Consider the following 112,418-nt stretch of genomic DNA (forward strand, 5'->3'; position numbering starts at 1 on the left):
GGTGCCCCCTTTCTTTTTGGGGGGGGGGGGGGGGGGGGGGCGGCCGGGGGGGGGGGGGGGCCCACCCCCCCCCCCCCCGCGGCCGCGGACGACGGATCAGCCGTCGTTGACGCCCGGCTGCAGGTAGTTCGTGACCTGCCACACGTACCCACCGCCGGAGCGCACGCAGCCGAGAACCGCTTTGCGCTGGACTCCGTTGCCCACGTCCACATAGTCCTGCGCCGTGGCTCCTGGAACCGTGCACTTCTGACCAGGCTGGGCGGCGTTCGCCGACGGCGCCACAAAGGCCAGTACGCCGGTGGTCAATGCGCCGATAGCAAGCGCGGATGCGATGTGTTTCATGGCTTTTCGTTCCTTCGGTCAGATGATCCTTACGTGGATCTGGACGGCGGAGGTGCGAATACCGTTCCATCGAGTGATGCGGATCACTCCAGTGGTCGCTGTGCGTCGGGGCGGCTGGTGCATGTCGGGCAAGTGAGTCGGTCGGTCCAGTCGTGTTGCGTTCGACGGCCCGCTCCATGCCTCGGGTATCTCACATAATGAGAATAGAATTTCATATTTTGGTAGTCGATGTGAAACAGTGAGGACAACGCGTACCGTGGCGTCCTTTTCCGGAGGTTTCATGACGGCGATCACTCCACCCCTGGCCCGGCGTCTCGAGGGCCTGACGAGTTCGGCGATTCGTGATCTGCTGAAGGTAGCCGCGCGCGACGACGTCATCAGCCTGGCCGGTGGCCTGCCCGACGAGCAATTGATGCCGCGAGACCGGATCGCGCAGGCGGCGGAGTCGGCGCTGGCGGACCGCGCGCGACTGCAGTACACCGAATCGGCCGGGTGGGGGCCGCTGCGTGACGTGCTCGCCGCACGGGAGACGCGGCGGCTGGGGCGGCCGGTGCCGCTCGAGGAGGTGTTCGTCACGCACGGTTCGCAGCAGGCGTTGTCGCTGCTCGCCGAGGTTTTGCTGGATCCGGGCGCGCTCGTCGTGGTCGAGGATCCGGCATACGTCGGCGCGTTGCAGGTGTTCCGGGCCGCCGGATCGCGCATCGTGACGGTCCCGCTCGACGCCGAAGGGATGCGGGTCGACGCGCTGGCCGAACTGCTCGGCCGTGGCGAGCGGCCCGCGGTGGTGCACACGGTGAGCAATTTCCACAATCCGCGCGGTGTGACCATGAGCCCGCGACGCCGGCAGGAACTCGCCGAGCTCGCCGACCGGTTCGGATTCTGGGTGATCGAGGACGATCCCTACGGCGAGCTGTGGTTCGACCGGCCGTCGCCGGAGCCGATCGCGACGTATTCACCCAACGTGATCCGGCTGTCGAGCGTGTCGAAGATTCTGGCGCCGACCTTGCGGGTGGGCTGGATGACCGCGCCGAACGCGGTGTGCAGGGGTGTGGAACTGCTGAAGCAGGGCGCGGACCTGTGCGGGTCGGCCCTGACCCAACAGATCGCCGCCGATCTGCTCGCCGATGCGGATTGGCTGACCGGGCAGGTCGAGGAGATCCGGCGGGTCTACGGTGCGCGGGCGCGTGTCCTGGTCGACGAGCTGCGCACCCGCTTCGGTGACCGTCTGGTGAGCACCGATGCGGCGGGCGGCATGTTCGTGTGGGTCGACTTCACCGATGGGACCGACGCCGTGGACTTGTTGCCCCGCGCCATTGATCTCGGCGTCGCCTACGTACCCGGCGAGGCATTCGCGGTGTCCGGCGGCCATCGGAATTCGATGCGTCTGTGCTTCACCACCTCCGACGTGGCGACGCTGCGTGAGGCGATCGAGCGCTTGGCGCGCGCGATAGGTGAATAGATCCGGGGACAACCACTTTCGATTGCCGCCGGATGGTTCGCGCGATTATGTCGCGGACGTGCGAGCGTAGTCGTCGTCTCGCTCGCGCGGGGCGTCGCTTGCCTCGCCCCTGCCGGGTAGGTGTTCGTCGGTGGCAGGTCTACTGTGACGACCGTGCCGCGCGACGCGTCGCGAGGTCGAGGAGCGTGCCCGGTCCGCCCGTCAGTCCACCCAGCCGTACGTGCGCTCGACCGCCTTGTTCCACGCGGCGAAGCGCTCGTCCCGTTCCGCCTCCGGCATGGTCGGGTGCCAAGTTTTGTCGGCGGTCCAGTTGTCGCGGATGTCGTCGGTTCCCGACCAGTAGCCGACGGCGAGCCCGGCCGCGTACGCCGCACCCAGCGCGGTGGTCTCGTTGACCACCGGGCGCACAACGGGCACGTCGAGGACGTCGGACTGGAACTGCATGAGCAGATCGTTGGCGACCATGCCGCCGTCGACCTTCAGCGTGGTCAGCTCCAGGCCGAGCCGCTGGGACTCGGCGTCCGCGCGCATCGCGTCGACCACCTCGCGGGTCTGGAACGCGGTGGATTCCAGCACCGCCCGCGCCAAGTGCGCTTTGGTGACGAAACGCGTGAGCCCGGCGATCACGCCGCGCGCGTCCGGACGCCAGCGGGGGGCGAACAGCCCGGAAAAGGCGGGCACGATGTAGGCGCCGCCGTTGTCGTCGACGCTACGGGCCAGCGGCTCGATCTCGTAGGCGGAGGAGATGATGCCGAGATTGTCGCGGAACCACTGCACCAGCGAACCGGTGACCGCGATGGAGCCCTCCAGGGCGTACACCGCGTCCGCGTCACCCAGGCGATAACACACCGTGGTGAGCAGGCCGTGTTTGCTGAACACCGGCGTGGTTCCAGTGTTCAGCAACATGAAATTGCCGGTGCCGTAGGTGTTCTTGGCCTCGCCGGGTGACAGGCACGCCTGGCCGAAAGTGGCGGCCTGCTGGTCGCCGAGGATGCCCGCGACCGGCACCCCGGCCAGTGGCCCGGAACCGATCGGCGCGTAGACCTCCGAGGAACTGCGCACCTGCGGCAGCATCGACTCCGGCACGCCGAACTCCCGGCAGATCGCCGAATCCCATTGCAACGAGCGCAGATCCAGCAGCATGGTGCGGGAGGCATTGGTCACGTCGGTGATGTGTTCGCCGGTGAGTTTCCACAACACCCAGCTGTCGACGGTGCCGAAGCACAGCTCGCCCGCCTCCGCGCGCTCCCGCACGCCAGGCACGTTGTCCAGGATCCAGCGCAGCTTCGGCCCGGCGAAATAGGTGGACAGCGGCAGGCCGGTGCGCTCCTGGTAGCGGCCCGGTCCCGCGTCGCCGCCCAATTCGGCGCACAGCCGGTCGGTACGGGTGTCCTGCCAGACGATCGCGTTGTACACCGGACGACCGGTCGCGCGGTCCCACACCACGGTCGTCTCACGCTGATTGGTGACGCCGACCGCGGCGATGTCGTCCGCGCCGAGGCCGTTGCGCTCCAGAACGTCACCGAGGACGAATTCGGTATTGCGCCAGATGGTTTCGGGATCATGCTCGACCCAACCCGGCTGCGGGAAGATCTGCTCGTGCTCCCGCTGGGCGACGCCGACGACGCGCCCCTGCCGGTCGAAGACGATGCACCGACTCGAGGTCGTGCCCTGGTCGATGGCGGCCACATAGCGACGCATGCTGGCAGTGTATTTAACCGCGACTTCGTCGCGGCGTGTTCGCGGCCCCTAATGGCTCGCGTTTGCGCGACCGCCGCTTGCTCCTTCGTCGCGTACGCGGCGGCCGCGCACACGCGAGCCGGGCCGCGAACGGTGCATGCTCGGTCTCGCTGCGCTCGAAAGACGTGGTTGCGGTGCGCTGGGCGCGTCGGTGTCGAAGTTCGGCTACCGGTGCACGCGGTTGTAGTGCTGGCTGCGGGTCCGGCGGTCTGTTCCTCCTTTCGTCGCGTACGCGGCGGCCACTCGGACCGGAGCCGGGCGGCGAAGGGTGGATGCTCGGTCTCGCTTCGCGCTGAAGGCGTGGGTGCCGTCGGGGTCGAGGCTTGCTACCCGGTGCGAGCGGTTGGTGGTAGCTCTGGTGTCGGCTCGATCGGTTCGGCGAGTTGTCGGGTACGAGTCGGCTGTGTTGGTCGCGGGCGCATGTGCTCGGCCGGGACTGCCCGGAGGGAAAGGCGTGTTGGCCGTTCGGGCTGTGGCGGGGCGCGTGCGACTCGTGGGTCGGATTCGAGACGTTGTGCATGAGGCCGCAGTAGTTGCCGGTCCGCCGGGGTGTTTTGCCCTGCCTGGGCAGCTGCTCGGTCTCGGTTCGGTCGCAATTGTGCTGGGTCTGATGAGGCGATCCGGTCGTTGCGGCGGCGGGGTTGGTGAGTGCGGGAGTGTGCTGTTGTGTGCCTCACTGGGCGGTGGGGACGGGTCGCCGCTCGGCTAGGGTTGGGATTGTTACCGACGAGTAGGACGGGGCGACACGGGCCGGGGCGCGGGCGGTCGATTCGCGGCGGTTCGCCTAGCCTGGATCTGAACGCTCGATCGGACACATCCGCTGGAGGAGTCGAGCATGGCGAAGAAACCGGAATCGCAGCTTCTCGGGCCGGAGCAGCGCAGTGCGGCCTGGGAGCGCTTCGGCAAAGATCATTTCGATGTGGTCGTCGTCGGTGGGGGCGTGGTCGGGGCCGGTATCGCGTTGGACGCGGCGACCAGGGGCTTACAGGTCGCTTTGGTCGAAGCCCGCGATTTCGCGTCCGGGACGTCCAGCCGGTCGTCGAAGATGTTCCACGGCGGACTGCGCTACCTCGAGCAGTTGGAGTTCGGATTGGTGCGCGAGGCGCTGCGCGAGCGCGAGCTCGCGCTGTCCATGCTGGCGCCGCACCTGGTCAAGCCGCTGCGCTTCCTGTACCCGCTGACCAACCGCGTGTGGGAGCGTCCGTACGTGGCGGCGGGCCTGGTCCTGTACGACACCATGGGCGGGGCGAAATCCGTTCCCGGGCAACGGCATCTCACGCGCGCGGGCGCGTTGCGGCTGGCGCCCGGGTTGCGGCGCGATTCGCTGATCGGCGGTGTCAGCTACTACGACACTGTCGTCGACGACGCACGCCACACCATGATGGTGGCGCGCACGGCCGCGCACTACGGTGCGGTGATCCGCACGTCCACCCAGGTCGTCGGATTCCTGCGGGAAGCCGATCGGGTGGTCGGCGTGAAGGTGCGCGACACCGAGGACGGCCGCGCGGGCGAGGTCCGTGGACATGTGGTGATCAACGCGACCGGCGTGTGGACCGACGAAGTCCAAGCTCTGTCGCATCAGCGCGGCCGGTTCCATGTGCGGGCCTCCAAAGGCGTGCACATCGTGGTCCCACGCGACCGGATCGTGAGCGACACCGCGATCATCCTGCGCACCGCGACATCGGTGCTGTTCGTCATCCCCTGGGGCGCGCATTGGATCATCGGCACCACCGACACCGAGTGGAATCTCGACCTCGCGCATCCGGCCGCGACCAAGGCCGATATCGACTATCTGCTGGAACGGGTGAACCAAGTACTGGTTCAGCCACTCACGCCGGACGACATCGACGGCGTGTACGCGGGCCTTCGCCCGTTGCTGGCCGGGGAGAGCGACGAGACCTCCAAGCTCTCACGTGAACACGCCGTCGCCCGGGTCGCACCCGGTCTGGTCGGCATCGCGGGTGGCAAGTACACCACCTATCGTGTGATGGCTCTCGACGCGGTGGACGAAGCGGCGCAGGACATACCGGCCCGGGTCTCACCATCGATCACGGCGAAGGTGCCGCTGCTCGGCGCCGACGGCTATTTCGCGCTGGTCAACCAGACGGTGCAGCTGGCCGAGACCTACGGGGTGCATCCGTACCGGATCAAGCACCTGCTGGATCGGTACGGCTCGCTGATCGCCGATGTCATGGCCTTCGCCGAGGACCAACCCGAACTGCTGCAACCGATCACGGACGCGCCGTCCTATCTCCAGGTGGAGGCGGTCTACGCGGCGGCGGCCGAGGGCGCCCTGCATCTCGACGACATCCTGGCCCGGCGGACCCGGATCTCGATCGAGTACCCGCACCGCGGAGCCAATTGCGCGGAGCAGGTGGCCCGGCTGGTCGCGCCCGTCCTGGGCTGGGACGACGAGGAGATCGACCGGGAGGTACGCACCTATCAGGCGCGGGTCGAGGCGGAGATCCAATCGCAGACCCAACCGGACGACGCCTCCGCCGACGCCCTGCGGATCGCCGCGCCCGAGCCGCGCCCGCAGATCCTGGAGCCGGTGCCGTCGGAGGGCTGAGTGTGGTCAGTCGGGCGCTTCCATCGCCATGGCCCAGCCGACCAGCGAGCGCAGGTAGCGCAGCACCAGTTCGTCCGGATACGCGCTCGGGTCGGTGAGGTGCAGCCGGGCCAGTTCCTCCATGGCGGCCAACAGGATTCGCTCTGTCGGACCATTCGGATCCACCGTGACCCCGAGGTATCTGGACAGATGACGCGCGCCGATCGCCCGCGCGTAAGCGCGACCGAGCGCGAGTCGCTCGCGCAGCTCCGGCGGCCCGCCGTCGAACGGGCTGAGCATGATCCGCCAACTGGTCGGCGCGGCGTGCAGGTAGGCGAGGATGCCGCGACCGACCCGGTCCACGTCACCGTGGTCCCAGTCCACGCTGCGCACACCGGCGAAGGCGATGGCCGACTCGCGGTCCAGCAGCGCCGACGTCAGCCCGGACAGGTCGGTGAACTGCTGGTACACCAGCGCGCGGGCGACCCGCGCTTCGCGGGCCACCCGGTCGATGCTCACCGCGCCGAAGCCTTCGGTGGCGACGATGTCGCGCGCCACGTTCAGCAGCTGGGTACGGCGGTCGGCGGCGGACATCCGGCGCTTCGGCCGCGCCTCGCTGGTACCGCGCTCGGCCGTGGAGCGGTCGGTGGTCACGCCGTCGAAGGTAGCTCGAGCAGCAGCTCGACCGCCCGCGCCGCGCTCTGCGCCGCGCTTTCCATCGTCGCCGACCAGTCGGTGGCGGTCCAGTCACCCGCGAGGGTCAAAGTGGGCACCGAGGTGCGCTGGCTCGGGCGCAACGCGTGGTTGCCGACGACTTGGGAGAAGGTGGCTTTCGGCATGCGGACGACTTGGGCCTGTACCACGTTCGCCGCTCGCGCCGCCGGATAGTAGCGGCGCAGCAGCGCCATCTGCTCGGCGACGATCTCGTCGCCGGACTTGTGGATCTGTTCGTAGGCGCCACTGGTGGTCAGGCAGTACAGCCAGGCCTTCGCGGTACTGCGCCCGGTCATCCGCTGGCGATCGAAGACCTCGTCGATGACGCCGGTGCCGCCGATCAGCGCCTCGAACTCGGCCGTGGTCCCCAGTGGGCGATCGAGATAGAGGTTGGTGCTGACGATCGGCGTGTAGCCGAGTTTGTCGGCCGCCGCGTAGATCTCGGCGTGCTCGGGTAGATCGTCGAGCAGGCCGCCGATGTTCGAATTGGGCACGGCGCACACCACCGCGTCGGCCGGGATCGTGCTGCCGTCCGCCAACGCGACGCCGCTGACCTTCCCGTCCACGATGTGGATCCGGCGCGCCACGGCTCGGTAGCGCACCTGCGCGCCGTGCTTCTCGAAGACACGCAACGCCCCGGTGACATACAACGTGTCCAGGTCGGTGGTCGGATAACCGATGCCGACGGCTTGCCGGTGCCGCAGGCCCAGCCGGATGCCCGTGGCCATCACATCGGCGAACACCTTCGCCGACTCCCGCTGCACCGGTTCCGCCGCGATGCCGAGCGCTAGCCAATCCCACAGTGCTTCCCGGGCTTTGGCGGGCATGCCGACCCGGTCGAACCATTGCTCGGTGGTGAGGCCGGGCAGGTCGGCGGGCTGACGCAGGCACTGCCAGCCGAGCCGGACCGTGGCGATCGTCGCGCGCACGCGCTCCAGCGGGTTCGCATCGGGATGCGCGCCGGACAGCGTGCGCAGCGCGGCGATTCCTTTGGTGCGCATGGTGACGCTGCGGCCGTCGGGCCAGCGCAGTGTGCCGCCATGCGGGAAAGCGACGTACTGCCGTGTGCCGACGCTGGTCAGATAGCGGAACAGGTGGTCGTATCCGCTGGCGATCACGTGCTGGCCGTTGTCCGGTGGATCGTCCACGGCCTCGGCGCGCATGGCGTGGGTGCGTCCGCCGAGCCTGCCTCTGCGTTCGAGCAGGGTGACCTGCTTGCCCGCTTCCGCCAGCCAGACCGCCGAGGCGAGCCCGGCCAGGCCGCCCCCGATCACCACGTATCGCCGTCGGTCGCCCATGCTGCCTCCCGCCATAACTGACAAATTGTAAGTTAGGTGGGCGGGAAGTGCTCGTCAAGAGTTGTCGGCCGATATCGGCTGTAAGACAGCGAATTACCGCGCGGCGTGGCGGATCGCCTGCCGGAAACCGGGACTCGCGGCATCGGATCAATCGGCCGGGATGGGCTGACATCGAGGGCAGAAGAAGATGCCCCGCTCTCGCTGCACCACGCGGTCGTGATCCGGTGCGGTGTCACCGAGTAGGTCGGCGGCGAGTGGGGTGCCGCAGCGCTGGCACGGACGGTGTGTTCGGCCGTAGGCCAGAGCGCGCCGCGGCGGCTTGGCCACCGATTCGGCGAGGATGCGGTGTGCTTCGTTGACCATGGCCAACAGGTCCGGGACGTCGCGGACCCTGGTCGCGGGGTGGACGCGGCGCAGGAAACACACCTCGCTGCGGAAGATGTTCCCGATACCGGCGAGATTGCGCTGATCCAGCAGCGCGACGCCGATGGGTTGATCCGGATACCGCGCCAATCGCCGGACGGCTTCCGCCGCATCCCAATCCGGGCCCAGCAGATCGGGTCCGAGATGGTCGACGATGCGGTGCTCGTCGCTCACCCGCACGACCTCGACGGTGCCCAAGGAGAACCCGACTGCTTCGACGTCCGCGGTGCTCAACACGACTCGTGCGGCGACGCGCGGTTTCGTCCAGCGCTGTCCGCAGTGGAACACGCGCCAGCTGCCCTCCATCTTCAAGTGGGTGTGAACGCTCACGGTGGGCGTGCGGATGAACAGATGTTTCCCGTAACTGCCGACGCTTTCGATCACCTGTCCGCGCAGATCCACCGTCGCGTATCGCGGTACGCGGAAGTCGCTGCGCGTCAGTTCTTTGCCCGCCAGCGCGGTGCGAAGCCGTTTCGCGGCGAGAAAGACGGTGTCCCCTTCAGGCATACGACAGCTCCGCCGAGTCGGCGCGGAATCGCGGGCTCACGGGCGGCTCCGGAGGCGCAGGCCGCGTGGGGTGGCGGAGAAGCCGGCTTCGGTGAGGAACCCGGCGAACGTGTTGCCATGCACGGTGTCTCCGTTGACCCGGTCGATGACCAGCGAGTCCACCCGGCGGCGGTGGACCAGGTCGGCGAGCGCCGCGGCGGCGGCGCGGCGGGCGTCGGGGTCCTCGGTGAAGGTGAGCAGGGTCTTGCCGCCCCGCTCCAGATACAGCACCAGTTCACCGTCGACGAGCACGACGAGCGCTCCGGCTTTACGTCCGGGGCGATGCCCGCCCTCCACGTCGCTCTTCGGCCAGGCCAGAGCGGCGCCGTATGGGTTCGCCGGATCGGACGCGGCCAGTGCCAGTACCGTGCCGGTGGGCTCCCTGGACTCGGGACGGGCCCGCTCCGGGTCGAAGGAGCGCAGCCGGTCCACCACGTCGGTGGTGGAGAACTGCGCGCCGCCCAGCGAATCGACGAAATAACCGCGGCGGCAGCGTCCTCGGTCCTCGAACTCGGTGAGCACCCGGTACATCAGCGCGAACCCGCCCGGCACGCCCTCGTTCTGCACCGAGCCCCTGGTCAGCACGCCGTACCGCTCCAGGAGCAGATCCGCGGTCGCGTGGGCGCGCAGCGTGTTGTCCGAGACTCGCTCCGGGAGCAAAGACCATCTCCCGGCGACCGAGGGCGGGCCGGAACGGGTGGGCATGCTCGGCCGGGGCAGGTAGGCCCGTCCTCGCGGGGCGCGGCGGGGCGTGCGGTGGGCCGTCGTGGTCCGGGCCGTGCCGGACAGCAACGCCCGTACCGGCGCGAACGTGTCACCGGAAACCATTCCGGCCCAGACCAATTCCCACAATGCGGCGGCCGCGGCAGTGTCGTCGAGCAGGCCGGTGGCGTCCGAGAGTTGCCGGAAAAAGTACGCGCCGCCGCCCTGCGGCACGGGTATCAGTCGTTCCGCGGGAGCGCCGGAAATCGAATGCCCCGCGTCGGCCACGTCTTCCGAGCCGACTGGTGATCGTCGGCCACGTCGGCCGTTGTCCGACTCGTTCGGTGTGGCGCCACCGGCCGTCTCGGCGGATCGCCGGCGCGCGCCGCGACCGTCGGACGCACTGCCGGTCGGCGGAACCGGCTCGTCCAACGGCACGGGCGGTCGATCCGGCACGGTTTCCGCGGGGCCGGGTGGCGTCCATGGCACGAAGGTCGCGCCGAGCGCGGCGAGCAGACGCAACTGGACATCGGTGAGATCGACCTCGTCCGGCGGTGCGAGGGTGAACGGCGCCTGCTCGGCCGGATGCAGGGCGATCCAGCCGTCCTTGGCGGTGATGGCGCCGTGCCCTGACCAGATCACCTCACCCGTCGCCATGAGCTCGTCGAGCATGGCCGGGGTGTAATCACGCACCCGCGCGGGCAGGACGAGCGATTCCCAGGCGGACGCCGGGATCGGCACGCCCGCGAGCTGTTCCACGACGGCCGCCACGCCGTCGACGCCGCGCAATTCGCCGCTGCCGACGTGCTGCCAGGACGGGAGAAAGCGCCCGAACGCGGCAGTCGAGACCGGCTCGACCTCGTGCCTGGCGGCGGCGAGCGATCTGCGGCGCAGCCGGCGCAGCACCTGCGCGTCGCACCACTCCGCCCCGGCGGCTCCGGGCGTGAACTCCCCCTCGACCACCCTTTTTTCGATGCCGAGCCGGTGTAGTGCGGTGGCGGCGACCGCGGTGCCGAGCCCGAACCGGGCCGCCACCGCCTCCGTGCCGAACGGGCCGTGCGTGCGGGCGTAGCGGCCGACCAGATCGCCGAGCGGATCGGCCACCGGCTCGATGAACGCCGATGGCGTGCCGATCGGCAGCGGAACCCCGAGCGCGTCGCGCAGCCGGGCCGCGTCCTCCACCGCGATCCACCAGCTGCGCCCCGCGAACGAGACCTCCAGCGCACGGCGTGCGGACACGAGGCTCTCGAACCAGGCGACGGGATCCTCGTCGGAGCGCTCGGCGGCTTCGGCGGCGGTGAGCGGCCCGAGCAGCCGCAGCAGATCCGCCAAGCCCTCGGCGTCGCGCGCGTGCCGCTCCGGAGTGAGCCGCTGCAGTTCTCGCTCGGTTTGCTCGATGACCGCGGCGTCGAGCAGTTCGCGCAGCTCGACCCGGCCGAGCAACTCGGCGAGCAGACCGGAATCGAGCGAGAGCGCGGCGGCGCGCCGCTCGGCCAGCGGGCTGTCGCCGTCGTACATGAACTGCCCGATGTAGTCGAACAGCAGGGCGTTGGCGAACGGTGACGGCGTCGCGGTCTCCACCTCGACCAGCCGTATCCGGCGCCGCCCCACCTGTCCGAGCAGGTCGCGCAGCGACGGCAGGTCGTAGACGTCGCGCAGGCATTCGCGCACCGTCTCCAACAGGATCGGGAATTCGGGGAACTTGCGCGCGACGTCCAGCAACTGGGCCGAGCGCTGCCGCTGCTGCCACAGCGGCGCTCGCTTGCCCGGGTCGCGGCGCGGCAGCAACAATGCGCGGGCGGCGCATTCGCGGAACCTCGAGGCGAACAGCGCCGAGCCGCCCACCTGCTCGGTGACGATGTCATCGATCTCGTCGGACTCGAAGACGAACAGTTCGGCGCCGGGCGGATCGTCGGTGGTATCGGGCAGCCGCACGACGATGCCGTCGTCGGAGGCGTTCGGCGCGGCGTCCACACCGAACCGTTCGCGCAGCCGCGCCCCGATGGCCAGCGCCCAGGGGGCGTGGACCGGAAGACCGTAGGGGGAGTGCAGCACCAGCCGCCAGTCGCCTAGTTCGTCGCGGAACCGCTCCACCACCAGCGTGCGGTCGGTGGGCAGATGTCCGGTCGCGGTGCGCTGTTCGTCCAAGAGTGTGAGCAGGTTGGCGGTCGCGTTGTCGTCGAGACCGGCGGAAAGCATGATATCCGCGACGCGCTCCGGTACCGCGGGCGTGCGACCCGTGCCGTTGGGTATCGAATCCGCCTGCACGCGAGTCTGTTTCGACGCCTTCGGAGGTGTTCCGGCATCGCGCCGTGCGGTCTTCCCGGTACCCGTGGACGCCTCGGCGGCGAGGTCCTGTGCGACCGTGCGCACGAATTCACCGAGCGCAGCGCCGAGTTCGGCGGGCCGACCGAGCCCGTCGCCGTGCCAGAACGGCAACCGCCCCGGCTGTCCGAACGCGGGCGTGACCAGCACCCGATCGAAGGTGATCTCCTCGATCCGCCAGCTCGTCGCCCCGAGCGCGAACACGTCGCCGACCCGGGACTCGTAGACCATCTCCTCGTCGAGTTCCCCCACCCGGGAGGCCTTCTCGCCCACCATGTACACCGCGAACATGCCGCGATCGGGGATCGCTCCGCCCGAGGTCACGGCCAGCCGTTGCGCGCCGGGCCGCCCGGTGAGCGTGCCCGCGTCGCGATCCCAGACCAGCCGGGGACGCAGTTCGGCGAACTCGTCGGACGGATACCGCCCCGAGAGCAGGTCCAGCACCGATTCGTAGGCCGAGCGCGGCAGCGACGCGTAGCTGCCGGTGCCGCGCACGACGTCGAACCACGCGTCGACGTCGATCGGGTCCAGCGCGCACGCGGCGACGGTCTGTTGCGCGAGGATGTCCAACGGATGCGCCGGGATCTGGATCGCCTCGATCTGTCCGGCCGTCATCCGCCGCGACGCCACCGCGCAATGGATGACGTCGGTGCGATGCTTGGGGAAGATCACCCCGCGGGAGATCTCGCCGACCTGGTGCCCGGCCCGCCCGATCCGCTGCAATCCGCTGGCCACCGAGGGCGGTGCCTCCACCTGGACCACCAGGTCGACCGCGCCCATGTCGATGCCGAGTTCCAGGCTGCTGGTCGCGACGACGCAGCGCAGCCGCCCGCTCTTGAGATCGTCTTCGATCAGCGCTCGCTGCTCCTTGCTGACCGAACCGTGGTGCGCGCGCGCCAGCAGGGGCCCCGCGCCGTGGATCACCTCGGTGGACGGGCCGAGCTGGGCGGGCGGCTTGTGCTCGGTCTCCACCGGCTCGCCCAGCCGCGCCGCGTAGGCCTCGTTCAGCCGGGCGGTGAGCCGCTCGGCCAGCCTGCGGGAGTTCGCGAACACGATCGAGGACCGGTGCTCCAGCACGAGTTCGACGATCGCCTCGTCCACGTGGGGCCAGATCGATCCAGGCTGGTCGGAGTCGCCGGGCTCGGTCATGTCCGCCACCGGCACGCGCACCGACAGGTCGAACGTCTTGGGCGCGGGCGGCGCGACCAGGGTGATCGGCGCGTTGCCGACCAGGAACCGGCCGACTTCCTCCGGCGGCCGGACGGTCGCCGACAGCCCGATGCGCTGGGCGGGCCGCTCGGTCAGCAGATCCAGCCGGGCCAGCGACAGCGCCAGGTGCGAACCGCGCTTGGAACCGGCGATCGCGTGCACCTCGTCAACGATCACCGTGCGCACGTCCCGCAGCGTCTCGCTGGCCGCCGAGGTGAGCATGAGGAACAGCGACTCCGGCGTGGTGATCAGGATGTCCGGCGGGGTGCGCAGCATGGACCGCCGATCGGACGCGCTGGTGTCGCCGGAACGGACCCCGACGGTGATCTCCGGCGGCTCCAGTCCCAGGCGTTTCGCCGTCTGCGTGACGCCGACCAGCGGCGCTCGCAGATTGCGTTCCACGTCCACCGCCAGCGCCTTCAGCGGGGACACGTACAGCACGGAAGTGCCCGCCCGCTCCGGCCGACGTTCCCGGCCGGCCAGCTGGTCTATCGCCCACAGGAACGCCGAGAGCGTCTTGCCGGATCCGGTGGGCGCGACGACCAGAGTGTGCTCGCCCGCCGCGATCGCCTTCCACGCCCCCAGCTGAGCGGAGGTCGGCGCGGGGAACGCGCCGTCGAACCACTCCTGGGTCGCGCGGGAGAACTGGGCCATGGATTCAAGTGTGCACCGGCCCACCGACAAGCACGCCCGTACCGTTTCGCGAGCGAAGCGGGAGCAATCGAACAACGGCCGCCGACGCCGGGCCGTACGCTTCGACAGGTGCAAAAAGTGCTCAGACTCGACCTGGTCAGCCATGGGATGACCGAGGCGATGCGGAAGGCACGGTTCCCGGTGGACGAATCGCTCACCGAGGCGGGCAGGCGGGCGGTGGCCGGATGCGGGCCGCTCACCGCCGCGCGAGTGCTCACCGGCCCGGAACGCCGGACGGTGGAGACCGCCGCGTTGCTGGGGCTGCTGCCGGATGAGGAGGACAACCGGCTGCGCGACCTGGACGCGGGCGCCTGGCGCGGCGGCGAACTGATGTCGGTGCCCCAGGACGACTTGTACGCCTGGTTGACCGACCCGGCGTTCCGCGGGCACGGCGGCGAGTCCGTGCTGGACGTGATCGAACGGACCAGGCTCTGGATGGCCGAGGTCGCCGCGCGGTCGGTGTCCACGATCGCGGTCACCCACCCGGCGGTCGTCCGGGCCGCGCTGCTGGTGACGCTGGACGCTCCACCGAAATCTTTCTGGCGCATCGATATCCCGCCCGGCAGCGTCACCCGCCTGCACTATCGCGGCGAATGGACGCTGCACTTCACGGCCTGAGCCGGGATACCGACCGCTCGAGGGGGTGGCTTTCGGGCCGAGCCGGGCTAGTGTCTGAGACTATGGGTAACAACAAAGGGTCGCAGCGGCGCGGCCTGGCCATCGGATGCGGTGGCACCGTGGGGGCGGCCTGGATCGTCGCCGCCCTCGCCGCCGCCCGGGATGTGCTCGACTGGGATCCGCGCGAGGCGGACGTGCTGCTCGGCACGTCCGCGGGTGCGGAGACGGTGACGATGCTCGGCAGTGGCGTTTCGGTGGACGACCTGGTCGCGTTGCAGCGCGGCACCGCGACCGACCCGATCCTGCGCGAGCACCGCGCCGCCGAGCCCGGCCGGTTTCCGCCGCTGCCGCGCCCGCGGCTCGGCTCGCTTCGACTGCCGCTGCGTCGCCAGGAGCCGGGCCAGGCGCTGTTGGCCGCGGGCAGCGGACTGCTGCCGGTCGGCGGTGGCGACCCGGGCTGGCTGCAACGGCTGGCCGAACGACTGAACCCCGGCCGCGACTGGGTGCCGCATCCGGCGACCCGGCTGGTGGCGATGGACTACGCGACGGGCGAGCGCGTCGCGTTCGGCGCGCCCGGTGCGCCCGCCGCGACCATCGGCGCGGCACTGCGGGCATCGTGGGCCGTGCCCGGCTGGTTCCCTCCGGTCACCATCGGGGGCCGCCGCTTCGTCGACGGCGGCGCGGGCTCCACGGCCTCGGTGGACCTGCTCGTCGCCGAGAACTTGGACGAACTCCTCGTGCTGGCTCCGATGGCCTCCGCGGCCCGGATCCCGGCGACCGGCCCTGGGCACCTGCTGGAACGGCAGCTGCGCAACCGGATGAGCGACAAGCTCCGCACCGAGATCGCACGACTGCGCGCCGCGGGCACCAAGGTGCTGTTCGTTGGCGCGACCGCCGACGACCTCGCGGTGACGGGACCGAACTTCATGGACGGCCGCCGCCGTCTCGCCACCTTCGAACACAGCCTGCGCAGTACCCGCCGCACGCTCGAACAAGGAGCATTCGTATGAGAATCCTCGGATCCGGTTACCCCGCGATCGACCTGCGCGAGGCGACAGTCCTGATCACCGGAGGCGGGCGGGGAATCGGCCGGGCCACCGCGGAATTATTCGCCGCGAAAGGATCTCGGGTCGTAATCGCCGACGTGGACAAACCCGCCGCCGAGGAGGCGGCCGCCGCGATCGGGGCGAGCGCGTTCGAACTCGACGTGCGTTCGCGCGGGCAATGGGACGCGGTGGCCGCTGCGGTCGGCGGAATCGACGTGCTGGTCAACAACGCCGGTGTCATGCCTGCGGGCGCGTTCCTGGACGAACCGGACGTGGTCGGTCAGGCCACGCTGGACATCAACGTCTGGGGTCTCATCCACGGCATGCGCGCCGTCGCGCCGGGCATGATCGAGCGTGGTCGCGGCCATGTCGTCAACGTCGCCTCGCTGGCGGGCAAGATCCCGATTCCGGGGCTGGCCGTGTACAACGCGAGCAAGTTCGCCGCGGTCGGTCTCTCGGCGGCGACCCGCCTGGAATTCGCCGGGCATGGCGTCAGTGTCAGCTGCGTCCTGCCGTCGGCCGTGCGAACCCGCCTTTCCTCGGGTTTGACACTCGGCCACGGCATGCCGACCGTCGACCCGGAAGACGTCGCCGGCGCGATCGTGCGCACCTGCGTCACCCGCAAAGCCGAGGTGGCCGTGCCGAATTACCTCGGCCCGCTCGACATCGCATTGGCCGCCGCGCCGGAACGCGCGGTGCGCCTGATCCGGGGCCTGTTCGACGGGGATCGCGCGTTGCACCCGGCCGACGAGACGGTCCGCGCGCAGTACGAGAAAGAGGTGCGTTCCATCAGCTGATGCAACGAGAAGCGGCCCGGGAGAAGCACTCCCGGGCCCGCTTGTCTTCTGGGTTCAGCAGCTGGTCGGTGCGGGTTCGCCGCGGAACCTGGCCTCGACGTAGTTCCACGCGTCCGCGAATCCGGCGGCGGCCGCGGTCAGGTGCTCGGAGATGTCGACGGTATGGAACGTCAACCGCGCACCCGCCTTGCAGTACCGGTCGGCGACCTCGGCGACCGGGTTGTAGAAGGTGAGGGTGTCGAAGCGGCCCTGCCACATGTAGGTCGGCACGGTCGGAACGCCGTCGAAGTACTTCAGGCTGTTCTCCCGCAGGACGGCGTGCGCCTCCGGGCTGTCCATCAGGCTCTTGGACGCCGCCATCTGCTCCGCGCTGCGGAAGGCGCCGTGGAAGAGCAGGAATCGGCGGCAGGCGTCGTGGGTGAATTCCCGGAACCACAAACCGTTCTCGTTGAGCTGATCGGAGATCGGCAGCCGGTCCGGGTACTCCCGCTCCAGCCCCATGGCGGCGGCGAATGCGAGGCCGAATCCGGGGTGCGGCTCGAAGCCGAGCGCCATCGCCATCTCCTCCAGGTCGGCGGGGATGCCACCGGCCACGGCGGTGGTGAGTTTCAGATCCGGCGCGTAGGTGGGTTGCATGGCGGCGGCCCACGCGGTGGCCATGCCGCCGCCGGAGTAGCCCGCGATGGCGACGGGGGAGTCGGACAGCCCCAGTGCGGCGACCTTGCGGACGGCCTTCACGCTGTCGAGGGTCATCATTCCGGCCAGGCGCGCGGCGCCGTAGGCGGAGGTGGGGCCCAGATAGTCCGGCAGCGAGATCGCCCATCCGCGTCCGATGGGCAACATCGCGCCGACCGCGTCCTGTAGTTCGCCGTTGAACAGCGAGCGCGACGGATTGCACTGGGTGCCGAGGGAATTGATCAGCGCCTGGTAGGAGACCAGCGGCGGATTCTTCACCCCGGCGGGCATCAGGACCGTTGTGATGCCCATGACGGGCTGGCCCTGCGAATTTGTGGAGCGGAACGCGACTTGCCAGCCCTCGGTCCCGACATACATACCGGTGTCGATCCTGCGGCTCCGTACGACGTCGCCCGGCGTGAGCGCCCCCAGGTCGGGCGGCGCGGTGTAGAAGGGATCGGGATCGGGAGTGGGATAGAGGGGTTGCGCAGTAGCGGGCAGGCCGAGCAGGCCGAGCGAGACGATGCTCACCAGCAAGATCGCGATCCTGAACGGAACTCTGGACACGGGTTTCCTTCGAAAGTCAGCCGTCACCGACCCACCGCCCCGCGGCGGGCACGCCGCGACGTCGGTGCTTCGGACGCACCGGCACTACACGAGAACCGCAGCGAACCTTCACTGCGGGGCGGAGCAGAAGGAACCGCCGCCGTGGGAACCCTGAGTCGATCATGGCGGACTGCCGCACCTCCTTCGACTCCGGGACCGCCGGTAGCCGCGAAGGCGGCACCATCCGCTGCGAAGATAGCGCCCGACATTCTCCGGACGCCGCTCCGGCACAGGCGAACCGGACATGTCACAAAGCCCGCGGCCCGCCATTCGACAAGATCACTAACGGAGGTGGCCTACCCGGTCGCGCACCGATCCGGATCATGTGAAGCTGAGCACCGCCCGTCCGCCCAGCGGGCGTTGCAGGTCGACGACGACCACGCCGTACTCGCGCTTCTGCTCCGGGTTCGCGCCCTGACACGGCGGCATGCCGCGATGCAGGCCATGGATCAATCGCACGCTCACCAGGTCGGCCGATTCCTCCACCCGCGCGGTGAATCCTATGCTCGGGCAGCCGACCGGGCCGGGGATGTGGATCCCGAGTTTGTCCGCCCCGTCCTCGACGTCGTACTCCGAGAAAGGCAAGGCGGAACTGGATTCCAAGTCCGCGGCATGCGGGATGACGACCATCGTCCCGCCCGCGTATCGCCGGGGACCCGGGTCGGCCCGCATCCCCGCCGCCGCTTCCGCGGTGCGCTCCGGAGTGGCGGGCACGGCCGGGTCCGCCTGCTGCCCGCACGCGGTCAGCGTTCCGAACGTGATGGCGGCGACGATCGCCGTACCCATCCTGCGCAGTGCCACCTCTCCACCTTCACACAGGTAGGCGCGGGCGCGGCGGAGGATGCGCGGTGTGGCACCGGTGCGGCTCGCGGAAATGACCGGACGCCTCGACGTGAGAGTGTGCGCGTCGTCACAGCGACCTCGCACAGTGCTTAGCCGGTGCCCATCTATGACACGTCGAATTGAGCAGATTGCTCAACTTATTATTCAAAGGTTGTGCGTTCAGATCTTCGGAGACACGATATCGGCACCAAGTGCTCAACGATGCGAAGCGCCGGATCGGCGCCGAGCGGACGGGTGGATCCGGATGACCGAGCTCGCCGACCGCGATCTGATCGCAGCTCCCTACGACCTCGCCGACCGTTACCGTGTCGGCTCGGGGACCGTTGTCCTCACCGGCGTGCAGGCCATCGCGCGGCAGCTGGTGGAGCAGCATGTGCGTGATCTGCGCGCCGGGCGGCGAGTGGGCACGTTCGTGTCCGGGTACCAGGGCAGTCCGCTCGGCGGCGTCGACAAGATGCTCTCCGGCATGCCGGAGGTGCTCGCCGAGCACGACATCTCGTTCGTCCCGGGATTGAACGAGGAACTGGCCGCGACCTCCGTGTGGGGCAGCCAGGCGGAGCTGCCCGGGGGCGCGGCGACCCACGACGGCGTCGTCGGTGTCTGGTACGGCAAAGGCCCCGGCCTGGACCGGGCGACCGACGCGCTGCGCCACGCCAACATGTACGGCGTGCATCCGCGCGGCGGCGTCCTGCTGCTGGTCGGCGACGATCCGGCGGCCAAGTCCTCCACCGTGCCCGCGGTGAGCGAGCGCTCCTTGGCCGCGATGAACATTCCGGTGCTGTTCCCGCGCAACGCCCGCGAGATCATCACCATGGGCCTGCACGGCGTCGCCCTGTCGCGCGCCTCGGGTTGCCTCGTGGCGCTGAAGATCGTCGCCGACGTCGCCGACGGCGCGTGGACCGTGGACGGTTCGGTGGGTGACATCGACATCGTTGTGCCCGAGATCGACTGGGAAGGTCAGCGGTTCCACTACCGGCAGCGTCCGATGGCGGCGCCCGCCGACAGCTTGCTCGCCGAAGCGGACCTCTACGGTCCCCGCTGGGAGGTGGTGCGCGCCTACAGCACGCGCAACGGCCTGGACGTGATCGAGGTGAACCCGGCCCGCGCCACGATCGGCATCGCCGCCACCGGGACCACCTTCGACGCGGTCCGCCAAGCGCTGATCGACCTCGGCGCCGACGACGAAGCGCTGTACAGCGCGGGGATCCGCCTGCTGCGCATCGGAATGCCGTTTCCCCTCGCGCCCGACCGGGTCGGCGAGTTCGCCGCCGGGCTCGACCAGCTGATCGTCGTCGAGGACAAGACCGCCTTCATCGAGACCCAGATCCGCGACATCCTGTACGGGGTCGCGGGCGCGCCGGAAATCCTCGGCAAGCGCGACGAGGCGGACCGCCCGCTGTTCGGCGCCGACGGCGAACTGACCTCAGGGCGCGTCGCCGCACCGCTGCGCCGCGTGCTCGACGGGCGCCTCGAACTGAAACGTCCGCTGCCGCAGCCGCTGTCGCTGTCGGTGCTGCCCGCCAAGCGCGCGGCCTACTTCTGCAGCGGTTGCCCGCACAATCGTTCCACCGCCGTTCCGGAGGGCTCACTGGCGGGCGGCGGCATCGGCTGCCACACCCTGGTGACCATGTCCGGCCGCGCCGACAGCAAGGTCACCGGGCTGACCCAGATGGGCGGCGAAGGCGCGCAGTGGATCGGTCAAGCGCCGTTCACCGACGTGCCGCACCTGTTCCAGAACATCGGTGACGGAACGTATTTCCACTCCGGCCAGCTCGCCGTGCAGGCGTGCGTCGCCGCTGGCGTGAACATCACCTTCAAGCTGCTGCACAACGATGTGGTCGCGATGACCGGCGCGCAGCACGCCGAGGGCGCGCTCACGGTGCCGATGCTCACCCACAAACTCGCCGTCGAGGGCGTCCGGCGGATCATCGTCTGCGCCGACGAGCCCGAGCGCTACCGCAAGCGCGATCTCGCTCCCGGCGCCCTCCTATGGCACCGCGACCGCCTGGACGAAGCGCAACGCACACTGCGCGAGATCCCCGGCGTCACCGTGCTGATCTACGACCAGCACTGCGCGGCCGACGCGCGGCGGCAGCGCAAGCGGGGCGCCCTGCCGGTGCGCCGCACCCGGGTGGTCGTCAACGAGGCGGTGTGCGAAGGCTGCGGCGACTGCGGCGTGCAGAGCAACTGCCTGTCGGTGCAGCCGGTGGACACCGAGTTCGGGCGCAAGACGCGGATCGACCAGACCTCGTGCAACACCGACTACAGCTGCCTGAAGGGCGACTGCCCCGCGTTCGTCACGGTCGAACTGCCCGACCCGGCCGCGCGGAAGCCGCGCCGAGCCGTTCGCGCGCCGCAGCCGCCGCGGCTGCCGGACCTGGTGCACGAACCGCCGACGACCACGCAGAACGTCTTTCTCGCCGGTATCGGCGGCACCGGCATCGTCACCGTGAACCAGGTACTGGCGACCGCCGCGATGCGCGCCGGGTACGAGGTGGCGAGCCTGGACCAGATCGGCATGAGCCAGAAGGCCGGGCCGGTGGTCTCGCATCTGCGTTTCGCCGTCGGGGCGCTGGAGCCGGCCAACCGGCTGGCCCCGGCCTCGGCCGACTGCATCGTGGCGTTCGACCTGCTGGCCGCCACCGACAACAAGAACCTGGCCTACGGCTGCGCCGAGACGACCGTCTCGGTCGCCTCCACCAGCGAGACCCCGACCGGGGACATGGTCTACGACCGGTCCGTCACCTACCCCGGCGAGGCGACGTTGCTGCGGCGATTGGAACAGGTCTCGCGCTCGGTGCGGTCCTTCGATGCTCTCGCCGCCGCGGAGGCGCTTTTCGGCAACACTGCCGCCGCGAACTTCCTCCTGGTGGGCGCAGCCTACGAACTCGGTGGCCTGCGGCTGCCGGGCACGGCGATCGAGCAGGCCATCGAGATCAACGGCGTGGCCGTGGACGCCAACCTCGCGGCCTTCCGCTGGGGCCGGGTCGCGATAGCTCGGCCGGAGGAGTTCGCCGCCGCCACCACGCGTCGCACGGCCGAACGCACTCCGGTACCGGTGCCAGCGGACCTGTTCGACGAGCTGACCGCGACGGGCAAGACGCGGCGGCTGGTCGAGCTGCGGGCCGTCGAGCTGATCGGCTTCCAGAGCGTTGCGATGGCGCGCGACTACGTGGCCACGATGCAACGAGTCTGGGCTGCCGAGCGTGAGGTGACCGACCGTACCGAGTTCAGCGAGCAGGTCGCGCGCGGGCTGTACAAGTTCACGGCATACAAGGACGAGTACGAGGTGGCGCGACGGCTCACCGATCCGTCGTTCCTGGCCGAGGTCGCCGCGCAGGTACCCGAGGGGGCGAACCTCACCTATCGGCTGCACCCGCCGGTCCTGCGTGCGCTGGGACGGAAGGACAAGATCGGAATGGGGCCGGGCAGCCACTTCGCCCTGCGCTTGCTGGCCAAGGGAAAGCGGCTGCGCGGCACGAGATTCGACCCGTTCGGATACGCGCACGTGCGACGCGTGGAACGTGAGTTGCGCACTCACTACACCGCGATGGTGACAGACCTCGCCGAGGGGCTGGACCGGTCGGGCTACGACCGCGCCGTGCGGGCGGCCGCGCTCGCCGACGTGGTGCGCGGATACGAGGACATCAAACTCGCCGGCGTGGCGGTCTACATCGAACGTCTGCGGGAGCTCGGCATCGAGCCGCCGTGCTGTTAGCGGTCCCCGACGCCGGTGGCCGGTCGGAGCGCCGCGCGGGCGTTGCCGGGACCAACGCCTCAGCAGGTCTTCGCCGCGAACCGAGTCCGGTGTGCCACCTGGTGACCCGGCGAGCTCGTGGAAAGGCCGCTCGTCGGCGAAGGCCTCAGCCGGTGTAGCCGGTCACCTTGCCGATCCACGCGACGAAATCCGCGGCGTCCTCGTTGCTGCCGTGCCCCGCGTCCCAATACATCGCGGCGTCGACCTGGTCGCCCAGATTCGCCAGGCTCGCGGCGAGGTTGCCCACGATGGTCAGCGACGCATCGGTGTCCTTGGTGCCGACGCGAATCCACCAGTGCTTCGCCCGGGCGGGATTGCGTTGGCGGAGAAAGAACATGGGGTTCATCATGCTGATCTTCTCGGGCAGGTCGCTGTCGAGTTGCGCGCCCGGGTCGCCCGTCGCTCGCCGCAGGCTGAACAGGGTGAAGTGCCTGGCCTTGACGGTGCCGGCACCGAACAGGTTGTTCTCCGGAGAGGACAGGTCGAAGGCGTCGAACGCGGGCACGCCCTTCTTCCGCTCGCCCACGTGCGCGAGGAAATTCGGCCAGGTGAACTCCGCCCGGTCGCCCGACCAGGTGATCCACGTGTTGGCCGCCAGGTAGCTGGAACGCTCGGAGTCCTGCAAAGCGGTCAAATACCTGGTCGCCGCCGGTTCGAGGTAGGTCCGCACGAGGTAGTTGCCGTAGTTGTCGGCCGTGATCGGCCCGAATCCGTCCGTCCCTTGCAGTTCCAACGATGCCTGGTAGTCCACGAACGCGGTGCTCAGTTCGCGCGAGGCCGTCGCGTCGAGTTCGCCGGAGCGCAGCGGGTTGGCGCCCCAATTCCACTCGTAGGCCATGTCCGCGTGGTCGAGATCGGTCACGGGACAGTAAGGGGCGGCGGCGAAAACGGCGTCGCTCGCGTCCGCCGCGCCGAGTTCGGCGAGATACCGGTCGTACATCCGGTTGTCGGCGGAGGCAGCCAGCAGCGCGGACAGCGCGCCGCCCGCGCTGACCCCGGTGGCGACGATCCGGTCGGTGTTTCCCGGAACCCGGCCGGAGTTGTGCCGCAGGTATCGGACCGCGGCCTTGAGATCCACGATGGCGGCGGGCGCCACGCCGTAGTACGTGCCGTCCGGGGCGACCAGGTCGCGCCCGCGCGCACCGGGCTCGACGACGACATAACCGGCCGCGAGGGCGAGCTCGCGGTTCCTGCCCCGATCACCGCCGTCGTCCGGCTTGCCGCCCTCGGCCGCCGACGACAGATAGCCGCCGATGGAGTTGCTCAAGAGAATCGGAGCCTTGCTCGCGTCGACGGTGTTCCCATCGATCTCGACGGGAACGCTGACGTTCAAGCTCTGATACGTCTTGTTCACCGGTTTCGCCACGTAGACAACGCTGTCGTAGAACCGGTAGGTCACGTTCTTGTCCCGCTCGAAGGTGGCGACGGTCTTCTTCCGCACCGTGAATTCGTCCGGGTCGAAAGCCAACTCGTCCGCCGGTTGCGCGTCGCTTTTCAGCAGGCCGCAGGCGGCGAACATCGGTGCGGCAACCGCCGCCACACACCCCTCGAGCATCGCCCTGCGCCGCACAGCGCTCTCCTTCGCCTTCGTGGCAAGCGTTCGGCGTCGCGGCCGTAGCGGCGTCGGTAGAACTCTTGCCCGGAACGAATCAGCTGGTCATCGGGTCGCTGAGATCGAAGGATAGCGGTAGGAGACGCCGCGCTCGCGTACCTGCGCGGCTGCGCCCGACGCGTCCGCCGAAAGGCGGGCGTCGGGCGCAACCTGCCGGTCGGCGGTCAACGACCGCCTGGTGGCGCGTCGGTCGGGTCATCTACTCCCAGCACTCGCTTGGCCCGTCGCAGGACGAGGCAGCGCGAGGAACAGATGACGTGGATTTCGAGAGCGCGCCGGGCTTGTCCCTCGGTGAGTTCGCCCGGATCGGTGAAGCAGTCGCCGATATTGGAAGTGACCGATCGCACGCGAGATCAGCCGACTTTCACCGGGACGACCGCGACGGCGGCGAATCGAGCACGACCGACGGTAAGGGCGACCAAACCGGCATTGCCCGCCGTGGAAATCATCGGGCCGGCGATCGAAACGAATTCGAACCCGCTCACCAGGAGCACGCCGAGCAGGCCGAGGCCGTTCGCGAGTGCGTTCGCCGCGAAGGTTTGCCAGGTTTCCTCGTGCGGTTTGGACCACACATGCCGGAGCGTTGGAATGGTGGCGATGAGATTGGCGCATATCGCGAACAGCGCGCCGAATGCCTTTTCCTGTACGCCGACCGTCACCAGCACGCATGCGATCGAGGAGACCAGGCAGGCCCAATCGATATTGTCTTCCGGTCGCAGGCCGGACCCGCGGGTGATGCCGACGACGATGACCGCCGCGTTCATCGCCGCCGCGGCGGCGTTGATGGCCGCGGCCAGATAGCCGCCCTCGAGGTACGCCACCACCGCGAACACGGTGTTCGCGGTGCACCAGGCCGCCCACGACGCGATGCGCGGCCGGGTGTCCCCTTCCAGTATCCCCGCCAGGTACGCGATGACACCGAACAATGAAATGCCGACGCTGAGACACGCCAAAGACGAGCTCACATTCCAGAAATCACTCACGCGGAACTTTCCTCACAGATTGTTGTCGTTGCACGCAGAGATGGCCGACATTGGCGATCGAATCATTACGAACACGCCGAAGGAGACAAGGCGGGTGCGGTGATGGGAACCGGGGGTTGCCTGCGGGAAAACACTTCGGGATGATTTGTCCAGGTGACTCGAAAGTATCGTGACATGACAACTCGGACGTCACCAATCCAGGACGGTGTCGTAACCATCTTTTAACCGCCGATTCGCAATCGCGATCGGCGGCTGGTCATTCTGTCGAAGATTCGGATGTGAGCTACGGAACAGGCAAGCGTCGAACCGCATCGCAGGATTGAGCGCGTCGGAGTAACCGACATCGGTAGTCAAATAATCTGCACTTCGACTGTCGGGGTTCCCGACGTCAGTGGCAAGGGTCTACGCGATGCGCCCAGCGTGGGATCCTCGCCGACCACCTCGCTGGACCGCCGGCTCTCCGTGCATCGCTGAGACCTCGCCGGATCCGGAAGCCACCGCGTTCTACGGGGTGTAGTGCCCGGACGACCCGCTGTGCGTGACCCATGGTCGTGACTCGACCCGGCAAAAGAGAAACGGCCCGGAGCGTGTGCTCCGGACCGTTCCGCAGTAGCGGGGACAGGATTTGAACCTGCGACCTCTGGGTTATGAGCCCAGCGAGCTACCGAGCTGCTCCACCCCGCGTCGGCTTTTCCAACAGTACACATGGTGGGCGCGAATAACCCAATCGTGCAGGTGAGAGGGCATGTTGCGGGTAACTGGGCGAGGCCTGGGCAATCTGTTGCGCACGGGTGGAACCGAATGCGCCGACGCCGCGTCCAACCATGTGACGAGAAGTATCGGACACAGATTGCGAGACGAGGAGTGGATGGTGACGTCCAGCGTGCGGGCAGTGGCACGAGCCCGGGTGGCCCGCCGCAAGAGCGTGATGCGTTAGCGGCGCGGCCGCAGGATCCGGCCGATGGGCCGCGGTGTGGTGGTGGTCCCGGCGACCGGCGTGGCTGCGCCGAAGCGCCATCGCGCCTATTGTGACGGTACTCGAGGTACAGGGTCGAAGGCTTGCCGCTCGGTCGGGGGCTCGAGTTAGCGTCGTCGGCGCGGTGCCGGCGGGTAAAACGGACACAACAGTTCGCCGCCGCGGCGCTGGCCGCGAACAGCCACGCGCCGAGTGAGTTCCGAGCCAACCAAGTTGTCCGCAACGTATCGGAGTTCTACTCGGCCTTCGACGTCACACCGCGAGATCGACTGTTCCTTCCACCAGAGCAGCGAGTCGTTATGTGACGAAGCGCCACCTGAATTTTGCTTTTCCAGAAGTAACGACGACAAGGAATACGATATGCAACTCGACTATCTCGACTACCTGACCTGGGACGAACAGCACAACATCGCCTATCTTGCGCTTCGGCAGAACAACAAGGGGCCGCGCCACGCTGGCCGCACCCTGCGCGTACGCGACGAGGACAGCGGCGAGATCGTCGCCGCCCTCGACTTCGGTGACGACGGCGAACTCATCGGCATCGAGTTGCTGAACGCGAACGTCCAGCTCGGCGCGGCGTTGAAGAGGAGGGCCCGCGTGGGGGAAGGCGAGTGACCCGATCGCGCCGGACGTGAACCACATCGCGTTCGACAGCTACAACCTCGATGGAACCGAACGACTCGAGGAGAGAGTATGGCCGCCACCGTGGCACGCTACGGGCCCGACCTTCGCCCACGGCGAGACCAGCCGAGTTTGTGGGACGTCACAGCGACAGAACTGGCGAGGATGCGTCGCGGCTTCATCGGCTGGTTCGCCATCCTGGTCCCTGTCATCATCACCGTTCCGCTGTATCCCATGTCGTTGGCATAGCCAGAAGGCCGGTCGGGCCATATGACGGCCGCATTGCTGGCCGCCCTCGGTGCGAGCTGATCAGGCCGCCTGGCGGCTGCTCTTCTCGTACGCGGTGCCGCGCAACAAGTATCTGCTCGGCAAGTATCTGGGGCTGGCCGCGTCGGCCCATGCGGTTTATGGCACCCGCATGGCAGCCGAGCCGGTCGGGATGTGGCAGCCGCCGCAGGTGTGGCAGCCGGGGAGGGGTGTGGCGTTCAGCCGAACTCGATGCCTTGGGCGAGGGGGAGTTCGGTGGAGTAGTTCACGGTATTGGTGGCTCGGCGCATGTACGACTTCCAGGAGTCCGAGCCGGATTCGCGTCCGCCGCCGGTCTGCTTCTCGCCGCCGAAAGCGCCGCCGATCTCGGCGCCCGAGGTACCGATGTTGACATTGGCGATCCCGCAGTCGGATCCGTCGGCGGCGAGGAAGCGTTCGGCCTCGCGCTGGTCGGTGGTGAAGACGGCGGACGAAAGGCCCTGCGGCACTTCGTTGTGCAGGGCGATCGCGCGATCGAAGTCGTCATAGGTGAGCACGTAGAGGATCGGCGCGAAGGTCTCCTCCCGCACCACCGCCGTCTGGGCGGGCATGCGCACGATGGCGGGCCGCACGTAGTAGGCGTCGTCACCGAACCCATCGACTCGCTCGCCGCCGCAGACCAGTTCGCCACCGTCGGTCACGGCCTTGTCGAGTGCCGCGCGCATTCCGGTGTATGCCTTGCCGTCGATCAGCGGCCCGACCAGCACCCCGTCGTCGAACGGATCGCCGACGGACAGTTGCCGGTAGGCCCGTTCGAGTCGGTCCAGCAGCGGGCCAGCCACGCTTCGGTGCACGATCAGCCTGCGCAGTGTCGTGCAGCGCTGCCCGGCCGTGCCCGCCGCCGCGAACACGATGGCTCGCGCCGCGAGGTCGAGGTCCGCGGACGCGGTGACGACCGCGCCGTTGTTGCCGCCCAGTTCCAGCAGGCAGCGCCCGAGCCGCTCGGCCACCCGTGGCGCCACCAGCCGACCCATCCGCACCGAGCCGGTCGCGCTCACCAGCGCTACCCGCTCGTCGTCGACCAGGCGGGAGCCGACGGCGCTCGCACCCTGGATCAACTGATGGATCTCGGGGTCCGCGTCCACTTCGCGGGCCGCTCGCCGCAGCAGCGCGTGACAGGCCAGCGCGGTCAGCGGCGTCGTCTCCGACGGCTTCCACACCACGGTGTCGCCGCAGACCAGCGCGATCGCCGTATTCCATGCCCAGACCGCGACCGGGAAGTTGAACGCCGAGATCACCCCGACCACGCCGAGCGGATGCCAGGTTTCCATCAACCGGTGGCCAGGACGCTCCGAGGGCATGGTGTGGCCGTACAGCTGCCGGGACAGGCCGACGGCGAATTCGCAGACGTCGATCATCTCCTGCACCTCACCCGCGGCCTCGGCGGGGATCTTGCCCGCCTCGAGCGTGACGAGCTCGGCCAGGTCGCTCTTGTGCGCGGTGAGCAGCCGACCGAGGCTGCGCACAACCCCGGCCCGGACGGGCGCCGGAACACCGCGCCAGGCGCGGAAGGCGGTAGCGGCCCGGCCGATCGCGGCGTCGACCTCGTCGAGCGAGCTGGATCGCACGGTAGTCAGCTGCCCTCCGGTGATCGGGGTGCGTGCGGGCAGATCGCCGGGTTCCGGTGGCGGCGCGCCCAATTGGCGCAGCACCGCTTCCGCGCGGGCGGCGAGTCGCTGGGTGGCCTGGTCGTCGAGTACATCGGTCATCTGTTGTTCCGCCATACCTTTCGGCCGCGTCGCGGCGTGTCTGTCCCACATAGCGGGAGGGTGGAGGTCAGGTTCCGGACACGAGGCGGGCTGCCTAAGTTAGCCTTCGCTGATGGCGGATACACCGGCAAGACCCGTACTCGATGACATCGATCGCCTGCTGATTCGTGAACTGATGGCCGATGGACGGGCCACTCTGTCGAACCTGGCCGAAAAGGCGAGTCTGTCGGTGTCCGCGGTGCAGTCACGGGTCCGCCGATTAGAGGCGCGCGGTGTGATCCGCGGGTACACCGCGCACGTCGATCCGGAAGCCCTCGGCCAGCTGCTGTCGGCATTCGTCGCGATCACTCCTCTCGACCCGTCGCAACCCGATGACGCGCCGGCGGTGTTGCAGCACATCCCCGGCATCGAGGCCTGCCACTCGGTGGCCGGTGAGGAGAGCTACATCCTGCTGGTGCGCGTGGCGTCCCCGCGGCACCTCGAGCAGTTGCTCCAAGAGATCAGAGCCACCGCCAATGTGCGCACCAGGAGCACCATCATCCTTCAGACATTCTATGACAAGTGACGATTTGGTGTAATTAATCCGCCATGTTGTAGAGGTTCCGTAAATTTTTACGTACCCTCAGGGCGTGACCATCGAACTGGAACGCACCCGCCCGGCGGTCACCCCCGCCGCCCGGGTGCACGAGATCTTGTCGGCGAGCATCCTGGCCGACGGCTTCGACTTCGTCCTCGACCTCACCCGTTCCCGTGGCTGCCGCCTCGTCGACGAACGCGACGGCAGCCCCTACCTGGACATGTTCGGCTTCTTCGCGTCCAACGCGCTGGGCATGAACCACCCCGCTCTGGCCGAGGACGCCCAGTTCCGGGCCGAGCTGCTCACCGCGGCGGTGAACAAGCCGAGCAACTCCGATGTGTACACCGTCGAGATGGCCCGCTTCGTCGAGACGTTCGTACGGGTGCTCGGCGATCCGCGGCTACCGCATCTGTTCTTCATCGATGGCGGCGGACTCGCGGTGGAGAATGCCCTCAAGATCGCGTTCGACTGGAAGAGCAGGCACAACGAAGCACACGGCCGCCCAGCGGAACTCGGCGCCAAAGTGCTGCACCTGACCGGCGCGTTCCACGGCCGCACCGGTTACACCATGTCGCTCACCAATACCGATCCGGTGAAGACCGCGCGCTTCCCGAAATTCGACTGGCCGCGCGTCAAGTCGCCTTATCTCACCGACGCGTTCGACGTCGAGGAGGCGGAGGCCTCCGCGCTGACCCAGGTGCGGCGGGCATTCGAGGAAAGCCCGCACGACATCGCGTGTTTCATCGCCGAGCCGATCCAGGGCGAGGGCGGCGACCGGCATCTGCGTCCACAGTTCCTGCAGGCCGTGCAACGGTTGTGTCACGAGAACGACGCGCTGTTCGTGCTGGACGAGGTGCAGACCGGCGTAGGCATGACGGGAACGGCCTGGGCCTATCAGCAACTCGGCTTGGCGCCGGACGTCGTCGCGTTCGGTAAGCGGACCCAGGTGTGCGGCGTCATGGCGGGTGGGCGGGTGGACGAGGTGCCCGACAACGTCTTCGCGGTCAGCTCCCGGCTCAACTCGACCTGGGGCGGCAACCTGGCCGACATGGTGCGCAGCAGGCGCACCCTGGAGGTGCTGGAGCAGGACGCGCTGATCGAACGCTCCCGGCCGTTGGGGGCGCACCTGCTCGAACGACTTGGCGCGCTCGCCGCCCGGCACGCCGATGTCAGCGAGCCGCGCGGGCGCGGCCTGATGTGCGCGATCACCCTGTCGTCCTCCCGGCTGCGCGACGAGGTGCTCACCGCGCTGCGTGAGCGCGAGCACGTGCTGATTCTCGGCACCGGCGAGCGGGGCATCCGGTTCCGTCCTCCGCTGACGGTCACCGGCGCCGAACTGGACGAGGCCGTCGACGCGCTGGATCGGGTGCTGACCAGCCTCGAATAACGCACGGAGGTTCGATCCGGACATTCCGGTGCACTCCGGCGCGGGTGCGCCGGAATTCCGGATTCGGCTCCTAGGCTTCGCACCCATGTCATCTCGTCTTCACCGCGCTCCGACAAGGTGCAGCAGGTGAACCGACAGCGGATGTTTCGGCGTTGCGCGCCCCACCTCGTCGTCTCCATGCTGCTGCTGTCGGCGCCGGCCGGCTGCGCGGCCGGTGACGCCGGCACGGTGGGCGACGAGCAGAGCCGGACCGCCCAGATCACCGTCGCGACCCCGGCCGCCGCGGCGGCCCCCACTACAGGCGTGCTCCCACCGCACATGACCGATCCGCTGCCGGGGATGCCGCCGCCGCTCTCAGCCACCGACGTGTACGTGGCCGACCGAGAGCTCAGCCCCACCGTGGCCGACCACCGCCCGCTCGTCTACGTGCCCAACAGCAAGTCGAATACGGTCTCGGTGATCGATCCCGAGACCTTTCGAGTGATCGACACCTATGCGGCGGGCGGCTCGGAACCACAACACGTCGTCCCGTCGTACGACCTGCAGACGCTCTACGTCACCAACGATCTGCCGATCGGCGCGGGCAGCCTGTTGCCGATCGACCCGAGGACGGGCAAGCCGGGCGAACCGTTTCCTGTGCGCGATCCCTACAACATGTACTACACGCCGGACGGCCGGTACGCGCTCGTGGTCGCGGAGGCGGACAAGTCGCTGGATTTCTACGATCCGCGAACCTGGCAGAAGACGCATGCCATGGCGGTGCCCGACTGCGCTGGAGTCGACCACATGGACTTCACGGCCGACGGCCGTTTCGCCCTGGTCTCGTGCGAATTCAGCGGCCGCATGCTGGTTTTCGACGTGGCCGAGCGCAAAGTCGTCAAGCTGGTCGATCTGCCCGGCGGTCGCTCGGGCATGCCGCAGGACGTGAAGCTGTCCCCGGACGGCCACACTTTCTTCGTCGCCGACATGACCGCCGACGGCATCTACCTGTTCGACGCGCACACTTTCGAGAACACCGGATTCGTGCCGACCGGCAAGGGCGCCCACGGCCTCTACATCACCCGCGATTCCGCGCAGATGCTCATCACCAACCGGCACGAAGGCAGCGTCTCGGTGTGGGACTTCGCGGCGAACGGGCTCGTGCGCAAGTGGTTCGTGCCCGGCGGCGGCAGTCCCGATATGGGCAACATCTCCGCGGACGGTCGCGTCTTCTGGGCGTCCGGCCGACACCACGACGAGGTGTACGCCATCGACATCGTCAACTGGAATCTGCTGGCTCGCATCCCGGTAGGGAAAGGGCCACACGGACTCACGATCTGGCCGCAGCCGGGCCGCTACTCCACGGGCCACACCGGCGTCATGCGCTGACCTCGGCCCGGCCTGCGCAGCGGTCAGGACCTGACCGGACGCAACCCCAGACCGCCTTCGACGAAGCGCTGAACGGACGTCAGCCCGGCGTCCAGAGCGGCCTCGTAGCCGGGGCGCGCCCATCCGCTCACCTTCGCGGTGCCGTCGGCCTCGGGCGTCACCCCGATTTCGGCGACCAGCTCGGCTGTGGTCGGTTCGCAGACCGCCCAGGAGAAGTGCGTCTCCTCCGCCCAGCCCGCACCGCGCCGGGCCACGTAGTCCGGTTCGGTGATGCCGCCCGCGGCCAGGGCGGGGCGGTCGTCGATGCGGTCGTCGGCGCGCAGGGCGCGCAGATACCAGGCGCCCGCGTTGATTTCGATCGGCTCCATCAGCGTTCGGCCGTTCCGCCGCGCGAGTCGTCGGCGGGCACTCCGCCGAATTCCGCGACGCCGAACGGCCTCGCTGCGACATGATCGGATGGCCGCCACGTCGCTTTTGCGCGTTTCGCGGTAACGAACCGGATTTCGGGTAGCTCGATCATGAGGAAGAGGCTAGCGGGAGGTTCTATCGATATGGGCGAGCTATGGTTCGGCCATTACCGCCTCGATCGGTTGCTGGGCAGCGGCGGCATGGGCGAGGTCTGGCTTGCGCACGACACCACGACCGACCGTGTGGTCGCGTTGAAGCTGCTGCCCACCGCGTACGCGGCGGACCCGAAATTCCGGCAGCGGTTCACCAGGGAGGCTCGGCTAGCCACCCAGGTGCGCGGGCCGCACCTGGTGCCGATCCATTCGTTCGGCGAGCTCGACGGCCGCCTGTACATCGATATGGAGTTCATCGAGGGCTGCGACGTGGCCGCGCTGCTGCGGCGTTCGGGGCGGCTGGACCCAGAGCGGGCGATCGAGATCGTCGCGCAGACGGCCGCCGCGCTCGACATCGCGCACCGTGCCGGCCTGGTGCACCGCGACGTGAAGCCGTCGAACATCATGGTGACGCCCAGCGGCACGGTCTATCTGATCGACTTCGGCACCGCGCACCGCAGCGACCAGCCCGCGCTCACCGCCACCGGCAACGTGGTGGGCACGCTGGCCTACATGGCGCCGGAGCGGTTCGACCGGGCTGCGGGCCCACGTTCGGATCAGTACTCGCTGGCCTGTGTGCTGTTCGAGTGCCTGACCGGGTACCGGCCGTTCGACGACGGCGAGCCGCCACGCCTGTTGCGCGCCCACCTCATGCAAGCCCCGCCGTCGGCATCGGCGCTGAATCCGGCCCTCCCGCCCGCACTGGACGCGGTGATCGCGCGCGGCATGGCGAAGGACCCGGACCAGCGCTGGTCCAGTGCGGGGGAACTGGCTTCGGCCGCGCACGTGGCGCTGACCGGCCGGGACGCGAACACGGTCGAACTCGCCTCCGCGGTGCCGACCGTCGTACTGCCGCCGTTCCGTGCGGTGGCCACCTCCGGCGTCTCGCCCCGGACCGGTGTCTCGCCCACGACCGGTGTCTCGTCCGGTGCGCGTACGTCCCTCGGACCGCGCCTGGCGCTGGCGTCGTTCGGGGCGCTCGCCGCGGCGGTCGCCGGGGCGTTGTGGCTGGGACGGCCGGACGCGGCCGACGCGGGACCGGCGACAACGCCGCTGCCGTCGTCGAACCAGGACCACGGGGCAGCGTCGAACCCGCCATCGCAAGCCCCGGCCGCGCCTGCGCCGATCTCGGCGCCCATCGTGGTCCTGCCCGGCGCGGGCCAGCCGTGCGATCCGGCGGTCGACGTGCACAGCGTCGTTGTGGACGGCCTGGTGCTCACCTGTACTCCGTCGGCGGGCCGCCCCAGCTGGCTTCCCGCGTCGCCCGCCTCCGGCGGTGTCGCCGTGCGGAACGCCGACGACTCGAACGGACCCGGGCAACAGGATTCCGGCGACAAGCACGACCGGGGCAAGCCGGATCACGCGAACCAGGGACATGGCAGGGACAAGCCCAAACCGGGCAAGTAGGGGGCCGTTGCCGGACTGTCGTCGAGCCCACAGTGGTGTGTGACGCGGGGCGGGGTTACGCTCCGAAGAAGGCCATTCTTACGGCATTCGCGCGGTGACCTGCTGATTTTCGTTCCGCGCCGCGGGGAGGCCGGATCGGCCAGATGTCAACGCTGACTGGAGGTTCGCGATGGGGGAGGTGCGATTCGGGGGCTACCGGCTGGAGCGACTGCTCGGCAAGGGCGGCATGGGGCAAGTGTGGCTCGCCTACGACACGGTGGCCGCGCGGCGGGTGGCGTTGAAGCTCCTGCCTGCCGAACTCGCCGCCGCCGCGGGATATCGCAAGCGATTCGAGCGTGAAGCCGAAGCGGTGGCGCAACTGCGCGATCCGCACGTACCCCGGATCCACCGGTTCGGCGAGATCGACGGCCGGCTCTACATCGACATGCAGTTCGTCGAGGGCACGGATCTGGCGGGCAAACTGCTGGCCGAGGGAGCGCTGCCACCGGCCGTCGCGGTCGGCGTCATCGGCCACGTCGCCGCGGCGCTCGATGTGGCGCACCGGCGCGGACTGGTGCACCGCGACGTCAAACCCTCGAACATTGTCGTGCACCCCAGCGGCTTCACCTACTTGATCGACTTCGGCATCGCGCACGGGCTCGGCCAGACCGCCGTGACCACCACGGGCATGGCGATCGGCACCCTGGCGTACATGGCTCCGGAGCGGTTCACCGGGAAGGTGGACGGACGCGCCGACGTCTACTCGCTGGCCTGCGTGCTCTACGAGTGCCTGACCGGCTCCCGGCCCTACGGCGACACCGACCCCGCACAGCAGATGCACGCCCATCTGATGGCGACGCCCCCGCGAGCCGGTTCGGTGTGCGCCGCTGTCCCCGCCGCTCTGGATGCCGTCATCGCCCGCGGTCTGGCCAAGGATCCGGACGAAAGATTCTCGACCGCCGGGGAATTCGCCGCAGCCGCGCGATCGGCGATCGGCGTTCCCGACTCGCGAGCCGTGCCGCCGCCAGGGCCCGGCGCGGGTGGCGACGGCGGTCTCCCTGGGCAAGAGAATTTTTCGCCGCGTCCGTCAGCTGGAGCCGCAGAGCGTTTTTCGGAAGCGCCGAGCGCACCGCCACGGCGCACGCCTACCCCGACCAAAGTCATGCCCCAGCCAGGCCCGACGCCGACGCTCGTGGCGACCAGGCTCGACTGGTCCACGGTCACCCCTGGGCCGATTCCCACCCCGGGCAAGGCCGTTCCGCAATCGGGTCCGCCGGTGCGGGGATATGCCGGTCGGCCGGCCGGCCCTGGTCACCCCGCTGCGGGGCAGCCATATTCAGCAGGCGGGTATCGAAACGCGCCGTACGCCGCTGGAGGCGGACAGCCAGGTTGGCAGGGCAGATTGCTGGCCCTGCAAGCACGCGTGCTGTCCCCGAAGCCCGGCCCGGTCGCGCCGCCGTACCGGGCGCAGGCGCGCAAGGTCTTCCCGGCGGTCCCGCGTCCGGGTCGGCGGTCGGTTCCCCAGCGGCCGGGCGCCGCGATCCCCCGACGTCGGCGGAGCTTGCTGTCGAAGCTGATCGGCGCGCTGATCGTGGTGTTCCTCGCGCCGTTCGCGTTCGCGGCCGGTTGCGTCGCGTTGATCGCGGCGGGAACCAGAACCGGCGACTCCGGCACGCCCGCACCGACTCTGCCGCCCGCGGCGGTGGCGGTGGAACAACCCGGACCGTCCCGCGACGACCCCATGACCGATCCGGCTGCCGTGGCGCCGGTGGGCACTCCCGTTCGCGACGGCAAATTCGAATTCGTCGTGACGAAGGTCGACGCGGGCGTGTCACGCATCGGATTGCAGACGGCCGCCGGTTCGTTTCTGATCGTCACGCTGGCCGTCCGCAATATCTCCGACGAATCGAAGTGGTTCCTGCCGCTGGGCCAGCGCCTGCTGGACGCGCAGAACACGCCGTTCGACCACAACGCCACCGCCACCATGTGGCAGAGCACCCAACAGCGCCTCGGCTACTCCTTCGAGCTGCGCCCGGGGCAATCCGCCACGACCCAACTCGTCTTCGACCTCCCGCCGACGGTCACTCCCGACCATTTGGAACTCCACGACTTCGTTCTGTCCAACGGCGTCCGAGTCGCCCTCGGCTGAACGTCTTCGCGCGGCGATGCCGGTGCCGATCCGGAAACGGATGCTCTCCGCCAGAACACCTCGCTCCGGGTGACTCCGCTGCACGGCGCGGCGAGCGCGGTGTCGATCTCGGCCACCTGTACGCCGGTCCGCGATGCTCCGGCGTGCCCGCTGTGGATGGGAAGCGGCGAGCCCGCTCAGGCGGCTGGGAGGACGGCGGACAGCGCGGTGAGGACGGCTTGGCGGCCGATTCGCAGGCCCGCGGCCAGCAGCGTGGTGTCGCGAGCGGCGCTGTCGATGTCGGGAGAGCCGAGGGGCGGGTGGATTTGCAGTACCGAGTCGCCGAGTTCGGCGAGCGCGCGATCCTCGATGTCCTGTTGGCGAGGGCGTTCGAGCCACGCCCGGTACGCGCCGGGAGCCACCGCGCGCATATAACCGCCGCCGACGATCTGGTGCAGGCGCGACGCGGCCGGGCGCCGTTCGTCCACGCGCCGGGTACGCAGGACCAAGGCGAGGGTGGCGCCCGCTCGGATCGCGGTGCGGATCGGCACGGTCTCGGAGAGACCTCCGTCGAAGAAGGCCGAACCGCCCAGGGCGACCGGAGGTCCGGCCAGAATGGGCAGGCCCGCCGACGCGCGCAGCGCGCGCATGAGCGTCCGCTTGTCGGTGATGTGCGGATGCAGGTCGACCGCCTGCCCGGTCCGGATATCGGTGGCGATCGGATGGAACGTCGTGGAGTTGGCGAGGATCGCCTCGAAGTCCATCGGTTCGATGCCGTCGTACACCTGATGCACGAGATACCGCAGATCGAACGCGGGGCGCCCGCGCAGCAGCCGAGCCGGGTCGATGGCACGGCGCATGATGGCAGGATCGGTCCACGAGCGCATGCCGGGGATCGCGCGCCCGCACAACAGCCAGGCGCCGTTGATCGCGCCCGCCGACGTGCCGTATACGGCATCGAATATCCCGGCGAGTCCGAGTTCCTCCAGCGCGGACACCATGCCGCTGGAGTACACGCCCCGGCTGCCGCCTCCCTCCACCACCAGCGCCAGGCGGTGACCGTCGGCACGGCCGCCCGTGGCACGACGCGCGCGGATCACTTCCGCGACAGGAGAGAGACTTGTCGAGCTGGTCACCGGATCACGATACGACACCACGGTATGCGTATCGGTCCAGCGGCGTGACGACGGAGGGACCGCCGCGTGAACAAAGGAGCGGGCGCGAACCTCCAGGTCCGCGCCCGCCCGTTTCCCGGTCTGCGCCGGGTACTACTTGATCTCCGCCAGAACGGTGCCCTGCGTGATCGCCGCGCCCGCCTCGACGGAAAGGCCGGTGACCACACCCGCCTTGTGCGCGTTGACCGGGTTCTCCATCTTCATGGCCTCGAGCACCACGATCAGATCGCCCGCCTCGACCGACTGGCCCTCTTCCACGGCGACCTTGACGACGGTGCCCTGCATCGGAGCGGTGACCGCGTCACCGGAGGCCGCGCCGCCGCCCGCGCCGCCACGCTTGCGCGGCTTGGGCTTCTTGCGGATCACGCCCGCGCCGTTGCCCGCTGCCCCGCCCGCTCCGGCGCCAACAGTGAAGTTACCCGGCAGCGAGACCTCGACCCGGCGTCCGCCGACCTCGACGACGACCTTCTGCCGCGGCGCTTCCTCGTCCTCGTCGGCCGGGGCGCCCGCGCCGGTGAAGGGCTCGATGGTGTTGACCCACTCGGTTTCGATCCACTTGGTGTAGACCTCGAACTTCTCACCGTCGCCGATGAACGCCGGATCCTCGACGATGGCCCGGTGGAACGGGATGACCGTGGCCAGACCGTCGACCTCGAACTCGGCCAGCGCGCGCCGCGCCCGCTCCAGGGCCTGCGTGCGGTTCTCGCCGGTGACGATCAGCTTGGCCAGCATCGAGTCGAACTGCCCGCCGATCACGCTGCCCTGGACCACGCCGGAGTCGACGCGGACACCGGGGCCGGTGGGCTCCTTGTAGACGGTGACCGGGCCGGGGGCGGGCAGGAAGTTGCGGCCCGCGTCCTCGCCGTTGATGCGGAACTCGAAGGAGTGGCCGCGCGGCGTCGGGTCCTCGGTGATCTCCAGCTTCTCGCCGTTGGCGATGCGGAACTGCTGGCGCACCAGGTCGAGGCCCGCGGTTTCCTCGGTGACCGGGTGCTCGACCTGCAGACGGGTGTTCACCTCGAGGAAGGAGACCGTCTCGCCCTGCACCAGGTACTCGACGGTGCCCGCGCCGTAGTAGCCGGCTTCCTTGCAGATGGCCTTGGCCGAGGCGTGGATCTTCGCGCGCACTTCGTCGGACAGGAACGGCGCGGGGGCCTCCTCGACGAGCTTCTGGAAGCGCCGCTGCAGCGAGCAGTCGCGGGTGCCCGCGACGATGACGTTGCCGTGCTTGTCGGCGATGACCTGAGCCTCGACGTGGCGGGCCTTGTCCAGGTACTGCTCGACGAAGCACTCGCCGCGACCGAAGGCGGCGGTCGCCTCACGGACGGCCGAGTCGTACAGCTCCGGGATCTCCTCGATGGTGTGCGCGACCTTCATGCCGCGGCCACCGCCGCCGAACGCCGCCTTGATGGCGACCGGCACGCCGTACTTCTTCGCGAATTCGACGACCTCGCTCGCGTCTTTGACCGGGTCCTTGGTGCCCGCGGCCATCGGCGCCTTCGCGCGCTCGGCAATGTGCCGCGCGGTGACCTTGTCGCCCAGGTCGCGGATGGACTGGGGGGAGGGGCCGATCCAGATCAGCCCGGCGTCGATGACGGCCTGGGCGAAGTCGGCGTTCTCGGAAAGGAAGCCGTAGCCAGGGTGGATGGCGTCGGCGCCGGACTTGGCGGCGGCGTCGAGGATCTTGTCGAAGACGAGATACGACTCGGCCGAGGTCTGCCCGCCCAGGGCGAACGCCTCGTCGGCGAGCTTGACGAACGGGGCATCGGCATCCGGCTCCGCGTAGACGGCGACGCTGCCGATACCGGCATCCTTGGCCGCCCGGATCACGCGCACGGCGATCTCGCCTCGGTTAGCTACGAGTACCTTTGTGATCCGCGCGCTGGCATGGCTGGGCACTGAGCCTCCTGTGTGCATTCTTCTGGTCGCTTCGCCGGGGGTGGGGTCGCTGTGCGGGCTCCGCTCCCATAATCGACAAACTTACGTCTCGGGCGAGTGTAGGCAGTCTGCCAACAGTCGCCGAACTCGGCTAGGCCTACTGAACAGTAGGTCGCGGATCACAACGTACGCGTCCTGTGTTTGGGACCGCGCCCCGCCTACCTGCTCCGCGTGCGTCGCGACCCGCCGCGCGCGGGCGCCTCGCCGGGTTCTTCCCCCGTGGCGATCGGCATGCGCACCGAGTTGCCCCACTCGGTCCACGACCCGTCGTAGTTGCGTACGCCGTGGCGCCCGAGCAGGTAGGTCAGGACGAACCAGCTGTGAGCGGATCGCGCGCCGACTCGACTGTAGACGATCACCTCGTCCGCGCCTGCCAACGCGCGGTAGACGTCGTCGAGTTCGGTGCGGGAGCGGAAACGCCCGTCGGCGGTGAGCGCCTCCGACCACGGGATGTTCGACGCGCTGGGAATATGGCCGCCGCGCAATGCCGCGTCCTCGGGGTTGGCCGGTTGGAGCACATCCGCGCCGGAGTACTCCTCGGCCGAGCGCACGTCGAGCACCGGTTTGCCGAGGTGGGCGAGCACGTCCTCGCGGAAGGCGCGGAAGGTGCTGTCGTCTCTGCGCACAGCCGGATAGCCGCTGCGCACCGGGTAGTCGGGTTCGAAGGTCGTGTCGCGCCCTTCGGAGATCCACGCCGCGCGGCCGCCGTCGAGCAGGCGCACGTCCTCGTGCCCGAACAGGGTGAACACCCATGCCGCGTGCGCCGCCTGCGCGTTCCCGCGATCCCCGTAGATCACAACCGTGTCGTCACGATCTATACCTTTCGCGCGCATCAGTTCGGTGAATCGCGTTCCGTCGATATAGTCGCGCGTGACCGGATCGTTCAGATCGCTTCGCCAATCCAGTTTGGTGGCGCCCGGAACGTGCCCGATGTCGTAGAGCAGCGTGTCCTCGTTGGCCTCGATGATCTTGAGTCCCCGCGCGCCTATGTTTGCCGACAGCCACTCCGTGGTTACTAGTCGGTGTGGGTGTGCGTAGGAACCGAGTGAGGGATGAGGGTCCGGAGCGACGGGCACGGTGTTTGGGTCCTTCACGCATGGGTGGACGGTGGTGGCAGCGGTTCGAGGCCTCACAGCGATGGTAGGTGTGAGGCGACAGTGGCTCTCGTTTCAGATCACAAATCGGATGAGGGCTGAATAAAGGGCACCTACATCCGATAAAGTCTCCCGGGAGGAGGGGTGAGCTATGTCCGATTCTTGGCCGCGGCGGCGACTGCTCGCGATCCTACGTGGCGCCAGCGAGCCTCTCGACGCCCAGGAACTGGCCAGAATCACCGGACAGCACGTCACCACGGTCCGGTTCCATCTGGATGTGCTCACCAGGGAATCCCTCGTCCGGCAGTTCCAGCAGCCGCCGCGTGGCCGCGGGCGACCGCGCATCGGATACAGCGCGGTGCAGCGATCGGTGGGCTACCAGGATCTCGCCCAGGTGCTCGCCGACCAGCTCGGCCCGGATCCCCGGCGCAGGGCGGAGGCGGCGAATGCGGCGGGCCGCGCCTGGGGCAGCAGACTCGACGTCGGTGACCATCGGGTCGAGTCGCTGGAGGACGCCAAGGATCTCACGATGACGTTGATGTCGGAACTGGGTTTCGCGCCCGAGCGCGACTCTTCCCCGGAGAACGAGGGGAAGGTGCTGATCCGGATGACCGCGTGTCCGCTGCGCGAACTCGCGCGAACGCATTCCGAAGTGGTCTGCGGCGTGCACCTCGGGCTGCTCGAAGACGTCCTCCGCCGGGGCGGCGCGCAGGGGACCATCGACGTGCGGATGCATCCGTTCGTGGAGCCGGAGCTGTGCGTGGTCCGTCTGGAACTCATCGCGGCGCAGCGCGCCGAGGCCCAGGAGACCGCGAAGGTGCCCGGCGGTGACGCCGAGGCGTTCACCACGCCGTCAGGCCGTGTGGCCCCACAGCTGCGTAACGCCGATCCCAACATCGCCAAGCAGTCGGCGCAGCAGTGGTAGCCCGATGCCGATGACGCTGGACGGGTCGCCATCGATGCGGTCGACGAACCAGCCGCCGAGCCCGTCGAGGGTGAACGCGCCTGCCACCTGGAGCGGCTCGCCGGTCGCGATGTAGGCGTCCAGCTCGTCCGGCTCGGGCTTGGCGAAATGCACGGTGGTGCTGCTGCAGTCGACCGCTTCGGCGATGATCCCACCGTCCCGCATCCGCAGCACGCAGTGCCCGGTGACGAGATCGGCGCTGCGTCCGGCCATGTCGCCCCAGCGCGCGCGGGCGACCTCGGGGGTGTGCGGCTTGCCCTGCAACTCGCCGTCCACGAGCAGCATGGAATCACAGGCCACCACAACGCAGTCGGCGGCGAACTCCGGAACCGCGGTGGCGACGGCCGCCGCTTTGGCGCGCGCCAACTCCACCACGACCCCCTGCGGAGGGGTGCCCTCGGGGAGGGCGGCGGCCACCGCGTCCTCGTCCACGGCGGAGACCCGGACGATCGGGTCGATGCCCGCCGAGCGGAGCACCTCCCGGCGGGCCGGGGACGCGGAGGCCAGGATCAGCCGCGTCACCCGCGCAGGTGGGACAGCTGTGGGAAGGAGTACGGGGAGAACGGGGAAGCGCCGCGATGCATCAGCGTCGGGTGGCCCCACAGGTCGGGCGGGCCTGCGGGCCCGCCCGGCGCGGCGCTGTTCGCGGCGGCGGACAGGACGCACACCAGCGCGGCGAGTTCCTCGTCGGTCGGCGAGCCCTTCACGACACGGAAGAACGGCTCCGGGGTGGCCTCTGCGGATTGCGCTGTCGCGGTCGAACCGGTGGACGCACCGGCCTCGTCTGCGATCGGGTCGACTGTGAGATCCAGTTCGACGGCGCTCAACACATCTTCTTCTGCCACGGTCGTCACAGTGCCAGGTCCTCTCTTCGCCCTTATCAGCGGAACTGATCAGGCTGTTCCCGTTTTCCGACAAGTTATGGATGAAGCAATCGTCCTCGGACGCACTCTTTGCTTCTCTGCAACAAGCCGGTACACGCCAGCGTAAGTGTTACCGAGGCCGATGCCCCACCCTTTGTGCGCGGCCTATCGAGGGTATCGCTCGATCACAGCGGGATGTTGCCGTGTTTCTTCGGCGGCAGGGTGACCATCTTGCGTTCGAGCAGTCGCAGCGCGGAGACGATCTGGCCGCGGGTGTGCGACGGCGGAATGACCGCGTCCACGTAGCCTCGTTCGGCGGCGACGTACGGGTTCACGAGTGTGTCCTCGTACTCGTTCTGGAGCTCGAGCCGCAGCGCATCGACATCTCCGCCGTCTTTGGCGGCCTGCTGGAGCTGCTTGCGGTAGACGAAGCCGACGGCGCCCGAAGCGCCCATGACGGCGATCTGGGCGGTCGGCCAGGCGAGGTTCACATCGGCGCCCATGTGCTTGGAACCCATGACGTCGTAGGCGCCGCCGTAGGCCTTGCGCGTGATGATCGTGATTTTGCCCACAGTGGCCTCACCGTAGGCGTAGAGCAGCTTCGCGCCGCGCCGGATGATGCCGTTGTACTCCTGCCCGGTGCCGGGCAGGAAGCCGGGCACGTCGACCAGGGTGATGATCGGGATGTTGAACGCGTCGCAGGTGCGCACGAAGCGCGCGGCCTTCTCCGAGGCGTCGATGTCCAGGCAGCCCGCGAACTGGGTGGGCTGGTTGGCCACGATGCCGACGCTGCGGCCGTCGATCCGGCCGAAGCCGACGATGATGTTCATCGCGCGCTCGGCCTGCACCTCGAGGAACTCGTCGTCGTCGAGCAGGCGACGGATCACGTCGTGCATGTCGTAGGGCTGATTCGGCGAGTCCGGGATGATCGTGTCCAGCTCGAGATCCTCGTCGGTGAGCGAGTCCTCGATCGCGCCGTCGATCGGGTCGGTGGCCGGGAAGCGCGGCGCCTCGGCACGGTTGTTGCTCGGCAGGTAGGACAGCAGGTCCTTGACGTAGTCCAGGGCGTCCTGCTCGCCGGAGGCGACGTAGTGCGCCACACCGGACTTGGTCATGTGCGTGTGCGCGCCGCCCAGGTCCTCCATGGTGACGTCCTCGCCGGTGACGGTCTTGATGACGTCCGGGCCGGTGACGAACATCTGGCTGGTGCCGTCGACCATCACGACGAAGTCGGTCAGCGCGGGGGAGTACACGTGGCCACCGGCGGCCGGGCCCATGATCAGCGAGATCTGCGGGATCACGCCGGAGGCCTGGATGTTGCGGTGGAAGATCTCGCCGTAGAGACCGAGTGAGACCACGCCCTCCTGGATGCGCGCGCCCGCGCCCTCGTTGATGCCGATCAGGGGGCGGCCGGTCTTCAGGGCCAGGTCCATCACCTTGACGATCTTCTCGCCGTAGACCTCGCCGAGGCTGCCGCCGAACACCGTGACGTCCTGGCTGAAGATGCAGACATCGCGGCCGTCGATGGTGCCGTAACCGGTCACCACGCCGTCGCCGAGCGGGCGGTTGTGCTCCAGGCCGAAGTTCACGCTGCGGTGGCGGGCCAGGGCGTCGAGTTCGACGAAGGAGCCTTCGTCCAGCAGGGCGAGGATGCGCTCGCGGGCGGTCATCTTGCCCTTCGCGTGCACCTTGTCGACCGCGGCCTCGCCCATCGGGTGCTTCGCCTCTTCCAGCCGATTCCGCAGGTCAGCCAGCTTCCCGGCGGTGGTGTGGATATCGGGGGAACCCGCGGGACCTGATGCGGGCTGCTGCTGGACACTCGTCATGGCATCGGAGTGTAACCAGTACCAGTGCGTCTCTCTAACCCAGACGGGGGCTACCGGCGAGTAGAAAACCGCAGCTAGATCAATTTTCGGAGGCAAACTTCCTGGTCGGTAGCGACGTTGGGGAGGCGGAAAATGAGTATCGCCCACCGGTCGGGTCCGGATAGCCTGAGGGCGAAACATTTTCGGCTCAGGGGAGGAGCGCGTCATGTGGGAATGGGGTAGGACTTTCGCCGAATACGCTGCCGCCGCGGCGTGGACACGGACCACGGAGACGGCTCCGAAGTACGGCGAGCCCGAGTGCTGGACCGAGACCGCCGAGGGCGAGCCGGAGAACGACCGCGCGGGCATGGCGGCGCGCGACCCGCTCGTCTCCTGGTACGACCTGGCCGGGTAGCGCCCGCGCGGCGAGTAGCCTGCCGGTGTGCAGAGGCCACCGTTGGATGCAGAGCAGTTGCGGCGCAGTGCCGTCGACTCGCCGGAACTGTCGTTCTTCTCGCGGATCGACGTGGTCGAGTCGACCGGGTCCACGAACGCGGATCTGATCGCGCTGGCGGCCGATCCGGACGCCGACCACGTCGTTCTGCTGGCGGAAACCCAAGTGCAGGGGCGTGGCAGGCACGCGAGGACCTGGGTCAGCCCGCCCCGGGCGCAACTGGCGATGTCGGTGCTGGTGCGTCTGCCCGGGATCGGCCCCGCTTCGCTCGCCTGGCTGGCGCTGCTCACCGGCGTCGCCGTGGTCGACGCGCTGCGGACCACGGCGGGCGTCGCCGCGGAACTCAAGTGGCCCAACGACGTGCTGATCGACGGACGCAAGGTCGCGGGCATCCTGGCCGAGGTCGCGGCGAGCGGGGGCGGCGCGCCCGCCGTCGTGATCGGGCTCGGGCTCAACGTGAGCCTGACCGAAGAGGAACTGCCGGTGCCGCACGCCACGTCGCTGACCATCGCGGGTGCGCGGCAGACCGACCGCACGGTGCTCGTGCGGTCGCTGCTGACCGAGTTCGCCCGTCGCTTCACCGCGTGGCGCGACGCGGATTGGGCGACCGACGAACTGGCCGCCGCCTATCGCGAGCGGTGCGCCACCATCGGCACGGAGGTCCGCGCCGAACTACCCGGCGGCCGACAGCTCACCGGCATCGCCGAGGGCGTCGACGACTACGGCCGTCTGCTCATCGGTGGCGAAGCGGTGTCCGCGGGCGACGTCACGCATCTGCGCGCCCAGTACTGACCGCCTCTCGCGGCGGCCTCAGACGTGCTGGGCGACGTCGCGCGCGGCGTCCCGGGCGAGTGCGCGATCGCGCTGCTCCTCGAACTTGATCACGTCTTTGGCCAGCTGCTCCACGAACGTGCCCAGTTCGTCGCGCGCCTGCTCGCCGCGCGGCCCGAAGTCCGAGCGGTCGAAGACGTTCCACTGTTTGAGCACCGGCTCGACGACCTCTTCCAGGTGCTGGCGCAGGTCGTAGATGCCGTGCTTGGCCATCAGCACGCCGTAGCGGCGGAAGTTGGGCATCCCGGCGCCTGGCATCAGGAAGTTCGTGATGATCCTGGTGATCGCGGGCAGCGCCTGGTCGGGCACCAGGTCCAGCGCCGCGCCGCACAGGGAGCGATAGAAGATCATGTGCAGGTTCTCGTCGGCGGCGATGCGCTGGAGCAGGCGATCGGCGACGGCGTCGTTGCATGCCTTGCCGGTGTTGCGATGCGACACACGGGTGGCCAGTTCCTGGAAGGTGACGTAGGCGACGCTCGCCAGGAACCCGCCCCACCCGTCCGGCGATCGGACCCCGTTGCTCATGTGGATCATCCGGGCCTCCTCCAGGGCGACCGGATCGACGGCGCGGGTGACGACCAGGTAGTCCCGCATGGCGATGCCGTGGCGGTTCTCCTCGGCGGTCCAGCGGTCGACCCAGGTGCCCCACGGTCCGTCCTCGGAGAAGTTCTGCGCGATCTCCCGGTGGTAGGAGGGCAGGTTGTCCTCGGTGAGCAGGTTGGTGATCATCGCGACCCGGGCGACTTCACTGAGGTGCGATTGCTCCGGTTGCCAATCCACGCCGCCAAGGGCGGCGAAGTTGCGGCCCTGGCTCCACGGCACATAATCGTGCGGGTTCCAGTCTTTCGCCATGGACAGGTGCCGATTCACGTTCTCTTCGGCGACGGGTTCGAGTTCGGCCAGGATCTGCAGCGGGGTCAGGTCTTTGGTCACGCGTTCCTCCACGGTCGGAATCGGCGATGATGGTGAGCCGGGCGTTGCGCGATACAGAGAGCCACTGCGCGGAAATAGTCACACGCAGGGTGCCGATTGTGCAGCATGACGCGCTGCGGTGTCAGCCGTTCGGGCATCTTGACGCGGTACTGTTCCTACATGGGTTATCCCGAGGATGTGCTGGCGCCCGACGAACGGTTGCTGCTGCATCGCCACCCGCATTGGAAGATGCTCTTCTGGCCGATCGTGACGCTGATCGTCGCCACCGCTCTCGCGGGTTTCACAGGGGGACTCATTTCGCAGAAGGCCACGGGCACCACCGCCTCGGCGCTGCTCATCACGGTGCTCGTGGTGTATGTGGCGATTCTGCTATGGCGTTGCGCCGTACCGGTTATCAGCTGGAAGTCGACGCATTTCATCGTCACCGACCGGCGGGTGCTGGTGCGCCAGGGCGTCATCACCCACAGCGGCATCGACATCCCGATGAGCCGGATCTCCAGCGTGCAGTTCCGGCATGGGCTGTTCGATCGGTTGCTCGGCACCGGGACGTTGATCATCGAGTCGTCCTCCTCGGAGCCGCTGGAATACGACGACATCCCCGCAGTCCAGCAGGTGCATTCGCTGCTCTACCACCAAGTGTTCGAGGTCGAACGCCATCGGGACGGGCGTGACGAGCGCTGGGACGACCGCCGCAGCTACCGGTGAGCCCGTAACCTGGGCGTATGACCGCTGTACTGCTGGCCGAGGACGACGATGCCATCGCGGCCCCGTTGTCGCGCGCGCTCGGCCGCGAGGGCTACTCGGTGACTGTCGAGAGTTTCGGCCCCGCCGTGCTGCAGCGGGCTCTGGAAGGCGGGCACGACCTGCTCATTCTCGATCTCGGCCTACCCGGCATGGACGGGCTGGAGGTTTGCCGTCAGGTGCGCGCCCGCGGCGCGGATCTGGCCGTGCTGATGCTCACCGCGCGCACCGACGAGGTGGATTTCGTGGTGGGGCTGGACGCGGGCGCCGACGACTACGTCGGCAAGCCGTTCCGGCTCGCCGAGTTGCTCGCCCGGGTGCGAGCGCTGTTGCGGCGCAGCGGAATCGGCGACGACACGGTCGAGGTGGGCGGCATCCGCCTGGAGCCGGCCGCCCGGCGCGTACTGGTCAACGGCGTCGAAATCGGTTTGGCCAACAAGGAATACGAGCTGCTCAAGGTGCTGATCGACCGGGCCGGTCAGGTGGTGGCGCGCGAGACCATCCTGCGCGAGGTGTGGGGCGACGCGGAGTTGCGCGGTTCCAAGACGTTGGACATGCACATGTCCTGGCTGCGCCGCAAGATCGGGGACGAGGGCCCCATGGCCGAGCGGCGCATCGTCACCGTCCGCGGTGTCGGATTCCGGCTGAACACCGACTGACGTGCGCCGCCGGATCTTGCGTTCCATGCTCACCGTGCTGACCCTCACCACGGTGGTGCTCGGCGTGCCGCTGATCTACACGGCGTGGTTGTGGGTGGAGGACATCACGCGCAACGACCTGCAGAACCGGCTGGACCGGATCGCGACGGAGATCATCGCGCAGGAACGCGACGGCACGGTGTCCGGCGAGCTGGACATCCGGTCGGTGGCGCCGTTGGTGCCGGAGAACGGCAGGCTCACCATCGTCTACCCGTCGCAGCGGGACAACGCCGTCCGCCGCGACGTGGGGGTGGCCGACGTGTCCGACCCGCTGGTCGAGTCGCTGTCGATGGGCAAGTCCGCTTCGCTGCGCCTGGAGGTGCCGTCCGCGCCGATGCACGCCATGCAGCGCCAGGCGGTCGCGGTGGTCGCGCTGGCGGTGCTCGCCTCGCTCGGCGCGGCGGTCTCGGTCGCGGTGGTCACCGCCCGGCGGGTGGCCGATCCGCTGCGGGACGTCGCGGCGCGCGCGGCCCGGCTGGCGATGGGCGATTTCCGGCCCGATCCGCGCAGGCACGGCATCGCGGAACTGGATCGCGTATCCGACGTGCTCGACTCGGCGACGGTGGAGATCGCCGGACGACTCCAGCGCGAACACGCCCTGGTGGCGGACGTCTCGCATCAGCTGCGCAGCAGGCTGACCGCCGTGCGGTTGCGCCTGGACGAGTTGTCCGCGCACGCCGACCCGGAGGTGGTGCACGAGGCCGAGGAGGCGATGGCTCAGGTCGATCGGCTCACCGATGCGATCGACGACCTGGTCCGCGCCTCCCGCGACGAGGACGCGGCCGACCGCGATCCGGTGCCCGTGATGGACGAACTGCGCGGTGTCGTCGCCGAATGGAAACACCCGTTCACCGAGGCGGGACGGTCGCTGACGCTCACCGGCGACGAGTCGTTGCGCGCCCCGATCACGGGTTCGCGGTTGCGTGAGGCGGTGACGGTGCTGGTGGACAACGCGCTCATGCACGGCGGCGGGACCTGCACGGTGTCGGTGCGCTCGGTGCGGCCGGGAGCCGATCGCGAGCCGCTGGTGTGTGTCGAGGTGGCCGACGAGGGCCACGGAGTGCGCGACGAGCTGGCGCCGCACATCTTCGACCGCGGTTTCTCCGCGGGCGGTTCCACCGGTGTCGGGCTGGCGCTCGCGCGGGCGCTGGTCGAGGCCGACGGCGGACGGCTGGAATTACAGCGGCGCAGGCCCGCGCTGTTCGCGGTGTTCCTCGGGTCGAAGGCCCGTCCGGCCAACTCGGTGGTGCCCGAGCCGAGGTGACTCAGCCGCGGCCGAGTTCCTCTTCCACGAGGTCGACGAATTCCGCTTCGAGTTCGCTCATTTCGTCGGGGAAGACCCAGCGGCGCATCGACCAGAAACGGAACGCCATCTGCAGCAGATTGCCGATGATGAACGCGCTGATGAAGTCGGCGACGTTCTCGACCGTGAAGCTCACGTTGGGCTGGCGCAGGTCGAAGACGTAGCTGGAAATCCACAGCGGGGTGAAGGCGAGGACGACGCCGACGCCGCTGACGGCGAAGAACAGCAGCGCTTCGTGATGACGTTCCCGCCCGCCGCGATTCTTGAACGACCATTCCCGGTTCAGGATGTAGGACGCGATCACGGCGATGACGCCGGAAATGATCTTGGCCGTGACCGGTTTCTCCGCGAGCACCGTCCACTTGAGTATGTAGAAGATGCCGCTGTCGATCACGAACGTGGTCGCGCCGACGATCGCGAACTTGATCAATTCCCGCTGCCGGTACGCGATATCTTGCAGCGGCTTGGGGAGGACGCTGACCACGTCGTCGACGAATGACACAAGACCGGAGTGTACCGGTAGCTGTCATTTGCGCCGGACATGACAATATTGTCCGACGTGAGCGCACGTTCCTTCGATCCTTCGGCCATGCCCACCGTCACCATGATCGGCGGCGGCCAGTTGGCGCGCATGACCCACCAGGCGGCGATCGCGCTTGGCCAGCGGCTGCGCGTGCTCGCCGAGAACCCCGAGGACCCGGCCGCCCAGGTCAGCCCCGAGGTGGTGCTCGGCAGCCATACCGACCTGACCGCACTGCGCAAAGCGGCGGTCGGCTCGCACGCGCTGACCTTCGACCACGAGCACGTGCCGACCGAGCACCTGGAGGCGCTGGTCGCCGAGGGCGTCAACGTGCAGCCGCCGCCGCGGGCGCTGGTCTACGCGCAGGACAAGTTGGCGATGCGCACCAAGCTGAGCGCGCTGGGGCTGCCCGTGCCCGCGTTCACGCCGGTGACCTCGGTCGAGGACGCGGTGCGCTTCGGCGACGAGCACGGCTGGCGGATCGTGCTGAAAGCGGTGCGCGGCGGCTACGACGGGCGCGGCGTCTGGATGCCGGAGTCCGCCGACGCGGCAGCGGCGATCGTCGCCGACCAGCTCGCCCGCGGCGTCCAGTTGCTGGCGGAGGCGAAGATCGACCTGAAGCGGGAGCTGTCGGCGATGGTGGCCCGTTCGCCGTTCGGGCAGGCGGCGACGTGGCCGGTGGTGGAGACCGTGCAGCGCAAAGGGCAGTGCGCGGTCGTCATCGCGCCCGCGCCCGAGCTGCCGGAGGACACGGCCGCCGCAGCGGAGACCATGGCGCTGCATCTCGCCAGGGACCTCGGCGTCGTCGGCGTCATGGCGGTGGAGCTGTTCGAGACCACCGACGGCGAGCTGCTGGTGAACGAGCTGGCCATGCGCCCGCACAACTCCGGGCACTGGGGCATGGACGGCGCCCGCACCGGGCAGTTCGAGCAGCATTTGCGCGCCGTGCTCGACTACCCGCTCGGCGACACCGCGCCGCTGGCTCCGGTGACCGTGATGGCGAACATTCTCGGCGCGCCGCAGGCCCCGGCGATGTCGATGGACGAGCGGCTGCACCACCTGTTCGCCAGGATCCCTGAGGCGAAGGTGCACCTGTACGGAAAGGGCGAGCGTCCCGACCGCAAGATCGGGCACGTCAACATCCTCGGCGACGACGTGGCCGAGGTCAGGGAGAAGGCCGAGCGGGCGGCGCACTGGATGTCGCACGCGATCTGGACCGACGGATGGGATCCGCATGAGTGAGGAACTGGCCATCGCCCCCGCGGTCGGCCTGATCATGGGCAGCGACTCGGACTGGCCGACGATGGAGGCCGCCGCGGAGGCGCTGGCCGAATTCGGGATCCGTTTCGAGGTGGGCGTCGTCTCGGCGCACCGCACGCCGCAGCGCATGCTCGACTACGCGCGTTCCGCGGCGGGGCGCGGGTTGAAGGTCATCGTCGCCGGCGCGGGCGGCGCTGCCCACCTGCCCGGCATGGTCGCCTCGGCCACTCCGCTGCCGGTGATCGGCGTGCCGGTGCCGCTCAAATACCTCGACGGCATGGACTCGCTGCTGTCCATCGTCCAGATGCCCGCCGGCGTGCCGGTCGCCACCGTCTCCATCGGCGGCGCCCGCAACGCGGGCCTGCTCGCCGCCCGCATCCTCGCCGCCCACGACCCGTCCCTGCGCACCCGCATGGAACAGTTCCAAGCCGGGCTCGAGCAGATGGTGCTGGAAAAGGACGACGCGCTGCGCACCAAACTTCTGGGCTGAGCGACGCACGGTCAGCGGTCGCGCGCGCCCACTCGCGACCGCTTCCACAAATCCGGCTTTCTCCAGAGCGTTCAGCACGTCTCCAGCGGTTTCCGCTGGGTTGGTACGTGAGTCGGCGATTTGCTGAATGCACAGACCACGCGGTCGATCTGGACAAGTACTCCGGAGATGGCTGCGATCCACCCCGACGTGACTCGAATAGTGATCTACGTCACATGGTGTCAGGAATGTTCGGGGCTGCGGTGTCTTGTTTTCGAGCCTCTCGGAGCGAAGGAGACACCATGAGCAAGAAGATCGACGTGGTCGTGATCGGTGGCGGGTATGCCGGTGTGATGGCGGCGAACCGGCTGACGCAGCGCGATGACGTCGCGGTGACCGTGATCAATCCGCGCTCGGCGTTCGTTCCCCGGCTGCGTCTGCATCAGCTGGTGGGCGGGACGCACGATGCGGTCGTCGACTATACCGAAGTGCTGGCCGAGGGGGTCCGGCTGGTGGTCGACAGCGTGACACGGATCGACGCGCCCGGGCGCAGCGTGACGTTGGCCGAGGGGGGCACGGTCGGCTATGACTACCTGGTCTACGCGGTGGGTAGCGGCAGCGCGGGCTCGCGAGTGCCGGGCGTGGACGAGTTCGCTTATCCGATCGCCACTTTGGAGGCGGCGCAGCGGTTGCGGTCGGTGCTTTACGACACGCCGATGTCGGCGGCGGTGACGGTCGTCGGGGGTGGTCCGACGGGCATCGAGACCGCTACGGAGCTGGCGGAGCGGGGTCGCGCGGTCACGTTGGTGTGCGGCGGCGTGGTCGGCCCGTACCTGCACCCGAGGGCCCGGCGGACTGCCCGCAAGTACCTCGCCAAGTTGGGGATCAGCGTGCTCGAAGGCCCTGATGCGGCGGTCACGGCGGTGACGCGGGATGCCGTGGAACTCGGTGACGGCCGCACATTGGCGAGTCGGGTGACCATCTGGACCACCGGGTTCGGTGTGCCGGATCTGGCCGCCACCAGCGGACTGAGCACCGACGCTACGGGACGACTGCGCACCGACGAGACGTTGACCAGCGTCGACGACGAGCGCATCGTCGCGGCCGGGGATTCGGCGGCGCCGTCCGATCTGCCGTTCCGGATGAGCGCCTATGCCGCGGGGTGCCTTGGCGCCCATGCCGCCGACACGGTGCTGAACCGGATCGCGGGTGAAAGGCCTGCGCCGATCGACCTGTCTTTCCCCGCGATGTGCATCAGTTTCGGCCGGGGCGCGGGAATCTTCCAGCTCGGCCACAAGGACGACACCGCGATGCCGCTCTACTTCAGCGGACTCGCGGGCAAGAAGTTGAAGGAGTTCTCCTGCGCCGCCAGTGTCGAGCACCTGGTGAACGAAGCGCGCAAGCCCGGCTCGCATCACTGGCCCAAGGACGGCAAGCACCGGCCCCAGCTGCTGCGGGAGCAGCGCGGCGGCGCGCCGGTCGCCGCCGAACGGGCTGTGTAGCAGCGCCGGTGGTCTCCGGTCGACTACTTCGCCCCGCACCGGGTGTGGCAGCGCTGTTCTCGCCGTCGCCGCCGCACCCGCCCGGCCGTCGGCGCATCGCCGGATGCGAGCGCGCATCGTCCGGTGTGCGCCGGACCGGGCATCGACGATCCAGCGAGTCGGATCGAACGTCTGAGCAACAGAAGAGGACCTCATGGAAGCAGCCAGTGGAGCCGATGAGAAACGGGGGACCGACCAGAAGGCAGAAGGCCGGGACGGCGGCGACCACACCGCCGCGGCGGCGACCGAGACGTTCCTCGCCCACCGCAACCTGCTGTTCACCGTCGCCTACGAAATGCTGGGATCGGTGGCCGACGCCGACGACGTCTTGCAGGAGACCTGGTTGCGCTGGGTCGGCGTCGACGCGGCGCACGTCACCGAGCCGCGCGCCTACCTGGTCCGGATCACCACCCGGCAAGCGCTCAACCGGCTGCGCTCGGTGAAGCGCCGCAGGGAGGCATACGTGGGCTCCTGGCTGCCGGAGCCGCTGCTCACCACACCGGATGTGGCCGCAGACGTCGAGCTCGCCGAAAGCGTGTCGATGGCGCTGATGCTCGTGCTCGAGACATTGACCCCGATCGAACGGGCGGTGTTCGTGCTGCGCGAAGCTTTCGGGTTCGGCTACGACGAGATCGCGGCCGCGGTCGACAAAACGCCCGCCGCCGTCCACCAGATCGCCCACCGCGCCCGTCGCCACGTGGAAGCTCGCCGTCCACGCCGCTCGGTCACGGCGCGCCAGGCCGAGGCGGCTGCCGAGGCGTTCCGGCGCGCGCTCGAGACTCGCGACGTGCAAGGACTGCTCGACGTGCTCGCCCCCGACGTCGTCGCCATCAGCGACGGCGGAGGTATCAAACAGGCCACGCCACGGCCGGTCTTCGGCGCCGAAAAGGTGGCGCGCTTCATCGTCGGCGGCCTCACCAAGAACGATGTCGCGCTCACCGTCGAATCGACCACGGTCAACGGCAGCCCCGCACTGGCTCTGCGCATGGACGGGGAACTGGACGGCGTCCTCGCGATGCGCGTCGAGGACACCCGTATCACCGGCCTCTACTACGTGCGCAACCCGCAGAAACTGACCCACGTCGATTCGCAGACCCCGCTCAGCCTGCGATGAACGTCGACCCAACCGTTCGAGGAGTAGACATGACCACGCGGGCACCGCTCGCCGACACTTTCCCGTCGCGATGGCCGACGGTGGCCGGAGCGGTCGCCCTGCTCACGGCGATCGTCAGCGTGCTGCTCATCGCCTTCGCCTGGCCGTCGGCGCGGTCCTCGGTACACGATGTGCCGATCGCCGTCGCCGGTCCGGCCACCGCGGTCGCTCAGGTCCGCACGGCACTCGAGCAACGGCTGCCGGGCGGCTTCGAGATCACCGAGGTCCCCGACACCGCGGCCGCGGAAACGCTGATTCGCGACCGGCGGGTGTACGGGGCGATCGACCTCGGCTCCGGTGCTCCCGAGGTCATCGTCGCCTCCGCCGCGAGCACCGCGGTCGCCCAGACCTTGCAGGGCATCGCGAGCGGCCTCGCACAGGAGGGCAAGCCCGGCACGGCGGCCCGCGACCTCGCCACCCTGCCCGCCGACGACCCGCGCGGCGCCGGCTTGTCGGCAGGCGCCCTGCCCCTGGTCATGGGCGGTCTGCTGGCCGCGGTGCTGCTGACCCGGCTCGTGCGCGGCACCGCCCGTCGGGTCACCGGAGCGCTCGCCTTCGCGATCACCGGCGGCCTGGCCGTCGCCGCGATCCTGCAGTTCTGGCTCGGCTCGCTCAGCGGCTCCTACCTCGCCAACTCCGGCGCCGTCGCGCTGTCCATCGCGGCCACCGCTGCGGCCGTCCTCGGGCTGGAGGCGCTGCTCGGATACGCCGGGATCGGAATCGGCGCCGTGCTCATGATGCTGATCGGTAACCCGCTCTCGGGTACCGCGACCGCACCCGAAATGCTGCCCGGCTGGTCCGGCGCGCTCGGCCAGCTGCTGCCGCCCGGTGCCGGTGGCCGGTTGCTGCGATCCACTGCCTTCTTCGACGGTCGAGGGGCCACCCACGCCGTCCTCGTCCTGCTGGCCTGGCTCGCGCTCGGCGTCACGCTGTGCCTGGTCAGCGGGCTGCGCGCACGCCGTTCCGCCACCGGCGCGGCGGGACTTCGGGGTACCGCAACACCGGCCGGCATGTCGGCGACCCTCGGCAGCTGACGGGACGAAGGGGCATGCTTCCGCACGCTGGTCGGGCTGTGCGCGGACGAACAGAGTGTCGGCGCGCGCCCCGGTCACCGCGACGATCGCGGCGACGCCGGTTGGGAGCACGGTCGGTCTCGCCGAGCCGCGGCCACTGCGGTCGAGCCCCGTCGACCTGGTGATACGGCGGCGGACCGCGAAAGCTTCCGGTGTCGGGGACTCGCGCTCTCGGCCGCTGACTACGGTGTGAGGTCGTGACTACAGGGGATATCGCTCGAACGCGGGGAGGCGACGACACCGCGCATTTTCGGCTCACGGTGGTGGATCAGGCGCTGCGGTTGTTCGCCGAGAAGGGGTATGAGGCGACGACCGTCGACGAGATCGCGGAGGCGGCGGGCATCTCCCGGCGCACGTTCTTCCGGCAGTTCCGGTCGAAAGAGGATGTGATCTTCGCCGACCACGAGTCCCAGCTGGCGCAAGCGGAGGAGTTTCTGGCCGCGTCGCGAGAGGACCCGTGGGAGGCGGTGTGCTCGGCGGTGGTGCAGGTGTTCGAGCGGTTCACGCAGTGGCGGGAGATCGCGGCGCGGCGTTACCAGGTGGTCCGGCGGGTGCCCGCGCTGCGGGAGCGCGAGATCGTCACGGTGTTCCGCTATGAACGGTTGTTCACCGACTACCTGCGTGAGCGGCTGCCCGACGTTCCCGATCTGGCCCGGGTGCAGTTCACCGCCGCGGTGACGGCGACGCACAACTACCTGCTGCGCCGCATGGTGCGCGGCGAGTCGGACGCGGGCGCTGCGGACCTGCGGATGGAACTGGCCGCCATCCCGCGCGGCGCCGGGCGTCCCGCGAGCGCGGACGAGCTGGTCGTGGCGGTGTTTCCCCGTGACGTCGCGCCGAAGCAGATCGCGGACCTGCTGGTCCGCAAGCTCGGCAACCTGTGAACCCGGATCGAAGTGCGACTTATCTGACACTGAGTGCCACGTCATCTCCCCACGTAAGCCGCATCAATATGGGTATACTGACTCATAGATGGCACTGAGTGCCGAGATGCTGCTTTTGTTCGACGGAAAGCGGCGCCGACCACCGACGATCAGGAGTGAAGGCCCCATGACGGGAAACCCCGATTTCGACCTGTTCAAGCTCGAGGACTTCCACGACGAACTACGCGAAGCGATCCGCGCCCTCGCGGAGAAGGAGATCGCCCCGCACGCGAAGGACGTCGACGGCAACTCCCGCTTCCCGGAGGAGGCGCTGACCGCGCTCAACGCCTCCGGCTTCAACGCCGTGCACGTGCCCGAGGCCTACGGCGGCCAGGGCGCCGACTCGGTGGCCACCTGCATCGTGATCGAAGAGGTCGCGCGCGTCTGCGGTTCGTCCTCGCTGATCCCCGCCGTCAACAAGCTCGGCACCATGGGCCTCATCCTGAACGGCTCCGAGGAGCTGAAGCAGAAGGTGCTGCCGGACATCGTCAACGGCGAGATGGCCTCCTACGCGCTGTCCGAGCGCGAGGCGGGCTCCGACGCGGCCGGTATGCGCACCCGGGCCAAGCAGGAGGGTGACGACTGGATCATCAACGGCTCCAAGTGCTGGATCACCAACGGCGGCAAGTCCTCCTGGTACACCGTGATGGCGGTGACCGACGCGGACAAGGGCGCCAACGGCATCTCGGCCTTCCTGGTGCACAAGGACGACGAGGGCTTCGTGGTCGGCCCGCTGGAGCACAAGCTCGGCATCAAGGGCTCGCCCACCGCCGAACTGTACTTCGAGAACTGCCGGGTGCCGGGTGACCGCATCGTCGGCGAGCCGGGCACCGGTTTCAAGACCGCGCTGCAGACCCTCGACCACACTCGCCCCACCATCGGCGCGCAGGCCGTCGGCCTGGCCCAGGGCGCGCTGGACGCGGCCATCGCCTACACCAAGGACCGTAAGCAGTTCGGCAAGTCGATCGCCGACTTCCAGAACACCCAGTTCATGCTCGCCGACATGGCGATGAAGATCGAGGCCGCCCGCCTCATGGTGTACACCTCGGCCGCCCGCGCCGAGCGCGGCGAGAAGAACCTCGGCTTCATCTCCGCCGCCGCCAAGTGCTTCGCCTCCGACGTCGCCATGGAAGTCACCACCAACGCCGTCCAGCTGTTCGGCGGCGCCGGCTACACCACCGACTTCCCGGTGGAGCGGATGATGCGCGACGCCAAGATCACCCAGATCTACGAGGGCACCAACCAGATCCAGCGCCTGGTGATGAGCCGCGCCCTGCTCAAGTGATTTTGTTGTAGATCGCCGGATGTCGGGCGCGCCTGGCAACGCATCTCGGGCCGTCTCCAGGCTGTCGAGGAGCACAGGCCGCCCGCACATTCCGTCGATCGCATTCCGCTCCCGCTCGTAGCGCGGCGGCACGATATGGGCGTACGTGCGCAACCTGAAACCCGAATTGCCGGGACGTGCGGGTGCCTGCGCTTCGTCAGTGCCCGGAGTCAGCGCGATTCCGGGCGTGCTCGAACGTTCCCGCTCTCCCAATGAGACGCGGCCATGAGTGGCACACGGTTGCGGCAAAACGCGAGTGCCTTCTCGCTGGTGTGCCACTCGTGTCAAGGCTCCAGGTAGAGGCGTTCGCACGGGAGTCTCGGGTAGTCGTCGGTGGTGTCTGTGGATACTTCCACTGCGTCGTGCCAGTGTCGGGCGCGCCATTCCTGGACGAAAAGGCATGCGGCCGTTACGCAGGCGACGAAGTCGAGGCGGGCTCCGTGCCAGAACACCGACAGGTGGACATCCGGCTCGGATGGAATCGGGGATTTCGCGCGGTCAGACATATGTGATCACCCGCCGACCGCGCGCGACCTTCGCGGCCACGCAATGGCGGATCGCCGCGACGACCACGCGGCCCGATGGGCGAAATGCCGTGTCCGGGCGGGTTATCCATGCGCGAAACTTGGTTCCCTGGTCGGCGGGGCTCGGCAGCGCGATCATGCCGCCGTAGCGGATGATGGAGACGTTCAAGCGGAACATCTCGGCGAACAGCGGCACGTCGTCCGGTAGGTCCGGCCGGATGATGAACGTCCACCGCTTCGACCGCGGATGCGACAGGATCGGCCCCAGCTCGTGGTCCTGGTCCTGCATCCACACCTTCACGTGGTGCCCCAGCACGGCGGGCATGGTTATCGCCCAGACCATCCCAGTTCGGACGATGATCCGCCCGATCTGTGGCGGGTCCACGATCGCGGGGAGACCGCACACCTGCCGGTAGTAGTGACAGCGAGACAACGGCGTGTCTCCAAACGCTATGTGGCGCAACGAGACCTCTGCTTCATCGAAGGGGTTCAGGGTGCGCCCGTAGCTCTGGTAATCCCTGGTCGGTAGCCGTAAGGGGAGCGAATTACTCTGCGGTGCGGGTGTTTCCGTCGTCCACTGCCGGGCGCACGATCAGAGAACCACTGGACCTATCCGACGAACTAGGTAAAGATGAGATCTCATCAGCTCGACCAGCACGTTTTTCATTCTGCAATGAGAATCGGCCCGGAGATGAGAAACCCGGGTCGCCCGGAGTGGACAGGAATCGCATGGCCGAAAGTGGTGGCTCCACCCTGCCTCGCCGTCAGCTGGGCAGGCATCTGCGAAACGGACGGGAAGCGGCGGGATTGACGTTGGCCGACGTCGGCGAACGGATGCAGTGGAGCGTCAGCACCGTTCAGCGGATGGAAGTCGGCAAGACCGAGCGCATTCGCACCGTCGATGTGGAGGCGCTGTGCAAGATCTACGACTTCACCGAGGAGTACGCGAACGCACTGGTCGGGCTGGCGAAGCAGGCGAGCGTGAAGTCGTGGTGGCATGAGTTCGGCGACCTGATCCCCGAGAACTTCGATGTCTTCGTGGACCTGGAAGCCACTTCACGGTCGCTGACCTGGTACGAACCGGAACTGGTTCCGGGGATCTTCCAGACCCCCGCGTACGCGAGCGGATTGATTCGCGCTGTCTACCCGGATGACACTGCGCTGGAACACGAGCGTCGGGTCCATCTCAGGCGCAAACGCCAAGCGCTGATAACGCGCAAAACAAACCCCGTCAGCGTGAACGCAATACTTCGCGAGTCCGTGCTGCGCGGGATGGTCGGTGACGACCGAGTCATGTCCGCCCAGCTCCGTCATCTGGTGGATCTCATGGGTTTGCCCAACGTCATGATCCGGGTGCTTCCCTTCTCGGCCGGATTCCCCATGGGTGTGGCCGTCGGTCCGTTCGTGATCTTGAAGTCCGGGGGAGACGGCAAACGACAGCCGAAGGAGCCTACTGTTGTCTACGTCAAGAGCTTCACAGGCGATCTGTACCTGGAGAAGCTCGGCGCTGTGAACCGGTATGTCGATGCCTACCGGCAGCTCGAGCGAGCGGCGCTGGACCCGGATCAGAGCAGGAATCTGCTCAGGCAGATCGCAAGGGAGTACGCACTGTGAATATCGACTTCTCCGAGGCGAAGTGGTTCAAAAGCAGCCGAAGCGGTGGCGACAAAGCATGTGTTGAGGTCGCTTTCCTCGTGGAAGGCGGTGTCGGCGTACGCGACTCGAAGAACCCGACCGGCCCGGCGCTGGTCTTCACGCCCGGCGAGTGGGACACCTTCACCGCTGGCATCTCCGACGGCGACTTCAAGCGCCTTTGAACCGAACAGCGGTTGTGTCATCGCGCTACGACTGCCGCGATCGGATCAGTCGCGGTAGATCCTGACGTAAGCGTTGGTGACGGTACCGAAGCTCATGGAGTCCAGGCACGACGCTGTGCCGCCACCGGCCGGGCTGAAGGAACCGCTCCACCTACCCCGGTAAGGACCGATGGTCATCAGCGGGAAGGAGTACGGGACGGGGGCCAGGCCGAAGCACTCGATGACCAGGGTGTACTCCCTGCCTGCGGGTGCGTCGGTGTCGTGGCAGGCCGCGGTCGCGCTGGTCAGGTCACGGGTGATGGTGCAGTCCTCGGGTGCGGCTTGGGCGGTGCCGGAACCGATTGCCGCCACAAAGCCCAGCGCGGACACTGCGGCGACCGTGATTCGTGTGGCGGTGACTTTCCCGTTCATTCCATGTTCTTCCAAAGATGTTGTTCGGCAATCGGTAAGGACTCCGAGCCGTTACGACCGGGGCAACGGCCGTGCTCGGCGACCCAACCGCCGCCACCCCTCCGGCCACCCCCATCCGCGCCAGGAACAAATCCGCGAGTGGCACATGGCTGTGGCAAAACCCGAGTAGACCTCTCGGTGGTGTGCCACTCGCCACGGGATCTGAGGTTCTACTTCACCAAGTCGGCGTACTCGCTGTGTTGGGTGATGTACTGCTCCACGTACCAGCAGGTGGGGATGACCGAGAAACCGGCTGTGCGGGAGTCGTTGAGGGCGTATTCGACGACTTGGGCGGCTACGCCTCGGCCCCGGAATTCGGGGAAGGTCAGCGTGTGGTGGAAGTCGCGGGTCTTGGTGTCCTCGCGTTCGGCGTAGTCGGCGTACCCGGCTAGGGTGTCGTCGATGTAGATCTCGAAACGGGTATCGGCGACGTTGTGTTCGAGCCTGGTCGTCATGTCGGGGTAGAACTCCTTGTGCGTGGGGAATGTTCCGTCGCGGTGGTTACAGGATCGTGCCGGGGTTGAGGATGCCGTCGGGGTCGAGTGCGTCCTTGATGCGGCGGGTCAGGGCCATGACGTCGGGGCCGAGTTGGTCGGGCAGCCATGCCTTCTTCAATCGTCCGACGCCGTGTTCACCGGTGATGGTGCCGCCGAGGGCGATGGCGAGGTCCATGATCTCGCCGAAGGCGCGGTTCGCTCGCGCGGTGTGGTCGGCGTCGGTGGGGTCGTGCACGATCAGCGGGTGGGTGTTGCCGTCACCCGCGTGCGCGATCACCGACACTGTGACCTCGTTGCGCTCGGCGATTTCGGCGACGCCGCTCACCAAGTCGCCGAGCCGGGGCAGCGGAACGCCGACGTCCTCGAGCAGCAGCGGCCCGAGCTTCTCCACGGCCGGGATCGCCAGACGCCGGGCGGCCGTGAACGCTTCACCTTCGGCCGGGTCCTCGGTGTGGAAAACCTCTGTCGCGCCCGCTTTCTCGCAGGCCGCCGCCATGATCTCGGCCTCGCGGTGGGCGAATTCGCCGGGGGCGTCGGAGCGCGCGACCAGCAGCGCGGCCGCCTTCCGGTCCAACCCCATCCGCAGCTCGTCCTCCACGGCGTTGATCGACACCGAGTCCATGAACTCGAGCATCGACGGCCGCAGTTCGCCGGTGATGGTCAGGATGGCCTCGGTGGCGGCGGTGAGCGTGGCGAAACTGGCGACGAGCGTGCTCTGCGGCGGTTGGGCGGGCAGCAGCCGAAGCGTCAGCTCGGTGATCACGCCCAGCGTGCCCTCGCTGCCGACGAACAGCTTGGTCAGCGACAGCCCGGCCGAGTCCTTCAAACGCGGACCGCCGAGCCGCACGGCGGTGCCGTCGGCGAGCACGACCTGCATGCCGAGCACGTAGTCGGTGGTGACGCCGTACTTCACACAGCACAGGCCACCCGCGTTGGTCGCGGCGTTGCCGCCGATCGAGCAGATCTCGAACGACGACGGGTCCGGCGGGTACCACAGCCCGTGCTCCGCGACCGCGCGCTTGACCTCGGCGTTCAGCAGGCCGGGCTGCACCACGGCGGTCCGGGTCACCGGGTCGACGGAGATTTCCCGCATCCGCTCGGTGGTCAGCACGATCGCTCCGTCGACGGCCGTCGCGCCGCCGGACAACCCGGATCCGGCACCGCGTGGAATCACCGGGACGCGATGCGCGCTGGCCCACCGCAGCGTCGCGGCCACGTCGTCGGTGCTGGTGGCACGCACCACGGCCAGGGCGGTGCCCGCGCCGGGATCGCGCGCCCAGTCCTGGCGGTAGCTCGCCAGCAGGTCGGCGTCGGTGAGCACCGCGCCGTCGGGGAGGGCGGCGATCAAGTCATGCAGGTCCACCACCTCACGCTAGCTCCCCGTGCCCGAAATTTGCTGATCGGTCGACCGTGCGTGTGTGGCGAACGGAAGGCCTGGAATGTGATGTCAGCCGCCACAGTGGTATTACCGCCTACGGGAGACCAGAATGCCGACAGGGGCTTGACTGTTCGGGGCATCGAGTTCTCCTGGCGCCGCCACGTCGTGGCGCCGGCAGTCCATGCGGTTCGCCGCGGAGCACTTGGAGGGATGGAACGGATGCAGGGCGAGCAACCGAGTCGCCGGGAACTGGTCGCCGCGATGTTCTCCAGCGAGTTCGTCGAGGACGGTATAGACCCCGACGTGCTGCGCCGGGTGCACGCGGGCGAGCACGAGGAATGGCTGACCGCGCTGGACCGCTCCGGTGTCTTCGACAAGGAGACCCGCGCCGAGCTGGCCGACCTCTGGCAGCGCGAGCCCCGCGAGTTGCTGGAGGCGCTGCTGGCGGACGCGGACGATGTCGCGCGACGGCGATGCCTGGCGGCATGGGCGAGCCTGGACCACGCCGCGGGAGACCCGGGCCAGGCGCAGATCGGCTGAGCCACCCCGCGGTCGCCGCCCGCTCATCTGCCGGACATCTGCCGCTGGCACGCTGGTCGCGTGCACGAGCTGTCCGAGACCGCCGACACCATCGCCGACCGGTTCACCCGCTGGTGCGAGTCGGTCGTGCACCGGATGCCGTTCGGGCTGAACCGTCTCGTCCCGCCGACCTTCCTCGGCTTCGCGCTGATCAACAGCGGCACCTTCGCCGCCGACTTGGCGCTGCTCACCGTCCTGCACGGCTGGTTCGAACTGCCGGTGTGGTCGTCGGTGACGGTGGCATACGTGTGCGCGTTCGGGCTCAGCTTCGTGCTCAACCGCACGTTCAACTTCCATTCCCACGCGCCGGTCGGCAGGCAGGCCGCGGTGTACGTCGTGGTGGTGGTGGTCAACTACCTCGCGTTCATCCTGGGCATCGGCAGCGGGCTCACCGCGCTCGGCGTGGAGTACCACGTGTCCCGGTTGCTGGCGGGCGCGTGCGAGGCCGTCTACATGTACAGCGCCATGCGCTGGGTGGTCTTCCGCCGCGCGGTCGAGCCGGAACCGGAGCTGACTCCCGACGCGATGTGAGGTGTCGGCGGTGGAGAGGTGCTGCGGACACCTGTATCGCGCCATGAGGAGGCCGCGACCCGGCTGAGTGGCCGCCTGTCCGGACGGCTCACCCTGAATCGACGGACATCGATCGGCGAGGTCGATCGCCGCTCGGCTGTCGGACAACGGCTGTGGGTCAATCCATGGGTCGCCACCGCTACCGGTCGCCAGGGGGTCCGTGCGACGACGAGCGCCGAGCCGTCTCGATATACGGAATCGGCGTTGCCCCTGACGTGACGGGCGATCTCAGCGCCGTGATCGTGGCACTCGACCTCGACACTCGGCCGCCCGCAGGGAGAGGATGTCCATCGTCGTGGTGGATGGCGATCCCGAACAGAGGCGGGAGTTCACGACGCCACCGGACTGATCAGCACTTCGGTGCGCGCCCCGTCGACGACGATCACGTCGTCGTCGGTCAGCGCCCAGTGCGCGACGCCTTCGGCGCGGTAGCGAGCCGCGAGGCGAGTGCAGTCGCCTTCGGGGTCGGTGGCCGAATCGATGTGCGGCACGATCCTGCGGTTCACCAGACCCAGTCCGTCCCACTGCGGTTCGACGCCGCAGGCGGGAGCGACCTCGGCCGGATCGTCCACCGCATCCAGGCCGTGCAGGTCCGGGGTCAGCACGCAGGCCCCGGCGCTGTAACCGGCGTAGACGAGCGCGTCGGCGGCGAGTAGCCGGGGCAGAACGCGATCCGCGCCGCTGCGGGCGAACTGCGCGCGCAACACGAACGTGTTTCCGCCGCGCACCCACACGAGCGGGAACTCCGCCAGCTTCCGTTCCAGCTCGGCTTCCCGGCCGACGTACTCGCGCAGGTCGAGCACCTCGGGCTGGTAGCCGAGTTTGCGCAGCGGCGCCAGGTCGCTGGTCACCGCACCCGCCCACGCCTGCGGCCAGGCGTCGCAGGCATTGGGGATCAGCGCGACCCGGCCGGGCGGCCCCGCGAGCGTGACGAGCCGGTCGTAGTGCGCGCCGAACCGGTAGCTGGACAGGAACAGTCGCACCGGCGGCTCAGATGGTGAAGGCCAGGTGGCGGACGAGCCGCTGCCCGAGCTCGTCGTCGCCCTCGACGGTGATCTCGCTCGAGTGCTCCTCGGCGCTGGTCCGACCGCCCCCGAGACGCACGAAAAGCCGAGAGTCCAAGCCGACCTCGACGGTGGCGGGTCCGTCGAACGCGTCCACGTAGTTCGCCCGGCCCGCCACCTGAATGCGCAGGGTTCTGGCCAGCGGACCGGTCAGCGCGAAGGCGATCCGCGCGCCCTCCGGCGCTTCGCCCTTCTTCGCCACCACACGCGGAATGCCGGCCGCGAACTCGTCGAACGCCAACTCGCCGCGGGGACCGCCTTCCTCGACCCGGACCCCGAGCGCGTCGGCGATGTCGAGTTCGTGCATCCAGCAGTCGAACAACCGCACTCGCATGAACCTGCCGTAGGTCACCTGCCCGATCGGCGTGACCGTCTCCTTCTCCCATTCGGCGTCGCCCATGGCCGCGAGCGCCGCGCGCCTGCGGTCGACGACGTCGCGATAGAACGCGAGCAGGCGGGCGCCGGACAGCGGGCGCAGCCGGTCGACCCAGATCTCGTTGAGCACCGCGGTCTCGTTGCGCACGTAGGGCAGCGTGCGCACGTCGGTCTTGGCCTTGGTCGGATCGTGCGCGGGCGGCCGGTCACCCAGCAGGAAGGATTCGGTGCCGATGATGTGGGCGACGACGTCGAATACGGTCCAGCCCGGCAGCGACGACGGGGTGCGCCAGCGATCCTCGTCCAGCGGAGCGATCAGCGCGTCGATCGCCTCCCACTGCCGTGACAGCAGGTCGATCAGCGTGGCCCGATCGAACGTCTCGGTCATCCCTCGGTTTCCTTTTCCGGGCTTGTGCCCTCGTTGTCCAATGCCGCGATGCCTTCCCGGATGGCCGCGGCGGTGGATATCGGATCGTGCGGGCGGCGCAGGAGAAAGCCCTTCGCGAATCGCAGCGTGTCGCCGTGTCTGCGCGGGATCACGTGCAGGTGGACGTGCGGGACGGTCTGGAACGCCGCCGTTCCATCGTTGAGCACCAGATTGGCGCCGTCGGCGGCGAGGCGGCTGCGCCGGATGGCCAGGGCGAGCCGATGACCGGTCCGGAAGATCTGCGCACCGAGTTCGGCGTCGAGGTCCTCCAACTCGGCGGCGTGCCGCTTCGGTATGACCAGCGTGTGCCCGCGGGCGACCGGCCGGACATCGAGAAACGCGCACAGCGTGTCGTCCTCGTACACTTTCGCCGCCGGTGCCTCGCCTGCCACGATGCGGCAGAAGACGCAGTCGTTCACACGCTGGACCATACGGCGTACGAGCCGAGCGGAACACCCCGGATCGCCGATCGGCATGACGCACGTCACTATGCCGCTGTGGGCCGGGCGTCCCACCAGGTGCCCAACCTCGAGGTTGGTAACGAACTTCTCCGTACGGTCTTGCCGTGTTCACCTGCGGAGACCACGATCACACAGCGAAAAGGAAAAACGGTGGACGCCGCTCGGCGGTCGGCGGCTCCCTCGGTGGCGACCGAGGAACTCCGGCGTCCTAGCGCGATCCGTCCGGCGTGTGTGATGGGCATCTCAGCTAGGCTCACGGCGGGCCAGGTACAGTTGCGAAGATTTGGGCGAACTTACTCATCGGTAACATCGTCCGGTCGTCTGCCCGTTGCCTGAAGCTCAGTAAGAGAAGGAAGTCTGACAAGTGGAGACAACGCAGAGCGTAGGCGATCTGTCGCCGCGCGGCGCGCGTGTCGGTGTCGTTCGCGAATCCAACGCGGGCGAGCGACGTGTCGCTTTGGTGCCGAAAATCATTCCGAGCCTGGTGAAACAGGGTGTGGAAGTTGTCGTCGAGCCCGGGGCCGGGAAAGGCGCGCTGATTCCCGACGAAGCCTATGTCCAGGCGGGTGCGTCGATCGGCGATCCGTGGTCGGCGGATGTGGTGGTGAAGGTCGCCCCGCCCAGTGACGCCGAGGTGGGCAAGCTGTCGTCGGGGCAGACGCTGATCGGTTTCCTCGCGCCGCGCAATGCCGAGAATCAGATCGGTGCGCTGAAGTCGGCGGGGGTGCAGGCGTTCGCGGTGGAGGCGATTCCGCGGATCTCGCGTGCGCAGGTGATGGACGCGTTGTCCTCGCAGGCGAATGTGGCGGGTTACAAGGCGGTGTTGCTGGCGGCGTCGGAGTCGACGCGGTTCTTCCCCATGTTGACCACGGCGGCGGGCACGGTGAAGCCGGCGACGGTGCTGGTGCTCGGTGTGGGTGTGGCCGGTCTGCAAGCGCTGGCCACCGCGAAGCGTCTTGGTGGACGGACCACCGGTTACGACGTGCGCCCCGAGGTGGCCGATCAGGTGCGGTCGGTGGGTGCGCAGTGGCTGGATCTGGGCATCGATGCCGCCGGTGAGGGCGGGTACGCCCGTGAGCTCACCGACGAGGAGAAGGCGAAGCAGCAGCAGGCGCTCGAGGACGCGATCAAGGGCTTCGACGTGGTGATCACGACCGCGTTGGTGCCGGGCCGTCCCGCGCCCCGGTTGGTGACCGCGGCCGCGGTGGAGGGTATGAAGCCCGGCAGTGTGATCGTGGACCTGGCGGGAGAGACCGGCGGCAACTGCGAGCTGACCGAGCCGGGTGAGGTCGTGGTGAAGCACGAGGTGACCATCGCCTCGCCGTTGAATCTGCCCGCGACCATGCCCGAGCACGCTTCGGAGTTGTATTCGAAGAACATCGCGGCGTTGCTGGAGTTGATGCTGGTGGACGGCAAGCTCGCGCCCGACTTCAGCGACCAGGTGCTGGCGGATTCCTGCGTCACCCGTGAGCCGGACGCGCCCGAGGCGCCTGCCGAGGCGACGGGGGCAGCGGAGTCCGCCGAGGCAGCGGCTGAGTCGGAGCCGACCGAGGCGAAGGTGGAGAACTGATGTATACCGAACTTCTGGCGAATATCGCGATCCTGGTGTTGTCGGGGTTCGTGGGTTTCGCCGTGATCTCCAAAGTCCCGAACACGTTGCACACGCCGTTGATGTCGGGCACCAACGCTATTCACGGCATCGTGGTGCTCGGTGCGCTGGTCACCTTGGGCAACGTGCAGGATCCCTCGATTCTGACTCAGATCATCCTGTTCGTCGCGGTGGTGTTCGGAACCCTGAACGTCATCGGTGGTTTCGTGGTCACCGACCGCATGCTGGGCATGTTCAAGAGCAAGAAGCCCGCTGCTCAGAAGGCCGGTGAATGATGCATACCTTCGACAACGTGACCTATCTGGTCAACGGTCTCTACATCGTGGCGTTCTCGCTGTTCATCTACGGTCTGATGGGTTTGACCGGCCCGAAGACCGCGGTGCGCGGCAACTTGATCGCCGCGGTGGGCATGGTGATCGCGGTGATCGCGACGTTGATCTCGATCCGCCACACCAGCAACTGGATTCTGATCGTCGCCGGTCTGGTGGTCGGCGTCGTGCTGGGTGTGCCGCCGGCGAAGTACACGAAGATGACCGCGATGCCGCAGCTGGTGGCCGCGTTCAACGGTGTCGGTGGTGGCACGGTCGCGCTCATCGCGTGGTCGGAATTCATCAACTCCCAGGGTTTCTCGCATTTCGACGAGGAGCCGACGGTGCACATCGTGATCGGGTCGCTGTTCGCGGCGATCATCGGTTCGGTGTCGTTCTGGGGTTCGTTGATCGCGTTCGGCAAGTTGCAGGAGATCCTGCCCGGCCGCCCGATCGGGATCGGGAGGTTGCAGCAGCCGTTGAACTTGTTGCTGCTGCTGGGTGCGGTGGCCGCGGCGGTGGTGATCGGTGTCGGTGCCACGGGTGAGGGGGTGTCGCAGCTGTGGATGATCGCGGTGCTGGTGCTCGCGGGTGTGCTGGGGTTGATGGTCGTGCTGCCGATCGGTGGCGCGGACATGCCGGTGGTGATCTCGCTGTTGAACGCGTTGACCGGTCTGTCGGCCGCCGCGGCGGGTTTGGCGTTGAACAACACCGCGATGATCGTGGCGGGCATGATCGTCGGCGCGTCGGGCACCATCCTGACCAACCTGATGGCCAAGGCGATGAACCGGTCCATTCCGGCGATCGTCGCGGGCGGCTTCGGTGGCGGCGGGACCGCGCCGGGCGCCGGTGATGGTGAGCAGAAGCAGGCCAAGGCCACCTCCGCCGCGGACGCCGCGATCCAGATGGCGTACGCCAACCAGGTGATCGTGGTCCCCGGCTACGGTATGGCGGTCGCGCAGGCGCAGCACGCGGTCAAGGAGATGGCTTCGCTGCTGGAGGCCAAGGGTGTGGAGGTCAAGTACGCCATCCACCCGGTCGCCGGTCGCATGCCCGGCCACATGAACGTGCTGTTGGCCGAGGCCGAGGTGTCCTATGACGCGCTCAAGGAAATGGACGACATCAACGGCGAATTCAATCGCACCGACGTCGCCCTGGTGATCGGCGCCAACGACGTCACCAACCCGGCTGCCCGTGAGGACTCCTCGAGCCCGATCTACGGCATGCCCGTGCTCAACGTCGACCAGGCCAAGTCGGTGATCGTGCTCAAGCGCTCGATGAACTCCGGCTTCGCCGGAATCGACAACCCGCTGTTCTACGCCGACCACACCTCCATGCTGTTCGGCGACGCCAAGAAATCCGTCGGGGCAGTCACCGAAGAACTCAAGGCCTTGTAAGCCGAGCATTTCCGCGCAGTGCCCCCTTCGCCGTGGTGCGGAGGGGGCACTGTCGTAATTCGATGGACACCGTGCCCCGCCGCCCCGGATCATTCTCGAAGTGTCCGCACGTCATGAGTCTCTTCGGTTGATCGGTCCCGGGGAGCCCTCGGCCGATCCGGCCGAGCGGCTGCCGTGGGCCGTCGTAGTCGGTTCCACCTACTCCATCCGCGACGCGATCGATGCCCTCGCGCTCGGTCCGTTCCTGCGCGGTGATCATCCATGCGCGCGCACCGCGCAGCTGGAACGGGTGCGACCGGACGCACCGTTGCGTCCCGCCCGCGGCCGCGTGGCGCGCACCGTACGCGACAACGACAGCGGGGCCGCGCTGGTCGTGGGCCCCGGCTGGTCGCTGCGGTCGGTGCGCTGGTCGGGCGGCTCGAACCGAAGCCATTGCGCCGGTTGGCGAGTCGGTGCGGCGAACCGGGCGGTATCCCACACGGCGGTACGCGCACCGATCGGCTAGATTCCATGGGTTCGCCCGTCGCTTCTGTGCGCACGGAATCTAGCGAGACCCGGGGAGGGGATCCATGACCACACCGCCGAATCAACCGTATCCAGGCCAGCCCGGCTATCCGCAGCAGCCGCCTGCCGGTGCGCCGCAAGGCTTTCCGGGCCAGCCGGGAAATCCCGGTCAGCCGCAGGGTTATCCCCAGCCCGGCTATCCCGGTCAGCCGCAGCCGGGCTACCCGCCGCAGGGTGGTTTCCCGCAGCAGCCGGGTTACCCCGGCGGCGGGTTCCCGCCGCCCGGACCCCCGCCCCGACAGAATCGAGGCGGGAGCGGTATCGGCAAGATCCTCGGCATACTCGGCGTCGTCGTGGTGATCGGGTTGCTGGTCGTGGGCGCTCGCACCGTGTTCCGCTCGGACGGCGAGAAGATCGAGATCGGTCAGTGCGCGAAGCTGTCGGGCACCACCGTCAAGGCCGAGTTCGAAACCAAGGAATGCTCCGACGCCGAAGCCAATTACGTGGTGGCGCAACGGCTCGACGGGGCGAACGCGGACTGCGCCACCAAGGATTACGCCAGCTACTACCAGACCGGCGGCAACGAGTACACGCTGTGCCTGCGACTGAACGTCAAGGAGGGCGACTGCATCGACGGCGGTTTCCTCGGCGCCAGCACCAAGGTGGCCTGCGGGTCGACGGCGGACTTCAAGATCGGCCGGATCGTGCGCGGCACCGCGGACAAGTCCGCGTGCGGAGCGAAGGCGACCGAGAACGACACCATCGTCTACCCCAAGCCCGAGCCGATCACCATGTGCCTGGTGCCGCCCAAGTAGCGGTAAGAAGCCACGAGCACGGCCGTCGACCAGGTGCCGATGGTCGAGTTGGCTTGGAATTCGTGATCCGGTCAGCGTGGCGTGGCGACGACGCTCGCGTACGCGCAGCACAGCAGTACGGCGAGGATCGGCACGACCATCGCCGTGGTCAGCGACATCACGGCGGTGAGCCAGCCGATGACCGTGGGCCCGGCGAGCAAGCCGAGGTAGCCGACGCTGAACACCCGTGACATGTCGGTCGCGGCCGTGCGGGAGCCCAGATTCCCCGCCGCGCTGAAGATCTGCGGGATGCCCCCGGCGAGTCCGAGGCCGGTCAAGGCCCAGCCGAGCAGCGTCAGCGGAATCCACGGCGAGACGACGATCACGGCCAGGCCGATGGCCGCGAGGAGCGAGCCGTAGCGCACCACCGCGACCCCGCCGAAGACGTGGCTGACCCGGTCGGTGGCGAACCGCCCGACCGTCATCGTGGTGGAGAAGGCGCCGAAGGCCAGTGCCGCGGTAGCAGCGTCGGCGTCCAGATGGTCGCGCAGCTGCAGTGCGCTCCAGTCGGCGGCCACGCCTTCGGCCAAGAGCAGGGAAAAGGCGAGCACGGCCAGCGCGAGCACCTTTCGGCCGCGAGCGCGAGCATCGAGGGAGGTCGTGGCGCGAGCCCGCGATGATCGGTCTCGGTCGAGCCGGTCCGGCGACTGTGCGGTGGACGCCGCATCGGATCCTGTCGGCATGACGTCGTGCCCGGAGGAATCGCCCATGCCCAGCGACACCTTCGCGTCGTGTTCCAGTGGTGCGGCGTCGAGTTCGGTCGCGTGGACGGACGCCACGACGCCGGGGGACTCCGCCGTTTCCGATGCCGTCTCCCGCAGCAAACGCGGCACCAGCGTCAGGACCAGAGCGACGCAGCCCACCGCGGCGACGACCAGGGTCACCCGCACATCCCAGCCCGCCCGGAGCGCGGCGGCTCCGAGCAGGGACCCGAGCAGTCCACCGCCGGAGAACAACGCGTGGAAGGCGGCCATGATCGGACGCCGGTAGGCCCGTTCCACATGCACCGCTTGGGTGTTCATCGACACGTCCAGCGCTCCGTTGCCGAAACCGAAGCAGGCCAGCGCGAGCGCCAAGGTGAACGGCCCGGTGGCGAAGCCGGGGCCGACCACCGCGAGCGATCCGAAGCACGCCGCGGCGCCGACCAATGTCCTGCTGCCGAACCGATCGGCGAGCGGACCCGCCAGTCGCATCCCGACGATGCCCGCGCCCGACATCAGCAGGATGAACATGCCCAGCGTCGATTTGGCGACCCCGGTGCGGTCGGTGACGACCGGAATGTGCACCACCCACATGGCGAGCAGGAAGCCGTTCAACGCGAAAACCGTGAATACCGCGGCGCGCGCCACACGGAACTGACGATCGACCGTCGGGCTCAACACCATTTCGACGGTACCGAGAAAATCCCCACCCCGACCGGACTCGCTCGCGGAACCGGCCCAGGGCGCCGTTGACCTGGTCGTGCGGCCGTGCGGGACGCTCGACACTGCGCGTCACGTCCGCGAGCGAGTCCTTTTCTCCATGTGAAACGCGTCACGGTGCCCGGACATTCCGGATTCCGCCGGCCGCCGTCGCCGTGACGTAGTCGGCGAAATCCTTCGGGCTCCGGCCGAGCGCGCGCCGCACTCCCTCGGCGGCCCGGCGTTACGAACGTCGAGCACCGGTGCCGAACAGGCACGTCACGGCGGCGGGTAGCCCGGTATATCCGGCGCAGTCGAGACGGAACCTGGCGCAGTGGCTTGTGACCATGCGTGATCGTCTACTGTGGGCGGGTGGATGCGCTCGCCAGTCTGCTCGAAGGCCCTCGCGCTCGCGGCGCGTTCCTGATGTGTTCGCTGCTGGATCCGCCGTGGTCGCTGCGTATCCAGGACGAGGCTCCGCTCACCGTGCTGTCGATGATTCGCGGCGGCGCGTGGATCGTCACCGACGAGGGCGCACCGCGGCAGCTCGGCGCGGGGGACGTCGCGATCTTCCGCGGGCCCGCGCCGTACACGGTGGCCGACGACCCGGCGACCGAACCGCAGATCATCATCCATCCCGGTCAGGTGACGAAGACGCCGCGGGGTGAGGTCCTCTGCGAGACACTGAGCCTCGGCGTCCGGCAGTGGGGAACCGACCCGGACGGCGCGACCTTGATGGTCACCGGAACCTACGAGTCCGCGGGCGCGGCCAGCCGTCGCCTGCTGCGCGCGCTCCCGCCGGTGCTGGTGTTGCGGCGCGGCGAGTTCGACAGTCGGGTGCTCGACCTACTGGTCGACGAGGTGATCAAGGACGAGCCCGCGCAGAGCGCGGTGCTGGACCGCCTGCTGGATCTGGTGCTGATCGCCGCGTTGCGCGCCTGGTTCTCCCGCGCCGACGCGCCCGGCTGGTACCACGCCTACGGCGACCCGCTGGTCGGCAAGGCTCTGCGCCTGTTGCAGCACAATCCGGCGCACGGGTGGACGGTCGCGGGCCTGGCCGAGGCGGTGGGGATGTCGCGGGCGGCGCTGGCGCGCCGGTTCACCGATCTGGTGGGTGAGCCGCCGATGGCGTTCCTCACCGAATGGCGGCTGGCGCTGGCCGCGGACCTGTTGCAGGAATCCGATGCCACCATCGAGGCCATCGCCCGTCAGGTCGGATACGGCAGCGCCTTCGCGCTGAGCACCGCGTTCAAACGGCACTTCGGGATCTCCCCGCGCGACCACCGGCTGGGCGTGGCGCCCACTGAGCTATCGTCGGCCGGGTGACGCAGCAGTATCCGGTGCTCTGGCCGGTGCCGACCCGGTGGGCCGACAACGACCACTACGGGCACGTGAACAACGTGACCTACTACTCGTACTTCGACACCGCGGTCAACGCGTGGTTGATGCACGCCACCGGAACCGATATCCGTGACCTGCCCGCGCTCGGCGTGGTCGCGCAGACCTCCTGCCAGTACCTCGGCTCGATCAGCTTCCCGGATCAGTTGCGGGTCGGCCTGCGCATCTCCCGGCTCGGCCGCTCCAGCATCACCTACGACCTGGCCATCTTCCGCGAGGCCGACGGTGCGCTGGAACTGGCCGCCACCGGTGTCTTCGTGCACGTCTACGTGGACGCCGAGACCCGCAAGCCGGTGGAGATCCCGGAGGTCATCCGCACCGCCGCGGCGGAACTCGTCACGGACTGACCGACGGGCGCGTCACACGCGGCTGAGCAAGGTCAGCGGGTCCTCCAGGAATCCCGCGACAGTGGCCAGGAAGCGGGCGGCGAGTTCGCCGTCGACCATGCGATGGTCGAAGCTGACGCCCAGGGTGGTCACCCACCGGATCGCGATCTCGTCGCGCACCACCCACGGCCGCTTGCGAATCGAGCCGAGACACAGGATGGCGGCCTCGCCCGGATTGACCAGCGGAACTCCGGCGTCCACGCCGAAGACGCCGACGTTGGTGATGGTGAACGTGCCGCCGCGCAGCTCGGCGGGCGTCGCGCTGCCCGCGCGCGCGGTGTCGGCCAGCCAGCCGATCTCGCGGGTCAGGTCGCGCAGGCTCAGGGTCTGCGCCTCTTTGATGTTCGGTACCAGCAGCCCGCGCTCGGTGGCCACCGCGATACCCAGGTTGACGTAGTGCTTGGTGACGATTTCCTGAGCGGCTTCGTCCCAGCAGGCGTTCATGCCGGGGAAGTCGGCGAGCGCGGCGAGCGCCGCCTCGGCGACCAGCGGCAGCGGCGTCAAGGCCAGGCCCGCGAAGGATTTCGTACTGCGTAGATGATCGAGTAGTTCCATCGAGGCGGTGCAGTCCGCGGTGACGAACGTGCTGGCCTGCGGGATGGCGCGCGCACTGGTCAGCATCGCCGCCGCCGTGCGTTTGCGGATGCCGCTGATCGGGGTGCGCTCCTCGCGGGCGGACGGGCGCGCTCCGGCGTCCGCGACGGCGGGCGCGGTGGCCGGACCCGGCTGCGAGACGGGCACCGCGCCGCGCACGTCCTCGACGGTGACCGCGCCGCCTGGGCCGGAACCCGCGATGAACCACAGGTCCAGGCCGAGTTCGCGAGCCAGTTTCCGCGCGGCGGGTGTCGCCGCCGCCCGCGGCGCGCCGAGTACGGTGCCCGGTGGCTGCTCGTGAACCTCCTCCGCCTGGCTGTCCGCGTGGTCGGACCGCGAAACGCCCTGCGCCTCCGCCTGGCCGTCCGCGCGGTCGGACCGCGAAACGCCGGGCTGTGCGGGAGGACGCCGCCGAGACGTCGCCTCCGCCTCAGGGCCGTAGCCGACCAAGACCGACGTGCGCCCCGTGTCGCTCGGCGTCTCTTCCGCTCCGGCCGCCTGTATGCGAATGAGCGGAGACCCGACCGCGACGGTGTCGCCCGGCCGCGCCAGCAATTCGACCACGCGGCCCGCGAACGGCGACGGCAACGAGACGACCGCCTTGGCCGTCTCCACGTCGGCGATGGCCTGGTTCAGCTCGACCGTGTCGCCCACGGCCACCGTCCACGACACCAGTTCGGCGTCGGTCAGCCCTTCGCCGAGGTCCGGCAGCCGGAATTCCAGCACGGACGCCGGAAGATCATGGCCGACCGAGTTTTCCACGCGGCACCTCTCACTACGGCGAGCCCGCCTCACGCGGCGAGGGAACGGTCGACCGCGTCGAGAATGCGGTCGGGGTCGGGCAGATGGTGCTTTTCGAGCTTAGCCGGGGGGTAGGGGATGTCGAATCCGCCGACGCGCAACACGGGCGCTTCCAGGTGATAGAAGCAGCGCTCGGTGACGCGGGCGGCGATCTCCGCGCCGAGCCCGGCGAATACCGGCGCCTCGTGCGTGACGATCAGCCGCCCGGTCTTCGCGACCGACTCCTCGACGGTGTCGAAGTCGATCGGCGAGAGGCTGCGCAGGTCGATCACCTCGAGTGCGTGTCCCTCCCGCGCGGCGATCTTCGCGGCCGTCAGCGCGGTCGCCACGGTCCCGCCGTAGGCGACGACGGTCGCGTCCGCGCCTGTCGTGCACACGCGCGCGCGATCCAGCGGCAGGCCGCTGTCGCGGTCGAGCGCGGCGAAATCGACGTCGGCCTTGTCCCAGTACCTGCGTTTGGGTTCGAAGAAGATCACCGGATCGTTCAGCGCGATCGCCGCGCGAATCATCGAGTACGCGTCGGCCGGGTTGCTCGGTGTCACGACGCGCAGCCCGGCGGTGTGCGCGAAATACGCCTCGGGTGATTCGGAGTGGTGCTCGACCGAACCGATGCCGCCGCCGAACGGGATGCGAATGGTCAACGGCGCGTTGACCTTTCCCTGGGTGCGGTAGTTGATCTTGGCCACGTGCGAGACGATCTGGTCGAACGCGGGATAGACGAATCCGTCGAACTGGATCTCGCACACCGGCCGGTAGCCGCGCAGCGCCATGCCGAAAGCCGTTCCGATGATCCCGGATTCGGCCAGCGGCGTATCGATGACGCGATTGTCGCCGAAGTCCTTCTGCAACGTGTCGGTCACCCGGAACACTCCGCCGAGGCGCCCGATGTCCTCGCCCATCAGCAAGACCTTCGGATCGTCCTCCAGCGCGCGGCGCAGGCCGGTGTTGAGCGCGGCGGCGAAGGTGGTGATCATCGCGGGACTCCTTCTCCTCGTGCGGAGGGCCCGCCGGGATCGCCGGCCAGGTACTCCGCGTACGCCCTCCGCTGTTCGGTGATCAGCGGATGCGGGGTGGTGTAGACGTGCTCGAACAGTTCGCTCGGCGCGGGATCGGGCATGCCGATGGTCGCGCGGCGCACCACTGCCGCCATGTCGTCCGACCGCTGGGCAACCCGCGTGCCGAACGCGTCGTCCCAGTGGCCCTCGCGCTCGAGCAACCTGCGGATCCGGTCGATCGGATCGCGCCGCGCCCATTGCTCGGTCTCGGCGGCCGAACGGTAGCGGGTGGGATCGTCCGCCGTGGTGTGCGGACCCATCCGGTAGGTGAGCGCCTCGATGAACGACGGGCCGCCGCCGGTGCGCGCCCTGGCGATCGCCTGCCTGGTCACGGCGAGGACGGCGAGCACGTCGTTGCCGTCGACCTGCCTGCCCGGCATGCCGTAGCCGTACGCGCGGCGAGCGATCGGCGTCGCGCTCTGCACCCGCACCGGTGCGCTGATCGCCCACTGGTTGTTCTGGCAGAAGAACACCACGGGCGCGCTCCAGGTCGCGGCGAACCCGAGCGCTTCGGCAAGATCGCCCTGGCTGCTGGCGCCGTCGCCGAAGTAGGCGATGGTGGCTGTCTCCGCGCCGTCCATGTGCGCCGCGAACGCGTAGCCGGTGGCGTGCAGCCCCTGGGAGCCGACGACGATGTTGGGGTTGGTCATGTTCACCGTGTGCGGATCCCAGCAATGATGGGCGGCGCCGCGCCACAGCCGGGTGAGATCGGTGGGCGGCACGCCACGGCAGTAGGCGACCGCCGTTTCGCGGTAGCTGCAGAACACGTAGTCGTCGGGATGCAGCGCGTGCGCGGAGCCGACCTGGGCGGCCTCCTGCCCGAGCATGGGGGCCCACAGGCCGAGCTGACCTTGCCGTTGCAGCGCCGTGGCCTCGATGTCGATCCGACGGGCCACCACCATGTCCTCGTACAGCGCCCGCAGGTCGTCCGGCCCGATGTCGGCGACCAGCGCGGCGTGCTCGCGATCGAGGACGCGACGGCCGTCCGGCTGTACCAGTTGCACCGGATACTCGGATTTGCCCGGCATGAGCGATCGCCTCCTCGCCAGGTGTTCGACAGGTCGGATTGTGTCCTATCTCACAGCATCCACCCCAATGCGAACTGCGCAAGTGGTCGGCCGCGGGATGGGCAGAATGCTCAATTGCGACCCGCGCCGTGGTGTCATACTGCGTGGTATGACCAGAGAAACCGCCGGCGTGAGCCTGGACGCCACCGACGCCAGGCTGTTATTGGAACTGGTCGCCAATCCCCGGGCGACAGGTGTCGAGCTGGCTACTCGGCTCGGCCTGTCCCGCAACACCGTGCAGGCTCGCTTGTCCCGCTGGGAGGCCGGTGGCGTGCTGGGCAGCTTCGAGCGGCGCGTCGAGCCGCGCGCGCTCGGCTATCCGCTCGCGGCGTTCGTCGCGGTCGTCGTGGACCAGCACCGGCTGGATTCGGTGGTGGACGAACTGGCCGAGGTGCCCGAGGTGACCGAGGTCTGCGGCATGACCGGACTCACCGATCTCACCGTGCGGGTGGTCGCGCAGGACGCCGACGACCTGTATCGCATCGCCGGGCAGATCCTCAAGATCCCCGGCGTCGAGCGGACGAACATGGCGCTGGTGATGCGCGAGCTGGTCGGTCCGCGTACCGCCCCATTGCTCGACCGCTTGGCGAAATCGGGCTGAATATCCTTGACCTCGAGTGCGATCGAGGTTTCAGGATGGCGGCATGACGCATGACGGAATGACCGTGATCGATACCATCCGGCTGCCGCTCGACGGGGCGAACGAGTACATCGCGCAGTGGCGCGAGCGCGCCGGGAAGGTCAGCCGGGCACCGGGCTTCCGTTCCGCCCGTATGCACCGCGCGACCTCCGCCGACGCGCCGCTGCCGTTGGTCATGGTTGCGGAGTGGGACAGCGTCGCCGCCAGGGACGCGGCGCTGCGCGACTCCGCGTTCCGCGCGTCGGCCCGAGCCGCCGGCGCCAAGGCCGAGGTCGTCGGCAGCGAGTACCGGGTCGCCGCCGAATATCGCTCCGCTGTGCACTCGGACGGACCCGGCATCACCTTCGTCAACGTCTTCGAACTGCCCGCCGAACACTTCGAGGAATTCCTGGCCCACTGGCGCACCAGGGCCGAGCTGATGAGCGCGGCCCCCGGCTTCCGCGACAATCGCCTGCACCGTGCGCTCGACCCCGCCGCGCGGTACACGGCGGTGAACGTGGCGCACTGGGACAGCGCCGCCGCGTGGCGCAGCGCGACGGAGAATCCGGCGTTTCAGCGGCGGCTCGCCGCCGCGCCCGGGTTCGCCACCGCACACCCGCAGCTCTACGAGGTGGTCGCGGGCTTCCCGGCGGAAGACCGGTGATGTCCCGTTAGGGTGCGGGGATGGAGATTTCGGGCAAAGTTGCCATTGTCACGGGGGCGGGCGCGGGGATCGGGGCGGCGTTGGCCGCCCGGCTCGTCGCCGCCGGTGCGCGCGTGGTGCTCGCCGACCTCGACGGTGCGAGCGCGGCGCGGGTCGCGGAGTCTCTCGGGGCGGATGCCGTCGCCGTCGGCGGGGACGTGGCCGACGAGGCGGTGATCCGCGCGTTGATCGAGCGCGCCGAGGCGCAGTTCGGGCCGGTCGACCTGTACTTCGCGAACGCGGGCATCGGCGGCGGCGCGGGTCTGGACAGCACCGACGAGCAATGGGCGGCGGCGCTCGAGGTCAACGTGATGGCCCACGTCCGCGCCGCGCGGCTGCTCGTCCCCGGGTGGCTGTCCCGTGGTGGTGGTTATTTCGTCGGCACGGCGTCGGCGGCAGGGTTGCTCACCCAGCTCGGCTCGGCCCCCTACGCGGTGTCCAAGCACGCGGCCGTCGGTTTCGCGGAATGGCTGTCGGTCACCTACGGCGACCGCGGAGTGCGGGTGAGCTGCGTGTGCCCGATGGGTGTGGATACGCGGCTGCTGCGCGGCGGCCTCGTTCCGCCGGAGCACGCCGCCGAGGCGCAACTCGCGGTGAAGGCCGTCACCAGCGCGGGCGAGGTGCTGTCCCCGGAGGAGGTCGCCGAGATCGTGCTCGCCGGGGTGGCCGACGAGCACTTCCTGATCCTGCCGCACCCCGAGGTGCTGAAGATGTACCGCCACAAGGGCTCCGACTACGACCGCTGGATCGACGGCATGCGGCGCTTCCAGGCCGCGCTCCAGGCCTGAGCAGCTGCCTCGCCTTCGCTCGGCCCGGTGCGGGCTGTGGACGGACTGCGTCCGGCTGCGCCTTTTGTGCAGCTGCCTCGCCTTCGCTCGGCCCGGTGCGGGCTGTGGACGGACTGCGTCCGGCTGCGCCTTCTGAGCAGCTGCCTCGCCTTCGCTCGGCCCGGCGACTAACGCAGCACTTTGCGCACCACGAGTCCCGCGAGTAAAGCCCAGAAGGCGGCGCCGATCCCCGCGAAGCCGACACCGGAGGCGGCGATCAGAAAGGTCACCACGGCGGCTTCGCGGTGTTCGGAGCGCAGCGCCGCGCCGAGGGCCGCGCCCAGGGTCGCCAGCAGGGCCAGGCCGGCCACTGTTTCCAGGGTTCCGGCCGGGGCGGTCGCGATCAGCGTGACCACGGCGGCCGAGCCCAGGGCGAGCAGCAGGTACATCGCGCCCGCGGTGAATGCCGCGATCCAGCGCCGCTTCGGGTCCGGATGCGCCGTGGGGGCCGCCGCGAGCGCGGCGCTGATGGCGGCGAGATTGATCGTGTGCCCGCCCGCGGGCGCTCCGACTATGGTGCCGAGACCGGTGACCGTCATCGCCGCGCGCCATGGCACCCGGTAGTCGAACGAGGCCAGCACCGCGGTGCCAGGGATGTTCTGCGAGGCCATGGTGACGATGTAGAGCGGGATCGCGACGCCGATCAGCGCCTGCCAGCTCCAGTGCGGCAGCGTCAGTTCCAGTCGCGGAGCCATCGCGCCGACGTCGAGATGACGGTGCTGCACGACGATGCTCACGCCGGCGGCTACCGCCGCGGTGACAAAGGCCGCGATCACCGCCCAACGCTGGGCATATCGCTGCAGCACGAGCCAGACCAGGATCACCGGCGCCACCACCGCCGGACTCGTCTGCACCGCACGCACCGGCGCCAGGCACAACGGCAGCAACACCCCCGCCAGCATGGCCTGCGCTATCTCCACCGGGATCGCCGCGACCAGCGCGCCCAGCCGCTGCCAGAGTCCGGTGACGACGATCAGCACCCCCGTCACCACGAACGCTCCGATCGCGGCGGGCCAGCCGCCCGCCACCGCGCCCGTCCCGGCCAGCAGCGCCGCGCCAGGTGTGGACCAGGCCAGCGTGATCGGCATGCGGTAGCGGTAACTCAGCGCCATCATGCCGATCGCCTGGGTGACGCACAGCGCCAGCAGACCCGACGCGGCCTGCGCGGCGCTCGCCCCGACCGCGGTCGATCCGCTCAGCACCACGGCGAACGAGCTGGTGAATCCGACCAGGGCCGTCACCACGCCCGCGCCCAGTGGCGGCGCCAGCCCCGCTCGCGCCCGTTCGGGTTCCCGCGTCGCGGTGGTCTCGGTGGTGGATACGTTCGACACCGGTCGGATATTGCCGCTGGTCACGGACGCGTGTCGCCTGCCAGTGCCCCGAAACTGGACTGACTCGAGCTGGTGTGCGGCACGGGGCGGGAGTGTTCGGCGACATCGGCACATTCGGGTGCGTAGGGTGGGGAGTCGGTGCGCGAGGACGCGATTCGGGACGAGGAGCTGAGTTGAGCGCGGTACTGATCTCACCGGAGGAGCTTCGGGAAGCGTTGCCGGACAAGCGGCTTCGCCTGCTGGATGTGCGATGGGCGCTGGGCGACCCGGACGGGCCGCAGCACTATCTCGCCGGCCACGTGCCCGGCGCGGTGTTCGTCGACCTGGAAACCGAGCTGGCCGCGCCGCCGTCACCCGCGCGGGGCAGGCATCCGCTGCCGGAGCCCGCGCAACTGGAGAAGTGCGCGCGCAGCTGGGGCCTGTGCGAGGGCGACCCCGTGGTGGTCTACGACGCCACCGGCGGTATGGCCGCCGCGCGCGCCTGGTGGCTGCTGCGCTGGGCGGGTGTCGCGGACGTGCGCATCCTCGACGGCGGGCTGCCCGCCTGGATCGACGCGGGCGGGTCCGTCGCGACCGGCGCGGAACCCGACCCCGAGCCGGGCGATGTCGAAGTGCGTCCCGGTCATCTGCCCGTGATCGACGCCGACGCGGCGGCCCGCTGGGAGGGCGTGCTGCTGGACGCCAGGGCGGGCGAGCGCTTCCGCGGCGACGTGGAGCCGGTCGACCCCCGCGCCGGGCACATCCCCGGCGCGCTGAGCGCTCCGACCGCCGACAATCTCGACGCGGACGGGCGCTTCCGCGCCGTCGCGGAACTGCGCGACCGCTTCGCCGATTTCGGATCCGGGCCGGTGGCCGTGTACTGCGGTTCCGGTGTGACAGCGGCGCACCAGGTCGCCGCGCTCGCCATCGCGGGCGTGGAGGCGGCCTTGTATCCCGGGTCGTGGTCGCAGTGGTCGAACGATCCGAAACGGCCGGTCGCGACGGGTAACTGACGCTTTACAGCCAGGCCCGGGCCAGGAGATCGTCGTCGACGACCTCGCTCGCCCGGGGCGGGAACCGGGTGGCCGCGATCGACTCGATATGCGATCCGTCGTGCCCGATCACCCACGAGCCGCCGCGCTCCTCGCATTCGGCGATTTTCGCGAAGGTGGTGAGCAGGAACGTGATCGCCTCGCGCGGGTCGGTGGTGCGGGCCAGCCGCTGGGATTCACCGGGGCGCGACAGGTCCAGCCACACGCCGCACTGCCCGTCGAGCCGCATGCCGACGATCTTGTCGGCATGCACGAAGGTGAATTTGCGCCGTTCCCACGTGGTCGTCGGTGTGAAGCTCTGCTCGAGAACCTGGAGCAGAATCGTCATGCTGCTTCCTCCGCTTCCTTGACACCAAGCTGCGGTTGTTCTGCGATGACCTGCGGATATTCCAGTATGTGCCGGTTGGGCGCAGAAATCCACAACGGTCCGGGCACGGTGTGCGCGGCCGTGTCGCACCCGCCTGCTTGGATGGGGTGATGCTGCACGGACTGTGGTCGCCGGGTGCCGGGTTGCTGCTCTGGAACGACTCGCCGGTCGCCGCGACGTCCGCCGAGCTTCCGGATCCGCTGGGCAGCGTGCTGCGCGCGTCGAAGTTCCGGCACCGGGCCGAGGTCCTGGTCGTCGAGCGCGGGATCGCCGGGACCGAGCAGGTCCGCGCGCACGCGCTGGCCCCGGTCGCGGCAGCGGAGGCCCTCCGGCAGCGGTTGCCCGCCGACCTGGTGGCGGGGGATCTGCGGTATCTGGCGCATGTCGCAAGCGGCATCGAACGCTGGGTGCGCGCCGGGCGTGTCGTGCCGGACCTGCGCAGGGAGGACGGCCAGTGGTGGGTGCGCTGGCGGCTGGTCGGCGGGGAGCGGCAGCGGGCTTGGCTGGCCGAGCTGGCGGTCGCCATGCCGGAGGCGCTGCGGGTGGCCGGCCGTCCGGCAGCGCTGCTCGAGGACCTGGTCACCGAACTCACCGACCCGATCGCGCGGTCACTGGCCGACCTGCCGGACTCGCCGCATCCCCTGGTGGCCGCCCTGGTCGGCGACATTCCGCTGGACAACGGCAGCTATCAGGTCGCCGAAGTGCTGGAGGGCTGGCGGACCAGCCTGACCGGTGACGAGCCGGAATTGGTGCTGCGTCTGCTGGAACCGGACGGCGAACTCGGCCTCGCCGACGAGTCGGTGGCGTTGTGGCGGCTGGAGGTGTGCCTGCGGCTCACCGGTGAGGCGCCCAGAACCGTTCCGCTGCACGAGGACCCGAATCTGGTCCGGATCGCGGTGGACAAACTCGGCGCGGCCAAGCGGGCGTATCCGAGGCTGCGTGACCTGCCGAGCGATCCGCGCAGCATGGATCTGCTGTTGCCCACCGAAGTGGTGCTCGACCTGGTCGCGCACGGCGTGCACGCCCTGCATGCGGTGGGGGTCCAACTGCTGCTCCCGCGCGCCTGGAGTGTCGCCGAACCGAGCATGCGGTTGCGGGTGGAGAGCGCGGTGCCCGCCGCGGAGAGCACGGTCGGTCTGCGCGGCCTGGTGTCCTACCGCTGGGAACTCGCGCTCGGCGGCATGGTGCTGACCACGGCCGAGATGGAACGCCTGGTGCGCGCCAAATCCGATCTCGTCCAGTTACGCGGTCAGTGGGTGCAAGCCGATCACAAGGCGCTGGCCGCCGCGGCCAAGTACGTCGCCGCGCACGCCGACGACTCGCCGATCACTTTCGCGGACATGCTCGGCGAGATCGCGGTCTCCCGGGTGCCCCAGGTGCCGATCACCGAAGTCACCGCCTCGGGCTGGGCAGGGGACCTGCTCGACCGCGCTCGGCAGCCGGAAGCGGTCGCCGCGCCCGTCGGGTTGAAGGCCGAGCTGCGCCCCTACCAGGAACGCGGCCTGGCCTGGCTGGCGACCATGAGCCGGATGGGTTGCGGGGCGATCCTGGCCGACGACATGGGACTCGGCAAGACTGTCCAGGTGCTCGCCCTGCTGGTGCACGAGCGCGAGAACGCGACGTCCGAGCCGCCGCCGGGCCCGACCTTGCTGGTGTGCCCGATGTCGGTGGTCGGCAACTGGCAGCGCGAGGCGGAGCGGTTCGCGCCCGACTTGCGGGTGTGGGTGCATCACGGCGCGGGCCGGCGGGCGGGCGCCGAACTCGACGAGGCGGTCGCCGGCGCGGATCTGGTGATCACCACCTACGCGCTGCTGGCGCGCGACGCCGGGGAACTCGGCAGACAGCACTGGGACCGCGTCGTACTGGACGAAGCGCAGCACATCAAGAACGCGGGGACGCGGCAGGCTCGGGCGGCGCGGTCGCTGCGCGCGCGACATCGATTGGCGCTCACCGGCACTCCGGTGGAGAACCGGTTGGAAGAGCTGCGTTCCATCATGGATTTCGCGATGCCGAAAGTCCTCGGCAGTCCGCAGTCCTTCCGCGCCCGCTTCGCGGTGCCGATCGAACGCGAGCGCGACCAGAACGCGATCAGTCGCCTGCGCTGGCTGACCCAGCCGTTCGTGCTGCGCCGGGTGAAGACCGACCCCACGGTGATCAGCGACCTGCCCGAGAAACTGGAGATGACCGTGCGGGCCAACCTCACCGTCGAGCAGGCCTCGCTGTACCAGGCGGTCGTGGACGACATGCTGGCCAAGATCAAGGACGCGAAGGGCATGGCGCGCAAGGGCGCCGTGCTCGGTGCGCTCACCCGGCTCAAGCAGGTGTGCAACCATCCCGCGCATTTCCTGGGCGACGGGTCGAGTGTGCTGCACCGAGGGGCACATCGCTCCGGCAAACTCGCCCTCGTGGAGGACGTGGTGGACGCGGTGCTGGCCGACGGTGAGAAGGCGCTGCTGTTCACCCAATTCCGGGAATTCGGCGAGCTGGTCGCGCCCTATCTGGCCGAGCGGTTCGGCGCGGCCATCCCGTTCCTGCACGGCGGCGTGCCGAAGAAGAAGCGCGACGCGATGGTCACCGGCTTCCAGGCGCCGGACGGACCGCCGCTGATGTTGTTGTCGCTCAAGGCGGGTGGCACCGGGCTCAATCTCACCGCCGCCAATCACGTGGTCCACCTGGATCGCTGGTGGAATCCCGCGGTGGAGAACCAGGCCACCGACCGTGCCTTCCGGATCGGCCAGCAGCGCAACGTGCAGGTGCGCAAGCTGGTGTGCGTGGACACGATCGAGGAGCGGATCGACGAGATGATCAACGGCAAGCGGCAGCTCGCCGATCTGGCCGTCGGCGCGGGGGAGAACTGGATCACCGAACTGAGCACCGACGAATTGCGCGACTTGTTCGCCCTGGGCGCGGCGGCGGTGGGCGAATGAGTCCGTTCGTCGACTACTCCGAGTACGGGAAGAAGCTGCCGGTGCGCGGCGGAGTGGAAGCCCGCAGCAGACGAGGCGGTTTCGGGCGCACCTGGTGGGGCAGGGCGCTGGTGGAATCGGTCGAGCGAATGGCGGAGCCGGGGCGGCTGGCGCGCGGTCGCAACTACGCCAGATCCGGTCAGGTGGTGAACTACCGGATCGAGCCGGGCGCGGTGACGGCGGAAGTGCAAGGCAGCCAACCGCGTCCGTTCACGGCGGTGTTCACCGTGCGCCCGGTGCGCGAGGACGAACTCGAATTGCTCATCGAGACCATTCGCTCGGCGCCGGGCATGCTCGCCGAGATCGCCTCGGGCGCGTTGCCCACCGGGCTGGGGCCGCTGCTGCTGCCGAGCACCGCGGCGGACCTGGATTTCACCTGCAGCTGCCCGGACCCGGGCTGGCCGTGCAAGCACGTGGCGGCGGTCTGCTACCTGCTGGCCGAGCGGCTCGACGAACACCCGCGCGAGATCCTGACCCTGCGCGGACTCGACCTGGACACGCTGATCGGGGGCATCGAACGCGAGCCGAGACCCACCGTTTCCGACGATCCGTACGGTGAGCGCGTTTCGCTGCCGGACTTGCCCGCGGTCGAATTCCGGGCGGCGCCGGAGGATTTGGATCCGCTGCTGCTCCGTAAGGCGCTGCGGATGACCTCGGCGGACGAGACGGTCGCCGCGACCGGTCTGCGCGATCTCACCGCGCTCTATCGGCGGTTCGACCGCTGACGTTGGTTGGCACCCAGCATCGGGGCTGTCGGTTACCGCCGGTCTGTCGGGGCGGGATCGATACCGGCGGAGCGAAGGGACCGGAGACTTCCCGACGCCGGGTGCCGTTATTCAGTGTCGCGCCGCTCAACCCCGCGCGGAACTGCCCCAGCCACGCCCGGATGCTGCCCTTGCACCGCACTTGCCGCATCTCTCCCGGCGTGGCCCGATCGTCGCGGCTGGTCTCGCTTCGTCCAGAAAAGGCCGCTGACCTGCGTGAATCATCTGTTGTAGGCTGACAGTGTGGCAGGAAAGAGCCCAGCGGCCGGGTCGCCCCGAGACGACCTCGGTACTCCGGTGGATCTCCGCACACCTCCGCGTCGGGTGGTGTCGCTCGTTCCGTCGCTGACCGAGGCGGTGGCGCGCACCTGTCCGGAAGTCCTCGTCGCCGCCACACAATGGTGCACGCACCCAGACGATCTCGCGGTCGAGCGCGTCCGGGGGACCAAGAACCCGGATGTCCGCCGAATCGTCGAACTCGCCCCCGACCTGGTGCTGTGCAACAAGGAGGAGAATCGCCGCCGCGACGTCGAACGCCTGCGCGCGGCGGGAATTCCGGTGTGGGTGACCGAGATAGAGACCGTCGACGAGGCCATGGCCTCTCTGGCCCGGCTCTGCGTGGAGGCGCTCGGCGTCGACCTGCCCGCCTGGCTCGCCGAGGCCCGATCCGTTTGGGCCGCACCATCGCCCGAGCCGGCGCGCGCCGCCGTCATCCCGGTCTGGCGCGACCCGTGGATGGTGGTCGGACGGAACACCTTCACCGGGGACATCGCTCGCCGTTTGGGCCTGCGGCTGGTGCACGCCGATCGCCCCGACCGATATCCCCGCGTCACACCGGCCGAATTGATCGAAGGCGTCGACCTCGCGGTGCTTCCCGACGAACCTTATGTCTTCACCGAAACCGATGGGCCCGAAGCGTTTCCGGACATCCCGGTCGCGCTGGTGGAAGGCCGCGCCCTCACCTGGTACGGGCCGTCATTGGCGACCGCCCGCGATACCCTCACCGCACAACTGGCTCGGGCGGCTCAACCCAATTCGTAGTCGAACCAGATGTGGTGCGTGCCGTCGGCGTCCACGTGCAGGCCGCCCGTGCCCGTGATGCCCGCGAGTTCACCGGTGCCGCTGGCGGGCACGATCACGCAGAACTCGTTCGTGCGGTCGGCGCGGCGGGCACCAACAACCGGCTCAGTCGGCGATCCGGTACACCTGCTGCGCGGTGGTCCGGAAGACCTGCTCGAGTTCGGTCGGACCGCCGCCGTGGCCGGTGACGGCGGACGCGATCGTCTCGATGCTGTTCGCGATGCTGGTGACCGGCTTGTCCACCGGGAAGTTCGACCCCCAGATGAGACGGTCCGCGCCGAAGACGTCCACGGCGTGTTCGACCAGCGGACCGATCCGGTCGAGCAGCTGCGGCACCGGCGTCGGCGTACCGCGCGGCGGGATCGGATGGCCGAGGATCGGCATCATCAGCCCGCTCACCTTCGCGACCACGTTCGGGCGCGCGGCGAGTGCGGCGAGATCGTCGCGCCATCGCACCAGCAACTGCCTGCGCAGCCCGGGATTGGTGCCGGTGTGCTTGCCCACCGCCCCGAAGATCCCCGCGGGCGTGCCGAGGTGGTTCAGCACGATCGGCACTTCGGGATAGCGTTCGGCCAGCGCGGTGACGTCGGGAATGGCATGCGAGTACACCCAGGCTTCGAACGACAGGCCGCGCTCGGCCAGCCGCGCGAAGCCGTCCAGGAATTCCTTGGTCGCGAGCTTGCCGGGCGCGTCGGTGAACGACCGAACACCGGGATCGGGATGGTGGGCGACCATGGTGCGGATACCGCGCAGCAGCGGCGAGGCGGCCGCGTGCGCGTCGAGGAGCTCCCCGAACCGGGGGTCGGCCGGATCGCCGCCCGCGAGGATAGCGCCGAGCCGTGGCGCCGCTTCCAGCGGCAGCCCGGCCACCCAGGCGGTCTCCCCGGCTTTGCCGAGCGGTCCCGGTTGCGACCATTCGACTTCGATGTGCGCTACCACCTCCACCGGCGCGTTCCCGGCGTCGGCGCGGTAGTCGAACGGAAGGTAGGGCCGCAGGTAGGCGACCGGGTCACCGACGAATTCCCGGTCCCGGCGCGGCGCGAGGCGCTTCGCGGCGTCCACCGGGACCGGCAACAGCCGGAACAGCTTCGCCAGGGCGCTGAAATCCCGGGGTGTGCCGAACGGATCCCACTGGTGGATGTGTGCGTCGATGATCCGGATTCCCGAGAGGTCCATGTCTGCCGTCCCCAACCGCGCCGAAGGTTTGCTCGGCGATTGTCACATGCCCGGCGCGCGGTGAGTTCGGAATCCGCGCCCGCCGAGTCGGCACGGCGGGTTCCGCCGGATCCGCGGGCGAACCCGGTCCGCGAGCGCGAACCGGGCCACCCGGCATACGGCTGCTCGAAATCCGAGCGCGCGGACTCAACACGGCGCGCAAAAGACTCACACGTTGCGGCGGTACTGACCTCCGACGGTGAAGAACGTGTCGGTGATCTGCTGCAACGTGCACACGCGGGCGGCGTCCATCAGGACCTCGAAAATGTTGTCGTCGGTGCGGGCGACCGCTTCGAGCCGGGCGAGCGCGGCATGGGCGGCGTCCCGGTTGCGCTGCTGGAACTCGCGCACCCGGCGCAGCTGCGACTGCTTCTCCGCTTCGGTGCCGCGCGCCAGTTCCAGCTCCCGGTGCGGCTCCTCGTGGGAGTTGCGGAAGGTGTTCACCCCGATGATGGGCAGCGACCCGTCGTGCTTGCGCTGTTCGTAGCGCATCGACTCGTCCTGGATCTTGCCGCGCTGATAACCGGTTTCCATCGCGCCGAGCACGCCGCCGCGTTCGCTGATCCGCTCGAACTCGGTGAGCACCGCCTCCTCGACCAGATCGGTGAGCTCATCGATGAGGAAGCTGCCCTGTAGCGGGTTCTCGTTCATCGCGACGCCCCACTCCCGGTTGATGATCAGCTGGATGGCCAGCGCGCGCCGCACCGATTCCTCGGTCGGGGTGGTGACCGCCTCGTCGTAGGCGTTGGTGTGCAGGCTGTTGCAGTTGTCGTAGATCGCGATCAGCGCCTGCAACGTGGTGCGGATGTCGTTGAAGTTCATCTCCTGCGCGTGCAGCGACCGGCCGGAGGTCTGGATGTGGTACTTCAGCTTCTGCGACCGCTCGTTGGCGCCGTAACGGTCCCGCATGGCCACGGCCCAGATGCGGCGGGCCACCCGGCCGATCACCGAATACTCCGGATCCATCCCGTTGGAGAAGAAGAAGGACAGGTTCGGCGCGAAGTCATCGATGTGCATGCCGCGCGCGAGATACGCCTCCACATAGGTGAATCCGTTCGCCAGGGTGAAGGCCAGCTGGCTGATCGGGTTCGCGCCCGCCTCGGCGATGTGGTAGCCGGAGATCGACACGGAGTAGAAATTGCGTACGCCGTTGCGCACGAACCATTCCTGGATGTCGGCCATCATGCGCAGGCTGAATTCGGTGGAGAAGATGCAGGTGTTCTGGCCTTGGTCCTCCTTGAGGATGTCGGCCTGCACCGTGCCGCGCACCGTGGCCAGCGTGCGGGCTCGCAGGTCGGCCGCTTCGGCGTCGGTCGGCGGCCGTCCCTGCTGCGCGGTGAAGCGTTCCAGCGCCTGATCGATCGCGGTGTTGAGGAAGTAGGCCAGGATGGTCGGCGCCGGACCGTTGATCGTCATCGAGACCGAGGTGGTCGGCGCGGTCAGGTCGAAACCGTCGTAGAGCACTTCCATGTCGTCGAGCGAGGCGATCGACACGCCGGAGGTGCCGACCTTGCCGTAGATATCGGGCCGCTCGGCGGGATCGTGCCCGTAGAGCGTGACCGAATCGAACGCCGTGGACAGCCTTTTCGCCTCGGAGTGCTCGCTGAGCACCTTGAACCGGCGGTTGGTGCGGAACGGATCGCCCTCACCCGCGAACATCCGGGCCGGGTCCTCGTTGTCGCGTTTGAACGGGAACACTCCGGCGGTGAAGGGGAAGCGCCCCGGCAGATGCTCGGCGCGCAGGAAACGCAGCAGCTCACCGTGATCGGTGAAGCGGGGCAGGGCGACGCGCGGAATCGAGTTGCCCGACAGGGTCTCCCGGCGCAGCGGAGTGTGTATCTCCCGGTCCCGCACCCGGATCACCTGTTCTTCCCCGCGGTAGGACTCGGCGAGGGCGGGCCACTCGGCCAGCAGTGCGGCGTTCGCGGGGGTGAGGTCGGCGCGGGCGCGTCCGGTCAGTTCGGCCACGGCGGTGTCGTCCGGCAGTTCGAGCGCCACCTGCTCGAGTCGTTGCAGCCGTTGCGCGGCGACGACCTGCGCGGCGGTCTCGGCGTGGTAGTCGCGCACGGTCTCGGCGATCTCGGCCAGGTAGCGCACCCGTGCGGGCGGGATGAGCTGGGCGAACCTGGTGGACGCGCGGGTGTCCACCCGGGGCAGCGCGCCGGGCTCCAGCCGCAGGCCGTGGTTCGCGAGCAGGCCGGTCAGGTGCTGGTAGAGCGCCGTCACCCCGTCGTCGTTGAACGTCGCCGCGCTGGTGCCGAAGACCGGCATGTCCTGCGGCGCGGCGTGGAACTCCTCCCGGTTGCGGATCAGCTGCCTGGCCACGTCCCGCAGCGCGTCCGCGCCGCCGCGGCGCTCGAACTTGTTGATCGCCACCACGTCCGCGTAGTCCAGCATGTCGATCTTCTCCAGCTGGGAGGCGGCGCCGAACTCGGGCGTCATCACGTACATCGACACGTCGACGTGGTCGATCACCGCGGCGTCGCCCTGGCCGATGCCGGGCGTTTCGAGGATGACCAGGTCGTATCCCGCTGCCTTGCAGGCGGCCACGATGAGATCGATGTTGTCGGGCAGTTCGTGTCCGCCGCGGGTGGCCAGCGACCGGAAGAAGACGTGTTCGCCGTCGAGGGCGTTCATGCGGATGCGGTCGCCGAGCAGCGCGCCGCCCCCGCGCCGCCGGGTCGGGTCGACCGCGAGGATCGCGACCCGCACCTTGTCCTGCTGGTCCGAGCGCAGCCTGCGCACCAATTCGTCGGTGAGCGAGGACTTTCCGGAGCCGCCCGTCCCGGTGATGCCGAGCACCGGCACGGTTCGCGCCGCCGCGGTCTCGGCCAGTTTCCGCCGGTCGGCCTCCGGCAGCGCGTCCGCTTGCAGGCAGGTGATGACGCGCGCCAGGGCGGCGCGCTCGCCCGCGAGCACCGCGTCGAGCACCGGCGGCTCGGCCGCGAGGTCGACGTCGCAGGCGCGGATGAGCTGATTGATCATGCCGGGCAGGCCGAGTCGCTGTCCGTCCTCGGGGGAGAAGATGGTCACGCCGGACGCGGCCAGTCGGGCGATCTCCTCCGCCACGATCACGCCACCGCCACCGCCGAAGATCCGCACGTGCTCGGCTCCGGCTTTCCGCAGGGCGTCCGCGAGATATTCGAAGTACTCGACGTGGCCGCCCTGATAGGAGCTGACGGCGACGCCTTGGGCGTCTTCGGTGAGCACGGCGTCGACCACCTCGCTGACCGAGCGGTTGTGACCGAGATGGATCACCTCCGCCCCCTGGCTCTGCAGGATGCGGCGCATGATGTTGATCGCCGCGTCGTGCCCGTCGAACAGGGCCGCCGAGGTGACGAAGCGAACGGGATGGGTGGGCGTGTAGAGCGCGCTGCTGTCGGCCACTGGGATTCCTCCGGGGATTCCATTGTCGCCCGATACTAGGACGTCAAACTAATTCTACGGTGACTGTGATCACACCGCCAGCCGATGGCGGCGGGTCGTGCGCGCTCGGTTTCCTCGAACGACGGGCCCTGCGCCGACCGGTTCGCGTGGCCGATCGTGTTGTCATGGCGGCGGACTCGGACATACTGGGCGCATGGTGAGCGACGGCAAAGCGGAAGCCGCGATCGGACGGCTGGTCGCCGACGGCGTGTTGACTCGCGACCAGGCCGACGCGGTGCTCGCGGCGCTGGCCGTCGAGCGGGCCGCGGCGACCGCGCGCGGGAAGGTGCTCGCCGAGATCGCCGCGTACGTCGGCGCCGGTCTGGTGTTCGGCGGGATCGCCCTGGTGGCGGCCTCGTCCTGGGACGCGCTCGACCGGCCGGTCCGGGTCGGCGTGCTCGCCGTCGTGGCGGCCGGCCTGCTGCTCGGCGGAGTAGTGCTCGCCGGGGTGCCGTCCGGCCGCAGGAGCGCGCTGAGCGCCCGCGACAGGTTGGCGGCCGTGCTGTTCGCGCTGGGTTCGGTCGCGCTGGCCGGATCCGTCGGCACCGCGCTCGACGCAGCCGATGCCGCTTGGGTTTTCGCATGCGCGGCGGGGGCGGTGATCGCGGCACTCGGTTATCTCGCGCTGCCCTCCGTCCTCGGCATGCTCGTCTGCGCCTGCTTCGTGCCCGCGGCCGTCGCGGGGATGCTGACCGAGGTGTTCGGTCTCGACGACACGTGGGCCTGCGTGGCGGTGTTGCTGCTCGGTGCGGGGTGGTTCGCGCTGACCAGGATCGGCGCCCTGGTCGATATCCGGGTCGGATACCTGATCGCGATCGTCACCTCCGTCGCGGCCGCGCAGAGTCTCGATATCGACGGCCGGACTTGGGCCTACGGGATCACCGCGGTGATTGCGGTGGTCTGCTTCGCGTTGTACGCGACCCAGCGCTCGGCCGTGCTCGTCATCGGGGGTGGTGTGGCCATCGCGGTGGCGGCGGGGGAGGCGGTCTCGGAATGGACCGGTGACTCGCTCGGCGCCGCGGCGGTGGTCGTGGCGATCGGCGCGATCACGCTCGCGGTGGGCGCGTTCCGGTTGGCGCGGCCGCGGCGGGAAAAGGAAGCCGACCCGGCGGTTCCGGTATCGCAGGCGTAGGCCATCCGCGCGCGGTGGGGAAGAAGCCGAAAAGGCTGCGGCTCCCGCGCCGGTCGCCCGTCGACACGTGGGATGAATCACATCACGCCCGACGCTCTGCAAATACTTGGACGTCCAACTATAGGATGACCGCATACCGCTTCGCGGTGTCCCGATCGCTACGAGAACAGGACTGGCATGGTTCGCGAACTCACCCATTTCATCGGCGGACAGCATGTGCCGGGCACGTCCGGCAACTTCGGCGACGTCTTCGATCCCAACCTCGGCCAGGTGCAGGCGCGGGTGCCGCTGGCGAGCAAGTCCGAGGTCGAGGCGGCCATCGCGAACGCCGAGGCGGCGCAGCCGCAATGGGCCGCGTTCAACCCGCAGAAGCGGGCGCGTGTGCTGATGAAGTTCCTGACCCTGGTGCAGGACGAGATGGACTCGCTGGCCGCCCTGCTGTCGTCCGAGCACGGCAAGACCATCGCCGACGCGAAGGGCGACATCCAGCGCGGCCTGGAGGTCATCGAGTTCGCCACCGGCATCCCGCACCTGCTCAAAGGCGAATACACCGAGGGCGCGGGCACCGGCATCGACGTGTACTCGATGCGTCAGCCGCTCGGCGTCGTCGCGGGCATCACGCCCTTCAACTTCCCGGCCATGATCCCGCTGTGGAAGGCCGGTCCCGCGCTGGCCACCGGCAACGCGTTCGTGCTCAAGCCCTCCGAGCGGGACCCCTCGGTGCCGCTGCGGCTGGCGGAGCTGTTCCTCGAGGCCGGTCTGCCCGCCGGTGTGTTCAACGTGGTCAACGGCGACAAGGAAGCCGTCGACACGCTGCTGCACGATCCGCGCATCAAGGCCGTCGGCTTCGTCGGCTCCACCCCCATCGCGCAGTACATCTACGAGACCGCCACCGCGAACGGCAAGCGCGCCCAGTGCTTCGGCGGCGCGAAGAACCACGCGATCGTCATGCCCGACGCCGACCTCGACGACGTGGCCGATCAGCTGATCGGCGCGGGCTACGGTTCCGCGGGCGAGCGCTGCATGGCCATCTCGGTGGCCGTCCCGGTCGGCGAGGAGACCGCCGACCGCCTGGTGGCCAAGCTGACCGAGCGGGTGCACAAGCTCAACGTCGGCCGCTCCGACGATCCCGGCGCCGACTACGGCCCGCTGGTCGGTCAGGACGGCGTGAACCGGGTGAACAACTATGTCCAGATCGGCGTCGATGAGGGCGCCGAACTGGTGGTGGACGGCCGCGGCCTGGTCGTGGAGGGAGCCGAGAACGGCTACTTCGTCGGCGCGACGCTGTTCGACAAGGTGACCCCGGAGATGCGGATCTACCGCGAGGAGATCTTCGGCCCGGTGCTCAGCGTGGTCCGCGCCAAGGACTACGAGGAGGGGTTGCGGCTGGCCAACGAGCACGAGTACGGCAACGGCGTCGCGATCTTCACCCGGGACGGCGACACCGCGCGCGACTTCGCCGCGCGCGTGCAGGTCGGCATGGTCGGCGTCAACGTGCCGATCCCGGTGCCGATCGCCTACTACACCTTTGGCGGCTGGAAGCGTTCCGGCTTCGGCGACCTGAACCAGCACGGTCCGGATTCGATCCGCTTCTACACCAAGACCAAGACGGTGACGCAGCGCTGGCCCGCGGGCCTGAAGGAGAGCAACGCGTTCGTCATCCCGACGATGGACTGACGCGGATGTTCGCACTCGACGACGACGAGAAGGCGATCCGCGACACCGCACGCGGCTTCGCCGACGAATTCCTCGCCCCGAACGCGCTGGAATGGGACGAGCAGAAGCATTTTCCGGTGGACGTGCTGCGCAAGGCGGGGCCGCTGGGCCTCGGCGGTATCTACGTGCGCGAGGACGTGGGCGGTTCGGGCCTGCGCAGGCTCGACGCCGTGCGCATCTTCGAGCAGCTGGCCACCGGCTGCCCGGCCATCGCCGCCTACATCTCCATCCACAACATGGCCACGTGGATGATCGACCGCTACGGCGACGACGAACAGCGCCACCGCTGGCTGCCCCGGCTGACCGCGATGGAACTGCTGGCCAGCTACGCGCTTACCGAGCCCGGCGTCGGCTCCGACGCGGCGGCGTTGAGCACCAAGGCCGTGCGCGACGGTGACGACTACGTCTTCAACGGCGCCAAGCAGTTCATCTCCGGCGCGGGCGCCACGCACGTCTACGTCGTCATGGCGCGGACCAGTGACGCGGGAGCGCGCGGGATCTCGGCGTTCATCGTGCCCGCCGACACTCCCGGCATCTCCGTCGGAGCCAACGAGAAGAAGATGGGCTGGAACGCGCAGCCGACCCGTCAGGTGATCTTCTCCGACGCCAGGGTCCCGGCCGCCAACCGGCTCGGCGCGGAGGGCGACGGCTTCCGCATCGCGATGAACGGGCTCAACGGCGGCAGGCTCAACATCGCCGCGTGCTCGGTCGGCGGCGCGCAGGCGGCGCTGGACAAGACGGTGCCGTATCTCGCCGAGCGGCACGCGTTCGGCAAGCCGCTGCTGCGGAATCCGGCGCTGCAATTCGAACTCGCCGATATGCGCATCGAATTGGAGGCCGCCCGCACGCTGCTGTGGCGGGCCGCCGCGGCACTGGACGCCGACGCGCCGGACAAGGTGGAGCTGTGCGCCATGGCGAAGCGCTTCGCCACCGACGCGGGCTTCGAGGTGGCCAACAAGGCCCTGCAACTGCACGGCGGCTACGGCTACCTGACCGAATACGGCGTGGAGAAGATCGTCCGGGATCTGCGGGTGCACCAGATCCTCGAGGGCACCAACGAAATCATGCGGATGGTCGTCGCCCGCTCATTGGTAGGAGCGGCATGAGAGGTCAGTCCCGGAGGCGGCAGCGCAGCGTGACCACGCAGGGTCCCGATCATGTCGGAAAGGACAGAGTATGAGCGAGCCAGAAGTTCTGCTCGAACAGCGTGACGGGCTCGGCCTGATCACGCTGAACCGGCCGAAGGCCATCAACGCGCTGAACCACTCGATGGCTCTCGCCATCACCGACGCGTTGCGCGAGTGGGCCGAGGACGATGCGGTGCGCACCGTCGTGATCACCGGCGCGGGGGAGCGCGGCCTGTGCGCGGGCGGCGACATCGTCGCCATCCACGCCGACGCGAAAAGCGGTGCGAACACGGCGGATTCGGCCACCGGACGGTTCTGGCGCGACGAGTACGTCCTCAACGCCTTGATCGGCCGCTACCCGAAGCCGTACGTGGTGATCATGGACGGCATCGTGATGGGCGGCGGTGTCGGGCTCTCGGGCCACGGCAGCCACCGCGTCGTGACCGAGCGGTCCAAGATCGGCATGCCCGAGGTGGGCATCGGGTTCGTCCCGGACGTCGGCGGCACCTACCTGCTCGCGCGGACGCCGGGCGAGATCGGCACGCACGTCGCGCTGACCACCGCCCGCATGAGCGCGGGCGATGCCATCGCCGCGGGCTTCGCGGACTACTTCGTCGCCTCCGAGCATCTGCCCGCCCTGCTGGAGACGTTGCGCACGGAGAGCGCCGACATCGCGATCGCCAAATTCGCCACGGACGCACCGGAATCCGCGCTGGCCGCCGGGCAGGACTGGATCGACGTCTGCTACGGAGCCGATTCCGTGGAGGAGATCGTCGCGCGGCTGCAAGCGCACGACGCGCCGGACGCGCGGGCGGCGGCCACCGAGATTCTGGCGAAATCCCCGGTGGCGCTGAAGGTGACGCTGCGCTCGCTGCGGGCGGCGCGCAGCGCGCCGAGTCTCGAGGCGGTGCTGAACGAGGAGTACCGGGTGTCCATCGCGTCGCTGTCGTCGCACGATCTGGTCGAGGGCATTCGTGCCCAGGTGATCGACAAGGATCGTGATCCGCGATGGTCGCCCGCGACCCTCGATGCGGTCACGGACGCGCAGGTGGACGCGTACTTCGCCGAGTTGGGCGATCGAGAGCTGGGTCTGCGGACCCCGGAGGTGGCGTGATGAGCAAGCGAATCGGTTTCCTCGGCCTCGGCCACATGGGCGCGCCGATGGCGGCCAACCTGGTGCGGGCGGGCTACGAGGTGCTCGCCTTCGACCCGGTGCCCGCGGCGCGGGAGCAGGCCGGGCGTGACGGCGCGATCGTGGTGGATGCGGCCACCGAGGCCGCCGCGGCCGAGACCGTGATCACCATGCTGCCCAACGGCAAACTCGTCCTGGACGTGTACGCCGAGCTGCTTCCGGTCGCAGCACCGGGCACGCTGTTCATCGACTGCTCCACCATCGACGTGGCCGATGCCAAGGTCGCGGCCGAACGCGCCGCCGCCGCCGGGCACCGCGCGCTGGACGCACCGGTCTCCGGTGGTGTCGGCGGCGCGGCGGCGGGCACGCTGACCTTCATGGTCGGCGGCGCCGCCGCGGACTTCGCCGACGCGCTGCCGGTGCTCGAGGTGATGGGCGGCAAGGTCGTGCACTGCGGCGGCTCCGGCGTGGGCCAGGCGGCGAAGATCTGCAACAACATGCTGCTCGGCGTGTCCATGATCGCGCTGTCGGAGTCGCTGGTGCTGGGCGAGAAGCTGGGCCTGAGCCATCAGTCCTTCTTCGACGTGATCTCCACGGCTTCCGGCCAGAGCTGGGCGCTGACCAGCTACTGCCCGGTCCCCGGCCCGGTGCCGACCAGTCCGGCCAACAACGACTACCAGCCCGGCTTCGCGACGGCGCTCATGTCGAAGGACCTGGGCCTTGTCGCGAACGCGTTGCGCGACAACAACGTCGACGGGCAGCTCGGATTGCTCGCCGCCACGATCTACGACCGTTTCAACCAGACGGATGCCGGACGGGACTTCTCGGCTATCGTCACCGATATCCGTGACCGTTCCGACCAAGAGGGTGCCGAGTGAGCTTCGAGACGATTCTGCTGGAACGCAAGGGCCGGGTCGGCTGGATCACGCTGAACCGACCGAAGGCGCTGAACGCGCTGAACGCGCAGGTCCTCGACGACGTCATCGCCGCGCTCGACGAGCTCGAGCACGACGACGAGATCGGGGCCATCGTGATCACCGGTTCGGAGCGCGCCTTCGCGGCGGGCGCCGACATCAAGGAGATGCAGCCCAAGTCGTACATGGACATGTTCCTGAACGACTACTTCGCCCGCTGGGACCGGCTGGCGCAGTTCCGCAAGCCCACCATCGCGGCGGTGGCGGGCTACGCGCTGGGCGGCGGTTGTGAGCTGGCCATGATCTGCGACATCCTGCTCGCGGCCGACACCGCCAAGTTCGGGCAGCCGGAGATCAAGCTGGGCGTCATCCCCGGCATCGGCGGCTCGCAGCGCCTGACCCGCGCGATCGGCAAGGCCAAGGCCATGGATCTGGTGCTCACCGGCCGCAACATGGACGCCGATGAGGCCGAGCGGGCGGGATTGGTCTCGCGTATCGTGCCCGCCGCGGAACTGCTCGACACCGCCCTCGAGGTCGCCGAGACCATCGCGGGGATGTCGCTGCCGGTCACCATGATCGCCAAGGAAGCGGTGAACCGCTCGTTCGAGACCACGCTCGCCGAGGGGCTGCGCTTCGAACGGCGAGTCTTCCACTCGCTGTTCGCGATCGAGGATCAGAAGGAAGGCATGAGCGCCTTCGTCGAGAAGCGTCCGGCGAAGTTCACCAACCGCTGACACCGGTTTCCGCCCGGCCGTATCGCTCGGCCGGGCGGCTATCCGGTGGGGGGCGCGACGATCTTCGCGGGCACCTTGTTCCCTTCCGGCGGGGGCGCGTCCTCGTTCGTGGCGAGCAGTCCGGCGATGGTGGCGCCCAGCGCGATGGTGACCGCCGCCGCCGCGATGAGTTTGCGCCGGTCGACGGTGGCCGGGACCAGGGTGGCTCCGGCGCGTAGCCGCGCCATCCGGACGTCTCCGCCTCGTCGTTCCGCGGCGAGCAGCACGGCGCCGCGCGCGGAGACGAAGTCGGGTTCGGGGTCGTAGACGATCGGCAGGTCGATGTGTTCGGCCAGCTCGGCGCGAATGCTGGGACTGCGGGTGCAGCCGCCGAGCAGCACCATGGCCTCCGGTCGCACGCCGGTCTCGTCGATGATCTGCCGCACGAACGACACCGAGTGATGAATGCCCGCCGCGCACAGTTCGGCCAGGTCGCTGCGGGTGAGAACGGCCCGGTCGCCGGTGCCGTCGTCGATCGCGGTGACCACCCTTGCCTCGCTCAGTTCTTCGCGATGACGCCGGATGGTCGGCGTGTCGGTGAGCACGCCGTCGCGGGCCAGGCGCCAGCGCAACAGCGCGTCGTAGCCGTCGCCGCCGAGTACCGTGCTGCGTTTGCTGGACAGAATCGTGTCGGTGCGGCAATCGGCGTGGGTGATGGTCAGTCCCGAGCTGCCCAGGTCGTAGAGGATCACCGTGCCGCTGTCCGGCAGTTGCCCGGTGAAGCGCAGGTAGCGCAACTGGGCGAGCGGTTCGTCGACGATGGTCACGTCACGGCCGCCGACGCCTGCGCGAATGGCGTCGGCGTGCAGCGGACAGCGGCACGTCACCGCCGTGCCCGAGATCAGCTCGTCGCGCCGGTCGGCGGCGCCGTTCATCCGGCGGATCGCCTCGAGGACCGATTCCTCGACGCCGCCGCCCGCCCGCCGCGGCACTTCGCAGCTATCGATCGGGGGTAGGTGTGGCTGATCGGAGTGTGTCAGCATCGCGTGAGCGCCGCCAGCGCCCGCCGATACACCCAAGACCAGCACCATGATCTCCATGGTGGACCTTTTCCGTTCCGCTGCCAAGACGGCGTGCCCGGTAATTCGCCGGTTGGATGCCGGAATGTCATCCCTCGGTCGGTCGGCAGCGGTATGCGACCGACCGGTACGCCGAATCAGTCTGTGGCCGTGGCCGACCAGCGCGCCGTTCCCTCCGCGGTCTCGAAGTCGCCCGCGGCATGTCGGAATTCGGCGAGCAGTTGCAGGAGGGTGTGCAGTCGTTCCGGAGGGAGTCCGGGGAGCGCGAAGACTTTCGCGTTGAGCTCCTCGGTCGCCTTCGCCACCAATTCGCGTCCGGCGTCGGTGATTTCGATCAAGGTAGCGCGCCGGTCGCTGGGATGCGGTACCCGCTCGACGAGCTTCGCCGCCTCCAGCCGGTCGACGGTGTTGGTGACGCTGGTGGGGTGCACCTGCAAGCGAGCGCTGGCCTTCGCCATCGGCAGCGCGCCGGTTTTGCTGAAACTGAGCAGCCGGAGCAACTCATAGCGAGAGAAGGTCAATCCCGTGGGTTTCAGCGCCTCGTCCACCCGTGCCATCACGATTTGCTGAGCCCGAACCAGCGACGTCACCGCGGCCATGCCGTCGGCGACATCCCCCCAGCCGTGGCCGACCCACTGGCGGTGGGCTTCCTCGATCGGATCGTTCGGAAGCGGGCGTGGCCGAGACATGTTCCGATCATTCCATGCCACCACAGGAGGGCGGGGGCATCCGGCCAGGCTTCGGATCACCGTGAGCGCAATGGTGGGCCGGGCCGTCGCCCACGGGCACTATCTAGGGCGAGGCGGGCGTGGCTGAGTGGTTTAGGCAACGGTCTGCAAAGCCGTTTACGCGGGTTCAATTCCCGCCGCTCGCTCCAAACGTCCTCGGTGCTCGGTCACGCCACTGCCGAGCGCCGAGGCGCATCAGGAAGCGGCGCGTGGTCGTGACGCGATCCCGCTTCAGGCGGCTTGGTTCGGCTCCGAATACGCTACCGCCGATCCGATCACTTCCAGGCGAACCCGCTGCCCGGTGACGGGGGCCGCGACGCTGGCCCGGCGTACGAGAATGGGAGTACCGGAACCGTCCAGTTCGATCGTCAGGATGACGTCGGCGCCGCGGAAGTCGACGGCGCGCACTCGGCCTGCCTCCGCCTCGTTCTCCGAAGCGACATGGGCGACAAGCTGTTCCGGTCGCAGCATGATCGTCGACGGCCCGCACGCGGCGTCGCGCTGCACCGGGATCCGGCCCAGCGCGCACTTGGCCACGTCGGCCTCGACCACCGCGTCCAACAGCACGCAATCGCCGAGGAACCGCGCGGTGAACAGGTCCTTCGGCGTCGCGTAGACCTCTTCCGGCGTTCCGACCTGGGTGAAGCGACCCTCCCGCATCACCGCGACCTGCTCGGCGAAACTGAGTGCTTCCTCCTGATCGTGCGTCACCAGAATGCTGGTCATGCCCGCCTCGCGCAGCGTGTCGGCCACCGCCTGCCTGGTCGTCGCGCGCAGGCCCGCGTCCAGCGCGCTGAACGGCTCGTCCAACAGCATCACCGACGGCTTGCGCGCCAGCGCGCGGGCCAGGGCTACGCGCTGCTGCTGCCCGCCCGAGAGCTGATGCGGTCGCCGGTCGGCATAGGACGCGTCCAGCGACACCATCTCCAGCAGTTCGTGCACCCGCCCGCGGCTGTTGCGGCGCATGCCCGGCAGCCCGTAGGCGATGTTCTGGCCGACGGTCAGATGCGGGAACAGCGCACCGTCCTGGGCGACGTAACCGATGTTGCGGCGCTGCGGCGGCACCGTTACCCGTTCACCGACAACGGTTTCCGTTCCGATCGACACCGAACCCGCATCCGGCGACTCGAATCCGGCGATCACGCGCAGCAGGGTGGTCTTGCCGCACCCGGACGACCCGACCACCGCGGTCGCGGTGTGATCCGGCACGTCGAGAGTGATCCCGCCGAGCACCCGGGTGTGGCCGAAGGTCTTCGAGACATCGGCGACGACAACGCGACTCATATCCCGGCCGCCTTCCGCGAGTTGGTGAACAGCAGGTACGTCACCGGCACCGCGGCGACGATCATGATCAGGGCGTACGGCGCGGCGCCCGCGTAGTCCAATTCGCCCGACAGGCTCCAGAACCGCATCGCCAGCGTGCGGGTTCCGTTGGGCGCCAGCAGCAGCGTCGCGGTCAGCTCGGTCGCCACGGCGACGAACACCAGTGCGGCGGCGGCAGCCGCGGCCGGCGCCGCGAGACGCAGCGTGACCAGGAAGAACGTCGCGGGCCCCGATTTGCCCAGTGACCGGGACGCCTCCTCCAGGCCGACCGGCACCTGAGCGAGCCCGGCCCGCACGCTGACCAGGGCGCGGGGCAGGAACAGCAGGAGATAGGCGGCGATCACCATGCCCGCCGTCTGGTAGAGCACGGGCGCCCACCGGATGGTCACGGTCACCATGGCCAGCGCGATCACGATGCCTGGCAGCGAACTGGTGATGTAGTTGGCGCCCTCGACCAGTCGCGCGAACGCGGAGGTGGAACGCACCGCGATCCACGCGACCGGGAACGCGCACAGGGTGGTGAGCAGTGCGGCGACCGACGCGAGTCCGATCGTCTGCCCGAGCGCGTTGCCGATATCGGTGAGATCCCACACCGCCGCGCCGCCGATGCGCAACCAGCGTCCGATGGTCCACAGCGGCACGCCCAGCGCGCCCGCCGTCACCGCGACGAGCGCGGCCAGCACCGGCAACGTGCCGACGCCCAACCGGGTTCTGGTCGCGGCGCGCGGCGCCCCGCTGCCGATCCGCGCGTAGCGCGCCCGCCCGCGCAGCCCCGCCTCGGCCCCGAGCAGCGCCAGGCAGCACAGCACCAGCACACCGGCGAGCATGCTGCCTGCCGGACCGGCGAAGCTGGACTGGTACTGCTCGAAGATGGCCGTGGTGAACGTGTCGAACCGGACCATCACGAAGGCGCCGTACTCGGCGAGCAGATGCAGCCCGATGAGCAGCCCGCCACCGAGGATCGCCAAGCGCAGCTGCGGCAGCACGATCCGCGCGAACACCGCGACCGGACCCGAGCCCAGCGCCCGCGCCGACTCCTCCACCGCGGGATCCAGGCGGCGCAGTGTGGCCGCCGCGGGCAGATAGACCAGCGGGAAGTAGGACATCGTGGAGATCACCACGCCCGCCCACAGACCGTGCATGGTCGGAAAGACGCTCACCCAGGCATAGCTGTTGACGAACGCCGGAACCGCGAGCGGCGCCGCGAAAACCGGCCCCCACCAAGATTTCCCCGGCACGTCGGTGCGTTCGACCACCCAGGCCAGCCCGATACCGAGCGCCACGCAGATGGGCACGGTGCACACCACCAGCGCGGCCGTGTTCTCCAGCAGCTCACCGACTCTGGGCCGGAACACCAGCTCCTTCGCCTGCTCGAGGCCGGTGGAGAAGACCGTCGAAACGATGTATCCGAGCGGCACGAACGTCGCCGCCACCAGCAGCAGCGCGACGCTCGTGACCAGCGGCCCCGGCCTGCCGATCCGGGGCGCGGCGACAACGGTCCGGACTGCCACGGCTACAGCAGACCCGCTTCGGTCATCAGCTGCGTGACCTTCTTCGAGTCCAGCTTGGACGGATCGACCGCGGGGGCCTGCAGATCAGCCAGCGGCGGCAGCGCCGGGTTCGCGGCCACTCCGGCGGCGACCGGGTACTCCAGCGACGTGCCGTCGCGCAGCACCTCTTGTCCGGTCTTGCCGACGATGAACGCCAGGAACTTCTGCGCCGCCTCCTGCTTCTTGCTCGCCTTCAGCACGCCGCCGCCGGAGACGCTGACGAAGGCTCCCGGGTCCTGGTTCTTGAAGTAGTGCAAGGCGGTGTCGGCGCTGCTCTCCTTCGTGTTCGCCTGGTCGCGGTACCAGTAGTAGTGGTAGATGACGCCGCCGTCCGGGCTGCCGGAATTGACCGCCTTCATGGTGGCGACATTGTTCGGGAACGGTGTCGCGTTCTCCTTCATGCCCTTCAACCAGGCGCGGGTGACGTCCTCACCCTTCAGCGCGAGCAGGGCCGCCACGATGGCCTGGAAGTCGGCGCCGGAGACGCCCGCGCCCCAGCGGCCCTTCCACTGCGGTTGCGCCAGATCCAACAGCGAGGCGGGCAGCTGACCGGGCTGGACCTTGTTCTTGTTGTAGACGAACACCGTCGACCGCGCGGCGACGCCGGTCCACTTGCCGGTGGACGGGCGGAACTGCGCGGGCACCTGCTCCAGGGTCTTGGCGTCCACGTCGGCGAACAGGCCCGCGTTCTCCACCAGCGCCATGGCGGGGGAGTTCTCGGTGAGGAAGACGTCGGCGGGCGAGGCAGCGCCCTCGGCGACCAGCTGGTTGCCCAGCGCCGTGTCGCCGCCCTGGCGCAATGTCACCTTGATGCCGGTTTCCTTGGTGAACTCGTCGGCCCACTCTTTGGTGAGCGATTCGTGCTGCGCGTTGTAGACGGTGATCTCGTTCGCGTTGTCGGAGGAATTCGAGCAAGCCGTGCCGCCGATGGCCGTCATGGTGAGGACCAATCCAGCGGCAATCGTCTTCCATCTGACCGGCTTCATCCTCGTCCTTCCGACCGCGTTACCCGTGCATATGTTGAGCCTTACCTAAGGAAGATACCGCGTCCGACATGCGGGAACCCTGGCAGATGTGGGGATTTCTCGCTGACGCTACGTCAGCCCCGAAAAGTCGCGCAGTGCAATGTGATTGCGGTCCGCGCAGGTGCCGAGCGTGTAATCCGGCTGCAGTCCGAAGTACTCGCCGCGGGTGAGCGCGCTCCAGCGCCGGGCGTCCTCGGTGCGGGTCTTGTAGAAATTGACCATGTACCCGCCCTCGTAGAGGCGCAGCAGGCTGTAGCCGCCCGGGTACTCCTTGACCGCGGCGACCTCCAGGAACTCCACCGCGCACGGCGCGTCCGGCCTGGTGCGGCGATTGCGATGGGTGTGGCCGCTGTGTTGCAGGAAGACGCCGGGGCTGCGGGTGTAGAGCGCCTGCAACTCGGCGCTGTCGCGTCCGTCGAGCACGAAGCCGGGCCCGGCGAGGTTGGTCAGTCCGGACTCCGTCGTGACCGGGTGATGGCCGAATACCAGCGTCGGCCGGTCCGGATCGGTGCGCAGGCGTTCGGCGAGGTGATCGAACTGCGGGCGCTCGATGGAGCCGCCCGCGCCGTCGAGTCGGCTGGTGTCCAATCCCAGCACCCGCAGACCGCCGACCTCGTGTTCGACCATTTCCTGTCGTGCGGAGAAGACATCGGCCCAGCAGTCGCGGTGGTCGGCGGGCGCGGGGGCGCAACCGGCGTATTCGCCGCCGACGTGCGGCCGGTCGTGGTTGCCGCGCACGGCCAGGTAGTCGTGGCCGAGCGTGCCCCAGGCATCGAGGCGGGTCCGGATCGTGCGGGTGTCCTGCTCGGAGGCTTCGGCGGTCAGGTCGCCCGCGAGCAGCAGGAGTTCGGCTGCGCGGTCGGGACGGCGCAAGTCGTCCAGCATCGCGGTCAGCATCACTTCGGGGTAGGGCGCGAGGCCGGGGCCCTGCCGGAAGCCCGGTGGCAGGTCGCCCGCGATCAGCCCGCTGACTTGCTCGCCGTAGTGCACGTCGTTGGACAGTGCCAGCGTGCGCAACCTGCGGCCGGGCGGCGGGACCAGGGTGGTGAACTCGCCGCGCGCTTCCGGCGCGGCCGGGTCGGCGGTGGTGAGCGAAAGCGCCGGTGTGGCGCGCAGGCCCGCGGACCAGGCTTCGAAGCGGTAGGCGCGGCCCGGCTCGAGTCCCGCTATCTCGGCGTAGTGGAAAGGGGTCGAGTGGTCGTCGGCGAAGACCTGGGCCGGGGCGCGCGGCGAGTCGGCGGGACCGATCCGCACCTGGCTGTCGGTGTCGACGGGCAGCAGCCGGCCGCCCGGGTCGGGCGCGAGCGTGGTCCAGGTGAGGATCACCGATGTGTCGGTGATCGTCACCACTTCCAAATCCGTCGCGATGGTCGTATTCGGTTGAGCGCGAACCGATTTCGGTCGACCGGCAAGAGGGAGCAGAGCGGCGAGGCCGAGCGCGCCGAGGACGGTCCTGCGGCTGGGGCCGCAGCAACTCACGCGTGGGTGCATGCGATCAGCGCGTGCCCTCCGGGGAGCACACCTTCCACTTGCCGTCCTCTTTCTTCAGATGCTCGGTCGTGCTGGTTTCGGTATCGGGCTGCTCGCCCGGCACCGCGACGGTGAGTTTGCCGGTGACCTTCGCGGTCGCGGTGTCCCCGGTGACGACGATGTCATCGATCCTATCGATGGTGACCGAAACCGAGGTGCTGTCGAATTCCTTCTTCTCGCTCTCGGTCATCGCCTCGAACGCGGCGCGTTCGCGGGCGCACGCCTGTTCGGCCGCCGCGCGGAAGCCGCGCCTGTCGAGAGTCTCGTAGAAGTCGCGGATCGCGAGCTCGATCTTCTTCTCGTCCGAGGCGAGCGGACCTTTGCCCTGCGTGGTCAAGAAGATCCCGGCGATCAGCGCGCCGGCGATCACCAGCACGACTATCACCACCAAGCCGGCGATCAGGCCGGTGTGGCTCTTTCTGGGCTGTGGTGGGTATCCGCCGGGCGCGTAGCCGGGTGGTGGATAACCGGGCCCGGGCGGTGGATAACCCGGTCCGGGCGGTGGGAAGGGTTGTCCGGGACCGGGTGGTGGGAAGGGTTGTGCCGGTCCGGGTGGTGGAAAGGGTCGCCCGGGTTCGGGCGGTGAAGGTGGTTGCCCCGGACCGGGTGGTGAAGGTGGTTGCCCCGGACCGGGTGGTGAAGGTGGTTGCCCCGGACCGAGCGGCGAAGGCGGTTGCCCCGGACCCGGCGGTGAAGGCGGTTGCCCCGGACCGGGTGGCGGGGAGGGTTGCACCGGCTCCGGCGGCGGAAGGGGTTGCTCAGGTTCGGGCGGCGGGGAGCCAGGGGGCGGCTGTTGCGGCTGCGGCGGTCGGTCATCCGGCGGTTGCCCGCCCGGTGGATTAGCCATGTCGTCCTCCGGTCTGCCCCCGGTGCCTGCATCGCTACGGCAAGGGCGTGCCCGGGTGACCGGAAACCAAACCAGACCGGATCGTTCGGTCAGGTGTGGAGCGGCCAGGCGGCGCTCGGCTCACGATCCGGTCCGGCGCTGGTGTCGTCTGCGCGCTGTGTGGGTGTCGGCGGGAGGGTGGTCGGCTTCTGGTGTGGTCTGGCGCTGGTGTCGCGTTCGGGGAGTGTGGTGTCGGCGGGAAGGTGATCGGCTCTTGATGTGATCCGGCGCAGGCGTTGCGTCCGGGTTGTCGGCGCGGATGTCGGCGGAATAGCAATCGGCCCGTGATCCGGGTTCTTGCGCGAGGTCGGCACTGGCGGCGTCAGGCGTCCAATGCGGCGCGCCAGCGTGCGGTGTCGGTGTACTGATGCAGGCGCGTGATGCGCCCGTCGTCGTCGACCTGCCACAGGTGCACGAACTCCGCTTCGTACTCGCGGCCGGTGGCGCGCGCCGCGCCGCGATAATGCCCGGTCACCACGACGGTGCCGTCGGTTGTCTCTTGCCATGTCTCGTCGTACGGCGCGGTGTCGAAATCTCGCGCGACCGGACCCCAGATACCGGTCATCGCCGCGATCGGCCCGTGGAAGGCGCCGCCCGCGCCGCACGGCATGCCCGGTGCGGTTCGCGCTTCGAACTCCGGATGCAGCAGCGCCAGGATCGCCGGTCCGTCACCGGTCTGCGTCGCGGCGTAGAAACCCTTGACCACCTCGAACTTCGCCGACATGTCGTTCTCCTTCTAATATGATCGTTCTAGAACGAACATACTAGAAGCCGAGCGCTGATGGCACTGTGGCCGTCGTCATGCCGCCCGATTCGGGCCGGGTTGCCTGGTGCTTGCCGCATATGTCCGGCTAACATTCGAACATGGGTTCGATAAGCGATGAAACGCCGCGAACCGAAGGAACGGAACCCGAGCTGGTCTATCCGAACCGGACCGGCCACTACTACCGGACGCTGACCTACCCGCCGCGCCCGGTCTGGGTGCGGCTGGACGCGATCCTGGTCCGCGATCCAGGGACGCCGCGCCATGTGAACGGCGCCGGGGTCATCATGCGCGGCGAGCGACCCGGAACCCTGACGCACTGGTTGCCCACCGTCGACGGCGATTGGATGGGCCGGGTGAACTACAGCATCCAGTTCGCCGACGGACGTCCGGATCTGCAGGTGCGCGACCAGTTGGTTCCCGCCTATGCGCTGCGTCCGCGGGATACCGGACAATCCGGACCGGAATCGGCTCGATCGTCACGCGGGAATGTCGCGCGACCCGAGCCGGACTCATTGCCGTGAATTTGCCTGCCCTGTCCACATCTGCGTGATCGCTGCCAACCAGGTTTGCTGTCCAGCGCACCGCGGCCCGAATGGGTTGTCCCGTCGATTGCCGGCCCGGTTGTCGCCGTAAGGGGCCGGTGATACGTTGCCCGGCATGGGATTTCAGTTGCCGCATCCCGAGGTGCTGTGGGCGCGCGTGACCGTCTTGGACGTGATCACCTGCGCAACGCACACCGATCGGGCCGCGAGCGGACAGGAGATCGGGCAGACGGCCAGAGTGGAAGGCGGCCGGCTGATCAACGACGACGGTGAGGGCAATTGGTTCTCGCTGGTCAGATATGCCGGTGACCGCGCGCTGCTATTCGGGAGGGACGAGGACAACGAGGTCACCGGAACCTCCTACGATCCGCTGGCCGCGGCGCCCGCCTGGGTGCGGTCCGTGGAACCGACCACGAAGCTGCCCGGCGGCGTCCAGGGCCCGGTCAGCTTCGTGCGCTGGTGGGAGTTCGGCCGCTGGCAGCACACGCCGACCGACCTGGACGACGGCCTCGAACTCGGCCTCAGCGCCGCCTCCGACCGGGAGGACTTCACCGGCAGCGTCATGAGCGCCGCCATTCACGCGAAGTGGGTGGAGATGGATTACGAGGCGGGCAAACTCACCGCCCTCACCGTCGACCCCACCGCCCTGCACGCTCTCTGCGACGCCGCCGAGAACGGCGCCGTCACCAAGGCGCACTTCTACTTCCTCCAGCCCGGCTTCACGGCCCCCGCCTTCACCTACCTCACCAACGCGGGCGTCCTCACATCCACCGACAAACCCACCGAACCCCTGCCGTAAACGTCGCGCCGCACACGGCACCCAACCATCCGAGAAGGGCTCCCGACTACGGGGGCCTTTTCTTATATGACGGCGGCATTGGCGGTACGCGTTCACGTGTCATGCCACGACTGTCGGTGGGTTGCGCTGCAGGCGGTAGTCACCCAGCTGGTCGCGCAGCGCGAACGCGAGCGGATGTCATTCTGTTCGGCCGAGTGCCGGAACGTCGCCGGCGAGCGGACAACGGCCTGCTGGTCGGGCGTTCACCTCGCGTGTATGTCGATAACCGGTTTCCGCGACGGTTCGAGGGTGGCCAGCAGCGTCCGCATGACGTCGTCGCCGACCGCGACACACCCTGCTGTCGGCCTGCCGACATCGACGTGGACGAAGAACGCGGAGCCCCGCCCCGGCACGACCGGAAAGCGGTTGTAGTCGATGACCAGCGCATAGTCGTACTGCGGTTCGGTTCGCCCGAGATTCTCGCTGAGGGCGGTGTCGAACGGGCATTCACCCTCGGCGCACCGATACTTCTGGTTGTACAGCGGGCTTTCGGTGTCGGACACCCACCACCAGGTATTGGACGGATCCACCGAAAGATAGGGGAGTTTCGCGCCCACGGCAGGCACCCGGCCGAATCCTTCGGTCAACGGAAAGGTGCCCTCCGGCGTGTATGCCGCCCCTTCTCTGGCCTCGCGCGAAATCCCCTCCGCACCAACCCAAGCGGGCACAGCAAATGTCCGCTCCCACCGCCGGAACCGCCCCCGCTGCCACAGCTCCAACGTCCCCCGGTCGGCCCCCGCCGCCGCACTCACCCAGACGACTTGACTCCCCGGAACCGCATCCACATCGAACGGCGGCCGCTCTCTACCGACCACAGCCCACAACACACCCCCGACCACCACGGCAACGGCCACGAGCCCGCCCACCACAACCCGGCCTCGCCGCGCCCCACTCCCATCCAATTCCATTCACCCTCCTGCGTAGACGAGTGGCACACGGCTGCGGCAAATATCGAGTAGACCTCGCGATGGTGTGCCACTCGTCATCATCATCTCGGGGTTATGGCCTGCCAGTACTGAGTTCTTACCGCGTTCCAGAGGTCGAAGAGTTTCGGGAACCACTCGCGTACCTGGGCCAGGTCGGGGCGGTCCGCTCCTTCGTCGAAGTAGATCATGCCGGGGTCGCCGTTGGGGATGTCGATTATCGAGCCGTCCATCCTCATCCGGTAGGCCGGGGCCCCAGCGGCATAGTCGATGAGCGACTCGATCGCGATCTGCGACCCGCGCGCGATCCGCCAGAGGACGGTGTGGTCACCAAATGTCGTGCTGTGCAATGGTCATCCTCCCACGCGAGGAGTCAGCGGTATCGCTCGAGAGCACCCGACGACCGCTGACAGTGATCTGGTATCCACTGCGGCCGGCCATTCCGGTGTGCACGACCAGGCCGGCCGCCTCGAGGCGTAGTAGTGCGCGGCGAGTTCGCCTTCCGGACGCATTCGCCGTTCTCACCAGCGAGTCCACGGACAGGATTCCGCCCGGCGCGAGTGCCGCCAGCACGGCGGACTGAGCCTTGCTGAGTCGGGGGTGCGATGCCATGGGGCAGAGGATGTGCGGGAAGCCGATATCCAGGCGCGGCAACGAAATCAGGTCGGCAAACTCGCGCAAATCGCCAGATCGCGTTGTGCAACGCCGCCTACGATCGGCGCGTATTGCAACTGACAGCAACCTCGGAATGCAACGACAGGGGAGCGTGCATGACAGACGGTCAGGCGGACGAAACGGGCAGCACACTGCCGCGTAGGCAACTCGGCCGATATCTGAGGGAGGCGCGTGAAGGAGCTGGATTCACGCTGGAACGGGCTGCCTCCTTGATGGAGTGGCACAAGTCGACGTTGAGCCGCCTGGAGCGCGGCTCGACGGACAGGGTCAGGACTCGGGACGTGTCAGGGCTCTGCGAGATCTATGGGCTCAACGAGGAGAGGACCGCCGTCGCCACGGGACTCGCGGAGCAGACACCCGCGAAGTCGTGGTGGCACACCTACGGAGATCTGATCCCGGCGTGGTTCAACCTGTACGTCGGGTTGGAAGCGGGCGCAGAAGCATTGGCGACATACCAGCCCTTACTGATACCTGGCCTGCTGCAAACTCCGGACTACACACGGGCTATCGACCGGCTCTATTTCACAAACGACAGTGAAGAAGAATTGGAGCGTCGTATCCAGGTTCGTGCTCAGAGGCAGCGCCTCCTCACACGCTCGCGTCAGCCCACCAGAGCATCTTTCGTACTGCACGAAGCTGTGCTGCGCACTGTAGTCGGCAATCGGCGCGTGATGGCCGCACAGTCACGACATATCGCGGATATGTGCGCACTCGCCAATGTCGAAATCCGAATTCTGCCGTTCCATACCGGACTTCCGCTCGGAGCAGCCCTACCGCCTTTCACCATCTTGGACTTCGCTCAGGATGTTCGCGGCAAGCTGACGGAGCCGCCCATCGTCTACTGCGAGAACTACACCGGCAGCGCGTACCTTGAAGGACGAGTGGATGTGCTGAAATTTCGGGAGGCATTTGCGCTGCTTCGGCGGGCTAGTCCAGACGCCCGCCCGAGCCGCGACCTGATGCGACAGATAGCAAGGGAGTTCGATTGTGAACGTTGACTTATCCGGAGCGCGCTGGTTCAAGTCGAGCCGCAGCCAAGGTGGAGCAGACTGCGTCGAGGTCGCCTATCTGGCCGGAGGCCTGGTCGGCGTCCGCGACTCGAAGAACCCGATGGGCCCGGCGTTGGTCTTCGCCCCCGGCGAGTGGGACACCTTCACCGCAGGTGTGGCCGACGGCGAGTTCGTCCGACCATAGGAGTCGCCGCAACCGAACACGAGCCTCGGGTTGAATCCGGGGCTCGTAATCATTGCAGCGGCTAGCATTCGAAGTGCCTGCAATCCCGGTGCTGGAAAGACGGGCGATCGGGTGTCGACCACCGGGAGTTCTCGGCATCCGCGCCCGTACCAGCGTCCTGTCGATTCGAATCAGGTGTGTCCCGCGACCCATTGTCAGTGGGCGGCGAAGAACTGCCAAATGATCTCCGAAGCATCGAATTGGCGGCTCACCGCGCCGACCAACGCCTGGGGGAGATATTGCTCGCCGCCCGGCCAGGTGTGGCCACCGTTGGTGACCGTGTAGAGGACGACGCCGACATCGTCCGGGCACAGCGCCGTCTCGATCTTTACTGAGGTCCCGTCGTCGCCGCGTGGGGGCAACTCACTGGCGTTCGGCGGTGGACAGCCGTTCTTCCCGCGCCACAGCTGTTGCGTGGCCGCCACCGACAGGACCGGGCTGGTGCCCGTGCCGCCGTGATTGCCCGACGTCACGCGCACGACACCGCCTTCGTACGGGACGATCGGATCGGCGGTGCCATGGATCTCCAGCACCGGAAGTGGATGCCCGAGTGCGCAGTTCGTCTCGTCCGCGGCGGGAAGTGGACCAGCCACCGGCGCGATCGCGGCCAGCTCGGCGCTCAGGTGACACCCCAGGTGCTGGGTGAACATGCCCCCGTTGGACATCCCGGTGGCGTACACCCGAGCCGGATCGACTTCGTCGGCGGCGACCAGGTGGTCGATCAGCGCCGAGACGAACCCGACATCATCGACACCCGCTGCGCCCGCGCGTGTGTCGGCACCCCGGCCGTCGTTCCATGACCTGTCGATCCCCTCGGGGTAGACCGCGATGAATCCATTGGCGTCGGCCAGCCGATCGAAACCGCTCTTGTTCGCCATGTACCCGGCGCTACCGCCACCACCGTGGAAGACCAGAACCGCCGCGAGCCTGCCTTGCGGTGAACCCGCCGGACGGTGGATGAGGTAGTGGCGTTGCGCGCCCGCGTAGTCCAGGACGCGGTGCGGATCATCGGGTCCACTGGCACCCGAATGCGCGCAGGCGGCGGTCAGGACCAGAACCGCGACGACGACGACAGCGGCCGACGATCTCAGCACGGCTCGATGGTAGGAGCCTCGGCATCGCGAGGCCACCCACTGATGCGGCCGCTGTCCGCACAGTGCTGCTGCGTGGTCGATGGCACCGAGTCGCGGGACGGCGAACGCCCTATCGGTGATCCGAAAGTTTCGGGCGCCAACTGCACAGGGTCTCGCACCTTACGAGCATGAAGTCGATGAATTACACCGAGGCGCGAGCGAACCTCGCCTCGGTTCTCGACAGCGCCACCGAGGATCTGGAAGAAGTGGTGATCACCCGTGCCCGACGCGAACCGGCCGTGGTGGTCGCCCTGAGCGAATACCAAGCGCTGAAGGAGACCGCGTACCTTCTCGGCAACCCCTTCAACGCGCGACACCTCGAGCGTTCTATCGCGGAACATCGCGGCGGCAGTGTCACACCTCGGGTCCTCGCCCCCGAGGCCTAGGCCGCCGATAAGAAAGGCCCCCTGACCAGCTGGTCAAGGGGCCTTCGCTCGGTGCCCTCGGCAGGATTCGAACCTGCGGCCTTCTGCTCCGGAGGCAGACGCTCTATCCCCTGAGCTACGAGGGCGGGATAGGGCTCGGTCGGGGCCGGGATGGCGGTCCGATCGGGCTGGGTCAGCCTATCGTATCGGCGGCCGTCCGCCAAAAAG

Annotated in this window: 104 protein-coding genes and 3 tRNA genes; 57 read left to right on the plus strand and 50 right to left on the minus strand. The window is 68.8% G+C overall.

From position 1 onward, the window contains the following. Positions 1 to 96 precede the first annotated feature (96 nt). Positions 97 to 342 (minus strand): hypothetical protein, encoded by a 246-nt coding sequence (locus ACFV2O_RS14110; protein ID WP_355081363.1) that lies wholly within the window; start codon positions 340 to 342, stop codon positions 97 to 99. 280 nt (positions 343 to 622) lie between these two features. Between ACFV2O_RS14110 and ACFV2O_RS14115 the strand changes: the two genes are divergently transcribed. Next, the gene (locus ACFV2O_RS14115) at positions 623 to 1,801 is read left to right on the plus strand and encodes a PLP-dependent aminotransferase family protein (RefSeq protein ID WP_379252090.1); all 1,179 of its coding nucleotides are present in this window, start codon (positions 623 to 625) and stop codon (positions 1,799 to 1,801) included. Between the two features lie 201 nt (positions 1,802 to 2,002). On the opposite strand, the gene glpK is transcribed toward ACFV2O_RS14115, so the two are convergent. Next, complete coding sequence (gene glpK / locus ACFV2O_RS14120; protein WP_379252091.1) at positions 2,003 to 3,502, minus strand: glycerol kinase GlpK; 1,500 nt, start codon at positions 3,500 to 3,502, stop codon at positions 2,003 to 2,005. 874 nt (positions 3,503 to 4,376) lie between these two features. Between glpK and ACFV2O_RS14125 the strand changes: the two genes are divergently transcribed. After that, entirely contained in the window at positions 4,377 to 6,110 is a 1,734-nt protein-coding gene (locus tag ACFV2O_RS14125) for a glycerol-3-phosphate dehydrogenase/oxidase (protein ID WP_364433314.1), read from the plus strand. Positions 6,111 to 6,116: 6 nt separating this feature from the next. Here ACFV2O_RS14125 and ACFV2O_RS14130 read toward each other — a convergent pair whose 3' ends face one another. From ACFV2O_RS14130 to ACFV2O_RS14145, 4 genes are all read right to left on the minus strand, one after another. Next, positions 6,117 to 6,683 (minus strand): TetR/AcrR family transcriptional regulator, encoded by a 567-nt coding sequence (locus ACFV2O_RS14130; RefSeq protein WP_379252183.1) that lies wholly within the window; start codon positions 6,681 to 6,683, stop codon positions 6,117 to 6,119. A 56-nt stretch (positions 6,684 to 6,739) separates the two neighbouring features. Next, positions 6,740 to 8,101, minus strand: coding sequence for a hydroxysqualene dehydroxylase HpnE (gene hpnE, locus ACFV2O_RS14135; RefSeq protein ID WP_379252092.1), 1,362 nt, complete (start codon positions 8,099 to 8,101; stop codon positions 6,740 to 6,742). 147 nt (positions 8,102 to 8,248) lie between these two features. Continuing rightward, positions 8,249 to 9,031: a DNA-formamidopyrimidine glycosylase family protein gene (locus ACFV2O_RS14140; RefSeq protein WP_379252093.1), complete on the minus strand. Its 783-nt coding sequence runs from the start codon at positions 9,029 to 9,031 to the stop codon at positions 8,249 to 8,251. Positions 9,032 to 9,067: 36 nt separating this feature from the next. Continuing rightward, complete coding sequence (locus ACFV2O_RS14145; protein ID WP_379252094.1) at positions 9,068 to 13,960, minus strand: ATP-dependent helicase; 4,893 nt, start codon at positions 13,958 to 13,960, stop codon at positions 9,068 to 9,070. Positions 13,961 to 14,068: 108 nt separating this feature from the next. On the opposite strand from ACFV2O_RS14145, the gene ACFV2O_RS14150 reads away from it, so the two are divergent. The 3 genes from ACFV2O_RS14150 to ACFV2O_RS14160 all read left to right on the plus strand — a co-directional run bounded on the left by ACFV2O_RS14150 (position 14,069) and on the right by ACFV2O_RS14160 (position 16,460). Beyond that, complete coding sequence (locus ACFV2O_RS14150) at positions 14,069 to 14,617, plus strand: histidine phosphatase family protein (RefSeq protein WP_379252095.1); 549 nt, start codon at positions 14,069 to 14,071, stop codon at positions 14,615 to 14,617. Between the two features lie 62 nt (positions 14,618 to 14,679). Continuing rightward, positions 14,680 to 15,627: a patatin-like phospholipase family protein gene (locus ACFV2O_RS14155; protein WP_379252096.1), complete on the plus strand. Its 948-nt coding sequence runs from the start codon at positions 14,680 to 14,682 to the stop codon at positions 15,625 to 15,627. After that, complete coding sequence (locus ACFV2O_RS14160; protein WP_379252097.1) at positions 15,624 to 16,460, plus strand: SDR family NAD(P)-dependent oxidoreductase; 837 nt, start codon at positions 15,624 to 15,626, stop codon at positions 16,458 to 16,460. The genes ACFV2O_RS14155 and ACFV2O_RS14160 overlap by 4 nt, the downstream gene beginning before the upstream one ends. A gap of 54 nt (positions 16,461 to 16,514) precedes the next feature. Here ACFV2O_RS14160 and ACFV2O_RS14165 read toward each other — a convergent pair whose 3' ends face one another. Together ACFV2O_RS14165 and ACFV2O_RS14170 are read right to left on the minus strand one after the other, a co-directional pair. Beyond that, on the minus strand, positions 16,515 to 17,669 hold the full coding sequence (locus ACFV2O_RS14165) for a lipase family protein (RefSeq protein ID WP_379252184.1): 1,155 nt from the start codon (positions 17,667 to 17,669) through the stop codon (positions 16,515 to 16,517). A 393-nt stretch (positions 17,670 to 18,062) separates the two neighbouring features. Beyond that, positions 18,063 to 18,542, minus strand: coding sequence for a hypothetical protein (locus ACFV2O_RS14170; RefSeq protein ID WP_379252099.1), 480 nt, complete (start codon positions 18,540 to 18,542; stop codon positions 18,063 to 18,065). Between the two features lie 286 nt (positions 18,543 to 18,828). Here ACFV2O_RS14170 and ACFV2O_RS14175 point away from each other — a divergent pair, with 286 nt between their 5' ends. Next, on the plus strand, positions 18,829 to 22,302 hold the full coding sequence (locus ACFV2O_RS14175; protein ID WP_379252185.1) for an indolepyruvate ferredoxin oxidoreductase family protein: 3,474 nt from the start codon (positions 18,829 to 18,831) through the stop codon (positions 22,300 to 22,302). Between the two features lie 145 nt (positions 22,303 to 22,447). On the opposite strand, the gene ACFV2O_RS14180 is transcribed toward ACFV2O_RS14175, so the two are convergent. The 3 genes from ACFV2O_RS14180 to ACFV2O_RS14190 form a co-directional block, all read right to left on the minus strand. Continuing rightward, the gene (locus tag ACFV2O_RS14180; protein WP_379252100.1) at positions 22,448 to 23,911 is read right to left on the minus strand and encodes a subtype B tannase; all 1,464 of its coding nucleotides are present in this window, start codon (positions 23,909 to 23,911) and stop codon (positions 22,448 to 22,450) included. Positions 23,912 to 24,306: 395 nt separating this feature from the next. After that, on the minus strand, positions 24,307 to 24,936 hold the full coding sequence (locus ACFV2O_RS14185) for a hypothetical protein (protein ID WP_355073472.1): 630 nt from the start codon (positions 24,934 to 24,936) through the stop codon (positions 24,307 to 24,309). Between the two features lie 610 nt (positions 24,937 to 25,546). Beyond that, positions 25,547 to 25,620: transfer RNA gene (locus ACFV2O_RS14190), tRNA-Met, on the minus strand. Between the two features lie 375 nt (positions 25,621 to 25,995). Between ACFV2O_RS14190 and ACFV2O_RS14195 the strand changes: the two genes are divergently transcribed. The 3 genes from ACFV2O_RS14195 to ACFV2O_RS14205 all read left to right on the plus strand — a co-directional run bounded on the left by ACFV2O_RS14195 (position 25,996) and on the right by ACFV2O_RS14205 (position 26,782). After that, positions 25,996 to 26,217 (plus strand): M13-type metalloendopeptidase, encoded by a 222-nt coding sequence (locus ACFV2O_RS14195; protein ID WP_379252101.1) that lies wholly within the window; start codon positions 25,996 to 25,998, stop codon positions 26,215 to 26,217. A 55-nt stretch (positions 26,218 to 26,272) separates the two neighbouring features. Beyond that, complete coding sequence (locus ACFV2O_RS14200; protein ID WP_379252102.1) at positions 26,273 to 26,527, plus strand: DUF2283 domain-containing protein; 255 nt, start codon at positions 26,273 to 26,275, stop codon at positions 26,525 to 26,527. Positions 26,528 to 26,605: 78 nt separating this feature from the next. After that, on the plus strand, positions 26,606 to 26,782 hold the full coding sequence (locus ACFV2O_RS14205) for a hypothetical protein (protein ID WP_379252103.1): 177 nt from the start codon (positions 26,606 to 26,608) through the stop codon (positions 26,780 to 26,782). Between the two features lie 236 nt (positions 26,783 to 27,018). Here the strand turns inward: ACFV2O_RS14205 and ACFV2O_RS14210 are convergent, their stop codons facing one another. Then, complete coding sequence (locus ACFV2O_RS14210; protein ID WP_379252104.1) at positions 27,019 to 28,548, minus strand: aldehyde dehydrogenase family protein; 1,530 nt, start codon at positions 28,546 to 28,548, stop codon at positions 27,019 to 27,021. A 112-nt stretch (positions 28,549 to 28,660) separates the two neighbouring features. Between ACFV2O_RS14210 and ACFV2O_RS14215 the strand changes: the two genes are divergently transcribed. From ACFV2O_RS14215 to ACFV2O_RS14225, 3 genes are all read left to right on the plus strand, one after another. After that, on the plus strand, positions 28,661 to 29,113 hold the full coding sequence (locus ACFV2O_RS14215; protein WP_355073522.1) for an Lrp/AsnC family transcriptional regulator: 453 nt from the start codon (positions 28,661 to 28,663) through the stop codon (positions 29,111 to 29,113). A gap of 64 nt (positions 29,114 to 29,177) precedes the next feature. After that, positions 29,178 to 30,512, plus strand: coding sequence for an L-lysine 6-transaminase (gene lat, locus ACFV2O_RS14220; protein ID WP_379252105.1), 1,335 nt, complete (start codon positions 29,178 to 29,180; stop codon positions 30,510 to 30,512). 126 nt (positions 30,513 to 30,638) lie between these two features. After that, positions 30,639 to 31,880, plus strand: coding sequence for a beta-propeller fold lactonase family protein (locus ACFV2O_RS14225; RefSeq protein WP_379252106.1), 1,242 nt, complete (start codon positions 30,639 to 30,641; stop codon positions 31,878 to 31,880). Between the two features lie 23 nt (positions 31,881 to 31,903). Here the strand turns inward: ACFV2O_RS14225 and ACFV2O_RS14230 are convergent, their stop codons facing one another. After that, entirely contained in the window at positions 31,904 to 32,248 is a 345-nt protein-coding gene (locus ACFV2O_RS14230; RefSeq protein ID WP_355073528.1) for a hypothetical protein, read from the minus strand. 183 nt (positions 32,249 to 32,431) lie between these two features. Between ACFV2O_RS14230 and ACFV2O_RS14235 the strand changes: the two genes are divergently transcribed. Both ACFV2O_RS14235 and ACFV2O_RS14240 read left to right on the plus strand, forming a co-directional pair. After that, positions 32,432 to 33,847 (plus strand): serine/threonine-protein kinase, encoded by a 1,416-nt coding sequence (locus tag ACFV2O_RS14235; RefSeq protein WP_379252107.1) that lies wholly within the window; start codon positions 32,432 to 32,434, stop codon positions 33,845 to 33,847. A 169-nt stretch (positions 33,848 to 34,016) separates the two neighbouring features. Next, a complete protein-coding gene (locus ACFV2O_RS14240; protein WP_379252108.1) occupies positions 34,017 to 35,975 on the plus strand; it encodes a protein kinase in 1,959 nt (652 codons plus the stop codon). 176 nt (positions 35,976 to 36,151) lie between these two features. Here ACFV2O_RS14240 and ACFV2O_RS14245 read toward each other — a convergent pair whose 3' ends face one another. The 3 genes from ACFV2O_RS14245 to ACFV2O_RS14255 form a co-directional block, all read right to left on the minus strand. Beyond that, positions 36,152 to 37,090: a patatin family protein gene (locus tag ACFV2O_RS14245; RefSeq protein ID WP_379252109.1), complete on the minus strand. Its 939-nt coding sequence runs from the start codon at positions 37,088 to 37,090 to the stop codon at positions 36,152 to 36,154. A gap of 132 nt (positions 37,091 to 37,222) precedes the next feature. After that, positions 37,223 to 39,028 carry an acetyl/propionyl/methylcrotonyl-CoA carboxylase subunit alpha gene (locus ACFV2O_RS14250; RefSeq protein ID WP_355073536.1) on the minus strand — a complete coding sequence of 602 codons (1,806 nt, stop codon included), beginning with the start codon at positions 39,026 to 39,028 and terminating at the stop codon, positions 37,223 to 37,225. Positions 39,029 to 39,225: 197 nt separating this feature from the next. Then, complete coding sequence (locus ACFV2O_RS14255; protein ID WP_364433215.1) at positions 39,226 to 40,143, minus strand: sulfurtransferase; 918 nt, start codon at positions 40,141 to 40,143, stop codon at positions 39,226 to 39,228. Positions 40,144 to 40,312: 169 nt separating this feature from the next. Between ACFV2O_RS14255 and ACFV2O_RS14260 the strand changes: the two genes are divergently transcribed. After that, entirely contained in the window at positions 40,313 to 41,086 is a 774-nt protein-coding gene (locus ACFV2O_RS14260) for a helix-turn-helix transcriptional regulator (protein WP_379252111.1), read from the plus strand. On the opposite strand, the gene ACFV2O_RS14265 is transcribed toward ACFV2O_RS14260, so the two are convergent. The 3 genes from ACFV2O_RS14265 to ACFV2O_RS14275 all read right to left on the minus strand — a co-directional run bounded on the left by ACFV2O_RS14265 (position 41,015) and on the right by ACFV2O_RS14275 (position 43,814). Further along, positions 41,015 to 41,647, minus strand: a complete 633-nt coding sequence (locus tag ACFV2O_RS14265; RefSeq protein WP_355073542.1) for a Maf family nucleotide pyrophosphatase — start codon at positions 41,645 to 41,647, stop codon at positions 41,015 to 41,017. The genes ACFV2O_RS14260 and ACFV2O_RS14265 overlap by 72 nt on opposite strands. Then, positions 41,644 to 41,970: an acyl-CoA carboxylase subunit epsilon gene (locus ACFV2O_RS14270; protein ID WP_379252112.1), complete on the minus strand. Its 327-nt coding sequence runs from the start codon at positions 41,968 to 41,970 to the stop codon at positions 41,644 to 41,646. Before ACFV2O_RS14270 ends, ACFV2O_RS14265 begins: the two co-directional genes overlap by 4 nt. A gap of 203 nt (positions 41,971 to 42,173) precedes the next feature. Beyond that, complete coding sequence (locus tag ACFV2O_RS14275; RefSeq protein WP_355073546.1) at positions 42,174 to 43,814, minus strand: acyl-CoA carboxylase subunit beta; 1,641 nt, start codon at positions 43,812 to 43,814, stop codon at positions 42,174 to 42,176. Between the two features lie 205 nt (positions 43,815 to 44,019). On the opposite strand from ACFV2O_RS14275, the gene ACFV2O_RS14280 reads away from it, so the two are divergent. Together ACFV2O_RS14280 and ACFV2O_RS14285 are read left to right on the plus strand one after the other, a co-directional pair. After that, positions 44,020 to 44,208 (plus strand): hypothetical protein, encoded by a 189-nt coding sequence (locus tag ACFV2O_RS14280; RefSeq protein ID WP_364433205.1) that lies wholly within the window; start codon positions 44,020 to 44,022, stop codon positions 44,206 to 44,208. Between the two features lie 27 nt (positions 44,209 to 44,235). Next, positions 44,236 to 45,039 (plus strand): biotin--[acetyl-CoA-carboxylase] ligase, encoded by an 804-nt coding sequence (locus tag ACFV2O_RS14285; protein ID WP_355073550.1) that lies wholly within the window; start codon positions 44,236 to 44,238, stop codon positions 45,037 to 45,039. A gap of 18 nt (positions 45,040 to 45,057) precedes the next feature. On the opposite strand, the gene ACFV2O_RS14290 is transcribed toward ACFV2O_RS14285, so the two are convergent. Further along, complete coding sequence (locus ACFV2O_RS14290) at positions 45,058 to 46,011, minus strand: acyl-ACP desaturase (protein ID WP_379252113.1); 954 nt, start codon at positions 46,009 to 46,011, stop codon at positions 45,058 to 45,060. Between the two features lie 159 nt (positions 46,012 to 46,170). Here ACFV2O_RS14290 and ACFV2O_RS14295 point away from each other — a divergent pair, with 159 nt between their 5' ends. From ACFV2O_RS14295 to ACFV2O_RS14305, 3 genes are read left to right on the plus strand one after another with little or no spacing between them, the layout of a single operon-like run. After that, positions 46,171 to 46,716, plus strand: coding sequence for a PH domain-containing protein (locus ACFV2O_RS14295; RefSeq protein ID WP_355073554.1), 546 nt, complete (start codon positions 46,171 to 46,173; stop codon positions 46,714 to 46,716). A gap of 17 nt (positions 46,717 to 46,733) precedes the next feature. Continuing rightward, complete coding sequence (locus tag ACFV2O_RS14300; protein ID WP_040865082.1) at positions 46,734 to 47,411, plus strand: response regulator transcription factor; 678 nt, start codon at positions 46,734 to 46,736, stop codon at positions 47,409 to 47,411. A 1-nt stretch (position 47,412) separates the two neighbouring features. Further along, positions 47,413 to 48,714, plus strand: a complete 1,302-nt coding sequence (locus ACFV2O_RS14305) for a HAMP domain-containing sensor histidine kinase (RefSeq protein WP_355073558.1) — start codon at positions 47,413 to 47,415, stop codon at positions 48,712 to 48,714. Position 48,715: 1 nt separating this feature from the next. On the opposite strand, the gene ACFV2O_RS14310 is transcribed toward ACFV2O_RS14305, so the two are convergent. Further along, entirely contained in the window at positions 48,716 to 49,255 is a 540-nt protein-coding gene (locus ACFV2O_RS14310) for a GtrA family protein (RefSeq protein ID WP_355073560.1), read from the minus strand. Between the two features lie 39 nt (positions 49,256 to 49,294). On the opposite strand from ACFV2O_RS14310, the gene ACFV2O_RS14315 reads away from it, so the two are divergent. From ACFV2O_RS14315 to ACFV2O_RS14345, 7 genes are all read left to right on the plus strand, one after another. Next, positions 49,295 to 50,515 carry a 5-(carboxyamino)imidazole ribonucleotide synthase gene (locus ACFV2O_RS14315; protein ID WP_379252114.1) on the plus strand — a complete coding sequence of 407 codons (1,221 nt, stop codon included), beginning with the start codon at positions 49,295 to 49,297 and terminating at the stop codon, positions 50,513 to 50,515. After that, entirely contained in the window at positions 50,508 to 51,023 is a 516-nt protein-coding gene (purE, locus tag ACFV2O_RS14320; protein WP_379252115.1) for a 5-(carboxyamino)imidazole ribonucleotide mutase, read from the plus strand. Before ACFV2O_RS14315 ends, purE begins: the two co-directional genes overlap by 8 nt. 281 nt (positions 51,024 to 51,304) lie before the next feature. Then, positions 51,305 to 52,504, plus strand: coding sequence for an NAD(P)/FAD-dependent oxidoreductase (locus ACFV2O_RS14325; RefSeq protein ID WP_379252116.1), 1,200 nt, complete (start codon positions 51,305 to 51,307; stop codon positions 52,502 to 52,504). A 193-nt stretch (positions 52,505 to 52,697) separates the two neighbouring features. Beyond that, positions 52,698 to 53,657, plus strand: a complete 960-nt coding sequence (locus ACFV2O_RS14330) for an RNA polymerase sigma-70 factor (protein ID WP_379252117.1) — start codon at positions 52,698 to 52,700, stop codon at positions 53,655 to 53,657. Between the two features lie 29 nt (positions 53,658 to 53,686). Further along, complete coding sequence (locus tag ACFV2O_RS14335; RefSeq protein ID WP_379252118.1) at positions 53,687 to 54,730, plus strand: hypothetical protein; 1,044 nt, start codon at positions 53,687 to 53,689, stop codon at positions 54,728 to 54,730. Positions 54,731 to 54,966: 236 nt separating this feature from the next. Continuing rightward, complete coding sequence (locus tag ACFV2O_RS14340) at positions 54,967 to 55,653, plus strand: TetR family transcriptional regulator (RefSeq protein WP_379252119.1); 687 nt, start codon at positions 54,967 to 54,969, stop codon at positions 55,651 to 55,653. Positions 55,654 to 55,819: 166 nt separating this feature from the next. Continuing rightward, positions 55,820 to 56,977, plus strand: a complete 1,158-nt coding sequence (locus ACFV2O_RS14345; protein WP_379252120.1) for an acyl-CoA dehydrogenase — start codon at positions 55,820 to 55,822, stop codon at positions 56,975 to 56,977. 537 nt (positions 56,978 to 57,514) lie between these two features. Here ACFV2O_RS14345 and ACFV2O_RS14350 read toward each other — a convergent pair. Continuing rightward, a complete protein-coding gene (locus tag ACFV2O_RS14350) occupies positions 57,515 to 58,003 on the minus strand; it encodes a DNA-directed RNA polymerase subunit beta (protein ID WP_379252121.1) in 489 nt (162 codons plus the stop codon). A 266-nt stretch (positions 58,004 to 58,269) separates the two neighbouring features. Between ACFV2O_RS14350 and ACFV2O_RS14355 the strand changes: the two genes are divergently transcribed. After that, on the plus strand, positions 58,270 to 59,154 hold the full coding sequence (locus ACFV2O_RS14355) for a helix-turn-helix domain-containing protein (RefSeq protein ID WP_379252122.1): 885 nt from the start codon (positions 58,270 to 58,272) through the stop codon (positions 59,152 to 59,154). Then, positions 59,151 to 59,357, plus strand: coding sequence for a DUF397 domain-containing protein (locus tag ACFV2O_RS14360; RefSeq protein WP_379252123.1), 207 nt, complete (start codon positions 59,151 to 59,153; stop codon positions 59,355 to 59,357). Before ACFV2O_RS14355 ends, ACFV2O_RS14360 begins: the two co-directional genes overlap by 4 nt. A gap of 45 nt (positions 59,358 to 59,402) precedes the next feature. Here ACFV2O_RS14360 and ACFV2O_RS14365 read toward each other — a convergent pair whose 3' ends face one another. The 3 genes from ACFV2O_RS14365 to ACFV2O_RS14375 form a co-directional block, all read right to left on the minus strand. After that, on the minus strand, positions 59,403 to 59,768 hold the full coding sequence (locus ACFV2O_RS14365; RefSeq protein WP_379252124.1) for a hypothetical protein: 366 nt from the start codon (positions 59,766 to 59,768) through the stop codon (positions 59,403 to 59,405). Between the two features lie 209 nt (positions 59,769 to 59,977). Beyond that, on the minus strand, positions 59,978 to 60,262 hold the full coding sequence (locus ACFV2O_RS14370) for a GNAT family N-acetyltransferase (protein ID WP_379252125.1): 285 nt from the start codon (positions 60,260 to 60,262) through the stop codon (positions 59,978 to 59,980). A gap of 46 nt (positions 60,263 to 60,308) precedes the next feature. Then, on the minus strand, positions 60,309 to 61,667 hold the full coding sequence (locus tag ACFV2O_RS14375) for an FAD-binding oxidoreductase (RefSeq protein ID WP_379252126.1): 1,359 nt from the start codon (positions 61,665 to 61,667) through the stop codon (positions 60,309 to 60,311). A gap of 225 nt (positions 61,668 to 61,892) precedes the next feature. Here ACFV2O_RS14375 and ACFV2O_RS14380 point away from each other — a divergent pair, with 225 nt between their 5' ends. Together ACFV2O_RS14380 and ACFV2O_RS14385 are read left to right on the plus strand one after the other, a co-directional pair. Continuing rightward, positions 61,893 to 62,222 (plus strand): hypothetical protein, encoded by a 330-nt coding sequence (locus tag ACFV2O_RS14380; protein WP_379252127.1) that lies wholly within the window; start codon positions 61,893 to 61,895, stop codon positions 62,220 to 62,222. Between the two features lie 60 nt (positions 62,223 to 62,282). Beyond that, positions 62,283 to 62,792 (plus strand): GtrA family protein, encoded by a 510-nt coding sequence (locus ACFV2O_RS14385; RefSeq protein WP_379252128.1) that lies wholly within the window; start codon positions 62,283 to 62,285, stop codon positions 62,790 to 62,792. 368 nt (positions 62,793 to 63,160) lie between these two features. Here ACFV2O_RS14385 and ACFV2O_RS14390 read toward each other — a convergent pair whose 3' ends face one another. From ACFV2O_RS14390 to ACFV2O_RS14400, 3 genes are read right to left on the minus strand one after another with little or no spacing between them, the layout of a single operon-like run. After that, a complete protein-coding gene (locus ACFV2O_RS14390) occupies positions 63,161 to 63,814 on the minus strand; it encodes a Type 1 glutamine amidotransferase-like domain-containing protein (protein WP_379252129.1) in 654 nt (217 codons plus the stop codon). 7 nt (positions 63,815 to 63,821) lie between these two features. Next, a complete protein-coding gene (locus ACFV2O_RS14395) occupies positions 63,822 to 64,658 on the minus strand; it encodes a maleylpyruvate isomerase family mycothiol-dependent enzyme (RefSeq protein WP_379252130.1) in 837 nt (278 codons plus the stop codon). Beyond that, the gene (locus tag ACFV2O_RS14400; RefSeq protein WP_355073595.1) at positions 64,655 to 65,116 is read right to left on the minus strand and encodes an HIT family protein; all 462 of its coding nucleotides are present in this window, start codon (positions 65,114 to 65,116) and stop codon (positions 64,655 to 64,657) included. The genes ACFV2O_RS14395 and ACFV2O_RS14400 overlap by 4 nt, the downstream gene beginning before the upstream one ends. 406 nt (positions 65,117 to 65,522) lie before the next feature. Here ACFV2O_RS14400 and ACFV2O_RS14405 point away from each other — a divergent pair, with 406 nt between their 5' ends. From ACFV2O_RS14405 to ACFV2O_RS14425, 5 genes are all read left to right on the plus strand, one after another. Further along, a complete protein-coding gene (locus tag ACFV2O_RS14405; RefSeq protein ID WP_379252131.1) occupies positions 65,523 to 66,728 on the plus strand; it encodes a Re/Si-specific NAD(P)(+) transhydrogenase subunit alpha in 1,206 nt (401 codons plus the stop codon). Further along, positions 66,728 to 67,042 carry an NAD(P) transhydrogenase subunit alpha gene (locus ACFV2O_RS14410; protein ID WP_063023007.1) on the plus strand — a complete coding sequence of 105 codons (315 nt, stop codon included), beginning with the start codon at positions 66,728 to 66,730 and terminating at the stop codon, positions 67,040 to 67,042. Before ACFV2O_RS14405 ends, ACFV2O_RS14410 begins: the two co-directional genes overlap by 1 nt. Positions 67,043 to 67,059: 17 nt before the next feature. Further along, positions 67,060 to 68,472, plus strand: a complete 1,413-nt coding sequence (locus ACFV2O_RS14415) for an NAD(P)(+) transhydrogenase (Re/Si-specific) subunit beta (protein ID WP_379252186.1) — start codon at positions 67,060 to 67,062, stop codon at positions 68,470 to 68,472. A 100-nt stretch (positions 68,473 to 68,572) separates the two neighbouring features. Next, on the plus strand, positions 68,573 to 68,977 hold the full coding sequence (locus ACFV2O_RS14420) for a DUF5925 domain-containing protein (RefSeq protein ID WP_379252132.1): 405 nt from the start codon (positions 68,573 to 68,575) through the stop codon (positions 68,975 to 68,977). 64 nt (positions 68,978 to 69,041) lie between these two features. Further along, positions 69,042 to 69,791: a hypothetical protein gene (locus tag ACFV2O_RS14425; RefSeq protein ID WP_379252133.1), complete on the plus strand. Its 750-nt coding sequence runs from the start codon at positions 69,042 to 69,044 to the stop codon at positions 69,789 to 69,791. A 71-nt stretch (positions 69,792 to 69,862) separates the two neighbouring features. Here ACFV2O_RS14425 and ACFV2O_RS14430 read toward each other — a convergent pair whose 3' ends face one another. Next, entirely contained in the window at positions 69,863 to 71,215 is a 1,353-nt protein-coding gene (locus tag ACFV2O_RS14430; RefSeq protein WP_379252134.1) for an MFS transporter, read from the minus strand. A 387-nt stretch (positions 71,216 to 71,602) separates the two neighbouring features. Between ACFV2O_RS14430 and ACFV2O_RS14435 the strand changes: the two genes are divergently transcribed. Together ACFV2O_RS14435 and ACFV2O_RS14440 are read left to right on the plus strand one after the other, a co-directional pair. After that, entirely contained in the window at positions 71,603 to 72,556 is a 954-nt protein-coding gene (locus ACFV2O_RS14435; RefSeq protein ID WP_379252135.1) for an AraC family transcriptional regulator, read from the plus strand. Further along, positions 72,553 to 72,975 carry a thioesterase family protein gene (locus ACFV2O_RS14440; RefSeq protein ID WP_355073607.1) on the plus strand — a complete coding sequence of 141 codons (423 nt, stop codon included), beginning with the start codon at positions 72,553 to 72,555 and terminating at the stop codon, positions 72,973 to 72,975. The genes ACFV2O_RS14435 and ACFV2O_RS14440 overlap by 4 nt, the downstream gene beginning before the upstream one ends. A 12-nt stretch (positions 72,976 to 72,987) precedes the next feature. On the opposite strand, the gene ACFV2O_RS14445 is transcribed toward ACFV2O_RS14440, so the two are convergent. Genes ACFV2O_RS14445 through pdhA form a run of 3 tightly spaced genes read right to left on the minus strand, consistent with a single transcriptional unit; the run spans position 72,988 to position 76,492 of the window. Then, on the minus strand, positions 72,988 to 74,370 hold the full coding sequence (locus ACFV2O_RS14445; RefSeq protein ID WP_379252136.1) for a dihydrolipoamide acetyltransferase family protein: 1,383 nt from the start codon (positions 74,368 to 74,370) through the stop codon (positions 72,988 to 72,990). A 29-nt stretch (positions 74,371 to 74,399) separates the two neighbouring features. Next, positions 74,400 to 75,383: an alpha-ketoacid dehydrogenase subunit beta gene (locus ACFV2O_RS14450; RefSeq protein WP_379252137.1), complete on the minus strand. Its 984-nt coding sequence runs from the start codon at positions 75,381 to 75,383 to the stop codon at positions 74,400 to 74,402. Continuing rightward, positions 75,380 to 76,492, minus strand: coding sequence for a pyruvate dehydrogenase (acetyl-transferring) E1 component subunit alpha (gene pdhA / locus ACFV2O_RS14455; protein ID WP_379252138.1), 1,113 nt, complete (start codon positions 76,490 to 76,492; stop codon positions 75,380 to 75,382). Before pdhA ends, ACFV2O_RS14450 begins: the two co-directional genes overlap by 4 nt. A 148-nt stretch (positions 76,493 to 76,640) precedes the next feature. Here pdhA and ACFV2O_RS14460 point away from each other — a divergent pair, with 148 nt between their 5' ends. The 3 genes from ACFV2O_RS14460 to ACFV2O_RS14470 are packed head-to-tail and all read left to right on the plus strand — an operon-like array spanning position 76,641 to position 78,641. Then, entirely contained in the window at positions 76,641 to 77,132 is a 492-nt protein-coding gene (locus tag ACFV2O_RS14460; RefSeq protein WP_355073615.1) for an Lrp/AsnC family transcriptional regulator, read from the plus strand. Positions 77,133 to 77,175: 43 nt separating this feature from the next. Next, positions 77,176 to 77,814 (plus strand): antibiotic biosynthesis monooxygenase family protein, encoded by a 639-nt coding sequence (locus ACFV2O_RS14465; RefSeq protein WP_379252139.1) that lies wholly within the window; start codon positions 77,176 to 77,178, stop codon positions 77,812 to 77,814. A 20-nt stretch (positions 77,815 to 77,834) separates the two neighbouring features. After that, complete coding sequence (locus tag ACFV2O_RS14470) at positions 77,835 to 78,641, plus strand: SDR family oxidoreductase (protein WP_379252140.1); 807 nt, start codon at positions 77,835 to 77,837, stop codon at positions 78,639 to 78,641. Positions 78,642 to 78,808: 167 nt separating this feature from the next. On the opposite strand, the gene ACFV2O_RS14475 is transcribed toward ACFV2O_RS14470, so the two are convergent. Continuing rightward, positions 78,809 to 80,011 (minus strand): benzoate/H(+) symporter BenE family transporter, encoded by a 1,203-nt coding sequence (locus ACFV2O_RS14475; protein WP_379252141.1) that lies wholly within the window; start codon positions 80,009 to 80,011, stop codon positions 78,809 to 78,811. 185 nt (positions 80,012 to 80,196) lie between these two features. Between ACFV2O_RS14475 and ACFV2O_RS14480 the strand changes: the two genes are divergently transcribed. After that, positions 80,197 to 81,003 (plus strand): sulfurtransferase, encoded by an 807-nt coding sequence (locus tag ACFV2O_RS14480; protein ID WP_379252187.1) that lies wholly within the window; start codon positions 80,197 to 80,199, stop codon positions 81,001 to 81,003. Positions 81,004 to 81,007: 4 nt separating this feature from the next. On the opposite strand, the gene ACFV2O_RS14485 is transcribed toward ACFV2O_RS14480, so the two are convergent. After that, complete coding sequence (locus ACFV2O_RS14485; protein ID WP_355073623.1) at positions 81,008 to 81,370, minus strand: hypothetical protein; 363 nt, start codon at positions 81,368 to 81,370, stop codon at positions 81,008 to 81,010. A gap of 149 nt (positions 81,371 to 81,519) precedes the next feature. Between ACFV2O_RS14485 and ACFV2O_RS14490 the strand changes: the two genes are divergently transcribed. From ACFV2O_RS14490 to ACFV2O_RS14500, 3 genes are all read left to right on the plus strand, one after another. Beyond that, on the plus strand, positions 81,520 to 84,336 hold the full coding sequence (locus tag ACFV2O_RS14490) for a DEAD/DEAH box helicase (RefSeq protein ID WP_379252142.1): 2,817 nt from the start codon (positions 81,520 to 81,522) through the stop codon (positions 84,334 to 84,336). Beyond that, positions 84,333 to 85,100: an SWIM zinc finger family protein gene (locus tag ACFV2O_RS14495; protein WP_379252143.1), complete on the plus strand. Its 768-nt coding sequence runs from the start codon at positions 84,333 to 84,335 to the stop codon at positions 85,098 to 85,100. Before ACFV2O_RS14490 ends, ACFV2O_RS14495 begins: the two co-directional genes overlap by 4 nt. Before the next feature lie 282 nt (positions 85,101 to 85,382). Continuing rightward, a complete protein-coding gene (locus tag ACFV2O_RS14500; RefSeq protein ID WP_379252145.1) occupies positions 85,383 to 86,180 on the plus strand; it encodes a helical backbone metal receptor in 798 nt (265 codons plus the stop codon). Here the strand turns inward: ACFV2O_RS14500 and ACFV2O_RS14505 are convergent. The 3 genes from ACFV2O_RS14505 to icmF all read right to left on the minus strand — a co-directional run bounded on the left by ACFV2O_RS14505 (position 86,165) and on the right by icmF (position 90,821). Beyond that, a complete protein-coding gene (locus tag ACFV2O_RS14505) occupies positions 86,165 to 86,278 on the minus strand; it encodes a DUF3224 domain-containing protein (protein WP_379252146.1) in 114 nt (37 codons plus the stop codon). The two genes, ACFV2O_RS14500 and ACFV2O_RS14505, sit on opposite strands and share 16 nt — an antisense overlap. 46 nt (positions 86,279 to 86,324) lie before the next feature. Beyond that, positions 86,325 to 87,395, minus strand: coding sequence for an amidohydrolase family protein (locus tag ACFV2O_RS14510; RefSeq protein ID WP_379252147.1), 1,071 nt, complete (start codon positions 87,393 to 87,395; stop codon positions 86,325 to 86,327). Between the two features lie 207 nt (positions 87,396 to 87,602). Further along, positions 87,603 to 90,821 carry a fused isobutyryl-CoA mutase/GTPase IcmF gene (icmF, locus tag ACFV2O_RS14515; protein WP_379252148.1) on the minus strand — a complete coding sequence of 1,073 codons (3,219 nt, stop codon included), beginning with the start codon at positions 90,819 to 90,821 and terminating at the stop codon, positions 87,603 to 87,605. Between the two features lie 193 nt (positions 90,822 to 91,014). Here icmF and ACFV2O_RS14520 point away from each other — a divergent pair, with 193 nt between their 5' ends. From ACFV2O_RS14520 to ACFV2O_RS14545, 6 genes are all read left to right on the plus strand, one after another. Beyond that, complete coding sequence (locus ACFV2O_RS14520; RefSeq protein ID WP_379252149.1) at positions 91,015 to 91,992, plus strand: DUF2157 domain-containing protein; 978 nt, start codon at positions 91,015 to 91,017, stop codon at positions 91,990 to 91,992. Positions 91,993 to 92,169: 177 nt separating this feature from the next. Beyond that, positions 92,170 to 93,669, plus strand: coding sequence for a CoA-acylating methylmalonate-semialdehyde dehydrogenase (locus ACFV2O_RS14525; protein ID WP_379252150.1), 1,500 nt, complete (start codon positions 92,170 to 92,172; stop codon positions 93,667 to 93,669). A gap of 5 nt (positions 93,670 to 93,674) precedes the next feature. Next, entirely contained in the window at positions 93,675 to 94,814 is a 1,140-nt protein-coding gene (locus tag ACFV2O_RS14530; RefSeq protein WP_379252151.1) for an acyl-CoA dehydrogenase family protein, read from the plus strand. Positions 94,815 to 94,884: 70 nt separating this feature from the next. Next, the gene (locus ACFV2O_RS14535; protein WP_379252152.1) at positions 94,885 to 95,949 is read left to right on the plus strand and encodes an enoyl-CoA hydratase/isomerase family protein; all 1,065 of its coding nucleotides are present in this window, start codon (positions 94,885 to 94,887) and stop codon (positions 95,947 to 95,949) included. Continuing rightward, positions 95,949 to 96,845, plus strand: a complete 897-nt coding sequence (gene mmsB / locus ACFV2O_RS14540; RefSeq protein ID WP_379252153.1) for a 3-hydroxyisobutyrate dehydrogenase — start codon at positions 95,949 to 95,951, stop codon at positions 96,843 to 96,845. Before ACFV2O_RS14535 ends, mmsB begins: the two co-directional genes overlap by 1 nt. Then, a complete protein-coding gene (locus tag ACFV2O_RS14545) occupies positions 96,842 to 97,615 on the plus strand; it encodes an enoyl-CoA hydratase (RefSeq protein WP_379252154.1) in 774 nt (257 codons plus the stop codon). The genes mmsB and ACFV2O_RS14545 overlap by 4 nt, the downstream gene beginning before the upstream one ends. Positions 97,616 to 97,653: 38 nt before the next feature. On the opposite strand, the gene ACFV2O_RS14550 is transcribed toward ACFV2O_RS14545, so the two are convergent. Together ACFV2O_RS14550 and ACFV2O_RS14555 are read right to left on the minus strand one after the other, a co-directional pair. Continuing rightward, positions 97,654 to 98,685, minus strand: coding sequence for an Hsp70 family protein (locus ACFV2O_RS14550; protein ID WP_355073649.1), 1,032 nt, complete (start codon positions 98,683 to 98,685; stop codon positions 97,654 to 97,656). 125 nt (positions 98,686 to 98,810) lie between these two features. Then, the gene (locus ACFV2O_RS14555) at positions 98,811 to 99,362 is read right to left on the minus strand and encodes a MarR family transcriptional regulator (protein ID WP_355073651.1); all 552 of its coding nucleotides are present in this window, start codon (positions 99,360 to 99,362) and stop codon (positions 98,811 to 98,813) included. 113 nt (positions 99,363 to 99,475) lie between these two features. On the opposite strand from ACFV2O_RS14555, the gene ACFV2O_RS14560 reads away from it, so the two are divergent. Continuing rightward, positions 99,476 to 99,550: transfer RNA gene (locus ACFV2O_RS14560), tRNA-Cys, on the plus strand. Positions 99,551 to 99,632: 82 nt separating this feature from the next. On the opposite strand, the gene ACFV2O_RS14565 is transcribed toward ACFV2O_RS14560, so the two are convergent. From ACFV2O_RS14565 to ACFV2O_RS14590, 6 genes are all read right to left on the minus strand, one after another. Continuing rightward, positions 99,633 to 100,685 carry an ABC transporter ATP-binding protein gene (locus ACFV2O_RS14565; RefSeq protein WP_356969405.1) on the minus strand — a complete coding sequence of 351 codons (1,053 nt, stop codon included), beginning with the start codon at positions 100,683 to 100,685 and terminating at the stop codon, positions 99,633 to 99,635. Beyond that, complete coding sequence (locus ACFV2O_RS14570) at positions 100,682 to 102,235, minus strand: ABC transporter permease (protein ID WP_379252155.1); 1,554 nt, start codon at positions 102,233 to 102,235, stop codon at positions 100,682 to 100,684. The genes ACFV2O_RS14565 and ACFV2O_RS14570 overlap by 4 nt, the downstream gene beginning before the upstream one ends. 2 nt (positions 102,236 to 102,237) lie before the next feature. Further along, on the minus strand, positions 102,238 to 103,260 hold the full coding sequence (locus ACFV2O_RS14575; protein WP_355073667.1) for an iron ABC transporter substrate-binding protein: 1,023 nt from the start codon (positions 103,258 to 103,260) through the stop codon (positions 102,238 to 102,240). 108 nt (positions 103,261 to 103,368) lie between these two features. Next, positions 103,369 to 104,646, minus strand: coding sequence for a metallophosphoesterase (locus tag ACFV2O_RS14580; protein ID WP_379252156.1), 1,278 nt, complete (start codon positions 104,644 to 104,646; stop codon positions 103,369 to 103,371). Positions 104,647 to 104,794: 148 nt separating this feature from the next. Beyond that, entirely contained in the window at positions 104,795 to 105,205 is a 411-nt protein-coding gene (locus ACFV2O_RS14585) for a hypothetical protein (RefSeq protein WP_355073670.1), read from the minus strand. Positions 105,206 to 106,037: 832 nt separating this feature from the next. Further along, positions 106,038 to 106,439, minus strand: a complete 402-nt coding sequence (locus tag ACFV2O_RS14590; protein ID WP_379252157.1) for a nuclear transport factor 2 family protein — start codon at positions 106,437 to 106,439, stop codon at positions 106,038 to 106,040. A 140-nt stretch (positions 106,440 to 106,579) separates the two neighbouring features. Here ACFV2O_RS14590 and ACFV2O_RS14595 point away from each other — a divergent pair, with 140 nt between their 5' ends. Both ACFV2O_RS14595 and ACFV2O_RS14600 read left to right on the plus strand, forming a co-directional pair. Then, the gene (locus tag ACFV2O_RS14595) at positions 106,580 to 107,002 is read left to right on the plus strand and encodes a hypothetical protein (RefSeq protein ID WP_356969414.1); all 423 of its coding nucleotides are present in this window, start codon (positions 106,580 to 106,582) and stop codon (positions 107,000 to 107,002) included. A gap of 136 nt (positions 107,003 to 107,138) precedes the next feature. Further along, positions 107,139 to 107,822 carry a hypothetical protein gene (locus tag ACFV2O_RS14600; protein WP_356969416.1) on the plus strand — a complete coding sequence of 228 codons (684 nt, stop codon included), beginning with the start codon at positions 107,139 to 107,141 and terminating at the stop codon, positions 107,820 to 107,822. Between the two features lie 242 nt (positions 107,823 to 108,064). Here ACFV2O_RS14600 and ACFV2O_RS14605 read toward each other — a convergent pair whose 3' ends face one another. From ACFV2O_RS14605 to ACFV2O_RS14615, 3 genes are all read right to left on the minus strand, one after another. Continuing rightward, positions 108,065 to 108,769 (minus strand): L,D-transpeptidase, encoded by a 705-nt coding sequence (locus tag ACFV2O_RS14605; protein WP_379252158.1) that lies wholly within the window; start codon positions 108,767 to 108,769, stop codon positions 108,065 to 108,067. Between the two features lie 80 nt (positions 108,770 to 108,849). Further along, positions 108,850 to 109,134, minus strand: a complete 285-nt coding sequence (locus tag ACFV2O_RS14610; protein ID WP_379252159.1) for a hypothetical protein — start codon at positions 109,132 to 109,134, stop codon at positions 108,850 to 108,852. After that, positions 109,112 to 109,396 carry a hypothetical protein gene (locus tag ACFV2O_RS14615; RefSeq protein ID WP_379252188.1) on the minus strand — a complete coding sequence of 95 codons (285 nt, stop codon included), beginning with the start codon at positions 109,394 to 109,396 and terminating at the stop codon, positions 109,112 to 109,114. Before ACFV2O_RS14615 ends, ACFV2O_RS14610 begins: the two co-directional genes overlap by 23 nt. 158 nt (positions 109,397 to 109,554) lie before the next feature. Between ACFV2O_RS14615 and ACFV2O_RS14620 the strand changes: the two genes are divergently transcribed. Beyond that, entirely contained in the window at positions 109,555 to 110,457 is a 903-nt protein-coding gene (locus ACFV2O_RS14620) for a helix-turn-helix domain-containing protein (RefSeq protein WP_379252160.1), read from the plus strand. Further along, entirely contained in the window at positions 110,447 to 110,653 is a 207-nt protein-coding gene (locus tag ACFV2O_RS14625) for a DUF397 domain-containing protein (RefSeq protein WP_355073680.1), read from the plus strand. The genes ACFV2O_RS14620 and ACFV2O_RS14625 overlap by 11 nt, the downstream gene beginning before the upstream one ends. A gap of 194 nt (positions 110,654 to 110,847) precedes the next feature. Here ACFV2O_RS14625 and ACFV2O_RS14630 read toward each other — a convergent pair whose 3' ends face one another. Continuing rightward, a complete protein-coding gene (locus ACFV2O_RS14630; protein ID WP_379252161.1) occupies positions 110,848 to 111,786 on the minus strand; it encodes an alpha/beta hydrolase family esterase in 939 nt (312 codons plus the stop codon). A gap of 167 nt (positions 111,787 to 111,953) precedes the next feature. On the opposite strand from ACFV2O_RS14630, the gene ACFV2O_RS14635 reads away from it, so the two are divergent. Beyond that, positions 111,954 to 112,211: a type II toxin-antitoxin system Phd/YefM family antitoxin gene (locus ACFV2O_RS14635; protein ID WP_379252162.1), complete on the plus strand. Its 258-nt coding sequence runs from the start codon at positions 111,954 to 111,956 to the stop codon at positions 112,209 to 112,211. Positions 112,212 to 112,263: 52 nt separating this feature from the next. Here the strand turns inward: ACFV2O_RS14635 and ACFV2O_RS14640 are convergent. Continuing rightward, positions 112,264 to 112,336: transfer RNA gene (locus ACFV2O_RS14640), tRNA-Arg, on the minus strand. Positions 112,337 to 112,418 lie beyond the last annotated feature (82 nt).

Origin of the sequence: Nocardia sp. NPDC059691, from assembly GCF_042733915.1 — a bacterium.
In the GTDB taxonomy this organism is placed as follows: domain Bacteria; phylum Actinomycetota; class Actinomycetes; order Mycobacteriales; family Mycobacteriaceae; genus Nocardia; species Nocardia sichangensis.

What these genes read in the sequence shown, in the direction of transcription:
- ACFV2O_RS14110 (WP_355081363.1), bottom strand. Translation starts at nt 342, where the DNA reads ATGAAACACATCGCATCCGCGCTTGCTATCGGCGCATTGACCACCGGC.
- ACFV2O_RS14115 (WP_379252090.1), top strand. Translation starts at nt 623, where the DNA reads ATGACGGCGATCACTCCACCCCTGGCCCGGCGTCTCGAGGGCCTGACG.
- glpK (WP_379252091.1), bottom strand. Translation starts at nt 3,502, where the DNA reads ATGCGTCGCTATGTGGCCGCCATCGACCAGGGCACGACCTCGAGTCGG.
- ACFV2O_RS14125 (WP_364433314.1), top strand. Translation starts at nt 4,377, where the DNA reads ATGGCGAAGAAACCGGAATCGCAGCTTCTCGGGCCGGAGCAGCGCAGT.
- ACFV2O_RS14130 (WP_379252183.1), bottom strand. Translation starts at nt 6,683, where the DNA reads ATGTCCGCCGCCGACCGCCGTACCCAGCTGCTGAACGTGGCGCGCGAC.
- hpnE (WP_379252092.1), bottom strand. Translation starts at nt 8,101, where the DNA reads ATGGGCGACCGACGGCGATACGTGGTGATCGGGGGCGGCCTGGCCGGG.
- ACFV2O_RS14140 (WP_379252093.1), bottom strand. Translation starts at nt 9,031, where the DNA reads ATGCCTGAAGGGGACACCGTCTTTCTCGCCGCGAAACGGCTTCGCACC.
- ACFV2O_RS14145 (WP_379252094.1), bottom strand. Translation starts at nt 13,960, where the DNA reads ATGGCCCAGTTCTCCCGCGCGACCCAGGAGTGGTTCGACGGCGCGTTC.
- ACFV2O_RS14155 (WP_379252096.1), top strand. Translation starts at nt 14,680, where the DNA reads ATGGGTAACAACAAAGGGTCGCAGCGGCGCGGCCTGGCCATCGGATGC.
- ACFV2O_RS14160 (WP_379252097.1), top strand. Translation starts at nt 15,624, where the DNA reads ATGAGAATCCTCGGATCCGGTTACCCCGCGATCGACCTGCGCGAGGCG.
- ACFV2O_RS14175 (WP_379252185.1), top strand. Translation starts at nt 18,829, where the DNA reads ATGACCGAGCTCGCCGACCGCGATCTGATCGCAGCTCCCTACGACCTC.
- ACFV2O_RS14200 (WP_379252102.1), top strand. Translation starts at nt 26,273, where the DNA reads ATGCAACTCGACTATCTCGACTACCTGACCTGGGACGAACAGCACAAC.
- ACFV2O_RS14205 (WP_379252103.1), top strand. Translation starts at nt 26,606, where the DNA reads ATGGCCGCCACCGTGGCACGCTACGGGCCCGACCTTCGCCCACGGCGA.
- ACFV2O_RS14210 (WP_379252104.1), bottom strand. Translation starts at nt 28,548, where the DNA reads ATGACCGATGTACTCGACGACCAGGCCACCCAGCGACTCGCCGCCCGC.
- ACFV2O_RS14215 (WP_355073522.1), top strand. Translation starts at nt 28,661, where the DNA reads ATGGCGGATACACCGGCAAGACCCGTACTCGATGACATCGATCGCCTG.
- ACFV2O_RS14230 (WP_355073528.1), bottom strand. Translation starts at nt 32,248, where the DNA reads ATGGAGCCGATCGAAATCAACGCGGGCGCCTGGTATCTGCGCGCCCTG.
- ACFV2O_RS14235 (WP_379252107.1), top strand. Translation starts at nt 32,432, where the DNA reads ATGGGCGAGCTATGGTTCGGCCATTACCGCCTCGATCGGTTGCTGGGC.
- ACFV2O_RS14240 (WP_379252108.1), top strand. Translation starts at nt 34,017, where the DNA reads ATGGGGGAGGTGCGATTCGGGGGCTACCGGCTGGAGCGACTGCTCGGC.
- ACFV2O_RS14260 (WP_379252111.1), top strand. Translation starts at nt 40,313, where the DNA reads ATGTCCGATTCTTGGCCGCGGCGGCGACTGCTCGCGATCCTACGTGGC.
- ACFV2O_RS14275 (WP_355073546.1), bottom strand. Translation starts at nt 43,814, where the DNA reads ATGACGAGTGTCCAGCAGCAGCCCGCATCAGGTCCCGCGGGTTCCCCC.
- ACFV2O_RS14280 (WP_364433205.1), top strand. Translation starts at nt 44,020, where the DNA reads ATGTGGGAATGGGGTAGGACTTTCGCCGAATACGCTGCCGCCGCGGCG.
- ACFV2O_RS14295 (WP_355073554.1), top strand. Translation starts at nt 46,171, where the DNA reads ATGGGTTATCCCGAGGATGTGCTGGCGCCCGACGAACGGTTGCTGCTG.
- ACFV2O_RS14300 (WP_040865082.1), top strand. Translation starts at nt 46,734, where the DNA reads ATGACCGCTGTACTGCTGGCCGAGGACGACGATGCCATCGCGGCCCCG.
- ACFV2O_RS14315 (WP_379252114.1), top strand. Translation starts at nt 49,295, where the DNA reads ATGACAATATTGTCCGACGTGAGCGCACGTTCCTTCGATCCTTCGGCC.
- purE (WP_379252115.1), top strand. Translation starts at nt 50,508, where the DNA reads ATGAGTGAGGAACTGGCCATCGCCCCCGCGGTCGGCCTGATCATGGGC.
- ACFV2O_RS14325 (WP_379252116.1), top strand. Translation starts at nt 51,305, where the DNA reads ATGAGCAAGAAGATCGACGTGGTCGTGATCGGTGGCGGGTATGCCGGT.
- ACFV2O_RS14330 (WP_379252117.1), top strand. Translation starts at nt 52,698, where the DNA reads ATGGAAGCAGCCAGTGGAGCCGATGAGAAACGGGGGACCGACCAGAAG.
- ACFV2O_RS14335 (WP_379252118.1), top strand. Translation starts at nt 53,687, where the DNA reads ATGACCACGCGGGCACCGCTCGCCGACACTTTCCCGTCGCGATGGCCG.
- ACFV2O_RS14345 (WP_379252120.1), top strand. Translation starts at nt 55,820, where the DNA reads ATGACGGGAAACCCCGATTTCGACCTGTTCAAGCTCGAGGACTTCCAC.
- ACFV2O_RS14355 (WP_379252122.1), top strand. Translation starts at nt 58,270, where the DNA reads ATGGCCGAAAGTGGTGGCTCCACCCTGCCTCGCCGTCAGCTGGGCAGG.
- ACFV2O_RS14365 (WP_379252124.1), bottom strand. Translation starts at nt 59,768, where the DNA reads ATGAACGGGAAAGTCACCGCCACACGAATCACGGTCGCCGCAGTGTCC.
- ACFV2O_RS14370 (WP_379252125.1), bottom strand. Translation starts at nt 60,262, where the DNA reads ATGACGACCAGGCTCGAACACAACGTCGCCGATACCCGTTTCGAGATC.
- ACFV2O_RS14380 (WP_379252127.1), top strand. Translation starts at nt 61,893, where the DNA reads ATGGAACGGATGCAGGGCGAGCAACCGAGTCGCCGGGAACTGGTCGCC.
- ACFV2O_RS14395 (WP_379252130.1), bottom strand. Translation starts at nt 64,658, where the DNA reads ATGACCGAGACGTTCGATCGGGCCACGCTGATCGACCTGCTGTCACGG.
- ACFV2O_RS14410 (WP_063023007.1), top strand. Translation starts at nt 66,728, where the DNA reads ATGTATACCGAACTTCTGGCGAATATCGCGATCCTGGTGTTGTCGGGG.
- ACFV2O_RS14425 (WP_379252133.1), top strand. Translation starts at nt 69,042, where the DNA reads ATGACCACACCGCCGAATCAACCGTATCCAGGCCAGCCCGGCTATCCG.
- ACFV2O_RS14430 (WP_379252134.1), bottom strand. Translation starts at nt 71,215, where the DNA reads ATGGTGTTGAGCCCGACGGTCGATCGTCAGTTCCGTGTGGCGCGCGCC.
- ACFV2O_RS14450 (WP_379252137.1), bottom strand. Translation starts at nt 75,383, where the DNA reads ATGATCACCACCTTCGCCGCCGCGCTCAACACCGGCCTGCGCCGCGCG.
- pdhA (WP_379252138.1), bottom strand. Translation starts at nt 76,492, where the DNA reads ATGCCGGGCAAATCCGAGTATCCGGTGCAACTGGTACAGCCGGACGGC.
- ACFV2O_RS14460 (WP_355073615.1), top strand. Translation starts at nt 76,641, where the DNA reads ATGACCAGAGAAACCGCCGGCGTGAGCCTGGACGCCACCGACGCCAGG.
- ACFV2O_RS14465 (WP_379252139.1), top strand. Translation starts at nt 77,176, where the DNA reads ATGACGCATGACGGAATGACCGTGATCGATACCATCCGGCTGCCGCTC.
- ACFV2O_RS14470 (WP_379252140.1), top strand. Translation starts at nt 77,835, where the DNA reads ATGGAGATTTCGGGCAAAGTTGCCATTGTCACGGGGGCGGGCGCGGGG.
- ACFV2O_RS14485 (WP_355073623.1), bottom strand. Translation starts at nt 81,370, where the DNA reads ATGACGATTCTGCTCCAGGTTCTCGAGCAGAGCTTCACACCGACGACC.
- ACFV2O_RS14490 (WP_379252142.1), top strand. Translation starts at nt 81,520, where the DNA reads ATGCTGCACGGACTGTGGTCGCCGGGTGCCGGGTTGCTGCTCTGGAAC.
- ACFV2O_RS14495 (WP_379252143.1), top strand. Translation starts at nt 84,333, where the DNA reads ATGAGTCCGTTCGTCGACTACTCCGAGTACGGGAAGAAGCTGCCGGTG.
- ACFV2O_RS14510 (WP_379252147.1), bottom strand. Translation starts at nt 87,395, where the DNA reads ATGGACCTCTCGGGAATCCGGATCATCGACGCACACATCCACCAGTGG.
- ACFV2O_RS14520 (WP_379252149.1), top strand. Translation starts at nt 91,015, where the DNA reads ATGGTGAGCGACGGCAAAGCGGAAGCCGCGATCGGACGGCTGGTCGCC.
- ACFV2O_RS14525 (WP_379252150.1), top strand. Translation starts at nt 92,170, where the DNA reads ATGGTTCGCGAACTCACCCATTTCATCGGCGGACAGCATGTGCCGGGC.
- ACFV2O_RS14530 (WP_379252151.1), top strand. Translation starts at nt 93,675, where the DNA reads ATGTTCGCACTCGACGACGACGAGAAGGCGATCCGCGACACCGCACGC.
- ACFV2O_RS14535 (WP_379252152.1), top strand. Translation starts at nt 94,885, where the DNA reads ATGAGCGAGCCAGAAGTTCTGCTCGAACAGCGTGACGGGCTCGGCCTG.
- mmsB (WP_379252153.1), top strand. Translation starts at nt 95,949, where the DNA reads ATGAGCAAGCGAATCGGTTTCCTCGGCCTCGGCCACATGGGCGCGCCG.
- ACFV2O_RS14550 (WP_355073649.1), bottom strand. Translation starts at nt 98,685, where the DNA reads ATGGTGCTGGTCTTGGGTGTATCGGCGGGCGCTGGCGGCGCTCACGCG.
- ACFV2O_RS14555 (WP_355073651.1), bottom strand. Translation starts at nt 99,362, where the DNA reads ATGTCTCGGCCACGCCCGCTTCCGAACGATCCGATCGAGGAAGCCCAC.
- ACFV2O_RS14565 (WP_356969405.1), bottom strand. Translation starts at nt 100,685, where the DNA reads ATGAGTCGCGTTGTCGTCGCCGATGTCTCGAAGACCTTCGGCCACACC.
- ACFV2O_RS14575 (WP_355073667.1), bottom strand. Translation starts at nt 103,260, where the DNA reads ATGAAGCCGGTCAGATGGAAGACGATTGCCGCTGGATTGGTCCTCACC.
- ACFV2O_RS14590 (WP_379252157.1), bottom strand. Translation starts at nt 106,439, where the DNA reads ATGTCGGCGAAGTTCGAGGTGGTCAAGGGTTTCTACGCCGCGACGCAG.
- ACFV2O_RS14595 (WP_356969414.1), top strand. Translation starts at nt 106,580, where the DNA reads ATGGGTTCGATAAGCGATGAAACGCCGCGAACCGAAGGAACGGAACCC.
- ACFV2O_RS14600 (WP_356969416.1), top strand. Translation starts at nt 107,139, where the DNA reads ATGGGATTTCAGTTGCCGCATCCCGAGGTGCTGTGGGCGCGCGTGACC.
- ACFV2O_RS14605 (WP_379252158.1), bottom strand. Translation starts at nt 108,769, where the DNA reads ATGGAATTGGATGGGAGTGGGGCGCGGCGAGGCCGGGTTGTGGTGGGC.
- ACFV2O_RS14615 (WP_379252188.1), bottom strand. Translation starts at nt 109,396, where the DNA reads ATGGCATCGCACCCCCGACTCAGCAAGGCTCAGTCCGCCGTGCTGGCG.
- ACFV2O_RS14620 (WP_379252160.1), top strand. Translation starts at nt 109,555, where the DNA reads ATGACAGACGGTCAGGCGGACGAAACGGGCAGCACACTGCCGCGTAGG.
- ACFV2O_RS14635 (WP_379252162.1), top strand. Translation starts at nt 111,954, where the DNA reads ATGAAGTCGATGAATTACACCGAGGCGCGAGCGAACCTCGCCTCGGTT.